Consider the following 115,343-nt stretch of genomic DNA (forward strand, 5'->3'; position numbering starts at 1 on the left):
CTTCGTTGATTTCTCCACTTAGCTCAGAAGTGTTAAATAGTTCTGTATTCTCATCTCCCATCGCCATCATTTCGGAAGTATTGAATAGCTCTGTCTCATCTCCCATTGCCATCATTTCTGGTGACATCATTTCAGAAGATTGACCTAAATCCATGCCTTCTCCCATTGCCATCAGTTCGGGAGTATTGAACATATCTGTCTCATCTCCCATTGCCATCATTTCGGGAGCATCAAATAAGTTAGCTTCGTTGATTTCTCCACTTAGCTCAGGAGTGCTAAATAGTTCTGTATTCTCATCTCCCATCGCCATCATTTCGGAAGTATTGAATAGCTCTGTCTCATCTCCCATCGCCATCATTTCAGGAGTGTTGAATAGTTCTGTCTCATCTCCCATTGCCATCATTTCGGGAGTAGTAAACATATCTGACTCATCTCCCATTGCCATCATTTCAGGAGTATCAAATAAGTTAGCTTCGTTGATTTCTCCACTTAGCTCAGGAGTGTTAAATGATTCTGTATTTTCCTCCCCCACCGACATAATTCCAGGGGTGTTAAATAATTTTGTATCGTTCTCTATCAATATAACTTCAGGGGTATCAAACAAGCCTGACTCGTCTGCCAATATTTCAGTAGTTTCAACTATATAAATTTCGTTGCCTTCCATTTGTAACTCAGGGGTATTAAACAAATCTGTGTCCTTATCATTCCCTGACATACCTGAAGGCTCGAACAAGCTTAACAAACTGTCATCTAATACATCATTTTGAGAATTTTGTAGCTCGAAAAGAGATTCAGCGTTGTTGTCTTGTTCTTGACTGGAATTTTGCTGCTGTGAAGAATCCATGCCTAATTCTTCGTTGCTGTTATATTCAAAAAACTTATCATTTTCTGAAGAATTCATATTTAATAGTACCTATTGATTTAGTGTGTTTATTTTTCAAAATGTTCAACACAAACAAATGATAACTTTAGGAAAGCAAACTGACAAATATTGTTCAAGTATTCTATCGACAAAAGTGCAGACAGGGCAGAAAATCTGCCCTGTCTGCACCATTTTAGCTAGCAAAAGAGTTAAACAACTACTTTTACTAAATTTAAAAAGTTGCTAGTCTAGCTTAAATGCGATCGCGGCGTTCATCAACCGGGATTCCACCAGTATTGATATCTAATTCTTCGCGACGCAATGTTTCTTGAGCTTCAACTGTATCGCGCTCTACTTCTTTACTTACCCTTACTTCCTCACGCACAAAGGCTTCTTTGTGGATATCAGCAGTTTCTTCGTACAGTTCAACATGAGCCACTTCACCTTCACGGAATGTTGCTTCACCAGGATTAACTGCTCTACCTGCATCGGCTGGTGTGATCCGCTCGATTACTACGCGCTCTTTTTCTACTGGTACAGCTACTTTGGCTGTTTCTGTCTCTACGTGCTTGCCAATCGCTACTTCTCCAGCCTTAACGCGCTTCTTATTAGCGATTAATCTCTCTTGATATAACTTCAAGGTCTGATGGTCGCGATCGTTCATATCATACAGAGATGCGTCCTGCTGATAGTTATAAGTATCGCGATCGTAAGTGGTAGGAGTATAAGTAGGAGTTGCCATTCCGCCTGCCATCGCTGCTGTATCCAAAGGCGCGGAAGCTTCTAAGGGTGCAGATGCATCTACTGGAATAGTATCGCTTACGCCTGGGATATTATCGCTTACACTGCTTGTAGACATATTTGTGCTAGGAGAGCGATAAACACCTCTTACGCTTTCTTCGTAGTCGTAATCAAGCGCTAGGCGATCGCTAAATTCTGGCAAGTTTTCTGCTTGCTCTCTAGTCATACCAATTGCATATACTCTATCTGCACTCTGGTCGATCTGGGAACGACCTACTGGCATTAATACTTTCTTACCAAAAATCCAAAACCCTAAATCTACTACTAAATAGCGGAATTGACCTTCTTCATCTACTAATACATCGTGAACTGTGCCAATCTTTTCATCACTTTGGGTATAGACACTCATACCTTTGAGGTCGGAACCATTAAAACTGTCGCGATAATTTGGATCGAAATCTTCAATTTTTAGTAATGCCATACTTATGAATCCTCAAGATTTTTTGTTCGTATCTTTAATAATTAATTTAATAATCAATCATTGAAATTCCATCTTCCTAACGAGTGAATTAAGTCAAGGTCGCTAGTTACAAAAGATAGAGATTGTAAGTGAAACAAAAGTTAACAATTAATTGATAATCTCTATTTAACAGATTAATTATTATAACTTTTGTCTGTAGCTAAAATATGTAATTTTATCGTCTTTCTACCTTGGTTAATACCAAGACAGAAAGAATCAGTAGCGAGTTACAGAGTTTATTTAAAAACAGTTATCTTTGCGTATCGATATCTAAACGACCTTTAGTGTCAATGTCTAGTTCTTCTCTACGAATAGTTTCTTGAGCTTGCACTATATCTTGTTCTACTTCTTTGCTAATTCTTACTTCTTCACGCACGAAAGCTTGCTTGTGAATGTCTGCGCTTTCTTCGTAGACTTTCATGCGGACTATTTCTTTTGATTGAAAATCCACTTCATTAGGCGTTCTTACAGTTCTATCGGCTGGAATATTTCGTTCGATAACAATGCGATCTTTTTCTAATGGTAAGGAAATGCTTGCTGTTTCTGTCTCAACGTGTTTTGCAAGTATGACTTCTCCTGTCTGACGGCGTTTTTTGTTAGCGATTAATCTTTCTTCGTATAGTTTGAGGGTTTGATGATCGTCTGCATTTAGGTTGTATAGAGATGGTTCTGCTTGGTAATTGTAATCGTGGCGATCGCTTTTTTCTACTGCTTGAGTTGGTGCTGAATGTACAGTAGGCTCTTCAAGCGCTTTCATTGCCAGATTGCTGTAAACGTGCCTTACTTTTTCTTCGTGCTGGCGATCTACAACTTTACTTTCGTGGTATTCGGGTAAGTCTTCTACTTGCTTTTTATTAACAATACTTATGGCATAAATCCGCTTGGCTTTGGCATCAATATGGCATTTACCCACTGGTAGTAAAACCTTTTTGCCAAATATCCAAAATCCAGTATCGATAACGAAATAACGAAAGCTACCTTGGTCATCAACTAAGGCATCTTCAATTGTGCCAATTTTCTCTTCTGATTTGCCCGCATAAACATCAATTCCTTTGATATCTTCGCCATCAAAAAGTTCTTCTTGATAGTTAGGATAATATTCATCTAATTTGTGAAGAGCCATATTGTATCCTATGTCATTTAAATTTATGCTTGAAAAAAGCAGAACTAAAAATGTTCTGCTGATAGCCTTCTGCTATTAAGAGCAATTACGAATGCTCCTTGTCTTTAGGCAAGATGTTATTTAGATTGAATCATCTATTCTTGGATCGGCTTCTAAACGCGTACTGCCTTCGGTGTTAATATCTAACTCTTCTCTACGAATTGTTTCTTGTGCCTCGACTGTATCGTGTTCAACTATTTTTGATATTTTCACTTCTTCACGAATGAAAGCTTCTTTACGAATTTCTGGTCTTTCTTCGTATAATTCAATCCGAGCTATTTCGCCTTCTTGAAAGCTAATTTCGCTGGGTGGAACTACTGTGCCAGCATTAGTAGGAGTAACTCTTTCAATTACAATCCGCTCTTTTTCAATAGGTACTGAAACTCGTGCAGTTTCAGTCTCTACGTGCTTACCCACAGCAACTTCCCCAGTTTTGACGCGATTTTTGTTAGCAATCAGTCTCTCTTCATATAACTTGAATGTTTGATGGTTTTGGTCATTCAAATCGTACAAAGATGCATCTTGCTGGTAATTATAAGTATCGCGATCGAAAGTAGTATCGCTCATTTGTCCTAAAGTAGTATTTTGAGCGCGATAAACTCCGCGTACTTTCTCTTCGTAGTCGTAATCGACTGTAATATTGTTGTTGTACTCAGGTAGATGTTCTACTTGCTGTTTGCTCAAACCATCTACATAAACGCGCTGGGCGTTGTAATCTATGCGGGATAAACCAATAGGTAGCAATATTTGTTTGCCTGCATTTCCTAAGCCTGTGTCAATAACTAAATATCGAAAACGACCGTCAGGATCTACTAGCGCATCTGCTACTTTACCAATACGATCGCCACCTTCAGTATATAAGTCCATTGCTTTAACATCTTCGCCACCAAAGGTCTGAGTGTAATTTGGATCGAAGTCTTCAAGCTTATAAAGAGGCATATTTTTATCCAGTACATAATACTACTTACCTACTTAGACTAGAAATATCTAGACTTAATTCCATCCTTCTGATGGCTGAACTAGCCTAGCTAAAAGGCTTAGAAGCAATAGGAAAAGTTATGAGTCATTGATAAAAAATATTCCTTAATTGATTTGGGTTGATGAACGCATCTAGTAGGTGGTTATCTTTGTTACAGAAAAATAAAGCGATCGCAGTCATTCGAGCTAGCAGGTGCGACCTGGCGATAAAAATGGCTAAAGCTGTGGCAACTGGAGGCATCCAGCTAATTGAAATTACTTGGAATAGCGCTCGCGCTGCGGAAACAATTGCTCAGTTACGCGCCGAATTACCCGCTTGTACTATAGGTACGGGAACGCTGCTAAATATCGACCAATTACAGCAAGCGTGCGCCAATGGCGCACAATTTTTATTTACGCCACATACCGATCTAGAAATTATCCAGGTTGCTAAGGAAAATAATATTCCTGTTATACCAGGAGCGCTGTCACCGACAGAAATTGTTCGAGCTTGGCATCATGGAGCAAGTTGCGTCAAAGTATTTCCAGTGCAAGCAGTAGGTGGTGCAAGTTATATCAAAAGTTTGCAAGCACCTTTAGGACACATCCCGTTAATTCCGACAGGTGGCGTTACTTTAGAAAATGCGCGAGGCTTTATCCAAGCAGGCGCGATCGCTGTTGGACTTTCTGGGGAGTTATTTTTGCCAGAATTGGTAGCGGCGGAAAATTGGGAGGCGATCGCGCTTCGTGCTAAAACTTTGCTACAAAACTTGGTTGTAGCTTAGTGTTGTGGGTAGATAAAATGGTTGTCTGCACTTTCCGCATCTTGTAGGATCTACAGTTGAGCTATTATCGGACTTTACAAAATGCTTTCAAGCCTAGTTACCTGACTAAGTTGCAGGAAAGGATTACGGCTTGTCCTTATTTGGCAGTAAATAATCTTAATCGTGACTTTGTAGGCACAAAAGGGTTTTCAGTTGTATTTCAAAGGGCGCAGATTAGCGAAGTCGAACGCCAATTTCCATTTTTTAAAACCTATTTGAATGTAGCCTTACAGCCGGATTGTAATGCTTTTTATCTCAATCCCTTGCTTTTGAACGGAGGTTCCCGCGTCGATCCGCATATAGATCGAAGCTTGCGATCGTATTGTAAAACTGTCGAACCGCCAGCAGTTGTTAGCGTCCTTTACGTGCAAGTGCCTACTGAGTTAACTGGCGGTGAATTGGTGTTGCGTCATGGTAAACGCCATGTTGGTTGCATCAAGCCGCAATACAATACGCTTGTTTACTTTCAAGGCGATCTTACTCACTCGGTTAATCAGGTTACAAGTAACAAAACTAGCCGTTTGAGTTTGGTTTGCGAACAGTACAATTTGGTGGAAAGGGAACTGGAACAAATTCCTGAGTTTGCTGTTGAGTCTAGAGTTAAGGAACGCAGATAAACGAGGCAGTGCGTTGGGCGGCTTTGCCGACTTGTAGCACCTGCCGTGCGGATAAACGCAGATGGAAGTGGTAGGGTGTGGATAGAATCCGCACCCCAACAAAGTTAGCTTAATTGAGCGACTAGGCTATCTTGCAATAGGGTTTCGTTGGTGAGTAAATCCTCAACTGTCATTCTTAAGAACCTTTGTCCGTCTACTTGGAATAATACTTTGATGCGATCGCTTCCTGGAAATCCTGGCGGTGTTAACTGAGCAATCGATCTTGCGCCATCTTTATCGTTCAATGGTTGGACTTGGGTTTGTCCGTTATCTAGACGACGAGTAATTAGGCGATCGCCATCATAATAAACTTCTGTGCCGCCTGTTTCGCTGCCTAATTCGCCGATAATTAGCTCGATGCTAGGCTGATTTTCTAGCGAAGCACCTAAGACTAATTCTACTGGCTGATTCATTGGGTAAGGTTGACCTGTCCTAATTAAAGGATGCCAGCTATGGCGATTGTTGCGCCGATCCCAGTAACGAATACCGTAGCTGTGATAGAGAAAGTCTTTTACCTCCACGCCTTGAGTCAATTGCAGCGCACCTTGAGCGATCGCTTCAAATGGTCGTTCGGCACGAATTTTTGATTCTTCAAAGTATTGTTTGACCCAGTTTTGCACTGCTGGCATTTGTGACGTACCACCAACTAGCAATACGGCGTTAATATCGCTTGCTTCTATGCCTTGTCTGCGTGCTTGTTGCAGTAACCCGTTCATCGAGTCGTTTAAGCGATCGAAGAATTGATGCTCTTTGAGGATATTTTCTAAAGTGTCGCGGTTTAACTCTAGTTCGTAGCTATCCAATGTTTCATCGTCAAAATAAACTTCGCTTGCTTGAGTTTGCGAAGATAGTTGAATCTTTACCCGTTCTGCTAGACGTGCAGTTAAAGAAGTTACTGCTAATCCTTGGGTAGCAGCAAAGTAATCGACTAACCAACTATCAATGTCAGTTCCGCCTAAGTTTTGCCCTGCTTTTGCTAAGACGCGGGCAGTTTTTAACTTTTGTCCCGATTTTTCGGCTAATGACTTTTGCCCAAATTTGAGTAAAAATCCTAGCGGTTGTCTGCCTGCTTGAATGCTAGCGTCTAATCTTACTAAGGATAAATCTAACGTCCCGCCGCCAAAGTCAATTACAAGTAAATTTTCTTTATCTGCCATCCCATAACCTAAAGCTGCGGCAGTAGGTTCGTCTAGCATTCTTACTTGTTCTACAGCCAAAGATTGACAGACATTGCCTAGCCAATGACGGTAAGCTTCAAAGCTATCTACAGGTACAGTGAGAACTAATGATTCTACTTTTTGTTGCGACGCTTCAAGTTGGGCGATTAAAGTAGTTAAAAACCATTGCCCAACTTGCTCGAACGTAATAGTTTGTCCATCTATTTCTGGCAAAAAGCCCTGAATATCTGCACCAATTCCGCGCTTGAAGCTGCGGAAAAACCTAGGATCGCTTTTACGATCGCACCCGCGATCGCGTACTTGTTGCCCTACTAAAACTTTTGCTTGAGCGGCATTTTCTACATATACGAGGCTAGGAATTAAAGGCGGATTGTCACCGATGCGATCGGATAATCCTGGAATGCTTAAGGTTTCTGGTTGCGCTGTGACTGGGTTCCAGCGGGTTATACAAGTATTGCTTGTACCAAAGTCGATTGCGAGCATAGATAGCAATTAGCTTTTAGCGTTTAGCTGTGTCTATTCTCCCACAAGCCATTCAGCTTCTAACTTAGCGATCGCTTCTTCTTTGGCTTTGGCTTCTATTTCTATCCAAGGCGCTTGACGATACACGCTAGGCATATCTGTAATATAGTCGCTGTGCTGTCTATCGCTAAAGCTATTTTGTCCGTTAGAAATATGCACTAATTGCCATGCGGGGTTTTGCCAAGTTTCCCTAGCTGCATAAAATGTTTCTACTACTGATGGCTCGTCGTAGGTTTCTAGCCCTTCGCGGCAGATATGATGATGGGCATCAAATACCATTGGTACGCCCGACTTCTGACATACTTCTAGAATTTCTTTTGAACTATAGGCATATTCGTCGTTTTCAAAGGTTAAGCGATTGCGAATATTATCTGGCAATTCGCTAATTACTTGGACTAATCTATCTATTCTTTGCGATTTACCGCCGTGAATGTTCATTAATGCCCAAGGCGATCGCGCAAGTCCTAATAGATCGAAAAGTTGGGCGTGTCCTGTTAATATTTTGATACTGTTTGCGAGTACCTGCTCTGAATCAGAACTAAGAACAACAAATTGATCGGGGTGAATAACTATTCTGATGCCTAATTCTTGCGATCTTTTGCCTACTCTTGCTAATTCACCGCTTAGTTCTGCTAAAACTGCTGCGCCTATGTCGTCTTCCCAATCGCTGAGGGGAAACAAGCCAGAAGGCACTCTGTATAACTCTATTGAGTGCTGTTGACAAAAATCAATGGCTTTATCTAAACGGCTTAAATTATCGGTATAAATATTTCTAAGAGTAGTTTGGCGCTCTGTTTCATTTAATGATAGATAGCGCGTGCGCGTGACTGTACGATAGCGAATCTCTTTGGAATGCGTGATACAAACTAATCCCAATTTTGGGCGATCGCTTATCTCAAATAGTTCTTTTTTATTTGTATTTTCTATTTGAACTATTCTCATAAATCAACTTAATAAACATTATATTTTCCCTTATTAAACCTGCTTATTGTCTATTTTTGTAGTATCTAAAGGCAGAACTTTGCAACTTTATTTACTCAATTTTTGCCAACTTTGCTCTTTTACCAGCTTAGGCGAACCTCTATCTTAAGATAGATATTTCAACTATAATTAGTTAAACATTTACAACATAACTTTGACTAATATGCGTTTTTGCCATAAAGAATAAATCTCTATGATTATTGCTATCGCAGCCTTTGCTCTTTAATAGCTAATGCAAAACTTGTCAATACCTCTAAATACTTCTTTAGACAAATGGCAAAAAAAGAAATGTTTCTTAAAGTAAGAATTCAAGGGGAGGATACGCAAAGCTTGTTTTACTACCGATGGTTGCAAAACCCCAGGCTCATCTACATCAAATAGGTCGAAGTTTCATGAATAATCAACAGTCATCAGTAGATTCTGCGTTTTTCGGTAGCTTAAAGAATAGTATTTGGCTAATAGGTACTTCTTCCTGGTTGTTTGGCATTACCGATAGAAGTATTGCTTCCCTAGCAGATGGAAAACTATCAGCATTGGATTTAGTCCAAATACTTACAGCCTCATTATTCTTTGTTGGTTGGTTGTTCCTCAAACCAGTATCTAGAGCGTAAACAGCAAAAAACAGGGTACAAGTCGACACCTGTACCCTCACAAATAGCAAATAGAACCTAGTTTTTTCTCTACATTTATCTGCGTTTATCTACGTCCATCTGCGTTCAAACCTAAATTCTATTGATACCTACCTTTCTAAGCAGCAAAGGAGCAATTTCCTGAATAGGTAAAACTTGTTGTACGACATTAAGAGCGATCGCTTCTTTGGGCATACCAAATACGATACAAGTTTTCTCATCTTGAGCAAACGTCATGCCGCCAACTTGAGCAATAGCCCGCATACCTTCCGCGCCATCACGTCCCATTCCCGTCAGCAAAATGCCTGCTGCTGACCTACCGTAGAACTTAGCAACAGATTTAAATGTTACTGTCACAGAAGGACAGTGACCGTCTACAGGTAAAGCAGAAGAATAAATAAATTTGCCTTGAGCGTCTAATTCTAAATGGCTGTTATCAGGAGCAAAATAAACTGTCCCTGGTAGCGGCGATTCGCCTACTTGAGCGACTTTAACTTTTACCTTACATTCAGAATCTAGCCAATCGACGAGTCCTTGCAAGAAACCTTGGCTAATGTGCTGAGTGCAAATTATTGGTACGGGAAACTCAGCCGGAAATTGGGCAAGAATTTTGTGTATGGCTTGAGGACCGCCAGTAGAAGCACCAATAGTTATGACTCTAAGCGATCTAGTAACATTAGCGATCGCGCTCATAGACGGATTCACCTCAACAGCCTTCACAGACGGTTGTTGGCGCTTAGTAAAAACTGTAACTCCTGAGAGAATTTTGATTTTACCAATCAAGTCGCGCTTGACTTGCTCGTAGTCTGAAGCTAGTCCCGTACTAGGTTTGGGGAAAACATCTACTGCTCCTGCTTGCAGAAGCTCAAAAATAGTATGGGTGTCTTCTTTTTGCACCGATGTACTAACTACCAGAATGGGGCGAGGATCGTTTGCCATTACGTGCTTGGTAAATTCCAAACCATCCATACCTTTCATGTGCAAGTCAGTACATATTACTTTAGGCTGTAGTTTGGGAATTAAATCTAGAGCTTCTTTCCCGTTACGCGCCTTGCCTACAACTTTAATATCAGGAGACGAACTAAGCAGCCGTTCGAGGATTTCTAAAGCAACTGGGGAATCCTCTACTAATAAAACTGAAGTTGGGTTTGTCATTTAAATTAGTCTTTTTAAAGTATCTAGCAATAATTTTTGTTCAAAGTTACCTTTAGTTAGGTAGGCATTTGCACCAGCTTCAGCACCTCTGCGCTTATCTTCATCAGAGGCGAGAGTTGTGACCAGAATAATTGGCAGTTCGCTGTATTCCTTGTGCTGGCGTATTCTTGCAGCTAAAGATAGACCGTCAAGATTGGGCATTTGTACGTCAGAAACTACAGCATCGAAGGTATTAGCTCTAAGCTTATTAAAACCGTCTAATCCATCTACTGCTGCGGTAACATCGTATCCAGCACCTTCTAAGATACGTTTGACTTGAGTGCGGATAGTAATTGAGTCTTCTACCAACAGCACCGCTGGTTTTTTGACTTCTGCAATCAAGCTTTCCGGTATAGTTCCCGCACCAGTTCTTTTCTGCACAGATTTAAGTAAATCTTGAGCGTTGAGAACCATGCAGACTTCGCCCGTTCCTAAGATAGTTGCACCAGATACGTTACGCACCCGTTGCAGGAGTTTGCTTTGCGGCTTCAAGACGATATTTTGCTGGTCTACCAACGCATCTACAAGCAACCCCAAACGCTCGTTACCGACTTGTAGGACTATGCAAGGAAGCATATTTGAGGTAGAGTCCAAAGCTTTTGGCGATGCTGGGATATTAACTGGTAACTGTAGTAAGTCCGATAACCAAGAGACGGATACAGGTTGACCTTCTAGGGAAATTGTATGACAACCATCGATCGCAAAAATCTCGCTGCGCGATACCAAGAGTGTAGTATTAACGAACTCTACAGGGATTGCATAAGATACATTATTGACTTCTACAATCAATACGTGAGTTGTGGCTACCGCTGCAAGTAACTGCAAGCGGAAAGTACAGCCTTTACCTGGCAAGGATTCAACTTGGAGAGTACCTTTAAGTTGTTCGACTTTGGCGCGGACTACATCTAAACCGACACCTCGACCAGAAAGTTCTGTAACTTCTGTGCGCGTAGAAAATCCAGGAGCAAAAATCAATGACTGAATTTGGTTAGTGGTCATTTTTGCTAGTTCGTCTGTAGAGCAAACCCCACGCCGCAAGGCTGTACGCTTGATGCTTTCGATATCTAAGCCGCGTCCGTCATCGATAAGTTCGATGCCAATACTGCTAGCTGTTTGATAGCCCCTCAGTCTAATTGTTGCTGTCTTGGGTTTACCTGCTTTTTCTCGCTCTTGGGCTGTTTCGATCCCGTGATCGATCGCATTACGAATCATGTGCATCAACGGATCTTTAATTTCTTCCAAAATCCGCTTATCGGCTGTAGTATCTCCACCTTCTATAATTAAATTGATTGATTTAGATTGCTGGTTAGCCAAATCCCGCACCATGCGCCTAAATGCATTGAATACGGTTGATAAAGGCAGTAACCGCAGCGCGCGAATGCCCGATTCTAACTCATTGGCAACAATTTCTAATCTCGCTGTATCTTCATAAGCTTGATTTTTGAGGCGAGAAAGTATAGCTCCTAAGCGTTCTAGGCGTTTTTCACCGCGATGATAGAAACTTTGGACTTGCTCTGCACCTATTTGCGATCGCTTTTCGGCATTATCTAAAGCAACACGATTTACATAAGCATCTCGGTTCCACTCTTCATACAGAGCAATTAATTCCTCAACTTCTGCGATGTGGTGTGCGATGCGAATTTTGGTCACAGTTAATTCGCCTGCTTGAGTCATCAAGCTATCTAGCTTTTGAGGTTCGACGCGAATTGTCTTAATCTCAGAGCCATTATTTGATTCGCTAGTTTCGGCTACAATTGGTGACTTTTCTGGTTCGGCAGCAACTTGCCCAGATCCGTTTTGGCTAGCGATAGGAGCAGTTAGTTCGCCAAAGAGCGCATCAACATCGTTAGTTACTAAAGATGGTTGAGCAACGTCGGCAAATAAATCGAGTTCCTCAAGTGCTGGCGGGGGCATCACATTGTCTTGGTCTGCTATGACCGCATTATCGTCGGCTCCCATTAGCTGCGCCAGAACGTAGAAGACATTGATATTGGCGGCTTCTCCGGTTACTGCTTCCTTGACTAATTTAGTTACAGCATCTAATCCTGCATACAAGCGATCGCATACTTGTTTTGTTAGCTTGCTTTCTCCTTTTTTCACCGCTACGCAGATATCTTCCATCTGATGCACGATTGTTTCTACATCATCTGCGCCCAACATCCGCGAATCTCCTTTCAGGGTATGAGCTTCGCGCAATATCTCTTCTAGTTGCTCTCGATCTTGGGGATTTTTCTCCAAGCGCATCAAGGCATTTTCTATGTTCTGCAAATGTTCTTCACTTGCCGTTTTAAAAAGTTCTCGCAGTTCTTTATCTTCTATCATTTCAAATAATTTTGAGGTTTGAGGTTTAACTTAAACAACAGTTTTGAGTATTTGCGCTGCATCTTTGAGTTGTTGAGTGCTGGTCTTGACTTGGGTAATGCCGCTAGCACTCTCTTTTGCGCCTAAGTTAATTGAGTTCATGGCTGCAACTACTTGCTGCACGGCTATAGCTTGCTGTTTGGCGCTGAGGGAGATTTGCTGGGAATTGAGAAAGACGTTGTTGACTGAATCGGCTACGCCAGTAAAGATTTGCGCCGTTCCTTGAGTTAGTTCCATGCTGCGGTCAACTTTTTTTGTGCCTTCATCTGTAACCATGACAGTGGTATTAATCGCCGCTTGAATATCGGCAACTAAGGTGTTAATTTTCTCAGAAGACTTTTTACTTTGGTCGGCTAGTTTGCGAATTTCGCCAGCTACTACACCAAAACCTTTGCCATTTTCGCCAGCACGAGCAGCTTCTACAGCAGCATTGAGCGCTAGCATATTTGTTTGATTGGCTAAATTGCCCACTAAAGATGAAACTGAACCAATTTGACCTGTTTGTTCGGATAGGCGAATAATTTGTTGGGCGATCGCATTTACTTGTTCTTTGAGCGTTGTCATTCCAGTCAGGGTTTGATGTACTGATTGAGTGCCTTTTTCTGCTAAGTTCAAGGCTTGACTTGCACCGTTGGTAGATGCTTCTGCTTGTTCGGCTGATTGTCTAGATGATGCGCCGAGTTCCTCCATTGTGGTTGTAGTTTGGCTGACTGAGCTTGCTTGCTGCGATACTGTGCGTTCTTGCTGTTCTACTGTGGCGGCTATTTCTGTAGAAGATGAAGCTATGGACGTTGCAATTGCTTGAATTAATTTGGTTGTGCGGTTGGCAAATACTACAGCTAAGGCGCTAGCAAGTAAGGCGGTAATTCCGGTTCCTAAGAGCAAATTCAGCAACAATCGCCATTCACCTGCATAAAGAGTTGCTGTATCTTCTGCTAAAATGACACTCCAATTTAGATTGGGCATTCCCTGAATTTGACTAACTGGAGCATAAGATATTAATTGTTTAGCTTTGTCAATGCGATCGATGTCTACAACACTTGCTACTTTATTTCCTGCTTGGATTTGGGCAAACTTACTAAAGTCACTTTTAGCGTCGCGTCCGATTTGCTCTTTTTCTGTAGCTACAAAGAACTTGCCATCAGGACCAATTAAGTGATACTCGGCTGCTGCTGCTGCTTTGCTACTCTCTGATAAAGTGGATGCGTCTATACGAGCGATCGCATCTAGGTTTTCTACGGGGATACGAGTGCGAACTACTCCTGTCACTCTATTTGTGTTGACGTTAACAATTGGAGAAGCAATGAAAACATAGTATTTGCCGTTTGATGGCGACTTGTTTGGCGGTGAAATTACAGCCTGTTTGGTTTGCAGTGCTGCTTTGAAGTAATCTTGTTCGCCTAAACCACTGATAGCTTCCCCTGTTGTTTGTAAAATTGTTCTACCAGAAACATCAGCTACAGCGATGCTGTCATAAACGCCATAGATATTCATGTACCGATCTAGCGTTGCTTGCTTTTGCTGGGGTGTAATTCCTGATGTCTTTTCTGGATTAGCTAAAATCGATAAGTTGGCAAGTACCTGAACATCTCCGTAGCGCTCAAACATAAAACGCCCTACTTTGTCTCCTAAAGTAGCAGCAAGGCTTTCTTTGGCATCAGCTAATGCTTGTCTGCTTTGTTGGACGGAGGAAATATAGTTAGTTATGCCAATTAGTAGAACTGGAACTGTACCTAGAGCGATCGCAAAGGCTATTGCTTTCGTCCGTAGTGGTAGATTGTTTAAGTCTTTTAACATTGTTTTGATTCCTGGTTAATTAAATATTGAGCAATTACACCATTGCTTTGAGGTTTTGAGCAGCGTCGTTTAGTTGTTGCGTACCAACTTTTACTTGGGAAATGCCGCCTGCAGTATCGTGTGCTGCTAGAGTCAAACTATTCATGGCTTCAACTACTTGTTGAGTAGCGATCGCTTGCTGCTTGATGTTGAGCGAAATTTGTTGATTGTTTAAAAAGATATTGTTGATAGCATCAGCTACGCCAGCAAAAGATTTGGCTGTTTCTTGGGTTAGTTGCATACCTTGAGCAACGGTTTTTGTGCCTTTATCTGTAACTGTGACTGTGGAATTGATTGCCGATTGAATATCACCAACTAAAAGGTTAATTTTGTCTGCTGATTGCTTGCTTTGATCTGCGAGGCGGCGAATTTCTCCAGCGACAACAGCAAAACCTTTACCGTGAGTTCCGGCGCGGGCTGCTTCTACTGAGGCGTTGAGCGCTAGCATATTTGTTTCGCTGGCGAGTTCTGCTACCAAGTCAGAAATACTGCCAATTTGATGAGTGCGATCGCTAAGATGGCTAATTTGCTCGGCAATGTCTGCTACTTTGTCTTTAAGAACAGACATTTCGTTGAGGGTTTTTTGGGCGGCTTTAGTTCCGCTCTCAGCTACTAATAAAGCTTGATTTGCACCTGCGGTTGATGCTTCTGCTTGTTCGGCTGATTGCTGAGATGATGCGCCGAGTTCGTCCATCGTGCTACTCATTTGCCTAATCGAAGCTGCTTGAGTTGCGATGGTACGTTCTTGTTCTTCGACTGCTGAAGCAATTTGATTGGAGGAAGAAGCAATACTGCTGGTAGAGTTTTGCAAACCGAGGGCAATGTTCCGCGCGATCGCCCAAATAACACCTAAAATAACTAGATTGAGCGCGAACAAAATTAACTGAATTGCTCTTAATCTATTGGCTTTTGCCTGAGAATATGCCTCAGCAGCAGATACAGCTTCATTTGCTAAGTCAAAATAATCTTCGCTTTGAGTCAGTAATTCATTGCGCGATTGCGGTGACACTCTTGCTTGAGCAATTGTACCTTTGAGACTTTGCCAAGAGTTTTGCACTTCGCCTAATTTGGCAACAAATTCGGGATCTGTAGCTGCGGGTAGTTCTAACTCGCGATCGCCTTTAACTAAGCCAGCAACTATTTTGTCTAGCCTAGCAATCAATTCATCGCTTTTTTTACCTGCCATTTCTAGTTTGACAAGTCTTTGCGTAGCTCCTCTTACTATCCCTGCATAATTAACAACTTTGCTATCATTTGCTACGCTGTTTATATACACTGAAAACACATTGCTTACTGCAAAAACTAAAAGCCCGATGGCTGCACCGCGTAACTGATCGGTAATTTTCATAAAAATAATTCCTACAATATTTAAATTTCTTCGTTGACTGTTAATAAGCTACTTTTAAGTAATTTGGGTAAATCAATAATAGTCAACATTTTTTCTGAATAAGGGGCAGTACCTCGGAGATATTCATCATTAGTATTTGGCACTGCTATAGGTAGGTTTGTTATTTCCGAGGGATGTATATACATCACATCAAACACATCATCTACAGGGAAGCCAGCTACTAAATCGTTCATGCTAACTACCAAAGCTTTAGTGCCATTTTTCGTTACTGCAAGCGGCATATTTAAGGCGCTACGAATATCTACTAATGTCAAAATATCTCCGCGTAAATTCATATTGCCAACAACGTGAGGAGGGCAGCAAGGAATCGGTGTAACGTTGCGAACGCGAGTAAATTCTTGAACTAATTCAAGGTCAAGTCCAAAATATTCGTTATTTAAACCTATAACTGCTAAAGGTAGCAATCCAGACAACTCAGCATTTTCTGTTACTTGTTTTAGATGCTCTGCTCGTTCGCGGTAGATTGCTTTTTCTTTTTCAGTAGCGTTAGGGCAACAGAGTTTGTAAAAATCGGTAATTAAACTAGATTTTTGTGGTAACTCAGACGATGCAATTTGTCGATCTAAATCTTCTCTATTTTCAGCGTCAATTAATGCTTCAACAGTATCAACATCGCGGAGTAAATTGTGATGATTAGCAAGAATAATAGTATCAAAGTCTACTTTGGCTATACCAGCTACAAATCTAGAATTAATGTGCTTGACTCGTCCAAAGTCTATGTCAGACTCTATTGCCTGCAACTCAACATCTTTGACTTCATATACTGTATTAACAATAATGCCAATTTGCAGCCCGTCGCAGTCTAATACAATGACGCTATCGGTTAATTGACACTCTTGCATCGGTAGCCCCAAACGCAAATCGAGATGCATTACAGGCACAATTTTGCCGCGCAAGTTTAGCATTCCCACAATGTCATCTGGTGCTTCAGCTACAGAAATAAGTTCGGGAAGCTGAAAAATTTCTTGTACTAATAAAGCATCTATACCGTAGTACAAGTTGTGCAAGCTAAAAATTAGATAAGGTTTATTTTCCATCTTGGTTTGTCAGAGTAAAAATTAAAGTAAAACCTATAAATTTAAGTAGAAGATAAGCTTGTAGAAGTGTCTTCTCCATAAACGTACTTCCCTACTAGCTGACACAACTTGTCCGCTTCAAATGGTTTGGTAATGTACTCGGTAGAACCAGCAAATTTACCTTTAACCTTGTCAAAGAAACCATCTCTAGCTGTAACCATGACAATCGGTAAGTTACGGAATTTAGGAATAGTACGTACAGTACGACATACCTCCAAGCCATCAATATCTGGCATTGTTACGTCTAGCAATAACAGTGCTATTTCACTGCGATGCAATAACATCAGTGCATCTTTAGCGTTGCTGGCGATTAATACTTGATATTGCTCGGATAGCGCTCTTTTGAGCATTACTTGCATCACAGGGCTATCATCGACTGCAAGGACAACAGGTAATTCCTTTTTCGGTGCAGGGGCGTTGCTTCCAGCAATTGCTACCCAACCTGCTTGCACCCAAGGTAAGTAAGATTGAGCTATTTGCAGAGGATCTTTATTTAATCCTTCAGCAATATCAACAAGCGATCGCTTACCATCAGCCCATTGTTCTAAATGCTTGCGTACCGCAGGGTTAGTAATTTTATTAGCATTATTTGGCTGCAAATAAGGGACCGCATCCATTGAGGGGATGGTAGGAACAAAGGTAGCCCACTGCTTTTGTCTTTGAGCGATTTCGTGCATTAGCTTAGATTGGTCTAAGCCGCGAGCAGGTTCACCGTAAGTAAGGTCGAAATCTATGGCATTATCTAGTCTGTAACTGCCAGCGTGAGGTAGTATTTGTTCGAGTGCTAAAACTGCCTGCGCGTGCATCAACGCCTGAATTTGCTCCCAGTTGAATAACCGCATTTTTACTAGCAAGTCTAAAAGCGATCGCAATGAGGTTGAATTTGCTGCTTTTTGCGTGGCTAAACCAATGGCGCTGTCAGTCCATTCGTGATTTAACTTGCGTCCTAACTCTTGAGCGAATTCTTGATTGTTGGGTAAAGTTGTACCACCATAGACGATTTGACCTTGGCGTAAAACTAAAACGCGGGATCTTTTCTTTGGCTGCAAATTTATATTCGTATCTACATACAAAATTCCTGTGGTTTGCTTGCTTTGTAATTCTTCTATAATGCTGGCTAACTGCCGAGCTTGATATTCAGTTTGGCTCATAATGTTTGTAATAAAGAAGCTTTTTTCAATAAACTCTTTTGTTATGTTTTAGTAAACTATGCTTATGACATCCATCAATATATTGAATTTCCCTGGCAAGTTTATCTGTAAACTTACTGAACTTTTGCTTCTATACACTTTTTGTCAGTGATATTACATAGCTTCCAAGCCAGGACTTTATTATATTTTTAAGAAATATAAACTCGACTAAAAGTAGCCTGCTCCTACAAGCTATTGACCTACTTTGCCTTAGCTAGCACAGCCGCTTCGACTATCTTTGAGTAATAAAAAGTACAGTTAAAATTTCAAGCTATTAAGATAAAGCATTAACTCACTAGCAGTATTTTCACCTGGTTGTACGGTGGTGTGTGCTGGAAAATCCTTAAGTAATTCTCTAGCTGTGCTTATCATTTTTTTTGATCTATTATTGTCACCTTCATTTTGATAAATAATCCCTAGTTCTACGTAAGCCGTAATAGCAGATGGTTCTAGGTAAATTATTTTCTTGAATAGCTCTTTAGCTCGCTCAATATCGCCTTTTTCTTCAGCAATATGGGCAAATAAATAGTACGGAGCAATCGCTATAGCATCGATTTCAATGGCTTTTTGGCAATAAGCGGCGGCTTTTTCTGCTTCGCCCAAATTTGCCCAAGCTTGGGCGAGGAGATAACAAGCACCAAAATGATGCGGTTGCTGCTTAATTACTTGTTCTGCTGTGTGAATTGCGATCGCATACTCGCCATGCTTAAATAGAATTTCTGCTTTCTTAAAATGTGTAGAGTCAGTTCGATCTACTGTAATGCTGCGCTTAGGTGCTATTACTTCTGGAGATTTTATCGGCGCTGATTGAGGTAAATATTTTTTAGATAAAGTCTCAGTATTTTTACCAGGTAGTAGCTTTGGTACGTCTGTTAAAACAGGTAACAATTGCAGCGGTTTTGCAGGTACTTCCGCTTGTTCATTTTCACTACGTTGATATACTACTGACTGTGGAAATACCTTAGTTTTTAATTTGCCCAAATTTAGCCCGTGAAGTTCTGCGTGTCCTACGATCAGATATCCTGTGGTTTTGAGCGTGTTGTAAAACTTATCTAAAACAATGGCAATAGATTTGGAATCAAAGTAAATAAAAACGTTACGACAAATAATAATATCCATTCCGTAAATATCAGTAGCAGTGTTTGGAAAAGGATATTTAATTAAATTATTTGCTTGAAACTTCACTAAAGAGCGGATTTGCTGTTTTATTTCCCAAGTTTGCTGGCGTTGATTGAAGTAGTTATTTTTAATTTCTGGGTCAACCATGCGAAAAGACCATGCTTCATAAATGCCGCGCCTAGCTTTATTAATTGATTCTAAATTTAAGTCAGTTCCCAAAAGTAGAATTTGCCAATTATGTATGTCGGGAATTAATTCTTTAACTAAAATAGCTAAAGAATAAACTTCTTCTCCTGTAGAACAACCTGCGCTCCAAATTCTTAGCGATGGTTTGGCTTGATTGCTAGTAGATTCCTGCCTTTTTTGTTCGATTAGTTTTGGTAAAATTGTTTTTCTGAGCAGTTCGATTTGTCCGCGATCGCGAAAAAAATAACTTTCGCCTATTGTTAGCTGCAAAGCCAGTTCTTTCCATTCGCGATCGCTTGGTGTTTCTCTAACAGAGCTATTACTATTACCGTTACTAGCATTTAATAGTTGATAGTAGTGTTCTGGCGATGATATATTCAGCAATTTCATCCGCGTATAAATCTTTTTAGCTAAATTCTCTCTGTCTTGTTCGCGGATATGTAAACCTGTATGCGTAGCAATTAGTTGCAAGAATTGCTGTAATAATTGGTCGTTCATTGCCCAGCTAAAAAAAACTTTATTTAAAGTATTCCCAAGTAACGCAGCAATCTAACAGGTGTTTGCTATTTTTTACGGAGTGAAAATACGCGCTAACAGACCGTTGTCTCAGGCTAGCGACTAGATGACAATATTTGCCCCTAACTAAGGACACAAAAACTGTATCAACAGTTACAAAAGTCTGGAATAACTAGCTAATTGGTTCTACTGCAAAAAATAATCTATTAAATTACTAACAAACTGGTATATAGTGGCTGCATATTTGCCTAATTGACTGCGATCGCTAAAGTAATCGCAATTTAACTAAACTTATGACTCTTAACCGAAGAAAAGTTCTGTTTTTATTAGGAGCAACTGGTAGTGCAGTGGCTTTAGAGACTTGCCGTTCCTTGGTATGGACAGATGTAGCAGCAGCCCAAACATCTACTAGCGGGAAAATTACTTTGCCGCCTTTACCTTACGATTACAAGGCTTTGGAACCCCATATCGATGCGCGAACCATGCGGTTTCACCATGACAACCATCATGCAACTTATGTCAAAAACCTGAACGCAGCTTTAGCGAAGTATCCTAATTTGCAAAGCAAAAGCGTAGAACAACTCCTAAGAGAAATTCAGAGCGTACCTGAAGATATTCGCACCACAGTCCGCAATAATGGCGGCGGGCATGAAAATCACTCGATGTTTTGGCGGATTATGAAGCCAAAAGGAGGCGGAGAACCAACAGGAGCGATCGCTAGTGCCATTAAAGCAGATTTTGGCAGCTTTGCCACTTTTAAGCAGCAGTTCAACGAGGCTGGTTCTAAGCGTTTTGGTAGCGGCTGGGTGTGGCTGATCCGTAATCCTGCGGGTAAGCTGCAAATTACCAGTACCCCCAATCAAGATAGCCCGTTAATGGAAGGCAATTATCCAATTATGGGCAATGACGTGTGGGAACACGCCTACTATCTCAAGTATCAAAACCGTCGGGCTGAATATCTTACTGCTTGGTGGAATGTAATCAACTGGGATGAAGTTAATCGGCGGTTAGCGCAAGCAACCAAAGCGTAAAGTTTAAATAATTTTGTCAAGTACCTGTCTACGTAAATTTACCTGCTTTAATAAGAGCAGGTAAATTTGTAACGGGCAAGAGGTAGTCAAAGTGATTTATCTAGCGGAAGTACAAAGGGGTAAAACTGGGTTTAGAGGTATTGCTAAGTCAGAGCTAAAACTGCTAGCGTTGCAACGATCTGCCAAAAGTTGGATTCCAGTACAAAGCCAAGAAGCGATCGCTTTAGATCAATCATACGACTTCAATGTGGGAGTGCTGGTAATAGTACAAATCAATGCCAATCGTCAAGTCCAAGATGTGCAAACAGCGACGCACAGAATCCTCCACGTTTTGCAAACATTTTCTCACCAGCTAGAAACTGCCCAAAAGCAGGAAGAGGATATCAAGTTATGGCAGGAATCTCTGCATTATCAAAGTGAGGAAATGAATCGCTACAAAATGGAAACTGAAGCACAGTTGCAAGAAATAGACGTGCTAAGAGAAGAGACAGAGCAACTGCGCCAAGAAATCCAACGCGGGCATGAAGAATTAGCCTTAGCTCAAGCGAAGCTGAGTCAAGAACAGCAAGATTTAGCAGAAAAACAACAGCATTGGCAAGGTATAGAGGCGCAAAGACAGGAATTAGAACAGCAGCAGCAAAAAATCACTATTGACAAGCAAGAAATCGAGCAAGCTTGGGAACATATCCGCCACCAGCAGCAAGCTTTAGCCGAAGAACAAAAACGCGCTCAAGATTTAGAAGCCCAAAAACAGCAACTAGAGCAACAGCAACAAAAAATTGGCGAGCAGAACCAACAGATAAAGAAAGCTTGGGAAGATTTGCGCTACGAAAAGCTATGTATGGAGGAGTTACAGCAGGAAATTCACTACGAGCAAGAACGTTTGGCAACAGATATTAATAGTGGAGCTAAATTAAGATAGAGACTAATCGAGAGCTTAATTTTTCTTAAGATAGTTATAGTAAGTCTGCAATTTAGATAACTATGCTCTCGGCGAAAACACAACCTCAAGAATCTAATACTGCCCAACCTTGGCAAATTAAGCTGTTATACGATGGTGAATGTCCTTTATGCCTACGCGAAGTAAACTTTTTACGCAAACGCGATGCGGGAAGAGGCATTGTAGCTTTTGTCGATATTGCTGACGACTTCTACAATCCTGACGAGAATGGCGGCATTGACTACACAACAGCGATGGGCAGAATCCATGCTGTACTTCCTGACGGCAGCGTTGTCAAAAATGTTGAGGTATTTCGTCGCGTTTATGAAGCTTTGGGGATGGGATGGGTATATGCAATTACCAAGTTGCCTGTAATTGGGGCGATCGCCGATACTTTATATGGTATATGGGCAGATTGGCGGCTGAAATTGACGGGTAGACCAGATTTAGCGACAATAGAACGCGATCGCCTACAACGGATTGAATGCAACACACAAGGGCGCTGTAAAGTTGAATAACTACCCTGACGCGAGACAATACGCCCCAGCTACAGAACGCAACCGCGAACCAATTTTAGAGGTATTGCAAGCAGTTTTACCGCCTAATGGGACGATCTTAGAAGTTGCTAGCGGCACTGGGCAACACGCGGTGTATTTTGCCCCGCGTCTTGCTCCGCGTAAGTGGCTGCCTTCTGATACTAATCCAGTAGCCCTTGCTAGTATTGCAGCTTGGCGGCAATATTGTCCCTGTGAGAACTTGTACGCACCAATCGATCTAGATGTCTGCGCTCCAAGTTGGCATATAGAAACAAACATAGTGGCGATCGCTAGTATTAATATGATTCATATTGCGCCTTGGGCTGCTTGTTTGGGGCTAATAGCAGGTGCAAAGCGGCTTTTGCCACCAGGAGGTATTTTGTACCTTTACGGACCTTTTAAGCAAGGTGGCGAGCATACAGCGCCTAGTAATGCTGCTTTTGATGCTAGCTTGAGAGCGCAAAATCCCCACTGGGGGATTAGAAATCTAGAGGAAGTAGTAGCCGTTGCCCAAGCGGAAAATTTCTTGCTGCTCAAAACTATTGCTATGCCTGCTAATAATTATTCTGTTGTTTGGCAAAAAAACACATAGATTTAAAGACGAACTAAGTATTTACACTAAGAGAAATAAACACGATAGAATTAACACCCTAGCTCACCCGAAAGAGCGATCGCTTGATTACACTAGGAAATATAAACTTTTAGGCGCTGAAGTTCTTGGGTGCTGTTATCTTAAACTGCTATTTGTGGAATCTGCATAAGTCAAGAAAGTCAGCCAATCAGCACAAGTAAACATATAAGTAATGAGCGAACAGCAATTTAAACAACAGATTCAAGCGATTGGGCAACAAATGGCGGTTATGTATAGTTACATGATGCATTTACCGCCCTCAGAACGAAAACAGGTTGCTGAAGTTATCCCAGAAATTACTTCTGCCCTGAGCAATCTTGAAGTGCTTTATCAGGAGATGCAAGAGAGTTTAGAAATATCAGCCGTCACTGAAGAAGAGCTTTTAGAACAAAATCACCGAGCGATCGCCGAATTTCATTATTATCAAAACTTATTCCAATTAAGTGTAGACGCTTTTTTATTGACCGATACTAACGGCATAATTTTAGAGGCAAATCATGCGATCGCTAAATTATTGGATGTGCCACAAAACCACTTGACTGGTAAACCTCTGGCTACTTTTGTCACTCAAAGCGATTTGCAAGCGTTTCGCACTCTTCTTTCCCATGTTTCTCTTGTTAGCGAAGACGTGCAGAATTTGCAGATTAATCTATGTCCAAGACACGGCAAACCATTTGCAGCCAGGTTAAAAGTAGCAACTGTTGGCGATGATGATGCGGTTAAAGCATTGCGAATTGGCGTGCATGACATGAGCGAGTACAAGCAGTTTTTGGCTCAAAGCGATATGCAAGCTGAAGTTACTACTCCCCTCACCGTATTACCGCAATCCCTTGATGGTTTACAAGTTCTAGTTGTTGATGACGAAGCCGATGTCCGCGATTTTATTACTACTGTTTTGGAGACGCAAGGTGTCTGCGTGAGGGCAGTCGCAAGTGCCTCAGCAGCGTTAGAGGAGTTAGAGCAATTTTCACCTGACGTATTGGTAAGTGACATTCGGATGCCTGGTGGAGATGGGTACAGCCTGATTCGACAAATTAGAGCATTAGAAGCTAGGCAGAGGAAACATATTCCCGCTGCCGCAATTACAGCTTATCTAGATGAGGATCGAGCAAAAGCTATCAGTGCTGGCTTTGAGTCGTATTTACACAAATTAGCTCAACCTAGCGAGTTGATTGAGATGGTAGCTCAATTGGCAGGACGGAATAATTCGTAATTGAAGAAGGACAGTCTTAGTAATTCGCGCGTTGGTGTATTTCAAAGATGGTAAAAGACTACGCTAGTCTTTTGGTTCGCTTGGCGAATTTAACTGGGGATTGCTGCGTTTGAGGTCGTCGATATCAACTAATACTAATACTGCCCCGTCGATTTTGTTGTCAATTGTGCGATAAGGGCGAATCCGCAGATCGTACCAATGCCCGTCGCGATCTTGAATTTCTTGAGCTTTTAAATTGAGCGTACGAATCACTTCTAAAATTTGTTGTTCTAAATTGGGTACATTCAACTTATGAGTAATGTCGCTCAACGGTCGCCCAATATCAGTAGAAATTAAGTTAAAAATACCTTCGACTGCTGGCGTAAATTGCCGAATTTGCAAGTCGCCTCCTAGCATCAAAATGGGAATATTAATACTACTAAGCAGATTTTGCAAATCGTTACTTACCTGCGTTGCTTCTAGCGTGCGGCGGCGCAATTCCTCATTTACAGTATTTAGTTCTTCATTTGCCGCCTGAATTTCTTCTTTAGCTGTTTCTAGTTCCTCATTGGTACTTTGCAATTCTTCATTGCTAGATAAAATCTCTTCGTTGGCGGCTCGTAAGTCTTGGTTTGTAGCTTGTTGCTCTTCTATAATCGATTGCAGATGCTCTCTTGTTGTTGCTAATTCTTGCTGCAACCTAGTAATTTCCTGAGCGTCTCTAGTTTTGCGTTTAGAGGGAGTGCTGCTATCATCGCTGGCTGCGGGCAGAACCGGAAGCGGCATTTCTGTAAATAGCACTAAATAACACTCTTGCGTAGCAGTTTGCAACGGAATTACATTGATAGTAATTTGTCGGGTGCGATCGCCTTCTCGTACTTGTATGCCTTCGCGTTTGAGGGGTAGCTTTTGCTGTCTTGCCTGATAAATTGCTGTTTGTAATTCTCGGCGCAATTCTTCTTTTGCCATGCGAAGCAAGTTCAAACTTGCCTTACCAGGCGCAGGTTCTAGGTAAGAACTGGTTTGTCCGCGAAATTGGATAATATCCAAGTTGATATCGATGACGATGCCAGCGGGGGCATATTGATTCAGGACAATCTTATCTGCTTCTTTCTGGATTTCTAAGTCGCTAGGAATTTGCTCTGTCGCCAGAGTTGGTGGTTTGACGATCGCTGGCGAATAACTGCTAGGGATAATATCAACGTTAAGTCGAGTCGATGTGATTTGTTTGGCATAAATTTTGTTCTTTTTGTCGTACAGAGTAAATAGGTCAGCAAAATCGCCAATCGTTTCGGAAGTGCCTAACATTAAAAAACCTGTAGATTTTAGCCCGTAGTGAAATACTGGTAACAGCTTTTGTTGTAAAGGAGTCCCTAAATAAATCAGCACGTTGCGACAGCTAATCAAGTCAAGGCGCGAGAATGGCGGATCGCCAATCAGATTTTGTCTGGCAAAAACGCACAGTTCGCGTACGTGCTTGCTAATTTGGTAGTTATCTTCAACTTGAACGAAAAACCGATAGAGACGTTCAGAGGAGACGTTGGCAACTTGGCTAAGGGTGTAGATACCATTGCGGGCGTGTTCTATCGCTGTTTCACTAATATCAGTTGCATAAATTTGGATTGGCAATCGTGGCAAGCGATCGGCTAAAAACTCTAGCAAGCAAATAGCAATGGAATAAGCCTCCTCACCTGTCGAACAGCCTGCAACCCAAATCCGAATCGGTGTCTGCGGCGATTTATCTTTAACGATCGCGGGAAAAACTAAAGTTTTTAGTGCCTCGAAGCTTTCTGGGTCGCGGAAAAAACTGGTAACGTGAATTAAAGCATCTTCATACAATGCCATCACTTCTGTAGGGTTATTTTGCAGATAGCGGGCATAATCTTTGACATTTTCTAGCTTATACAACAACATCCGCCGCCCAATCCGCCGATTTAAGGTAGTTTGTTTGTAGTAAGTAAAGTCAACTCCTGTTGCTTTACGCAGCAAATCAAAAATAATCGATAGTGCATCTTGGCTTTCACTGGAAGTTGGCATTACTTCTGTTTCTGTTGCAGACGAATTAGCGAGGTAAGGATGATTGCCGATTTCTGCTAGCTTGGCGGCAATTTGGTCAGGAGGTAAGATAAAGTCTACCTGACCTGTGGCGATCGCTGTATTGGGCATACTATTGACTTGAGCGCTGCCCTCAGATTGAGCAAAAGTTACGCCGCCTGCTGCCTTGATTGCCTCGATTCCCCTCGCGCCGTCAGAATCGCCCCCTGATAGAATTACGCCGATCGCTTTTTTGCCCCGTTCTTCAGCAAGGGAAAGCAAAAATGTATCGACTGACATAAATACTCGACTTGAACTCGTTCGAGGTGTTAGCTTTAATACCCCTTGCTCGATAGTCATACTGGCATTGGGGGGAATGACATACACTTGATTGGGTGCGATCGCCATGCCATCTTTTACTTCTTGCACTGGCATCCTAGTTGTCCTAGCCAGAATCAGGCTTAACACGCTCTCTTGGTTTGCAGGCATATGTTGCACGATTGCAAATGCCATACCTGTATTGGCAGGCAAATAAGTTAGTAATTGAGTAAAAGCTTCTAATCCACCTGCAGATGCTCCAATCCCAACTACCGGAAATAACGGATCTTTTTCCTGCCTCTGGTGGCTAGGCGCTTCACCATCTGAGGGGTTGGGCTGAGATTTTTTGGCAGCACGTCTGGGGTTCATATCTGATAGTCGTAATCTTGCTTGTTTAGCTCGCTCGCCTATCTATGATATGGCAACATAAATCTCTAACTACTGCTGTGATGCTAGATGTATAGCAGTTGACTAACATAGTTTGCAAAGCAAAATATAGCTAGTCTTGAGGGGGTGATATCTGCAAAGTTAAAGTGCTAGCCTGATTAAGTAGAGGTGTAGCAAGTGCCATTGCAGGTTAGTAAGGACGCGGTGGCGTTGCCCCGTAGTAGCTCAAACCTTGGTGGAGTAAGCATCATAACTTTAATTGCTACATCTAAATATTGCCGCGAGCAGGAGCATTGAGTGTTAACGCCGGACATTGTTGTAATTGGAGCATCAGCCGGAGGGCTGAAAGCTTTTGAAGCGCTTGTTTCTCAACTGCCAGCTAATTTTCCGGCAGCTGTCTTTATCGTTTGGCATATTTCCCCAGACTACCCTAGCCTGCTACCCGAAATCTTGGCTAGGGTGACTTTACTAAAAGTTGCTCACGCTGTCCATATGGAGGCGATCGCCCCTGGACGCATTTATATTGCTCCGCCAGATCGCCATCTGGTGATTGAATCGGACTTTGTTCGTCTTAGTCGTGGTCCCAAGGAAAACCGCTTTCGTCCGGCGATCGATGTTTTATTTCGTTCTGCTGCTCGTGCTTATGCCCAAAGAGTTATTGGGGTAGTTTTGAGTGGCAGTCTCGACGACGGAGCGGCGGGGCTATATGCAATTAAGGAACGAGGCGGGCAAGCTGTCGTTCAAGATCCGGCTGATGCGCTGCATCCCTCAATGCCAAGAGCGGCAATGAAAGCTGTTGCTGTCGATTACTGCGTGCCTGTTATCCAAATGGGAGCTTTGTTAGCTCGTCTAGTTGATGAACCTATCCCAGTACAACAGGTTTTACCTGTATCTCAGCTAATGGATCTTGAAGTTGGCGTTGCTCAAGAAGACAACGGGCTGGAGATGGGCATTATGAAGCTAGGCGAACTTTCTCCCTATACTTGTCCTGAGTGTCACGGCGTACTGATGCAGTTGAAAGAAGGTAGTCTTATTCGCTTTCGCTGTCATACAGGACACGCTTATTCGCTCAATACACTTTTAGCAGAGGTAACGCAGTCGATTGAAGAAACCTTGTGGGATGGCATCCGCACGATTGAGGCAAGTGAGATGTTGATGAACCACATGGCTGAACATCTGCACCAAGTAAACGAGCATGAAGCAGCCGATCTGCTGTTGGAAAAAGTCCAGCAAGCAAAGCGGCGGGCTAATTTGGTCAGGCAAGCAGTAATGAGTAATGAAATCTTAACCCAAGAAAATGTCGATGAAGAAATTAAGGACAGTTAATTAGCTCTTGAGCGCATATAGGAAATATCTGCTTTTAAGATAGTATTTGTCATTCCTATAGTTTTGCCGCGAACGATTGACTGGCGCAATGAAGCTCTTAATATTTGACTTTTGGCAAGCACTTCCTTAACCTGACGTTCTTGCTCGGTCAAATTGGTAAATAGCTCTGCTTTGAGGGTGTCTTTCGGCTGCCCGCGATCGCCAAGCTCAAACTTGGTAACAGAGAGCGGGGTTGAGTTTGAAGAGTCAGTGATAACAGCCAGTTGTTGCAGTTGCAGCGTCAGTTTCTCAATTTGACGGTCGATCCCTGCTAGCTGTCGTCCTCGCTCGATCGCGGCTTTGTAATCTTCTACTAGCTCTGGTTTTAAGTGTTTTAACTTCTTGCCATCAAACAGCGCTTTGCGGCTTCTAACTTGCCAGTATTTGCGATCGGTACGGGCATTTCCCCCTGGCTTTACTTGCACTAGCCAGCAGTGCTGCAAATACCAACCTTGACTTGCGACCTGCACGCGTTCTTGATTGAGAGTATCTATGATGGATAAAAGTTTCTCTAAGCTGGGCATTTTTGATTCGTACGCATTTTTGACTTAATACTTGATTCGTACGCAAATTAAACTTACCATTTAAAGGTAACATGAAGTTCGTACGCAAAATCATTTTAAATGATTTTGCGTACGAATCAAGGCATAATACTTCCTAGAATTAGGCAGCAATCAAGCCCCCTGATTCTAGAGACTAATCGGCTGCGAGTCCATTTACCCCATAGGATCGGTAATGTCTGCTCAAATACGCCCCAAGAACAGTTTCTTGTGCGATCGCAGCAAAGACAGTGAGGAAGTCAACCAAGAATTTGAAGCATTGTTAGACTACCTCAAGCACAACCACAAATGCGATTTGACAGGTTACAAACGTTCCACTCTAATGCGACGGTTTCACCAGCGGATGCAGAGCATCAAAATAGATAGCTATAGCAGCTACCTAGGGTATTTGCAAACTCACGGCGAAGAGTACCTAGTCATTTTAGAGTACGTTTTGATCAACGTTACCAGTTTTTTTCGCGATCGCGACACTTGGGAATATTTGGCAACAGAAATTGTGCCGACAATCATTGCCAACAAGCAACCCGACGAACAAATTAAAGTCTGGAGTGCAGGCTGTGCAAGCGGGCAAGAAGTTTATAGTCTTTTAATTCTACTTGCAGAAGCTCTAGGCATCGAATCTTGCTTGCAGCGAGTGCGGTGTTTTGCCACCGATGCTGACAAAGCAGCTATTTGGCAAGCTAGGCAAGGTATTTATAGCGAACTAGAAGTTGCCAGCATTCCTACTGAACTGCGCGATAAATACTTTGAGAAAACCATAAATGGTTATGTCTTTCACTCAAAACTGCGCCAGAAAGTTGTGTTTGCGTATCACGACTTGACTCAGGATGCGCCGATGTCAAAGATAGATTTGCTGGTCTGCCGCAACGTCATGATTTATTTCAACCTCAATATGCAAAACTCGATCCTAGCTCGCTTTCATATTGCGCTCAAAGATAATGGGTTTTTGTTTTTGGGTAAAACAGAGGCAGTAATCAACCGCCGACAAATTTTTAAGCCGATTAGTTTGAAGCACCACATTTATACCAAAGGGGCAAATTTAGAAGTAAAGGACTATTCATTAATCAATCCCCGATATCGAGAAAAACCAGCACTTGAAGCGAAACTCCAGCAAAATAACATCTGCCAAGCTGCGTACGAATCGCATCCGTTTGCTCAACTAATAGTAAATATTAATGGTTGTTTGATCGCCGTCAACAAACAGGCGAATACGCTATTTGGATTAACTTTAAAAGATTTGTACCGTCCGTTCGCAGAACTCGAAGTTGCCAAGCTATTAGACAACAGCGTTGCCCATAGAGCATTTTACCGCGATCGCCGTCCTCTGACCTTGAAAAATATGCAGTGGAAGGTAGCAAGATCGACAAAATTCCTCGATATTTTGATTACACCTGTTCTCAACCAAACAAAGTCTATGCTGGGGGTTAATTTAACATTCATTGCCGCAAGCGATCGACAACAAGTAGAGCAAGAAGAATTTGCAGGAGCGCCTCTTTTGAAATAGGGATCGGGCTGTAGGGTTTATTTTGAAAGCGCACCCTACTTTGTTGGATTCATGATGCGAACGCAGATGGACGCAGATGAACGCAGATGAAGACAGATGCTATCTGTAGGGTGTGTTGACTTGCAACGCACCTTACCCATCTTGTTTACCCTAAAATAAGGCAAAGTAGCTAAAACGATGGATAGGCTCAAGGGAGGCAAGATGAAGCGCAAGCATAGACAGGTATCGCGTGGCAGTGTTTTTCTCTCTGGTTTGCTGTTATCTGCAAGTTTTGCCCAGCCTCGTGTAGCAATATCTCTTCCTCTGCCAATTGTGGCTCAAGCGCAGTCGCAAGTGCCGCAAAATGACGTACAAAGGTTCAATCGTACGGTGACGCTGTTTAATGTTTTGTTGGCTGCTTTGGTAATACTTTTAGCTGGAGCGATCGCTAGTGCATTTCTATTACGGCGCAAGGTTATTAGTCAAGTAGCTGAAAGTGTTAGAGCAAATATCCAAGAAATTAAGGAATTGGATGCTAAAATTGCCAACGCTGATAAAGCAATTCAAGAAATTCTTAATGCTGCTCAAGATAATGCTGACGATATCGATAACGATTTGGAAGATTTGGAAGCAGAGATAAATCTCAAGAAACAAGACTTATCGCAGCAATTAGCGGATTTTTCTGCTTCTAAGCAAAAGTTGATCGCACAATTAGAGGCAAAAGTCAAGGATTCAGATGCTAATTTAGCAAGTTTAGTCAAACAATTTAATACTCAAATTAATAATCTTCAACAAGAAACGCAAAAGCAGCAAGCAGTAATATTACAAAACCTCGATAGATTAAGTGCTAACTTTCCTCAAGAGGCGCAAAAAATTCAAGCTGATATCCAAGCTCAAAAAGACACAATATTACAAAGCTTACAAAAGTCGCAAGCAGAGTTTGCAACGCAATTGCACAACCTGCAACTAGAAGCTGAATATCATAAAAAGTCTTTGCTAGAAAGTTTATCAGCAGCAAATACTGACTTTATATCGCAATTGCAGGCAGAAAAAGAAGCAACTTTAGCTAATTTAAAGCAGTCACGAACAGAATTTAATAAACAACTGCATACGCTTCAAGATGAAGCTGAAGGACAAAAAAATGCATTTATTCAAGCTATAGAAAAAGTAAGTAAATTTGTACCGCAACTTCAAGCAGAAATGCAAGAAGCAAAAAATAGATTTCTATCTGAGACAAAAGCAGCACAAACAGATTTTGCAAGTCAAGTTAACGCTCTACGACGAGAAACAGTAAATTCTAAAAACTCATTTATTCAAAACTTAGAACAAACGGGATTAGGATTTACGCCGCAACTCCAAGCAGAAAAAGACGCAATATTGCAAAACCTCAAGCGTTCGGAAGCAGAATTTAGTAAAAATTTGAGTGAGTTACAAGCAGAAGTAGAGAATCAACGAAGTTTGTTAAAGCAAAATATAGAGCGAATAGGAGTGGAAATAACTCCACAAATTCAAGCAGAGGTAGAAGTACAGAAAGAACAGATATTAGAAAATATCGAGCGAACGCAAGTAGAATTTGCAAGTCAACTTACCGAACTAAAACAAGAAATTGCCAATCGTCGCACCTCATTGCTACAAAACATAGAAGAAATAGGAGAAGAAATAACTCCGCAACTGCAAGCAGAAGTCCAAGCAGAGAAAGAAACAGTATTGCAAAATATTGGGCGATCGCAAGCTGATTTAATGGCAGAAGTATTCAAAGTACAATCAGAAATTGAATCGCAAAAGTATATAGTCTTAGATTATCTAAAACAAATAGAAAACGAAGTTGCAACCCGTTTAGCCGAACTAAGATTAAACGCTCAAAATCAGCAAGATATAATCGGGCAAAATCTCCAAGCTTTAGAGCCAGAATTTACAGCTAAACTCAATGAAATTCAAGTATCTGCGGTGCAACAAGCGCAACAGCAAAAAGATTTAGCGATTGAAAAATTAGAGCAATTACAAACAGATATTGCAGCCCAAATTGCCCAAACTCAAACAAGAATGCAAATAGAAGTAGGGCAAGACATAGAAAATCTTAACAAGCTAAAAAGCGAGTTTAATGATATGATGTCGAACTCGCAAACGGAAATAAGAACGCAGCAAAATAAAACTGTGGAAAATCTAGAGAAATTAAATACTGAATCTAACAATCAACTGGCTGCATTACAGTTAGAAATTCAAAACCGCAAGCAATTAACTCTAGAAAATTTAGACAAATTAGAAAGCACCCTAGCTGATGTACTAATGCAAGTACAAGCAGACGCTCAAACCCAAAAAGAGCAGATATTGCAGCAAATAGCAGATATCGCGCCCACGTCTTTATTAGAAGCCGCATTTGCCGACACATCAGAGAAAATTCAAACTCTCACAGAACAATTAGAACGCCTCTACAACAATCATCCTCAGTTGTTTTTAAATGCAGACGACTACATCACCGAAGGCAATATATTACTAGCACAAGGAAATTACCCAGAAGCGATCGCAGCTTACGACAAAGCCTTAGAAACAAAGCGCGATCGCCCGCAAGTATGGCAAGAAAGAGGTATGGCGCTATGGAAAATGCAGGAATATGCAAGTGCGATCGCCTCATTTGACACAGCATTAGAACTTGGTAGTGATAATCTCGATCTCTGGTATTACCGAGGAATCGCTTTAAAAGAGCTAAAAAGGTACGAAGAAGCGATCGCCTGCTTAGATCGAGTAGTAGAAATGCAAAGCGACAACTACCAAGCCTGGTTCAATCGCGGGATCGTTTTAGGTAGAGTTAAACAATACTCTGAAGCGATCGCATCCTACGACAAAGCCTTAGAAATTGCTCCCGACTACCATCAAGCTTGGGTAGATCGAGGAGTTGCATTAGGTAAGTTGCAACGTCACCAAGAAGCCTTTGCATCCTTCGATCGCGCAGTAGAAGTAGAACCAGATGATGCTGTAGCCTGGTTAAATCGTGGTATGGCGTTGCAGGTACTAGAAAAATACGAAGAAGCGATCGCCTCATTTGATAAAGCAATAGAACATAACCCCAATTCTTATAAAGCCTTAAACGCCAAAGGTTATTTGCTAGTGCAACTAGAGCGCGATGACGAGGCTTTAGAGAGCTTTGACAAAGCATTAGAGATTCAACCAGACTACCCCAACGCCTACTACAACAAAGCCGCGTGTTACGCTCTGCAAGGACAATTAAAACCAGCAATCCAAAACTTACAAACAGCAATTTCCCTCAATCCCCGCTATCGCCAAGAAGCGAAAACAGATCCAGATTTTGATGAAATAGCAGCCTCTAAGCGCTTTCAACAATTAGTTGAAGATTAATTACCAGTTAGTAGTAGGTACAAGCCAAGCAAAATTTATGGAGATTAACTGGTCACTGGTCACTGGTCACTGGTCACTGTTATTATGGCGTTGCTCCTGGTAGAGACGTAAAGCAAATTTGCCTGCTTTAGTCTTGCGAAGTTCTTTGATTACCGCAGCCATTTCCTCATTGGGTTTTCCAGCTTGAGTAAGTTGGATGGGATGCTGTTTGGGGCGCAAAACTGGAGATGCTAAGGCTGCAAATGTCAAGTCTGCGGCTGTAAATTTGTCACCAACTAAGTAAGAGCGATCGCCTGACAAACGCTGACTGACTAACTCGAAAATTTGTCTAACTTCTGTTAAAGAACTAGCGGCTGAAGCAGCAGAAACATCGTAAGCACGTTTGACAATCTGACGCATGACAGGAAATGCAACTTTTACCCCTACTTGCTCTAACTGTGTAGCGCCATTACTCCACATCTCTTGCAAAGCTTCGAGATCGCCTATGCGGTAATAATATCCCCATTGGCGAACATATACGCCCAACTTGCGATCGAATAATTCTTCTAATTGCTCGACTTGGGAGCGTAGTTGAGGATCGCTAGGGTATAAATGACGTTCCGTTGTAGCGATCGCATCAATATGGTGCAAAATATCTCTAGAATCAGTAAAAACGCCAGATTCAGTAACTAGAACTGGAACGCTTTTTCCTCCCAGCCTGCGAGTAGTCAAACGATGAAAAACTGGTGCGTGGCTTTCCTCTACATAAGGAACCTTCAGCCAATCTAGCGCCCATCTTGCTTTTTCACAGTAGTGGCTAATGGCAATCGTAATTAGGCGATTCATAGTTGTACCTATTGCAAGTTATTATCTCTGCGTTGCTCTACGCTTGATACCTAGCGCGTAGATGACAAAAGCAGCGATCGCGCCAATAGCTAAAAATAATAACCCATCGTTGGGCTGAGTAAAAGTTTCCTGCGCCAGTAGAAAACCAACAGCCGCCATTGCTGCTATAACTACAAGTCTCAAGCATTCTACAAATAAGTAACGATTGTTAGTCTTACCAATTTCTTTGCTAAGAGCGATCGCATCTACAATCACAAAAGAGCCAATACTGGAAAATATAATTAATCCGACAATATATTTCATCGCTCGCGCCTCGATTTAAACTTGTAACCTTAGTATTGCTTGCTCTAGTGCGACTGCTAAATTAGAAAAAGTTAAGGGCAGTGTCAAGAGATAGTTATGTACGCTGTAATTTCACGAGACAAAATTCAACTTCCCCCTGGAACTGTAGTCCGAATGCCTGGAAGTTGGCAAGACTACTGTGCCTTGCGCGATAGCCGAGGTGATGGCTCAATTCCCCGCATTAAGTATCGCGCTGGAGAAATTTTACTGATGAGTCCCCTTCCCAGACATGGACGTGAAGCCCATTTGCTTGCCAGAATTGTTGAAGTTTTACTAGATCGCCAAAACCGTAACTACGAAGCCTTTACCCCAATTACAATGGATATTCCCGAAGAAGGGGGAATTGAGCCAGACTACTGCTTTTATATTGACGACTGGGAGGCAGCCGTAGGTAAAGATCGGATTGATTGGCAAAGCGATCCGCCGCCGGATTTGATCATAGAAATTGATGTTACTACCTACACCGCCGCTACAGACTATTTGCCCTACAAAGTTCCAGAAGTTTGGTTATTCAAAAACAGCGGTTTAAAAATCTACAGTCTGCAAGAGGAAAGCTATCAATTGCAACCATCGAGCCGCTATTTTCCAGAAATTGACCTACCAACTTTAATTGCTCGAGTATTGCAAGTCGCATCACAGCAAGGAACTGGGTTTGCTCTGCGAGAATTCCGCCAAATGTTGCACGATCTATAAGTAATATTAGTTCGATAGTTAAGGTTGTACGCTTATATAGTGCGATCGCTTCTTTATCAGGAGATTAATTACTATGTCAGAAGCTAAAAATGTCCTTGGAGGCAAGCTAGAAGTTTGCTGCACAGATCCCATGACTGGATTTTATCGTACTGGTAGCTGCGAAACGGGACCTGAAGATCGCGGCATTCATATAGTTTGCGCTCAAGTTACTGAAGAGTTTTTAGCCTTTACCAAGTCTAGAGGCAACGATCTAAGTTCGCCGACGGGGAGTTTTCCAGGACTTAAACCAGGCGATTGCTGGTGTTTGTGTGCCTCGCGCTGGCAAGAAGCTAAGGAAGCTGGTGTTGCTCCCCCAGTAGTTTTAGCAGCAACTCACGTTTATGCGCTCGAACATCTGTCTCTAGATGACCTCAAGCAACATTCTGTAGAAGAAAAATTCTAAGGTTTATTTTGAGTTGCCAAAATTCGCCAGATAACAAAAACTGTAAAACCTACATAACCACATACTGCCAACCAATCTAGCAAACTGCTATCTGCCATAAATCAAAGTAGGACTCATTGCACAATCACAACATTATGCAATGTATCTTGGCGTAAAATTCCCAAAGGTGTCTAAAACCTGAGCCTACCTTGAGTTATTAACCGAAATCCTCCAGCCATCGCAGCAAAGGCGATAAAGAAGTTCCACAAGCTAGTTGGTTTTAAAATTACACCGCCACTCAAAAATACCAAAACTGCACCAATACCTAGCAAAATCCAGCCTAAATTACCTGTTTGTCTGGGAAAAAATAGCAGGCTGATAATTCCACCCATAATAGCTAATACAGAGCCACCAGCAGGGATGTCGCGCCAGAAATAAGGCGAGTAGTGGGTAGCAAAGATAATATTTTGCCCTAAAAAGTAGATGCCTAAGATTAGTAGGGCAACTCCTAAAAGCTTGCTCATAATTTTTCTATATCCTTAGCGTGCCTATTACTTACCTATAGTTCCCAAAAGCTCCTTGTCTGTTACAACTTTTGCCATTAGTGCGATCGCTACTTTCTGAGAGACTTGTTTAGGCTTGTTACATTTTCTCTTTATTGTTAATAAATATTGCAACTACTTGATTTAATTGTTAGCTTATGAATATGCAAACAAATGATGAGTGTTATTACTTAAAGGAGGCATTATGCTTCTCTCCTTACTAACCCTTGTAGCCATGATGTTATTTGGCGGTTGGATATTTGGCGCTATGTACCCTACTACTGGGAATGCTGGCAATCGAGCCAATATAACAAGCCGGAAGATTTCGCTGTTGTCGTTAATTTTGTTCGTATTCTTCCCTGGATTTTATCAGCCGCCATCTCCCGCACGTGACAATATAGACGATCGCATTTTAGGCAAGAAAGCGATCGCCATCTCAAGTACAGTTCTATCTAAAGAATGAGTAAAAGTACCTCTTAAGACAGGATGCTTGTATTTGACAGGTTGGTATTTTATTCATAGATAAAAACAACATTTAGTAAATCACTTTAACAAAACCGCCCTAGCTCTAGAGTTAGGGCGATTTAATTATTGACGCATCAAGTCAAAATAAATATGCAAACCTTAATCCAAAAATTCTCAATTATTAAAAGTACGCCAAAAGAAATTCTGCTATTTGATTCCGCATTAGCAGCAGAGGATATTGCCTATATGCTAGGTGGTCAATGGGACGGATGCAACGGCGTAGTAGTAGATAAGCGCGATCGCATAGCTGTTGATACAGCAGCTAGCTTGGTAGGTGCTACATGGTGCTATGGCGGTGTCTCCTCTGCTTTTTTAAAGCCTCTAAACGTTGACCAATTCAAAAAGCGCTATGCAGCAGGAGAAAGAAATTTTGTTAATGCTAACTTGAGGGGTGCTGCTCTAGTTCAGGTAAACTTAAGTGCAATCAACTTAAGTTGGGCAAAATTGAATTTAGCAGACCTAAGCGGAGCAAACTTAAGTAAAGCAGATTTAATATCAGCAGATCTACAGGAAGCTAACTTAAGTGGTACAGATTTAACAGGTGCTAATTTATCGATGGCAGATTTAAGAGGGGCGAACCTGCTAGACGCAAAGCTAGAATTAGCTTGTTTGCGCGGGGCAAAATTACCAAATAATTATCAAATTTGAGCGATCGCATCTTCCGCCAAAGCAATAGCGCCCCATAACGGCGCTTCATCGCCTAACATAGCTGGGACAATATCAAAATGAACTTCAGGTAAAGCAGTTTCACGGGCTACACGCTGAATTTCTGCCCAAAATGATTCGCCAGCTTTGGTTACACCACCACCTAATACAAACCGTTGCGGGTTAATTAAATTCGCAGCATTACCAATAGCTACTCCCAACGCCCAAGCTGCTTTTTGCAAAGCCTCCTCAGCTAAATCGTCTCCTTTTGCTGCTGCTTGACTTACTTCTACAGCCGTAATAGATTCTATATTTGCTCCTAAAGTACGCAATATCTTGCCGCGTTCTGGTTGTTGCTGCAATTGTTCTTGTACTTGCTGGGCGATGTATCTTCCCGATGCTAATCTTTCTAGACAGCCGCGTTTACCGCACAAGCATAAAGGACCTGTAGGATCTACTACAATATGTCCAATTTCCCCCGCCATTCCTTCTGTACCGCGCCAGGGGCGATCGCCTAGAATCCAACCACCGCCTACACCTGTACTCACTGTAATATACAGCAAGTTACTAAAGCCTTTACCCGCGCCAAAACGATGTTCTCCCATAGCTGCAACATTCGCATCGTTATCTACACTGACAGGAACATTAAATTCTGCGGCAAGGATGTCAGCTAAGGGTACATTCTCCCAGCCAGGAACGTGATGCGACAAGTGGACTGTACCAGTAATAGCATCTACAGGTCCGCCGAAGCTAACTCCAATTGCTGCTATTTGTTCTAGTTGCAATTCGCGCTTAAGAGTGCGGACGATCTCTAAATCTGTTGTCGCGCTTGCATTTGGGGGTGATAAAACGCGCCGATGCGATCGCAATTGATGTTCGCCGATAGTAATTACAGCCGCCGCCAGTTTAGTACCGCCGAAGTCTAAAGCTAGAATTGATGAAGTCACTGCCTTTATAGTTCAAACAAAAATTAATTCTACTGTTAGGCTATTACGGAAAGTTTGCTTGCGCAATGCTATAAATCAATTTTTTTAGCAGGGAATGAGCTACAAATGAATCTAGAGTCTATTGCCTTAATAATGAATATTTGAGTATAATTTTTTCGCGATCGCTTCCAGACAAAGCTATATTCTAGATATCTTATGATCTCAAGCAATGTACCTCTTATTTCTGTAATTATTCCAGCTTTTAATTGTGAAACAACTATTCGGGAAACGGTTAACTCTGTTTTAAATCAAACTTGGAAAAATTTAGAATTAATCGTAATTAATGATGGTTGCCAAGACTCAACTTTAGATATTGTTAAAAGTGTTACAGACTCGCGGCTCAAGGTCTTTTCTTATACTAATTCTGGTGTAGCTGCTAGTCGCAATCGAGGAATTTCTCATGCTACGGGGGAGTTGATTAGCTTTTTAGATGCTGACGACCTTTGGACAACAGACAAACTAGAAGCCCAATTAAAAGCCTTAGAAGCAAATTCTCAAGCAGATGTAGCATATAGTTGGACAGACCATATCGATGGCAATAATCAATTTTTAAGAGGAGGTCCTCGCCATATTGTAAATGGAGATGCGTACGTAGAGGTTTTAAAAAGTAATTTTTTAGCTAATGGCTCTAATATATTAGTTCGCTCTCAAGCTTTAAAGGAAGTAGGTGGCTTTGACAAAGCTTTTACTCCTGCGGAGGACTGGGATATGTATTTGAGGTTAGCAAAGCGCTATCACTTTGTTGCAGTGCCCTCTCCACAAATTTTGTATCGAATAACTTCTACTTCTGCATCAAGTAATGTTTTTAAGATGGAAGGGGTATGTTTGCAAATTATTGAACAACAATACAGCCAAGCTCCCGCAACCATGCAGTATCTAAAGACAGAGAGTTTAACTACTCTCTACAAATATTTAATATACAAAATATTTGAAGAATCTACAGGACGACAAAAAGGTATAAGAGCAGGTAAGTTATTGTGGGGGTACATCAAAAACGATCCTGCTAAACATCGACGGCTTCGTTTTAAGTTTTCCTTGTTGTCTGAAGTTGTAAAAATGACTTTACTGCCTAGTTATCAGCCATATCTACAATGGTAAAAACCCAACTAGCTTATAAATGCATGACAATTATTAAATATTGCATTGCACTACTGCTAGGCTAATTGTGAACCTCTTGCTCATCGCAATGCCAGAAGTAAGTTTTCGCGTTTTAGCAGAATTAAATGACTTTTTACCTAGCGATCGCAGACAAGTTTGTTTTACCCATTATTTTAAAGAGCGTCCGTCTATTAAGGACACTATTGAAGCATTAGGCGTACCTCATCCTGAAGTTGAAGCGATCGCTGTAAATGGTAAATGGGTAGATTTTGCCTACATAATTCAAGATAAAGACCAAATTAGCGTTTATCCTGTCTCCGAAGCTGCAAATATCCAAAATGCAGTTAGTTTGCGATCGCCGCTACCCCAAGTTAAGCGCTTTGTGCTAGATATTCACTTAGGCAAGCTAGCAAAGTCATTGCGGATGTTGGGGTTTGATACTTTGTATCGCAATGATTACCACGACGATTTATTAGCGGATATTTCTAGCCGTGAAGGGCGAATTTTGCTGACGCGCGATCGCGGTTTGCTCATGCGGAGTATTGTAACTTATGGCTACTACGTCAGGCACACTAATCCGCACAAGCAGTTAACAGAAGTATTTCAACGTTTTGCGCTTAAAGAAGGTGTAGCACCATTGCAAAGATGTTTGCGCTGCAATGGTTTATTAGTACCAGTAGCTAAAGAGAGTATCATCGACCAGCTACCACCGCAAGTTAGAGAGCAAGTAGATAAATTTTATCACTGTCAGCAGTGTCAGCAAGTATATTGGCAAGGAACGCATTACGAACGTATGCAAGAGTTTATTAAATCAGTGGTAGATAAATAAGCTTCTAGCTGCTACACAGAATTGTTTTGAATAGTGCGATCGCTTTTATCAAGCTTTAGCCATTGCTAGAAAAGTAAATACTCTAGATAGCGAGGAGAAATACATACAAATTATCTACTTTAACCCATAAATACAGCACCGCGAGATATTAACTCTTGACGTTGCTGATTTGTAATGCCAATACCTGTACCGAAATTGCAATTTTCTACTATTGCACCTTGCCAGATAGTTTCATTTAGCGTTGCACCTCGCAAATTAGCATTACTTAAATTTGCACCAGTAAAATTAGCAAATATCAAATCTGCATCAATTAAGCTACTACCACTTAAGTTTGCGTCTGACAAATTGCCACGAATAAAGTTTACACCATCTAGAACTAAATCAGGCAACTCTACAGCTTGTAAATTCGGAAACTTAGCTCTGCTAGGATTATTAAAAAAGCGCATCACGCAAGCTACATTTGCTTCTGTAAGCGGCATTTTAGTTAAAAAATCTGCATAACGTCCTAAACCAACTTGCTTGAGAGTCAAAAGACGTTCTTGGGGTGCTTGCAAAAGAAACTGTTTGCCTATTTGGTAATTATTTTGAGTAAGTTGCATTAATTTAATAGTTAGCTAGCATTGGGTAACAAACTAAGTTCAGCTTCGGCTGTTGCTAGATGCTTAATCAAAGTAGATTTAGGTAGAGCTATTTGCAAATGCTCCCAAGGTAATACTTGCTCTTTTGACCAATTGTTAGATACATAAAATTCCATTTCCGGAATTTGTCCTTGTAACTGCTTAAAAGCGCGGCGATAACTACCTAAAGTGTCGCCATAATGTCGAGTTAATTCTAGTAGATGAGACAAACGGCGATCGCCTCTAGACAACAAAGCCTGAATTACTGACCAATTGTAGCTCTCAGGACGAAAATCTATACCTTGTGGTTTCAACTGTTTTTGTAATAACTGCAAGCGTTTCTGAGCTTGAGGATTGACTCCAAACCACTGAAAAGGCGTATGAGCTTTGGGGACAAAAGTGCTGCATCCTAGCGTTAAACGCAAGCCTGGAGCCGCCTTTTTGATAGATTTCATCATCGCTACAGTTTGCTCTACATCTTCTAATTCTTCACCAGGAATTCCTACCATTCCGTAAAGCTTTAAACTGCTCAATCCGCCTGCTTTAGCATTGATTGCAGCTTGAATAATTTCATCGTTATTTAGTTTTTTATTGATGATTTGGCGCAAACGTGGAGATCCGCTTTCTACTGCAATTGTAAGCGATCGCGTGTCTCTTTTAGCAAGGGTTTCTGCTAGTTGTTTTGTTACCGTATTTGTACGTACCGAAGCTATGCTTAAACGCACATTGTCGTATTGTGGCTTACTTAGATAGTCGAGCAAAGTTGTAAATTCTGGATGTTGAGTTACAGAAGCACCAAGCAAGCCTAAGCGATTAGTTACAGACAAACCGCGTTCGATTGCTGGGATTAAAGAAGATTCCAAACTAGCAGTGCGAAAAGGTAAGGTTAAGTAACTTGCTAGGCAAAAACGGCACATTTCTGGGCAACTTCTGACTACTTCTACCATGTAAATATTTTCCCAAGCAGCTTTTTCAGTAACTACTGTAGAAGCTGATAAAGTGTTACCTCGGTAAGTTTGCTTGTCTACATGGCTGGGAATTTGATTTGTGACTGGTTGAATTGCTTGAACTTCACCAGTTGCATCTGCATAAGTTACCTCATACAAGCTAGGAACATATACTCCTGGTACTTGTGCTAGGTGAATTAATTTAGTTTTTCTGTCAGCATTTCTAACTTGTTTGTATGCGTCTAAAAAGCTACCTAACAAATTTTCACCATCACCTAGCAAGATAATGTCAAAAAAATCGGCAAAAGGTTCGGGATTAGCGCTTAAAACAGTACCGCCGCCAAAAACTAAAGGATGACTATCGTCTCGATTAGCAGTTCTGGTAGGGATTTGCAGCGATTCAAGTAAATGGAGGATATTTACATAGTCTAATTCCCACGAACAGGAAAAACCGATTAATTCGGGCGATCGCGGCAACTGTTCGTGCGTGTCAGTAAATAAACGACTAACAGCCACATCCTGGCGCATTGCCAAAGTAGCCCATACTACTTGATAGCCTAAGCTAGTAATGCCTACTGTGTACTCGTTAGGAAAAGCAAAAATAGTCTCTATAGCGTCAGTGTCGGAAGTAGCTGGAGTAAATAACAAGCGTTCGGCAGCAAATACAGAGGCAGTCACGATATGGTTTAGTTTTAGTGTCACTCATATCTAATTTTAAGCCATACGATTATCGAGTTAAAAATCAAAGTCAAGCCATTAGCCGCAATAATCGGTACAGCTTGCAAGTAAATTCCATATATTAGCCACAGCAAAACGCCTGTATTAAAAATAACTAGCGTATTTAGAGAAATATCTTTAGCTGACTTAGAACGCCAAACTTTGACTAACTGGGGAATAAAAGCGATCGTTGTTAATGTGCCAGCAATTAATCCTAATAATGTAATAAATTTCATTTATAAATATTTAAAACTTTTTTAATTATTTTGTAGCATTCTATTCTTGCAATCGCTAAATTAATAGCAATTGTACTTTCCCTATACCAATAACTTTTCATTAGATAAGAGACGATCTAGAGCATCCATGAGTATATTAATTTTTGCTAATAAGCTTTGATTTTCTGATAGGTAAGAAGCACTAATAACTTCGTTTATATTTTCTTCCATGCCAACAGGTAATTTGCTACATAAACTTTTAGCATATTGGATTAAACGCTTTTCTCCAGGATGTAATACATAATTTGCAGCAAAAATAATATCAAAATAGCTAGCCATTAAAGCTGCTATTCTATGATTTATAGCTATGATGTCGTTACGGCTAATTGCTACTTCTATTTGGTGAAAATAAGAAGAGATATTCTTACGTAAAATTGGATAATTTTTAGCAACAATTGCTCGCCTTAACAGTTCAGGATAAGGTTGATTTGCTGTTCGTTGCAACTTTTCAAACCAACCATCACGAGAGTATAAGAGATTTGAATGCACGATATTCCACCAAAAACAGGTAGAATATCCAACTGATGCTTGATATTCTACTAATACATTCTCTAATTGCGACTCAATCCAATCAGGCGAACGATACATAATATCAATTCCGCGTCCAGAATTGATATCTACAAATTCATCACCAGGTTCCCAAAACTGATTATCGATTTCTATTCGGGTAGCAAATTCTCTAGCAATATTTGCTCGAAAATCTGTAGGAATCTCCGCGCGAGTATAAACATAAATATCTAAATCGGAGAAACTATCGAAAACGTTAGCAACTTGAGAGCCTGCTAAAGTAACAGCTATAACTTGAGGTAAATTGCTGAATTTAGTTGCTATTTTCTTTGCAGTTGAAAGATTAGTTGCGCTCGTCATGAGTTTAGTACATTTATTAAATTGTAGAATAAATATTTCTGCTATCCTACAAAATAATAATGCGATCGCAACGCTACAATACCTTACACTGCCCTTGATGCCGTAATAGATGATCGCACAATACCAAAGCAACCATAGATTCTACCATAGGAACCGCTCTAGGAAGTACGCAAGGATCGTGCCTACCTTTACCTTTTAGCAGCATTTCCTCACCTTCCTTGTTCACCGTACGTTGCTCTTTACGGATAGTAGCAGTAGGTTTAAAAGCCACGCGCAGGATAATATTTTCCCCATTAGAAATACCACCTTGAACGCCACCAGAACGATTAGTTGCAGTGCGGACTTCACCCTGCTCATCAGTATAAAATTCATCATTATGTTCGCTACCAGTAAGCAAAGTTCCGGCAAAACCCGAACCAATTTCAAACCCCTTAGTAGCAGGCAAAGACATCACACCCTTAGCAATATCCGCCTCTACCCTGTCAAACACAGGAGAACCCAAACCTTTTGGCACGTTACGGGCGACACATTCAACCACACCACCTACCGAATCGCCCATACGTCCAATTTGTTCGATGCGTTCGATCATCCGTTCGGCACATTCAGCATCAGGACAGCGGACAATATTACTTTCAACCTGCGCCAAAGTAACATTATCAGGATTGACAACAGCCTCCAAATCCTGAATCCGTTTAACATAGGCAACAATTTCTAGCCCAGAAAAACTAGCAAGAATTTTTTTAGCGATCGCACCTGCTGCAACTCGTCCTATAGTTTCCCTAGCAGAAGAACGTCCGCCACCTTGCCAATTGCGAATACCATACTTAGCATCATAAGTCGCATCAGCATGAGAAGGGCGATAGCTTTGCGCCATTTCATCATAATCTTGAGGACGAGTATCCTTATTTCGCACTAAAATTGCGATCGGCGTACCCAAAGTCTTACCTTCAAACACCCCCGAAAGAATCTCGCAAGTATCAGCTTCCTTACGCGGTGTCGTAATTTTACTTTGTCCAGGTCGCCTGCGGTCTAACTCGTACTGAATCTCCGCCTCTGTAATCTCCAGACGAGGAGGACAGCCATCAATTATCACCCCAACACCACCACCATGAGACTCGCCAAAAGTAGTAACGCGAAACAAATGTCCAAAAGTATTACCCATGATGCGTCTTGTAAGATAGCCTGATGTTTTTGTAACACAATTGAGATAAAAGTCAAAAGTGAACGCGTTATCTAATTTTAGAGGAAGCCTCTAAAATCCGCGCGTCAAAAGTCAAAAGTCAAAAATTTTAGTCACATAAAGCGAACAATTTGTATTTCCCAACAGCCGTTAAGAACTAAACCTCACAAAAAATGCCATGCAAATCGCCCAATGCTTTCACACCGCCATATTAGTAACCGACCTGCAAAAAGCCGAACATTTTTACACCGACATTTTAGGATTAGCCAAAATAGAGCGAAATCTTAAATATCCTGGAACATGGTATCAAATCGGTAACTTCCAACTCCACCTCATAGAAGACAAAACCACAACAACCCAAATACAAAACCCAGAAAAATGGGGACGCAACCCCCATATAGCCTTCACCGTCACCAACTTAGAATCCGCCAAAACCCAACTCCAGGCACACAACTGCCCAATCCAGCCCAGCGCCTCCGGTAGAGCAGCCCTATTCACCAAAGATCCAGACAACAACATCATAGAGCTAACCCAACTATAAAATTCGTAATTCGTAATTCGTAATTCGTAATTGAAGAGGAAATAACAACATCATTGAACTAGCCCAACTATAAAATTCGTAATTCGTAATTCGTAATTCGTAATTGAAGAGGCAATAACAACATCATTGAACTAACCCAACTATAAAATTCGTAATTCGTAATTCGTAATTCGTAATTGAAGAGGAAATAACAACATCATTGAACTAGCCCAACTATAAAATTCGTAATTCGTAATTGAAGAGGAGACAACATTATCGAACTAACCTAACTCTAAACTCCTACCTCTGCGGTTCGCCCATGAAAATCATCGCCTACACCTACACCAACCCACTCCTAGAACCCCCTCCAGACCCCAACATCTGGGGATGGGAACCCGACAAAACCTACCAAGACATAGGCAAACGCACCCAACTCCAACAACTCCTCAAAGCAGCCCAAACCGACACCCCAGACTACCTACTCATCAGTCGCCTAGACCAACTAGGAGACACGATCGCCGAAATCACAAATCGCCTTCTGCTCCTAGAATCTCTCAACATCAAAATCATCGCCACCGAACAAACCACCCCCAAAGCAGATATACTCCAACTCCTGCAACAAATCCAGTACCAACAGCGCAGCAGCAGCATCCGCCAAGGACACGCCCGCAACCGCATCAACGCCCTTACCCCGCCAGGGAAAACCCCTTACGGCTACCGCAGAATCAGGAACCGCTACGCGATCGATCGCACCACAGCCCCAGTAGTCAAAGACTTTTTCGAGCAATTTCTCCTCTACGGTTCCCTGCGAGGCGCAGTCCGCTACCTAGCCCAAAAATACGCCAAAAAAATCTCCGTCACTACCGGAAGACGCTGGCTAACTAACCCCGTATATCGAGGCGATACAGCCTATCAAGACGGACAAATTCTCATCGACACCCACACGCCGATTATTTCCAGAGAAGAAGCTGCCCAAGTCGATCGCCTCCTGTACCGCAACCGTCGCCTACCGCCCCGTACAGCCAGCGCTAACCGCTCTTTAGCTGGTTTAGTAGTATGCAGATCGTGCCAGTCACCCATGACCGTTGTCAGCGTCACCAAACCCCGCAAAACAGACGAATATCTTTACCTGCGTCCTACAGCTTGCCCCCATCTGCCCAAATGTAAAGCGATCGCTTATCAAGAAGTATTGCAGCAAACAATCGCCACAATCTGCCACGACTTACCCCTAGCAGTAGCAGGCAAAAATTTACCTCAGTTGGATGCAGTAAAAAATTCCTACGAGCAAGCGATCGCCCGCCAGCAAGAAATTCTCGACCAACTTCCAGACTTAGTAGAAAACGGCATATTAGACGCAGAAACATCAGCTTTACGCGCCTACAAACTCCGCAGCGAAATATCCGAGGTGCAAGCACAACTAGCAACCCTACCGCCTGTAAACTTGCGTTCTGTAGCTCAAGCCTTATCTATACCTCAATTTTGGCTCGACTTATCTGAATTTGAGCGCCGCTTTTATTTTCGAGAATTTATTCGCCAAATTGAACTTTTGCGTCAAGATGAAACTTGGCAACTCCAAGTTATGTTTATCTTTTAACTAGCGAGTATAAATTTCCATGCATCGTTTACAGCATAAATGGACTCGTCAAAGCGATCGCCAGCTAGATTTGTTATGCATCTGCGCTCTACTATTAGCCGCATTACTAATATTTACGATTAATTTAGGCTCGCTACCCTTGCGCGACTGGGATGAAGGTACAGTTGCCCAAGTTGCCCGCGAAATTGCCCGCACTCCCATCGGTTCAGACGGTTGGCTGTACCCGACATCAGGCGGCGAATCTTATTTAAATAAACCGCCCTTGATGCATTGGCTAATTGCTTTAACTTACCGTATAGGTGGGGTAAATGAATGGACATCGCGCTTACCAGGAGCAATTTTGACAGCCATCTCCGTACCGCTACTTTACACTATCGGTCGAGAAATATTTCCGCAAAGGACAACGGCAATTTTTGCTAGCTTAGTTTACCTCACCATGCTGCCTGTAGTCCGTCACGGTAGATTAGCGATGTTAGATGGGGCTGTATTGTGTTTCTTTATATTGACAATTTTGTGCGTATTGCGTAGCCGCCGCAATTTGCGCTATTGCTTGGGCGTAGGAATTGGATTCGGACTAATTTGCTTTACTAAAGGGCTTTTGGGCGTATTATTAGGCGCTATTGCCTTATTATTTCTCGTGTGGGATACGCCGCGCTTGCTCAGTAGCGGGTATTTGTGGAGGGGAATTGCGATCGGCTGTGCGCCTGTAATTTGCTGGTATGTAGCTCAATGGTTGCACTATGGTAATTTGTTTACCGATCGCGCAATTGTCCAGCAATCTTTGAGCCGGATTTGGCAAGGAGTAGAAAATCATACTCAGCCACCTTGGTATTATCTTTTAGAAATTATTAAATACTCTTTTCCCTGGCTGCTATTTTTACCGTCAGGATTAAAGTTAATTTGGCAAAATCGCAATCTTAGTTACAGCAAGCTGATTTTAGTCTGGTTAGGAGTTTACTCACTAGCAATTTCAGCTATGACAACCAAATTACCTTGGTATGTCTTACCTGTGTATCCAGCATTTGCTTTGGCTGTAGGAGTGCAACTAACTGAATTTTGGCATATATCTTATCTAGCTAAATATCCCCGCGCAATTACCTTATTTTTGGCATTATTAGCTGGAGTAGGTTGGTTTGGGAGCTTGTATTTTAGCGATCTGAGTCCAGCCCAAGACAGACAAGTACAACTAATATTAGTCGCAGTAGCCGCGACAATGACGCTGGCGGCGATTTTAGTTGCCCAAAGCGATCGCCAATTTATCTTAGTTCTATTTTGGGGTTGCTATCTTGCCTTAACACTACTAATGACTTCTCGCCATTGGGTATGGGAGTTAGCCGAAGCTTACCCAGTCAAGCCTGTAGCAGCGCTCGTTCAAAGTCATACACCAGTGGGAGCGCAAATTTACACATCCTACCCCTACAACCGCCCTGCTTTGAATTTTTATAGCGATCGCCAAATTTCCCCAGCAAGTCAAGAGCAACTCCAACTATACTGGCAACAGCAAAAAGATCCTTACTTTCTCCTAGACCAACCTACACTAAAAAGCCTACAACTAAAATCTTTACAGCAACTAGGCACAACTACAGGTTGGACGCTAGTTAAACGGCAAAGTAGTAATTCGAGCCTTCCTAATCCCCACAATTAAAATCGTAAGCTCAATCCACAGTATCTAAAGTTTTATTAATTACGAATTATTCCACCTGTGGTTTAGGCGGCTCGTTACCTTGTTCTACCACCTGCTGAACTGAGTTTGGCTGACGAGTGCTTTCTATTGTCAAAACACTAGCGCCAAAAATTACAGCACTAAGAGCAATAAACATAATAGGACGTTTAAGTAAGCTGATATCTCTTAAAAATCTTGCCCAAGGATGGCTTTGACGGCGCAGTAGTTGAGCAATTACTACTTGTTTACCGCTAAAGGGATCGCGGACATAATGACCGCTCCAAGTTACTACTAACCTTTCCTGACAAGACTTGCAAGTATATAGTCCGTTGCACATCTTGACCAACTTCAGGCTGCCGCTTCTTTGGCAAATTGGGCAAGTAATATAATGATTACCAAATGTGTGAGTATTCATAGAGCGTCAACCTAGTTTACGTAAATCACCTTGCTTGAGATTGTCAGACTGCTGTAAATAACAGTTGCTTGAGCTTACTATCTCTAGTTTGCCCACTTTTTTCTAATAATTCACCCATCAAAACCAACTGCGTGCGATCGCTCCACTACACAGCAACAAAGTTTTAGCCGCATACGCAGCAGCTTTTTGCCTGCAATGGTACTTAAGGAGCGGACTGAAAAACTTGTAAATTGTTCGCCGATGCTTAAAAAAGACACTCTTTCTTATTTAAACATCACCGCCAATGCAAATTCCGCCTCAACTATATATATCGCTCTAAAGCTGCTCGACACATACAAAGTTTACTGGTTTGCCTGTGATAGCAGCCAGTAAAAAAAGCAGCAGGAAATAAAAATTAAACTTTATGCCCTAACAACTGAGCCGTTAATCTATTTAAGCGCAAATATTTGCTCAAATCGAGTGCCTAAAGTTAGGAATTGCTTTTCAGTCATTAGGATGAGACATATATCAAAGCAAAAGTATTATCAAATCCTTATATGGTGACAAAACTAACAAAATTTTATGTTGCAGTGGGTGGGAAGAACATTGGAACTGGGCTATATTCAGGCTGGGCTTTTGCAAGTGGCAATACCAGAGGCGAATAATCCTGTACTTTCTGGTTCTCAAGGTTTTTTAGTCTTATTGGCGGGAATAGTGCTAGCTTTCGCCTTTCAGTTGCTTTTGGCTAACTTTTTCATTGCTTTGGGCATTTCTTACTCGGAAACCGAACAACCGGACGATCGCACAGATAGCTTAGATGAAACTATCGACAAAATCGGGACAATAGTTGGGCTAAGAACATTAGGAACTTTTAGTATTACTTTATTTGGCGCTTGTTACTTGGCTGTCAAGCTGAGTTTCTTGCATGACGCTATGTTAGGCGCAATTTTAGGGCTAGTAATTTGGGCAACTTACTTCGCCCTGTTAATTTGGACGAGTTTAACTACTGTAGGCTCAGTTATTGGTACAGTAGTCAACTCAGCTACTTCAGGATTGCAAGGAATCATCGGTACAGCAGCCGTTGCTTTGGGAGCAAAACAAGTAAGCGATCGCGTTGTCTCTACCGCCGAAGCTGCCGCCGCTACAGTGCGCCGCGAACTTAGTTCTTCTATAGATCGCAACTCAAGCCGCGAGGCGATCGCCAATTATTTGCAGCAACTGAGAATACCTTTAGAGGATCGTCAAGAACTGCAACAAGAATTTGAAAAATTAATTACCGATCCAGAAATGCAATCAATCGCCCGCGAAAACCATATTCAAAATATCGGGCGACAGACTTTTGTTGATTTAGTAAGCAGCCGCACAGACTTTTCTAAAAATGACGTTAGTCTAGCGATGGAACAATTTGATGCGTTTTGGCAGCGATTATGGGGTCAGCCACCCGAAAAAACTACCGAAAATGGAGGTGTAATCGCGCAACTTTTGCCTGCCCAATTGGAAGAGAAATCTGTGCAACTTAGCCAAGAACTAGAGCAATTAATCGAACAAACGCGCCAACTACAAGCCCAAGAACAAGCGGAAGCAGCCCAAAAAGTAGCAGAAACCGCTGCTTGGTGGCTATTTGGTTCGGCTTTTACTTCGGCGGCGGCGGCGGCGATCGCTGGCGCAATTAGTATTAGAGGATAAAGATAACTGTTAATCTTGTTTGATTTGCCAAACAGCAGCCCCCGCTGCAACTACGCCTGCGATCAACCCCGTACTCATACCTTGCATAGTCTTAACTACTGGATCTTGCGTTAAACAGTCGTTAGTTACCGCGTTAGATTGCCAGCACTGATTGCTTTCTGCCCAGCTAGCACTGCCTCCTAAAATTACCCCAGCAGCGCTACAGGAAACTACGAGTAAGGCAAGGCGTTGGTTTTTTCTATCCATAGGGGGATGTGTAAAATTGGGTTTTTATTCAATAACTTTTCCTCATTTTATAGAGAAGTGGGCAGAATGCAACCGTGATTCTACCGATAGATATACGAATGATGTAGAAACATAGCAGTAGGGTGCGTTTTGAAAACGCACCCTACCAATCTCTGTAGAGACGTAGCATTGCTACGTCTCTACATTTATTCAATTTCTAGGTTAAATGGCAAACGGGCATAAACGTTCAATGGATCGTTCATAGCTTGGAGTACAGATAATTCCTGCTGAATCTTACCAAGTTGAGCCGTTAAGGGATCTTGCGGTGGCGACTGAGATGCTGCATCGCCGCTGATGAATGCTTTTGCCTCGCCAGCTAATTGCCCTAATAATCTTTGTTCAAAGGTACGCACTTCGGGATACTCTTGGATGCGCCAATTGTTGCCTAATTTTGCCTGTTTGGCTGCATAACTAATAGCTGCATCAATACCGCCAATTTCGTCTACTAAACCAATATCTTTGGCAGCAACTCCCGACCATACCCGCCCTTGAGCAATTTCTGCTACTTTTTCTTGGGGTAGCTTGCGACCTTCAGCAACTTTAGTCAAAAATAAACTGTAAAGTCGGTTAACGGAGTTTTGATAAATTGCTAGCTCTTGAGGCGATTTTGGACGGGCAACGGTTTGGATGTCGGCATACTTACCTGTATTGACTGCATCCCAAGTAATGCCATTGTTGTTTGCTAGTTTCTGGAAATTGGGCAGCGCACCAAATACGCCAATTGAACCTGTAATTGTGTTAGGTTCGGCAAAAATCCGGTTAGCGTCAGTAGATATCCAGTAGCCACCAGAAGCAGCAACATCGCCCATCGACACTACTACAGGCTTTGATTTTCCTGTTAGCCTCAGTTCGCGCTGAATTACTTCTGATGCGGTAGCGCTACCTCCAGGACTATTGACGCGCAACACGATCGCTCTAACATTATCATCTTGTCTAAGCCTACGGAATACTCTGGCAAAGCGATCGCCGCCTACTTGCCCTACACCACCTTGTCCGTCAACAATTTCGCCTTCAGCGTAGACAATCGCTACTTGATTTTTAGAATTGCGTTCTCCACTCAACGATGTCCCAGGAACTTCAGCATAATCTACTAAGCTAATTTGCTTAAAAGTTTTATCATTTTTGCTGTCAGTTAACTGCTTGAGTTCGCCTAAAACTTCATCAAAATAGCCAAGTTTATCGACTAACCCATTAGTGCGGGCTTCCTCTGCTTCTAAAATACCGCGATTGTCGGCGATTTCTTGCAATTTAGCAGGACTGAGATTGCGGCTTTTGCCTACATCGCTGCGCCACTGCGCCCAAACATCTCCTAGTAATTTCTCTGTTTGTTGGCGATTTTCTGGGCTGAGTTTAGTTAAAATTAGCGGTTCTACTGCTGATTTAAATTTTCCTACCCGAATGATTTGCACGCCTACGCCATACTTTTGCAATGCGCCCGATATAAATAGCGGCTGAGAACTCAAACCATTAATTTCCATTGAGCCTAAAGGATTTAGGACGATTTTGTTGGCTACCGAACTGAGGTAATAATCTCGTTCGCTCCAGCCTAAGTTGTAGGTAACAATGGTTTTACCCGCAGCGCGGAATCTTTCTAAAGCCGCACGTACTTCTTTGAGGGTGGCGTAGCCTGCGGTGCTATTATCCGAACTTCTACTTCCATCTAAATAAATACCGACAATTTTTGGATCTCGTCGTGCCTTTTCTAAGCTATCTAAAACTGTCCGCAGAGTAACTCTGTTGCGATCTTCGCCTGATAATGCTTCTTGAAATGCCGCACTGGTACTTGAGTTGGGCTTAGAATCAGTGATGTTCAAAGCTAAATCGAATACTAATACAGATTTATTTTTTACCTGCGGACCTTTATCTTGCGAACCAACCGCAATTAATAGTAACAGCAGTCCTGTAATGCTTATTCCACAGAAAATAAATAGTCCCAGCAAGCTGCCTATTACACTTGCGAAGGTTTGTTTAATAAAGTTACGCATTTTTGCGATCTTCCTTTGAGTGTTAGCTCTTGGCTTTGCTTCTGACCACTGGTTTAAGGCATCGCCCTAATTGCTTGAGTTGCGTTAAGCTTCTAATCTAGCCTCAAAAAAGCAATTGCTACAGATTTACAAGCTAGTAGTTATTTTAAGCTTTGCAAAGCTCTAGAGTGTTTGAGTTGTTCTATCGTAGTATTGCCAGTGCAAAATAGTACGGTGGTTATTTCTGCTATCAATACCTCTACTAACTCATGAAGTGCTGCTTCTGACTCGGCAGCCGCTTGCAAAAAAGGTAAAGCCATCCCAGCAAGATCTGCTCCTAGTGCTAAAGCTTTAGCTGCATCTAAGCCATGACGCAATCCTCCAGAAGCAATCAAAGGTACTTGAGGAAACTTCGCCCGAATACTGGTAATACATTCTGCTGTGGGTAATCCCCAATCAGCAAATGTTGTGCCTAACCTTCTTTGCAAGGGATTTTCAGCGCGTTCGCTTTCCACTTTTGCCCACGATGTCCCCCCTGCGCCTGCAACATCAATTGCCGTTACTCCCGCAGCTAGCAGTTTTTCTGCCATTACTCCAGAAATGCCATTGCCTACTTCTTTGGCAATTACTGGTACAGGCAACTTAGCACATAATGTAGCTATCTTGTCAAGCAGGTAAGCGAAATTAGTATCGCCTGTAGTTTGAATGCATTCTTGTAGGGGGTTGAGATGCAAAATTAGGGCATCGGCAGCTAGCAAATCGACAATCTGCTGGCATCGCTCTAAGCCGTAATCGTAGTTAAGTTGGACAGCCCCTAAATTGGCAAAGAGGAGAATATCGGGAGCTTGCGATCGCACTGCAAAAGTAGAGGCGACTTGGGGCTTTTCTACTACTACTCGTTGGGAACCTACACCCATAGCAATTTTATAATGCTGGGCAACTTCCGCTAGGCGGTGGTTGATAATTCCTGCTTGTTCTGTACCGCCTGTCATTGAAGAAATTAGTAGCGGTGCTGACAGTTGTTTGCCTAAAAACGTTGTAGTTAAACTAATATCCTGACGATCTATTTCTGGCAAACAGCAATGAGTAAAGCGATAGCGTTCTAAGCCGTTGGTGTTGGTATGGAATTGTACGTCTTCATCCAGACAGATCCGCAGGTGATCGGCTTTACGGTTTTGGGTTTGTGCCGATAGGCTTACAAAAGTCACAATGTACCTATGCAAAATACTATTTAAGATTTTCTCAGTCTGAGGCAATTTTGGCTGCGATCGCTAATTGTCTTTTGGCAATTTCTAAAAGTTTTGTTAAGAAAGAGGATAAATTAGTTACAGTCTTTTCAGGCTATGTACCAGTAGCAGGATAAAAAGGGAGCAAAACTTAGTCTTATGTACGATTGCATTATTGTTGGCGCAGGTCCCGCAGGTGGCACAGCAGCTTATCATTTAGCCAAACGGGGGCGTTCGGTTTTAGTGTTAGAGAAAGAATCGCTACCACGTTACAAGCCTTGCGGCGGTGGAGTATCGCCACAAGTCGCCAAATGGTTCGATTTTGACTTTTCCCCAGCTATTTCTACCAAGGTAGACACAATTCGCTTCACTTGGAAAATGGGCGATCCGGTACAAGCTGGGCTGCAAACACCAGAACCGATGTGGATGGTAAGGCGCGATGTCTTCGACCACTTTTTGATTCAACAGGCACAAAAACAAGGCGCAGAACTCAAAGATAGTACCGAAGTTAAAAGTATTGCGTTTCAAAACGATGCTTGGCAAGTTAATACTAGCAATGGTGCTTTTACAGGCAAATTTATTATTGCTGCCGATGGTGCTAAAGGACCAATGGCAAAATTATTAGGTTTTAAAGAACGAGTGCGCCGTTTGGGCGGAGCTTTAGAAGCTGAAGCACCCGCTAACGTGGTCAATAGTAATATTGCTCACTTTGAGTTTGGCATGGTGAAAAATGGTTATATTTGGAACTTCCCCAAAGCTGATGGTTATTCTATTGGTATCGGTACGTTCCGAGGTGGTGAAGGACAAGACTTTAAGAAAATCTTGAGCGAATATAGTACGTTATTCGGCATCGATTTGAAAACTACCAAGCAGTACGGGCATCCTTTATGCTTGTGGGATGGCAATCAAAGGTTGCATACCCAAAATGCAGTTTTGGCTGGTGAAGCAGCTTGCGTAGTCGATCCGATGACTGCTGAAGGGATTCGTCCTTCGATTTTTAGCGGCTTGAAGGCTGCTGAAGCGATGGATAAAGCGATCGCAGGTGACATTAATGCTTTAGAAAATTACACTCAGGTAATTACCGAAGAATGGGGCGCTGATATGGTGTGGGCGCAAAGGTTAGCTGGAGTATTCTATCGCATTCCTGGAGTTGGCTATAAAGTCGGTGTCAAGCGTCCTTCTGCTACTCAACGCATGGGTCAAATTCTCTGTGGAGAGATGAAATATGGCGATGTTGCAGGGCGCGCTCTCAAGCGTCTTAGCGGTAGTTTAATTCCTGGGATGGGCGGTTAAATTAGTTTTAAGTTGAAAGACGAATAAAGAATAGTTTTGAGTTGTAAAGAGGAATCAAGATGAATATACCTCTTGCATGAAGCCAAGAGCACCCCCTAAATCCCCCAATTCTGGGGGACTTGCGTTCTATATAGTACCCCTCAAAATTGCCGATACTAGGTGTTTTGATGCTTTCTTTTTCAAACGCCTGTTCCTACAAAGGATTTTTGAAATTAGTGGGATAGATGCAAAAACGAATTGAATATCAATCTTTTCACTTGATGGCAGATAAGCTCAGGTGTAAGCAATGAAGATACTGTTGGCGAATTCAAGAAAAAGCCAAAAAAGCAACTTATAGTCAAATCGAACTGGCAAGAAGTGACAGTTTGGATAATGTAATTTTTTGGTGGGATTCAATAATCGAGCAAGAGTAAAATCAGAGCAACAATCTATGAATAGATGGAGGTGTCCCATGTCGATGAAGCCCCAAAATATTCCTCCGGTTCCTGACTTTACAGCCGCCGTAGCCCGTGCCGCTTTGACCAAAGGAAATATTTATTTACAGATTCGAGACACCTTGGGCAGTATCTACATAGATGAAGACTTTACCGACCTATTTTCAGTACGAGGACAACCCGCTAAGGTCCCCTTGGCGGTTAGCCTTGATATGTGTGATGCAGTACATAGAGAACTTGTCAGATCGTCAAGCCGCCGATGCCGTTCGGGGACGGATTGATTGGAAGTATGCCCTTTCTCTTCCTTTGGACGACGCTGGCTTCAATTTTTCGGTAAAGAAGTGAGTTTCGTCAACGTTTGATTACAGGAGGGAAAGAAGAACTATTACTAGAGCGAATTTTAGAGCAATTGCGCTCGCAAGGGCTTTTAACAGGGCATCAACGACAACGCACCGATTCAACTCATATCCTCGCAGCGATTCGCCCTCTCAATCGGTTATAAACTTTGGGGGAGACGTTTCGGGCAGCCTTGAATAGTTTGGCACGTTCTGCCCCCGACTGGTTAATCAAACATCTAAAAAAGGCATGGTTCGACCGCTATGGCAGACGAATGGAAAACTACCGTCTGCCCAAACTAGATTCGGAAAGAGAATCATTAGCAAATCAGATCGGTGCTGATGGTTTTGCCCTACTCAAAGCAATTTTTGCTCCTAATGCCCCAGAATGGTTACGTTGCCATTGCGCCGTCGAAATCCTGCGCCTTGTTTGGGTACAACAATTCTATGCACCTATAGATAGTAAAGTTCAATGGCGAGTCCCTAAAGATATGCCTCCAAGCGCGATCGCTATTCATTCTCCTTATGACATCGAAGCTCACTACAGTTCTAAAAGAAGTGTCAATTGGGTAGGATATAAGGCTCATGTTACAGAGAGTTGCGATGAGGACTGTCCTCACTTCATTACCCATGTTCACACAACTTCATCAACCCTCACTGACGAGGCGGTGGTAGAACCAATTCATCAAGCGTTATCCGATCGAGATTTGCTACCAAAAGAGCATTTAATGGATCGGGGTTATGTAAATGCAAAGCTTTTGGTCAAGAGTCAGATTGACTACGGGATTGAACTTGTTAGTCCAGTTGGCAGCGATCCGAGTTGGCAAGCTCACCATCACCCCAAATTTGCAAGCAACCAGTTTCAGATTGATTGGGACAAACAGGTAGCCACTTGTCCAAAAGGACATCAAAGCCAAACTTGGTCAGAAAAAGTTGATGAGAGTGGGCAACCTATAATTGATATCCGCTTCGCTCAGTCAGCTTGCCGTGCTTGTCCTTCCAAGAGCCGATGTACCCGCGCTCAAACACAACCGAGAGGACTGACCATTCGCAGTCAAAATGAATATCTTGCTCTGAGCCATCGCCGTGCAGTTCAAAATACCTCAGAATTTTTACAGATTTATTGTCACTGGGCTGGCATAGAAGGTACTTTGTCTCAAGGCATCCGACGGTCAAATCTGCGCCAATCTCGCTATGTTGGTTTGGTAAAAACCCACTTACAACATATTTTGATCGCTGCGGCGCTTAATTTATGTCGTCTCGATGCTTGGGTTAATGGTATTCCTTTAGCTCCCACTCGCTATTCAAGATTTCTGCTCCTTAGACCGAAAACTCGATAGCTCTTCTCAATTCGCCAACAGTATCAATGAAGCGCCCGCAAATGATAATTCCCGTCCAAACGAGTAAGGAGATAATAGCGATCGCTATTATAGAAATGAATTGTTTAATTTGGCGCGATCGAGAAAACTGCCAGTGGAAAAAGGCTGCATTTATTAGGGCGATCGCCAGTAGTAGCAACTTAAATCGAAAGGCTGGGTTTACAGCTAATAGAGTTGCTTGAGCGGCAAACAGCAGTAATCCTGACACAGCTACGACAACAAAGCTCATCTGTGCTAGCCGCAATAGGTAGATTACGCCGTCAGCAATAGAAAGGCGACGATAGTAACCCAACAATCGCAAATCGAAAATAGTAATGCAGCCAACTAATACAGAAAATCCGAGAATGTGCATCACCTCTAGCCAAGGATATATCTGCCTTGCAAGGAGCGCCAATCGCGGAATACTCCAACCATTCCAAAGTATTCATTGCTCAATTACGACATCCATTGACTTGGTTGGCAGTTTTTGCCCGTGCAACTGTTGTCCCATCAGTCAGTGAAGAGTAGTAAGTCAAACGCGGATCTTGCGGTGGTAAAACAGTCGATCTACGAGTGAAACCGTTGAATCCGAGCTAAACCTGCCCGCACCAGTAATTTGTTTGTTAAAGCCCTCATGCCACAGACTCCTTACCAGATTTTTGACTGAGTTCTTCAACTACATGGAGAAACTGCTGCACAATGGGCGAGAAATTATCGCGACGACGAGCGATCGCCAGTTGTAATTTTGGTGCAGCCCCCTTTAATCGTCGATAAATCACCGCTGTGTCGCCGACGTTTTGCAGATGTTCTGGCACAAATGTGATTCCCATCCCTGCGGCAACTAAACCGACTCTTGTTTGGCTAGTTTCAACTTCTTGCACTACATTGGGATAAAAACCTGCTTGTTCGCACAATCCAACGATGCGATCGTAGAATGCTGCACCTTCCTGACGCGGATGCAGAATAAATGCTTCGTTGGCGAGCATATTTAGAGTTAGATGTTTTCGTTTAGCCAGATTGTGTCCTTTCGGTAAGGCAACAATCCAAACTTCTTCAGTAATCGGTTGCAGAGTAAGCAATTTCTCGTCAACGGGGGGATAGAGAAAGCCCACATCCACCTGATGACTGTGAAAGGCAGCTAGCTGATCGTGCGTGCAGCGTTCGTTCATCGTCAGTTGCACATCGGGATAACGATCGCGAAATACTTGCACAATTTCTGGGAGAACGCTTCGCAGTGCCGAGGCAGTAAAACTCAATCGCAATCGTCCGACTTCTCCTCGTGCAACCCGTTTAGTTGTTTGAATCGCTTGTTCTGTATGGCGAAGAATCTGCTTGGCTTCCTCAAAAAAAGTTTGTCCGGCGAGCGTCAGTTGTACGCTGCGTTTAGTGCGCCCAAACAACTGTACGTCCAATTCTGCTTCTAAAGCCTGAATCTGCCGACTCAGAGCAGGCTGAGTCAGGTGCAATCTCTGGGCTGCACGACCAAAGTGCAAGTCTTCTGCCACCGCAACAAAGTACCGAAGATCGTGAAGTTCCATAGCGGATTAATAACTTCAAAACATTAATGACAGGACAAATAAGCATTGGACAGTATTAATTACCTACTCTTATGTTAAGAGATGTAGTGATTTTTAAGTTTTGCATCATTCAATAAATAATTCTCACCTTTCTCGACTCATTCCCTTTGTTACCTATTCATCAGGAGGTTATGGTATGGAGCGCAAAAGCTCAACTCAGCGTCGCAATTTTTTACTCGGTGCAACTGCTTCTGCAGCAGCGGCGATCTCAATCGGCACTCAGACGCATCAAACGGCAAAGGCTCAGTCAGCAGAATCTCGCTGGCGCATGGTGTCTCGCTGGGATAAAACCTTCCCCGATCAACTTGCTGCCGGACAGCGATTAGCCGATCGCATTGCTGCCATGAGCCGAGGGCGATTGGTAATAGAAGTATTGCCTCCAGATACTGTCGTTCCTTTTTCTGAGACACTGAAGGCAGTGAGCAGTGGCACTGTAGAAATGAGCCGCAGTCTGGCATACGATTGGCGAACTCAGTCTCCAGTATTGGAATTTTTCTTTGTCGTTCCCTATGGGTTCACTCAAAATGAAATGAGCGCATGGCTGCACTACTTTGGCGGACAAAAGCTGTGGGATGAGGCATATGCTCTGTTTGGCGTGAAACCCTTTCCAGCAGGTTCATTAGGCGCACAGTCCTTCGGTTGGTTCCGCAATGAAATTAATACGTTGAACGATTTAAAAGGTATGCGATTTCGCACGACAGGCGTAGCCGCAGATGTTATATCTAAATTGGGAGTCCGCCCAGTATCGATGGACTTAGAGGAAATTCGTCAAGCTATGCTATCAGGAAAGCTAGGTGGATTTGAGTTTGTCGGTCCGCTAGTCGATCTACACTATGGTTTGCAAAAAATCGCACCATATTATTATTTCCCATCCTATAACCAACCCTCCGGCTTAGTTGAATTAGTTGTGAATCAGGCAGAGTATGAAGCATTACCAACCGACTTACAGCAGATTGTGGCGATCGCTGCCCAAGCAGAATACGACCAGGGTTTCGCAGAAGCCAATGCTGGGAATGCCAGAGCGCTTCAAACGTTAATCCGCGATTATAATAATGTCCAGGTTCGACAGTTGCCACCAGATGTAATGAAGGCGTTAGGAAATGCTTCTGGTGAGGTAATATCAGAAATGCGATCGCGTGGAGATCGCTTGACGAAGCGAACTATTGATTCATTTCTATCTACTCGTCAAGTCCTGATGCAATGGAGTCAGGTAACTGAGCAAAGCTTTTTAACCGCACGAACGTTACCTTTTACCTACGGTTAACTGACGTGAATGAATTGTATAAGTGTTTGTCTCAAAAGAGCGTAAACCAGATCTAATGAACTAATGGATTAAAGACGCACACCTATAACATTTCGACCAGAACAATTGGATGAATTACTCGAAGGCTACGAGAATCCAGAAGATTTATTAGGTGAAAATAGGATTCTCAGACAACGCTTCAACCGAAAATAATATTAACGAATTCATGCGTGCTTACTTACGATCTAGCGCGTTGCGTTTATAGTATGCTTGTGCATGGCGATGCGTCCTCCCATCGCCCATAGTTGAAGCATTTCGGCAAGTGGTTGAAGAAGTTAATATTGAGTGGTAAGAGTTGTTTTTTGTTAGGGCGGGGTAGGTTGTGGAGGTGGGGGAGTCAATCAAGCTGCGTTGTGACGCATGAAGAGAGTTTAACTTGATTGGCTTAGTTTAAGCTTACCTGCTCTCTTTTCATCTTCCCAATAAGAAAAAGGTTTGTGTCCTAATAATTATGAATTAGTAATTATTTTGTATTTAATTTTATTTAAAATTGGCAGGAGCTAAACTGCTAATTATTGAAATCAGTTAACTGATTTCGACTGCACAAACGCCTTGTAATTTTAAATCACTCGATAAAAACCAAGAGCTAATAGTCATTTTGTGAATGTTATATATTGTACAATTGCGTTTATCTGATATAAAATTATAAATTCAGTATTTTCTCGGTGAATTTTTCTGTAAAAGTTTGTTAATTTGTAGATATTTTAAAACTGCTGCTCTTTTTAATTTAGTAGTACATTGCTCAATCCTAGTGAAGTAGCGGAAACAACCTGGAAAGTTGTTGGTCCGCGCCAATCTTTGTTTCGGTTGCGCTCTTGAGTAGAAATACCAAGGCACAACAACCCTAATGACTGCTTAAAAAATACCGTTGTTTGCATCTTTGTGATAGTAATGTTTTCAAGCTGTGCGGTTGTGTACCTAGTGCTAGAATGCTGGCAGTTTTTGCTTTTTTTATCCCAAATACAGCGATTTAATAATTAATAATAACAGTATTATTTGGACTTTTATTGTTATGGATGTACTGCAACCTTAACAACACTTTTTTAGAGCGATCGGTAGAAACTAGGAGCTAATAGTTATTTTATAAAGTTTAGATAAAGCTACAAGCTAATACAAACCTATTTATTCACAACTAAAATTGTGAATTACGTAGTTATACAATAAAGTTGTATACTCTCTAAAAATTTAGTGCTACTTCATGCATTTGTTGAAAATCATAAGGTCACTCTCAGCAAAATTTAATATTAAAAACAGCAATTTCACTGAAGCGATTTGCTTATTAGTTGGAGTTATATAGTGTAGTAACTATATAGCTGTTTATGAAAGTGGCTGCAAAAATCCGTTCTTCTTTATTATATTTATCTTCTATCTCATACTTATCGTTAGCTATTGTAGGCAACTCTTTACTGATAAAGCCTGCTAATTCGCAACAAGTTCCCTCTAGCCAAAATCAAGCAGCAGCCAAAGCTCCATTAGGTACTTTGGAAAATTTGGCAGCAGGTGAAAACCAAGATTTAATTGTTATTTATAACGACAGCAAAATTCAAAAACAGGCAACTACTTTACGCCAACAAGAAACCCTAGCTCAAGACAGCAAACAAATATCATCTTTTAAAGCAGCACAATTTGCAAATAAAAAACAGCAAGTTTTAGCAACTGTAGGCACAAAAGAACTACAGGTAATTAAAGATTACAGCCATCTGCCAATGTCTTTGATTCGATTCAAATCATCAGCAGCTTTAAACCGTTTCCTCGCCAACTCAGAAGTTGTGAGAGTCCATAAAAATGAAAAAAGACAGTTGTTTTTAGATCGAAGTTTATCTCAAATTGGTCAACCGCCAGTTGCGGCAGCAGGTAGAATAGGTAGCGGCACAACAGTTGCGGTACTTGATACAGGAGTAGACTATACTCGCTCTGCTTTTGGTTCTTGTGCTAGTCCTGGACAAACTGGGTGTAAAGTTGTCTTTGCTCAAGACTTCGGCGGTGACGATGGTAGTTTAGATGATAACGATCACGGAACTAATGTCGCGGGAATTGTAGCTGGGGTAGCGCCTGGAACCCAGATTGCTGCTCTTGATGTTTTTCAAGGTGGCGGTGCTTACGATTCGGATGTTATTGCTGCTATCAACTGGTCAATTCAAAACAAGACGACCTACAACATCGTAGCAATGAATTTGAGTTTGGGTGATAGCGTCAGCAATGCATCGACTTGTTCAGATAGTGCCTATGCTACACCCTTTGCTAATGCTAGAGCGGCTGGAATTGTGCCTGTAGTTGCATCGGGAAACAACGGGTATAGTAATGGAATTTCCGAACCAGCTTGCGCTCCTAGTGCAGTTTCAGTAGGTGCAGTGTATGTCTCTGATGTAGGTTCCGCAGGCTGGTCTAGATGTGAGGACATTATAACTGCTAGCGATCGCGTAACTTGCTTTTCTAACAGCGCTAATTATTTAACTGTGCTTGCTCCTGGTTGGGCAATTACCGCGGCAGGTATTACTATGTCTGGAACATCGCAAGCAACACCACACGTAGCAGGTGCAGTAGCCGTATTGCGATCGCAGTTTCCCTTAGATACTGTAGACCAAACTATTTCTAGAATCACAAGTACAGGTGTGCCAATAACAGATGCCAAAAATGGGATTACTAAGCCGCGTTTGAATCTGCTGGCTGCTACTGGTACGACAATTACTCGCCCTGCTAACGATAACTTTGCTAATAGTAGAGCAATTGGCGGGGCAGCGATCGCTGTCACGGCAACAAATACGAATGCCACTAAAGAAGCTAACGAACCCAATCACGCTGGTTATAGTGGCGGCGGTTCGGTATGGTGGTCGTGGACGGCAACAAGGTCAGGTAGCGTAACAATTACAACTGCAGGCAGCAATTTTGATACTTTACTTGGCGTTTATACAGGTTCCTCAGTCGGCGGATTAACTCAAATTGCTGCTAATGACGATACTATAGGTTTGACAAGTGCAGTAACTTTCAATGCTGTAGTTGGTACTACTTATCGCATTGCTGTAGATGGTTACGGTAATGCCTCTGGAAATATTACACTCAATCTTAATAGCAACGCACCCCGCGCTGATTTTAACAATGATGGTAAAACAGACATCCTCTGGCGGCAAGATAGCGGCTATCTCTCTACATGGTTAATGGATGGGACCAACTTAATTAGCAGTTCTTTACTCAATCCTAGTCGGGTAACAGATACCAACTGGAAGCCAGTCGGTACGGGAGACTTCAACAGCGATGGCAAAACAGACATTCTCTGGCGACACAATTCTGGTTATGTTTCTGTGTGGTTCATGAATGGTGCAAACTTAATTAGCAGTGCTGCACTCAATCCCAGCCGTGTAACAGATACCAACTGGAAGCCAGTTGGTACAGGTGACTTCAACAACGACGGCAAAACAGACATTCTCTGGCGGCACGATTCTGGTTATGTTTCTGTGTGGTTCATGAATGGTGCAAACTTAATTAGCAGTGCTGCACTCAATCCTGGTCGCGTAACAGATATAGCCTGGAAGCCAGTTGGTACGGGCGACTTCAACAACGATGGTACAACTGATATTCTCTGGCGGCACGATTCTGGTTATCTTTCTGTATGGTTTATGAATGGTGCAAACTTAATTAGCGGTTCTTTACTTAATCCCAGTCGTGTAGCAGATACAGCCTGGAAGCCAGTCGGTACAGGTGACTTCAATAACGATGGCAAAACAGACATTCTCTGGCGACGCGATGACGGTTATGTTTCTGTGTGGTTTATGGACGGTAACAGTTTAGTGAGCGGAACCTATCTCAACCCTAGTCGTGTAGCGGATACTACGTGGAAAATTGTTGGTCCGCGCTAGCATTGTTTAGTTGCGCTGTTAGGTAGTGATACTAAGGCGCAACTTATTTGCCAATACAAAAACGGCTAAAGATGCGATCGAGGACTGATTCTGTTACTTCTTCTCCAGTAATTTCTCCTAAAGCTTGGATGCACGATCGCAAATCGATTGTCCAAAAATCTAGAGGTAACGCTTCGGCGATCGCATTTTGCACTTCTTGCAGTGCTATTTTTGCCCGCGTCAAGGCTGCTGCTTGTCTTTGATTAATTGCCATGTCCATATCTGCGTTATGTACGCCAGCTTGCACTGTTTGCACGATCGCATTTTCTAATGCTTCGATACCATAATTTTGCGCTGCTGCTGTTTGCACTACTTGGTTAATAGTTTCTGGTACTTGTGGCGGATTGGCTACTAGGTCAATTTTATTAACTACTAAAATTAAAGGACGTTGTTGGACTTGCGCGTAGATTTCTCGATCTGCATCTATCCAACCTGCTTGAGCGTCAATAGTCAACAAGACTAAATCTGCTTTTTGAGCGCTTGATAAACTGCGTTCTACGCCTATTTTTTCTACTGTATCTGCTGTTGCTCTAATTCCTGCTGTATCCAATACTTGAACTGGAATTCCCCTAACTACTAGCTGCGACTCTACTACATCGCGGGTAGTTCCAGGCAAATCGGTGACGATCGCACGATCGCTTTTACTCCAAGCATTCAATAAGCTAGATTTGCCTACATTTGGTCGTCCTACTATGGCTACTTTCAAGCCGCTACGCAATAACTCGCCTCGGTCAGCAGTCGCTACAATTTTGCTTACTTGTGCTAGTAATTGGTCAATTTGGGCTGTAATATCCTCAATATCTAGAGGCGGTAAGTCTTCTTCAAAATCTATCCGAGCTTCAATTTCTGCCAAAATATTTAAACAAGTTGTCCGCAATTGACTAATCGGCGATCGCAATTTTCCCTGCAATCCAGTTAAAGCCGCCTGCGCCGCTTGGGGAGATTTTGCACCTACTAAGTCATTGATGCTTTCTGCTTGGGTGAGATCCAGTCTGCCATTTAAAAATGCTCTTAGGGTAAATTCTCCTGGCTGCGCTAGCCTTGCGCCTTGTTCTAGACATAGCTGCAATACTTGCTGTACTGCCATAATTCCCCCGTGACAGTGCAACTCTACTACATCCTCACGAGTATAAGAACGGGGAGAGAGCATAATCAGCAGTAGCGCTTCATCAATTATTTGCTGCGTCTGCGGGTGGCGGATATAACCGTAGAGAATGCGGTGCGATTCCCAAACTTGCTTACCACCAGTAGCAAAAATGCTGCGGGCGATCGCTAGCGCCTGCGTACCCGATAGGCGCACAATGCCTACACTACCTTGTTGGGGGACAATGGCAGTGGCGATCGCGGCTATAGTTTCACCTGAAGCAAACATCTAAGTATATCTTGCCATTTTTAATCTGATAGCTAGCTTTTATTATCCTAGCTATAAGTTGCTCAATCGCTTTTTGCTGAATATTGCTACCACCTTGAGACTAATGCGATCGCCTATAGCAAAGTTATATAATTTGAACTATAACAACTTGCCCTTAAAAACTGACATTTCAGTATCTACATCGAGTATATGCAAGAACAAACTATTGATTGCAAAACAGCCTGCGTTAATGGGTGCGTTTTAGGCGATAAATGTCCAAATTTGGAATATAAGCAAGAGTCAGCTAAGTTTATTGAAGAAACTTCTTTAGATCGGATGCTTGAAATCGCTGAAGAACGGCTGCGAAAAAAAATGAGCGAACCGCCTAAGTGGGTACTGCCGGAAGATTAAAAAATGCGATCGCCAAGGTACAATTTGAGCGATCGCACAATGGGATGATTACGATAAATTGTCAGGATCTACACCTAATTCGCGCAACTTGGCGGCTAAAATTTCAGCCTTTTGCGTTTGTTCTTGGGCGACTTCTTCAGGAGTAGGTACTAACAACCCTTCTGCCGTAAAAAATCGTAGCTTTTGCTGATGAATGCCTAAATACAGTTTTAGCTGCTGACTCCACAGCCAACCTTGGGGATTGGGTTGTATGGGTTGATATTGACCGCCAACTAGACGAAAACCTGCAAATTCGAGCGAATCAGGGTCGAACCAAAAGTAATCAGGCGTGCGAAAAGTATCTTGATAGATTTGTTTTTTTAAGCTGCGATCGGTGGCTGCGGTACTCTTAGAGAGTAGTTCGACAATGATATTGGGGTATTTGCCATCTTCTTGCCAAACTACCCAACTTTTACGAGTTTTGCGTTCAGTGCCTAAGACTACAAAAAAATCAGGACCGCGAAAATCCTCTGATTTTAACTGACGCGGACTGTAATAAATGGTTAAGTTGCCCGTAGCAAAATAATCATCGCGCGATCGCCACCACCAGTCAAGGCACTGTAAAAGTAAGATTATCTGCCGCAAATGCAAATCTGTTTCCACAGGCGGTTCGTCGCTATATAAGTCTCCTGGAGGAAAGATAATATCATCTGTAGGCACTAAATCTTTAGCAAGCGACATAACAAGTATTAATAGTAATTGCTACAAGTTTAACAAGTGCGATCGCGTTGGTTCGCTAAATTTAACCTAACTGTGTCAATCTGGAAACAGATAATAAACCTAACATCTTCGTTACGTATAACACAGCCAACAGGTTATGCAGACATTGCCAAACCCCACAACCAACCGCCCATTAACAGACACTACTATTCATCGCCGCAAAACTCGCCCAGTTAAAGTAGGTAATATTACTATCGGTGGCGGCTATCCGGTGGTAGTGCAATCAATGATCAACGAAGATACCTTAGATATAGATGGTTCAGTTGCCGCTATTCGCCGCTTGCACGAAATCGGTTGCGAAATTGTCCGCGTTACCGTACCGAGTATGGCGCACGCCAAAGCTTTAGCAGAAATAAAACAGAAATTGGTTGCAACTTATCAACCCGTACCCCTAGTTGCTGACGTACATCACAATGGCATGAAAATTGCCCTAGAAGTTGCCAAGCACGTTGATAAAGTGCGGATCAATCCTGGATTATATGTATTTGAAAAAGCTAAAAATACTGAATATAGCCAAGCTGAATTTGACGAAATCGGCGACAAAATCCGCGAAACTCTAGAACCATTAGTAGTATCTTTGCGCGATCAAGGTAAAGCGATGAGAATTGGTGTCAATCACGGTTCTTTAGCTGAACGAATGTTATTTACCTACGGCGATACTCCTAAAGGCATGGTAGAGTCAGCCTTAGAATTTATCCGCATCTGCGAATCTCTGGATTTTCGCAACATAGTAATTTCCCTCAAAGCCTCCCGCGTACCTGTAATGGTTGCTGCTTACCGTCTGATGGTGCAGCGGATGGATGAACTAAAAATGGACTACCCTTTGCATCTAGGCGTTACTGAAGCAGGCGATGGCGAATACGGACGCATCAAATCAACTGCGGGGATAGCGCCCTTACTGGCTGATGGAATTGGCGATACAATCCGCGTATCGATTACTGAATCGCCAGAAAAAGAAATACCTGTGTGCTACAGCATTCTGCAAGCATTGGGTTTACGCAAAACGATGGTAGAGTACGTTGCTTGTCCTTCTTGCGGTCGTACCTTATTTAATCTTGAGGAAGTATTGCACAAAGTCCGAGACGCAACCAAACATTTAACTGGTTTAGATATTGCCGTTATGGGTTGTATCGTTAATGGTCCTGGAGAAATGGCAGATGCAGATTATGGTTATGTAGGCAAGCAGCCAGGGTTTATTTCTTTGTATCGTGGTAGGGAAGAAATCAAAAAAGTGCCTGAATCTGAAGGCGTGACTGAGTTGATTAACTTGATCAAAGCAGACGATCGCTGGATCGATCCATAGCAGAAAGGTAGAAGCTGTGCTTCTACCTTGCTCACAGATACTTTGACTTTGGGCTTTTGTTAGGGACACTATTGCAATTGTCGCGATAAAACAGCCCTAAACAAAACCGTGTGTTACATTGGGCTTACTAAAGACTTTGCATATTTATCTCCGGCTCTAGCAGTTATATGGCGATTACAAAACAAGGGATTGTTTTAGGTGCTACTGCGGCGATGCTAACGGCGGTTGCCGTTGCTGCTGCGGGTATCCATTCACCAAGTAAGGCTTTTTTTCAAGAAAGCCCCAAAGAATTAGTAGATGAAGTTTGGCAAGTTATCGATCGCAGTTATGTAGACGGTACGTTTAATCAAATAGATTGGCGCAATGTACGTCAAGAATATTTAAGTAAAAATTATACGAATAGAGAGGATGCCTATAAAGCCATCCGCAAAATGCTAGAGAAGCTGGAAGACCCTTATACCCGCTTTATGGACCCGGCAGAGTTCAAAAGTTTGCAAGTAGAAACGTCAGGGGAACTCACAGGGATTGGGATTCAAATTGCGCCTGATGAAAAAACCAAAAGAATTACTGTAATTTCCCCGATGGAAGGTACACCTGCTGCGGCTGCAGGTATTCTTGCCAAAGATATCGTTGACAAAGTTGACGGTAAAAGCACTAAAGGCATGGATATAAATGATGTAGTATCCCTAATTCGCGGCAAACCTGGAACTGAAGTTACAATCACTGTCTTGCGTAACAATCAGCAAAGGGAGTTTCGCGTCAAACGAGCCAGAATTGAAGTTCACCCTGTCCGCTACAGCTATCAAAAAACTCCTACTGGTGGTATAGGTTATATTCGCCTAGTCCAATTTAGCGCTAATGCTGGGGCGGAAATGCGGAACGCTATCAAAGACTTGGAAAGCAAAAAGGTGAACGGATATATATTAGATTTGCGTTCTAATCCAGGTGGTTTGCTATTTTCCAGTGTAGAAATTGCCCAAATGTGGTTGAACGAAGGCACAATTGTTTCTACGGTAGACAGGCAAGGACAAAGAGATTTAGAAAGAGCTAACAGTCGCGCTTTAACTAATAAGCCTTTAGTTGTATTGGTAGATGGCGGTTCGGCAAGTGCTAGCGAAATCTTGTCGGGGGCTTTGCAAGATAACAAACGTGCTACTTTGGTAGGTACTAAGACTTTTGGTAAAGGTTTAGTCCAATCGGTGCGACCTTTAGGCGATGGTTCGGGAATGGCTGTAACGATCGCTAAATACTTTACTCCCAAAGGTCGCGATATTAATCACGCCGGAATTGCCCCAGATATAGTGTTGGAACTAACAGAAAAACAAAAACAACAGTTAGTTGGCGATCGTACTAAAGTCGGTACGCCAGGCGATCCGCAATACGATAAAGCTCTGTCAGTATTAAATCAAAAAATTGCTGCAAGTCGCGGTCCTAGAGCCGAGTCTGTACGTTAACAGTGACCAGTGACCAGTGACCAGTGACCAGTTGAATGTGTTTATACTGGTTGGCATTTGCCAGCGCGAATTAAGCCGACACGACGCGCGATCGCTTCTTCTTTGGATGCAAATGGTCCCCAGTGTTCTGCTGTTTGTCCTTGATTATCGGAAACTATTTCGCAGTTTCCGGCTGGACTCTTGACAATGTACCAATTCTGTGTTGTATTCATACCTTGGCGAATGCAATTGAGGGCTATACACGCAAAGTCCGCCTGCGCGGACTAAGAGCATTGTCAAATTTTGCGTAGGGTGCGTTTTCAAAACGCACCCTACTGTTTGCAGGTTTATTTTAGCCGCCATTACTGTTGGTTGCTAGGACTTTTTCGGCAATTTTGTTGGGGACTTCCTGGAGATGGTCGTAATGCCACTCAAAGCATCCTACACCTAAAGTAAGCGATCGCAGTTCGACAATGAAGTTTTGCATCTCGGCTTGGGGTAAGTATGCAGTTACTTTGTCCCAGCTTTGCCAATCGCCTCTTGGTTCGTAGCCTAAAATTTGCCCCCGCCGTCCGCTGACAAGTTGCAACACTTTGGCGGTAAATTCATTGGGCGTACTTACTTCAATTTGGGCGATCGGTTCTAATAGTGTAGGTTCGCATTTAGTCATCCCTGTTTGCATAGCAATTCGGGCGGCTTGTTTGAATGCTTGTTCCGAACTATCGACGCTATGGTAAGAACCGTTAGTTAAGGTGACAGCTACATCGACAACAGGGAAACCCAAAGCGCCGCGTACGAGATATTCGCGCACGCCCATTTCTACGCCAGGGATGTATTGCTTCGGTACTACACCGCCGACAATTGTATCTCTAAAGTTAAAGCCTTCGCCCCTTGGTAAAGGCTGAATCTCTAAATATACATCGCCAAATTGTCCGTGACCGCCACTTTGATGCTTGTAGCGCCCGTGAATTGAGGATGCAGGTCTGCGGATAGTTTCTTTGTAAGGTACTTGCGGTAGGTGCGTTGACATGGGCAGGTTGTATTTGCGCCGCAGTCTATCTAAAGCAACTTGCAAGTGAATTTCACCTTGACCCCATAAAATAACTTCGTGGGTGTCGCCATGTTGTTCCCAAGCTAGAGAGGGATCTTCTTCTAATAGTTTGGTAATAGCGCCACTTAGCTTAACTTCATCGTTGCGCTTTTCCGGAGCGATCGCCAGCGCATATACAGGGGTCATTTTAGCGGCACAAGCTAGCTGTTGCTTATTACCATTAGTTGTTAGCGTATCGCCTGTCTTGATTCCTTCTAGGCGGCTGAGGGCGACAATTTCCCCTGCACCAGCTTCATTTACAGATTGCTGTTGCTGTCCGATTAATCGATACAATCCGCCTGCGCGAACGCCATTTAAAACAATGCCATCAGTTAACTTACCTTGCCACACCCTGACTAAAGATAGTTTGCCGCCTTGGGGAGTAAAGTAAGTTTTTAATACTTGCGCTAAAGGCACGTCAGCATCTTTAGTAATGCCGCGACGTTGGGCTGTAGTTTCGGGTGTAGGTGCTTCTCTTACTAGCGCATCTAACAACGGACGTACACCATAATCTTGTTCGGCGATGCCAAAGAGAACGGGAACTACTAAATCTGCACCTAAATCCAGTTTTAAATCTTGGAGAATTTCATCTTGGGGTGGTTCGATTTCTTCTAGTAATTCCTCTAATAAATGGTCGTCAAAATTTGCTAGTTCTTCTAGCATTTCTGTGCGCGCTGCGTGTTCCTGTTCTTTTAACTGGTGGGGAAATGGAATCGGATCGGCGGGCGCACCTGCATGATATTGATAGGCTTGTTCTGTTACTAAGTCAATAAAGCCGCTGATTTGTTCGCCTTGACTGATGGGGTATTGATGAGGTACTAAGGGACGGCTGGAGACTGATTTGAGGGCGTGCAGCACATCCATAAAATTAGTGCTTGCCCGATCCATTTTGTTGATAAATACTAGGTGAGGGATTTCCCAGTCATCGAGGAATTTAAATAAAGGTGCAAGGGTAAGAACTTTCTGGTGCAATCCGTTAGCATCATTGTTGCTAGGTTCGCAGACTACTACTGCTATGTCTACACCCATTAAGGCATTGTAAGTTTCTTGGGCAAATTCGACAGAACCAGGACAGTCTAAAAAAGTAAAGCCAATACCGCTATATTGGGTACTGGCTGAAGTTACTTCTACCGTCATGTGGCGATCGCGTGCTTCTTGCGAACTGTCTCCGACGGTGTTGCCATCTTTGACGTTGCCTTTACGCGTTATTGCCCCCGTAACTGACAACAAACTTTCAAGTAATGTGGTTTTACCGCTCAAGTAGGGACCGACAATGGCAACATTGCAGGTTCCTAACCTCACTTTTTCGTTCATAAAACCTCCTTAGTACCTTGCTTTTACTGGAGCGATTGTGTAGAGTAAGCAAGGCATTTTTCATCGCTCCTTTTGGAGAAATTATCGCGCGTTTAATTAACCAATTACCTATCTTTAACCTTTGAGATAAAAATCGTAGCGTGTTGTAAGATTTATCTAAATAAAGGTCAACACTAACTAACTTTTATAGATTTATTTAGACTTTTGTATCTAGAAGCGGTACTCGCGATCGCTTACCCAAAAGCTTACAGGTACGGCATTGCCTTGATTATCCACTTTTGCCTCAACTACCAGGCGTTGTTGCCTACCTGTTTGCGCTTGCCTGATATCTCGATTGATTTCTTGTTGTCTTGATTCGGGAAAGTAGTAAGTTTCTAAGCCATACTTAATCGAAAAACCTGTAGATTTACCTTTAATAGCTATTTGATCTGCTGCTAATGATGTTGGGCGGCTTCTACTTACTTTTACAGGCTGCCAAGCTTGAGGCGGTTGGGTACTTGAGTTCTTTGGTGGTGATAGAGTTACATATAACTCCGTTCCTGGCTGCAAATAATCTGAACTTATACTTTTTGGGGTAACTACTTCTTGCCAACCTGGAAGTTTTTGCAAAGTTCTAAGCTGAGAAATATCGTAGTCTAGCGTTTGCGAGTAACCCCGCAATGGATCGTAAGGATCTACAGGGATAGTCTGCAAAACAACAGTTTCGCCTGTAACGTAAGTATATGCAGAGCGGGCAGGTATAGCTAAGATGATGCCTGTTTGCACTAATAGAGGAATTAACAGCCGCCATATAGGTAGACGGTAGGGCAAAGGCGATCGCACCTCTAATTCTACAGGTGTAGGCGATTGTGGTTCAAAGAAGTTGTTAGTCATAATAGAATTGCGCTATTCTCACCCGCATTACTGCAATTACCATCTGCGTTCATCTGCGTTTAATAAACTTCAGACAGGCGATTCTATTGTATCCTTGCTGCTAGTCAGCTAACTTGATAGGTAAATCTTCACCTATTGTGATGATGTATCTAAATATCGTTGGCGAAGACTTGCTGTTTCTACTAACAGCAACATTATTTCTGGCAATTGTTGGCTGGGCGTGGCGAAAAGCAAAACCCTACCAACTACCAGAACTATTACCTAGCTGGTTTAAGATTTGGTTTTTATCAGTGCAGATTGGCGGCGGATTAATTCCGTTTATAGTCCTGTTGTGGGTAGTTTGGCAAGGCAAAGATCGTGCGATCGTTGTCCTTGCTTCGTATTTTGTTATGCTAGCACTGCAAATTCTCTCGGAAATTGCTACACTGCGCTGGTTTCATTCTGTAGTTTGGGTAATGGTTCCTTATTTGTATTTGCCTTACCGTATTTGGCAGCTATATGAAGGAATATTTATTCTCGCTCCTGACACTAACTTAGTTTGGGTACAGAATTTATTGCTCGTTGAAATTGTGTTGTGGACTTTGAACTATGCTTTAGACTTGTCACAGTTGCCAAGACTTTTGCGTTGGGAAGTCGCAGCAGACGAAATTTAAGCGTCAACCGCCAACATGGACAGCGGGACGTTGTTCGGGATTAGGTTCGGCTTTACGCAGCACTTCGCGAGTAACAACAGCAATGTCTCCTTCTCCAAATAGAATGAAACGTAACAAATACTGAATTGGATTGCCTTCTGCCCAACCAAAGTAGGCATGGGGGAGCTTTCCCTTTTGGTCGCGGATGTACAAAAGGATAGCAGCAATGGCGTTGGGTACAGCAGCACTTTGAGTCCGCAAAATGCGGTAGTCACCAACCTGTACACCTCTGATGCGAATAATATTAGCGAACTCTGAGGCATCAGATATTTGGATTTCTAGGAACAATATTGAATCCATTGGCGGAATGTGATTGTCCTCACGGACTTCCTTCTCTTTTAAGAAATACTCGTTGACATCTCCTTCATTCAAGCGATTGGCAATGATGCGGATAATGCCTTGGCTCTCTTGGGCAAGGAAGCGTTGGGCTGTCTCATCTATTTCTATTTGCTCTACTCGTAGTTCAGTAGAGCGCCACACTCTAGAAAAGAGAGAAGTTGCAATAATTGCACCAATAAATAAAGCAGCGATCCTAATTCCTTCAGGTCTTTCAATAATATTGGTGACAGTAGTGTACAAAAATACTAACGTGATGATACCAAATGATATCGTTCCTCGCTGCGATCGCCGACGGTAAGCTAACAAGGTAACAGCAAAGGCGGCTGAACTCATCAACACCAAAACACCTGTGGCGTAAGCTCCGCCTTGAGCCTCTACATTTGCCCGAAACAAAATTGTGACGATAAAAGCGATCGCTATATAAACTAATACTAAAGGTCTTGTTGCCCGCGCCCAGCCAGGAGCCATACCGTAACGCGGTAGATAGCGAGGCACAACATTCAGCAATCCTGCCATTGCCGATGCTCCGGCAAACCATAAGATAGCGATCGTGCTAATGTCGTAAAGAGTTCCGAAACCATTGCCTAGATATTGGTGCGCTAAGTAAGCTAGAGCGCGTCCGCTAGCTTTGCCCCCAGTTTGAAATTCTGGAGCAGGAATTAGCAAGATTGTGACAAAACTACTCGCCAGCAAGAAGAAGCTCATAATTACCGCTGCTGCCGTTAGAAGTTTGCGCGTGTTCCGAATCCGTCCTTTGGGCTGCTCCTCTGTGTCACTGCTACTACCCTTAACCAAGGGCATGACGACTACACCTGTCTCAAAACCTGATAATCCTAAAGCTAGCTTGGGAAACAACAGCGCCGCTACACCAATCGTAGTTAAAGGATTTGGATAGCTGGTAAATAGTGCCGTTTGCCAGTTAACAATCGTTGCTGGATGGTACAAAATGTAATAGGCACAAACCCCAATAGTTATCAGATTCAACAGCAAGTAGGCGCTGACTAGAAAAACAGCAATGCCAATTGCCTCTTTAAAACCTTTAAGGAAAACTGCACCTAGTAACGCTACTAATATCAGCGTAATACTAACTTGTTGACCGGAAAGAAAGCTGGAAACTAAAGGATTTTCAACGATATGAGCCGTAGCGTCAGCAGCCGAAAGAGTAATAGTAATAATAAAATCAGTGGCAACAAAGCCCAGCAAGCAAAGTACAAATATCTTGCCCTGCCACCAAGGAAGGAGATGTTCGAGCATAGCAATCGACCCTTCACCATGAGGACTTTTGCCCGCAACACGCTGATATATTGGTAACGCTCCAAATAGTGTGAGCAGAACTAAAATCAGTGTAGCTATAGGCGAAAGAGCGCCTGCTGCTAATGCGGCAATTCCAGGTTGATAACCAAGAGTAGAAAAATAATCTACACCAGTTAGACACATGACTTGCCACCAAGGATGTTTGCGATGTGGTTCCTCCTTAGAGTAAGGTCCCTCCTTTTGCTGTTGGTCTTCTTGTAATAACCAGTGGATAAATTTTCTACGATACTGCCCAGTTGGGCTAACTGGTCGAACCATTAAAGCTGCTCCTCTGATATGGCTGCTATTAATTTATCTATTAGTTTTTTGCCCAATAATAATCAACTAGACTAAGGTGTAAGTCTCACCTGGGCAGAACCGAGAATCAGCAAAAATCAACTCTTTAACTGTTTATCCGGCTTTTATTACTGGCAAGAGCAATAAACGAAAAAATAAGCGCGATCGCGCTTATTTCCCATAGTATGAAGAAGGAAAAAGGAGCATATAACCTTTTTCCCTCTGCTAAAGCCGCTTTATCGATTTACCGCTGCGGCTTCGCGGGCTGCTGCGGCTTGGTCGGGGTGAATGCCTAAGCGAGTAAGGTTAATTCGTCCTTTATTATCAACCTCTCGTACTTTGACAATTACTTCATCGCCAACTGTTACCTCATCTTCCACTTTGCCCACGCGGTAGTCGGCTAATTGGGAAATGTGTACCATCCCTTCCTTACCAGGTAGAAACTCCACAAATGCCCCAATGGGAATAATTCGAGTGACGCGCCCTGCATAAACATCGCCTTCGCTAAGTTTGCGCGTCATACCTTGAACTATGTTGCGGGCTTTTTTCGCCTTACTTTCATCTATAGCCGAAATTGTTACCGTTCCATCGTCTTCGATATCAATTTTTGCCCCAGTTTCCTCGGTGATACCTTTGATTGTCTTCCCACCAGGTCCAATAATTAAGCCAATTAATTCAGGATCGATCTTAATTGTCAACAAACGCGGTGCAAAAGGTGACGTTTCGACGCGTGGCTTGTCGATGACTTCTAGCATTTTCTCTAGAATATGCAATCTAGCTGGACGTGCTTGATCTATTGCTTTGGCAATTGTCTCTAGCGGCAAACCAGAAATTTTCATATCCATTTGCAAGGCGGTAATTCCTGCATCTGTGCCAGCAACTTTAAAGTCCATGTCGCCTAAAAAGTCTTCAATGCCTTGGATGTCAGTAAGAACGCGCACTTCTTCACCTTCTTTAATTAAGCCCATTGCTGCACCGCTGACAGGTTTCGCAATTGGTACGCCTGCATCCATTAGTGCCAAAGTGGAACCGCATACCGAACCCATTGAGGTTGAACCGTTGGAAGAAAGAACTTCTGATACTACGCGAATTACGTAGGGGAAGTCTTCTTTAGGTGGCAAAACGGGGATGATAGCTCTTTCAGCTAAAGCACCGTGACCGATTTCTCTTCGCCCTGGTGCGCGTAAGGGTTTGGTTTCGCCGACAGAAAAAGGCGGAAAATTGTAATGATGCAAGTAGCGTTTCTTTTGCAAGTCTGGCTGCAAGTCATCGAGCAGAGTTTGGGCATCTCCAGGCGTACCGAGAGTACAAGCTGATAATACTTGCGTTAGTCCTCGGTTGAATAAGCCGCTACCATGTACGCGTTTGGGTAATAAGTCAATACGACAAGACACTGGGCGGACTTCATCTAGTTTGCGCCCATCGACGCGTACGCCATCTTCGATAATTTGCCGCCGCATTAGCTTTTTAGTTAGGGCTTTGAAATTGTTGCCCAGAGCCTTGCTATTCGTTTCTGTGGCTGCGCGAATTGCGTCATCTTCTGGAAGTTCGGAGATCGCTGCTACTATTGATTCTTTGACTGTATCTAGTGCGGCATCGCGGACGTTTTTATCTTTGTCAAATCGTGCCAAAATTTGCTTGACTTCGCTAGTGGCGCGATCGCTGATATAGTCGATCAACGTCCGATCTTCTTCTGGTGGCGTTTCTTGCACCATTTCAATTCCCATTTCCGCAATTAAGTCGCGTTGGGCTTGAATTAAGTCGCGTACTGCTTCATAACCAAAATCAATCGCCTCGACAATATCGTGTTCTGGCAACTGATTTGCTCCCGCTTCGACCATAATTACGCCATCGGGAGAGCCTGCTACTACTAAATCTAATTCGCCAGCTTCTATTTCGGCGTAAGTGGGGTTAATAATAAAATCATCTCCCACTAATCCTACTCGTACTGCTGCCATCGGTCCGTTAAACGGAATTTGTGCTAACAGTGTCGCCAATGAAGCGCCTGTTACCGCTAATATATCTGGCGGTACTAATTCGTCCATCGACAAAGTTGTGGCAACAATTTGCAGGTCATCCCGCAACCAACCAGGAAACAAAGGGCGCAGAGGGCGGTCAATTAATCTACTTGTCAAAATTGATTTTTCTGGCGGACGACCTTCACGGCGCAAAAAGCCGCCAGGAATTCGACCTACAGCATACAGTCTTTCTTCGTAGTCTACAGTTAGGGGTAAAAAATCAATGCCTTCTCTGGCAGCGGAGCGCGTAGCAGTAACTAATACTGCTGTATCTCCAGATTGCATTAAAACTGACCCACCAGCTTGAGGAGCTAGCAGACCAACTTTCAGTCGAATATCCCGTCCATCAAAGGATATTGACTTATCAATCTCTATCATTCAGTTGTTCTTCCTTCTTTTTTCACTATTCCTTCTCTGTCGCAATCGTAGCACTGATGGGAGGCAGGGGGAGTAAGGGGGACCACAGGGGGATCTAGAATTCGATGAGTAAAGTTTTTTATGGTTATAAATAGGAAACTGTAATATGTAAAAATATTTGAATTATTGCTCTACTAAATATTTCTTATTTAGTCAATATCAAACAATTAGCCGATTAGCACTGAGCTTTCATTGTATAGATGATTACTTCAAAATAGCAATAATTAATTTTCTAACAAAGTTTGTATAAGTCTGAAGTTTTGAGAAGATGGCAATTTTACACGGTAGTTGGGTACAGCAACAGCAAAATAGTTGTTTATTTATTTGGGGAGAAACTTGGCGATCGCAAGCAGGAATATCGGCTAATTTATTAGAGGTGTCTGCTCATCCTTTGGCGATGACACCTGATGAGTTAAGAATGTGGTTGTCTAGCCAAAATCCAGCAATTGCTAACTTATTATCAGTATCGTCTCGCGCAATAGCAACTACTGCACGCACGCGTAAAGGTGGCTCATCCACAACGCCAGCCAATAAGGTGACATACAAAGCATCTTCTGCTCAAGTAATCGCTTTACCAACATCCATTGATGAGACATTGATGTATCCAGTGCATTCTGTCTCTTTAGATTTGGAAACTAATAAAGCGATCGTACTCCAATCTTGGCGAGTTGAAGGATTTGCTTTTAGCCAATCAGAGGCAATGAAGTTGCTGATATCTTTGCCTCTTGGCGGAGAAGAAAATTCCTATTTAGGCGGAGATTTGCGTCTTTGGTCGCAAATTGCCCGTTGGAGTCTGGATTTAATGAGCCGTTCTAAGTTTTTGCCTACTTTGGAGCGACAATTAGATAATAGCTTAGTAACTAAGTGGCGATCGCTTTTAGATAGTGCTGTAGACTCTACCCGCTTAGAAAAGTTCGCTCAAGCAATGCCTTTGGCTTGTCGCACCTATCAGCAAGATGCAAATAGCACTTCTTTGGCGGTAGATATACCCGTACAACCTCAGCAACTAATCCAAGATTTTTTAAATACCACAATAGATGCTCAAGTACGCGCTGCTATTGGTAATGAATCTGTGCCAATCCTACCGCCTTTATTAAAAGAGTGGTTGCAAAGTTTGGCACGTAGCGATAATCAAATTAAAGCAGAACCAGCCCAGTTAGAACGGTTGGAATCAGCCTTAAATGCTTGGGTTGCGCCGTTGCAATATCAACTGACAGCGGCGCAAAATCGGTTCCGTACTTGTTTTCAGCTTATCCCGCCTGATGATAACAACGAATGGAAGTTGGCGTACTTTTTGCAGGCTGCGGATGATGCAGAATTTTTAGTCGATGCAGCAACTATTTGGCAACATCCTGTAGAAAGCTTTGTTTATAAAAACCGCTCCATCGAACAGCCGCAAGAAATCTTTTTGCGGGGTTTGGGTTTAGCTTCCAGGTTGTACAGTGCGATCGCTCCTAGCTTAGAAGAATCTTATCCCAGTTCTTGCACTCTTACCCCCGTTCAGGCATACGAATTTATTAAATCTGTTGCTTGGCGCTTTGAAGATAATGGCTTGGGAGTAGTTCTACCACCAAGTTTGAGTGGTACGGGATGGGCAAATCGTTTAGGCTTAAAACTCAGCGCCACTACGCCAGGACAGCGAAAGCAAGAACGTTTGGGATTGCACAGTTTACTGACTCTAGAGTGGCAATTAGCTATTGGCGGACAAACTATATCTAAAGCTCAGTTTGAACGTCTTGTAGCCCTCAAAAGCCCGCTTGTAGAGATTAATGGCGAATGGGTAGAACTGCGCCCTCAAGATATCAAAACTGCTCAAACATTTTTTGCCTCTCGTAAAGATAACTTGACATTTTCTTTAGAAGATGCGTTGCGCCTTAGTAGTGGAGATACGCAGACAATTGAAAAATTGCCAGTAGTCAGTTTTGAAGCGTCAGGAGTGCTTCAGGAATTGATGAACGCCTTGACAGATAATAATGCGATCGCAACTCTACCTACACCTAACAGTTTCCAAGGAGAATTGCGTCCTTACCAACAAAGGGGTTTTAGTTGGCTAGCATTTTTAGAACGTTGGGGTTTAGGTGCTTGTTTAGCTGACGATATGGGTTTGGGTAAGACAATTCAACTTATTAGTTTTTTACTACACCTAAAAGAGCAAGAAGCGCTAACACAACCGACATTAATTATTTGTCCAACTTCAGTATTAGGTAATTGGGAGCGAGAAATCAGAAAGTTTGCTCCTAGTTTGAGAGTATTGTTGCATCACGGTGATAAAAGGCTTAAAAGCAGTGCATTTGTAAAAGCAGCGGAAGATAGAGATTTAGTCATTACAAGCTATGCTTTGGTGCAGCGAGATATTAAGTCATTAGAAGGAGTTGCTTGGCAAGTCATAGCGTTAGATGAAGCGCAAAATATTAAAAATTCAGACGCAAAACAATCGCAAGCTGTAAGGCAATTACAAGCTACATTTAAGGTTGCTTTAACTGGTACGCCTGTAGAGAACAGATTAGCTGAATTGTGGTCTATTTTAGATTTTCTCAATCCAGGTTATTTAGGAGCAAAACAATTTTTTCAGCGCCGATTTGCTATGCCAATTGAAAAGTATGGTGATGCAGCTTCTTTAAATACATTGCGATCGCTCGTACAGCCATTTATTTTACGTAGGTTGAAAAGCGATCGCACAATTATTCAAGACTTGCCAGAAAAGCAAGAAATGAATGTATTTTGCAGCTTATCTGTAGAGCAAGCAGCTTTATATCAAAGATTAGTTGAACAATCATTAGCAGAAATTGAATCTGCTGAAGGCGTACAGCGTCGAGGCATGATTTTAGCATTGCTTGTCAAACTAAAACAAATCTGCAACCATCCAGCGCAATTTGAAAAAGAGACGACACTTGATGGACAGCAATCGGGTAAATTGCAGCGTTTGCAAGAAATGTTAGAAGAAGTAATTGCAGAAGGCGATCGCGCTTTGATTTTTACTCAATTTGCTGAATGGGGAAAGTTACTAAAACCTTACCTAGAGCAACAATTTAAAAAAGAAGTGTTCTTCTTATACGGCAGCACTTCTAAGCAGCAAAGAGAAGAAATGGTAGAACGTTTTCAGCACGATCCGCAAGGTCCGCAAATTATGATTCTCTCGCTAAAAGCTGGCGGTACGGGATTGAACTTGACACGGGCAAATCACGTTTTTCACTTTGATAGATGGTGGAATCCAGCCGTAGAAAATCAAGCAACAGATCGTGTATTTCGCATCGGACAAAAGCGCAACGTATTAGTACATAAATTTGTTTGTACTGGCACGTTAGAGGAAAAAATTAATGCCATGATTGAAAGCAAAAAAGAATTAGCCGAGCAAGTAGTAGGTGCAGGCGAACAATGGCTTACAGAACTCGATACAGATAGTCTGCGTAACTTATTAGTTCTCGAACGCGATGCTGTAATTGAGGAAGAATAAAGTGTGGAAGATCCCATTGTCATAGTTGATTATGATGCTAATTGGTATAACCAATACGAGCAGGAAAAAAGTCAAATTCTTGCTGCTTTAGGCGATACTATTGCCGATATTCAGCATATAGGCAGTACATCAGTACCAGGGTTGGCGGCTAAACCTATTATTGACATTCTCTTGGGTTTAAAAGAAATACCGCCAACGCAAGCGCAAGTTTTGAGTTTAGAGCATCTAGGCTATCAATATTTTGGTGAGTTTGGAATTCCTCAAAGATACTATTTTCGCCGAGGAATGCCTCGTACTCATCAAATCCATGCAGTGCAGGTAGATAGCGACTTTTGGCACAGACATATACTATTTCGGGATTTTTTACGATCTCATCCTCAGGCGGCGCAGCAATATGAGGCTTTGAAGCGGAAATTAGCTGAGGAATTTAGGCACGATGCGATCGCTATACCGATAGTAAAACACCATTAATTGAGCAGTTACTTATGCAAGCAAGAGCATGGCAGCAAAATTTGTAGTTAATCATAAAAATACAACAGATAGTGCTAATAAATTATATATTTATCCATAATAAGGAAGAAAATGAGCTATTAACGCGATCGCATTAATGCTGAGAGGATATTGTTGTGTTTTCTATTGTCAATCAAGCAAATTCAGCCGTTCGCAGAGATTTGCAGCAATGGAGCCAAATAGCAACCGAGTCAGTTGAGCGAGCAATTGGAAATGACTCACCGTTACAAAGACGAATTGAAGTTAATGCCAATGTCATATCGGATCTGCTGTTAGAAGCGCTAGTTTCACCCGAAGACTTTAGAGGTGTTCGTGACGACCGAGGGAATTTACAAGCTGGAGCTATTGTTATCGATATGGCAGATCACCTATTTGTTGAATATATAGTTACAGCACCCTGGAATATTACTCAAGACTCGCCTTTGTCGGTTAATAAAGCTGCAACGGCATTGATGTCACTATTAGCTCTCGAAAGTGACAGAAACGGGCATTTTGGTCGTATTCTTCTCTATGCGCTCCCAGATGCGATTGAGTTTTATCAGAAAATAGGTTTTATAGAGACAGGAGAAGGATCGCCCAACGCACCAGAATTGGAGTTGACAATAGCAGCAGCTAGGCGACTGCTCGATAGGCAAACGTAAAATCGAAGGACAGGAATAATCATGACTCACGAGGAAGAATCACAATACGAAACTCAATTGGCAGAACTAGAGTTGCAAGCTGGTGGGGTGTTTGCTGTACCAACGCCCAACGGACATAAAAAGCGGTGGCAGAGAAAACAGGAATTAGTGCGGCAAAAAATAGCTGCGGCTTCCGATCCACATGAGAAACAGCAATTAGAGCGTCATCTTGATGAACTAAAGCGTCAGGAGTTGCTACTAGCAGAAAAATTGATAGCACTAAATACCAATGCTCGATTAACTTACAACCAGCAGTAAATAACACTTTTTCATCTCTTACGATCGCTTACCCTTTGTCATCTAACTAACTGGTTGTCTGCGGGTAATTGCTTTAATATAAGACTTTGTTCTTTTTCAATGAGGACGGCGGGAAGTTGAGCGATCGATCTTTAGCAATCGAAGAACAAGCGTGGGAAGCGCTGGAAAAATCAATTATTCACTATCAGGGTAAACCGATCGGAACTATAGCCGCCCTCGATCCAGATATTACTGCTTTAAATTACGATCAGTGCTTTATTCGCGATTTTGTTTCTTCGGCATTTGTCTTCCTGATCAAAGGCAAAAGCGATATTGTCCGCTATTTTCTCGAAGAAACGCTGAAATTACAGCCCAAAACAGTCCAACTAGATTGCTTAAAACCTAGTCGCGGCTTGATACCAGCTAGCTTCAAAGTCGTTCATGCCAATGGACGCGAGTATTTAAAAGCTGATTTTGGCGACCATGCGATCGGTAGAGTTGCTCCCGCTGATGCTGGTTTGTGGTGGATTATTCTCCTCCGCGCTTATGTTATTGCTACTGGAGATAAATCTTTAGCAGAACGCAGCGATTTTCAAGAAGGTATCCGCTTAATCTTAGAACTATGTCTTGTTACGCGGTTTGATATGTATCCGATGGTGTTAGTTCCTGATGGTGCAAGCATGATCGATCGCCGTTTGGGACTATACGGGCATCCTTTAGATATTCAATCGCTGTATTATGCAGCTTTAAGAGCCAGTAGCGAGTTGCTTACCCCTAATAAAGAAAATCAAAATATCATTTATGGTATTTACAACCGCTTAGGTCCTTTGCTCAAGCAGCTAAGAGAAAATTACTGGTTGGATACAGAAAGATTAAATGTGATTTACCGCTTTCAGGTAGAAGAATATGGCGAAGAAGCTCTCAACCAGTTCAATATCTACTCTGACTCGATTCCCTTCTATCGGCTGGCGAAATGGTTGCCAGAAGCAGGCGGTTACTTAGCTGGCAATTTAGGTCCTTCACAACTAGATTGTCGTTTCTTTGCTTTGGGTAATTTGATGGCAATTATCTCTTCGCTGGCAGACGAACAGCAATGCCATCAAATCCTAAATTTAATTGAACTGCGTTGGAGCGATTTGATTGGTAATATGCCGATGAAATTATGCTATCCAGCTTTAGAAGATACAGAGTGGCGACTGATAACTGGAGCCGATCCCAAAAATCGTCCTTGGTCTTATCATAATGGTGGCAGTTGGCCAGTATTGCTGTGGATGCTAACTGCGGCAGCGAAAAAGATGGATCGAGGCGAACTTGCTCATCATGCGATCGCCATTGCCGAACGACGATTAGCTGAAGATCGCTGGGCTGAATACTATGATGGTCCTGATGGTCGGTTAATTGGCAAAGAAGCCCGCAAATATCAAACTTGGACGATCGCTGGTTACTTGTTAGCCAAAGAAATCATCGCCGATCCCAGTCATTTAAAGTTAATTGCTTTTGAACCAGCGTTATCTGCAAACTAGACAAAAATATTCGCCAAAAATTGTTTATAATTGTAGATTGCGTCCTGATTGCAGAACTGTATATGCCCAAACTCAAATCCCGCAAAGCGGCAGCAAAGCGCTTTCGCGCCACTGGTAGCGGCAAAATTGTCCGCCGCAAAGCTGGCAAAAACCACTTACTAGAACACAAGTCTTCTGATAAGAAGCGCCGTTTCTCCAAATTGGTACTTGTAGACGAGCGCGACGAGCCAAACGTCCGCAAGATGCTGCCATATTTGTAATATTTAAGGATAAATAAACCATGACACGGGTAAAACGCGGGAATGTCGCTCGCAAACGTCGGAAAAAAATTCTCAAACTAGCTAAAGGATTTCGCGGTTCGCACTCCACACTGTTTAGAACGGCAAATCAACAGGTAATGAAAGCGCTAAGAAGTGCTTATCGCGATCGCAAAAAGCGCAAGCGCGATTTCCGCCGTCTGTGGATCGTTCGCATCAACGCCGCATCTAGACAACACGGCATCAGCTACAGTCAATTAATGGGCAGTTTGAAAAAAGCTAACGTCGGTTTGAATCGCAAAATGCTGGCGCAAATGGCAGTGCTAGATCCAGCAGGTTTTAGCAAAGTTGCCGAAATGGCTGCTCAATCTAAGTAATGCAGAACGAAGGCAAAAGGCTACTATGTTTCCTTATTGCTTTCTGTTTCTGGTGTTTTAGTTTTTGTTTGCCAAGTAGCGCCGCCGAACTTAAAGAAATTCAGCGGCGAGGCTACCTGACTATTGCCGTTAAAGACAACTTGCGTCCTTTGGGATTTAGGGATGCAAGCGGCAATCTGCAAGGGTTAGAAATTGATATAGCCAAGCGTTTGGCATCAGATATATTAGGTAAACCCGATGCAGCTAAGTTGCAACCAGTACAAAATCGCGATCGCTTGCCGTTAGTTTTTGAAAATAAAGTAGATATTGCTATTGCTGATATTACAGCTACCGAACCTCGCGCTAGGTTAGTTAGCTTTAGCTTGCCGTACTATTTTGACGGTACTGGTTTAGTTACTAAAAATGCTGTTATTAATAGGTTGAACGATGTCACTAGAAGTAAAATTGCGGTATTAAATGGCTCTAGTACCATCGCTAGCGTGCGCTATTTGCTACCACAGGCGCAACTTGTTGGCGTTAACTCTTATCAAGCCGCACGATTTCTTTTAGAGGCTAATGGTGCAGATGTTTTTGCTGGGGATGCTAGCGTATTAGCGGGTTGGGTGCAAGAGTATCCGCAATATCGATTGCTTGCGACATTGATTGGTGCAGAAGCTTTGGCAGTAGCTATGCCTAAAGGCTTGCAGTATGATGAACTGCGACAGTTAGTTAATAATGCGATCGCTCTTTACGTTGCAGATGGTTGGATAGAGCAAAGATTGAGTTATTGGGGTTTGCCTAATCCTACTGCTGGATTAAGAAAACAGGGAAAAAGTCAACCTAACTCCACTTCCTGATTGGGAGATGGCAATATGGTAAAAGAATAAAACTACAATTTAATTGCAATGGATAATAGTCTACCAATTGCTTATTTATCGATTTTACTACTTGTCCTGCTTATTGCTGGGATTGTAGTCTTTCGCCAAGTGCTAAAAACTCGTAAAACTGAAAATAATTTGGGGCGGCTGCAAAAAAAACTCAACAATGAAAAGGGTACAGTCCAAGAGTATTACGAGCTAGGCAGCATTTACCTAGAGAAAAAATTGTACGCCCAAGCGATCGCTTTATTCCAAAAAGCCCTCAAAGCAGCAGAACAAGAAGAAGAAAATGTTGCCCCTATTTATAATGGTTTGGGCTATGCTGCCTTTTGCCAAGAACAATACGACTTAGCAATACGCCATTACAAAGACGCTTTGAAGCTTAAACCTGATTATATTGTTGCCCTCAATAACTTAGGTCATGCTTACGAGAAGAAGAATTTAACAGCACCAGCTTTAGAAACTTACGAGCAAGTGTTAAAAGCTCAACCTAACAACGTTACAGCCAAGCGACGGGCTGAAACTATCCGCAAGCGGCTAGTTACCAGTAACCAGTGACCAGTGACCAGTGACCAGTTAAGAGATAATAAAAAACCGACCCTATTGGCAAAAGTCGGTTTTTTAGCTTAAAAATGGCGATTTTTTGCTTATTTATTTAAAAAGCCTTGGATCTGCCGAATTGCGGCGGGAGCTATATTAAAGATTGCCCAGCTTGCTGCCGCAATTACTGGTAAAAGAACTATAGCCACGCGAAAATCAATATCCATCTGTTGTCGTCCTCTCTCAAATTTAGAGATTTAAGTTTTTTTGAGTTGTTCTCATTTTTTATTTTTAGCTGAAACAGGCAAATAAGCCATACTTAGGACCAATAAATGTTTTTAATTAGTCGTAGTAACAAATCCTAGATCCGTACCATTACCAGCATGAACCAAAGCTAACTTTTCGTAACGCTGGGCGTGGACGATAAGTTCGGCGGCTTCCTCCTTTGAAACTTCGCGCAGGCGCTTTGCTGGAACGCCTACAACTAAAGAATAAGGTGGTACATCTTTACTCACAACGGCTCCAGCCCCGACAATACTACCAGTTCCTACCCGTACGCCATCGAGTAGTATAGCGCCAATACCAATTAGGCAACCGCGTTCGACATAAGCAGAATGAATCACAGCGCGATGCCCGACTGTAACATAATCTTCTAAAACAGTTGGTTTACCAGGATCGCCGTGTAAAATTGCTCCGTCTTGAATATTAGTACATTCACCAATTTCAATGCGCTCTACGTCGCCTCTAATTACCGCTCCGTACCAAATATTAACGCCTGCGGCTACTTTGACTTGACCGATAACAGTTGCATTTGCCGCCACAAAAGCAGCTTGGGAAAGATCGCAAAGGGGAAAATAAGACATAATGGACACAGATAGAATAGCAGATATACTTTCCAGTAAGATTAGAAAAACTCAAGCCATGCAGCGCTTTAAGCACAATAGTACAGTGCTACACTCCTAGTAGGCAGCAGTGCAGCCCAAAAGTCATGTATTTTTGGGGTAAGAGTGTCAACACAAAACTACTGGTGCTAGTAATGGCAGAATTATGCTGATTTGCACTACATGATCGACTCAGGCTTTCAATACCCAATTTTTGGTCCAGAGATTCAGTGTCCCCACTGTCGGCAATCTGTTCCGGCGCTGACACTTACAGACACTTACCTATGTTCGCGTCATGGTGCATTTGAAGCCGACCCCAAAACCGGAGAATTGATTCATCTCCAATCTGGTCGTCACTGGCGCAGATGGAATAATGAGTGGTACAGGCAACATACTCATCCTGACGGGATCAGATTTGAAATTCATGAAGCTTTAGACCGCCTATATACGCAAGGTTATCGGGCAACGCGTGTAATTGTTGCTAGGCGCTACCAAGATTTGATTAGCGGCTATTTAGAACGCAGTACGCCTTGGCGCGGACAATCAGATCAATCGCGTCCCAAGCTTTACGGCTTACCAGTGGAGTTTAGCCCTGACCCTCAAGAAGAGCCATGCTGGGAAGTAATTAATTTTGACTTAGAAAAAGAGCCAGGTGTCCCAGTCCGTTACCCCTATTTCCGCTTATTTGAGTAAATAGTTGCAAATTTGAGTAAAAAACTTCTAACTCAAAACTCAAACCTAAAAACTCAAACCTATTCTCATGCATCACGCTTCTATTCGGACAGCAAATATTCATAAAGCGATCGCTTTCTACGAACGGCTAGGCTTTAATGTATGCGATCGCTTTACCACAGGCTACACTTTAGCTTGTTGGATAGAAGGCTTGGGCGGACGCATCGAACTAATCCAAATTCCCCAACCGCACCCCGCTCCCGATGCTTTTGGTGACGAGCATTATGTTGGCTACTATCATTTGTCGTTCGACCTTACAGAACTAACGCCCGATTTACCTAATTGGCTAGCAACTTTGCAACAAAGTTTCGCTCAAGCCCACCAACAAGAGCCAGAACAGTATCAGCCACTTAAAATTTTATTAGCACCCGAACAGCAACAAATCGGCGATCGCATTTATGAAGTAGCTTTTATTGCCGATACTGATAATTTACCTTTAGAGTTTATCCGTGTTTTGAGTAATTGACGCGCGGATTTTGGAGGACAGTCGCGTGCGCGGGTTCCCCGCGTTGAGCGACCTGTCCGGTGAGGAGACCTCCAAAATTAGATAGCGCGTTGACCGAGACGAGATTGCCGATCCCCAGGTTGCTAGTAAAAAGATTAAAGTAGATAACAGCGCTTTCCATAGCTGCTATTGCTGTAAAGACGGTAATAAGTCAAATATGCTTGCGATCGCAACTTTTTTACGTCGATATTGCTTTTTATTCTTACTGTTTAGCGTTTGTCTCACTGTGACATTATTTTCTAACACTTCTTTCGCTATATCTAGCCCCTTGAATAATACTCAAACTCCGCTCTCTGTAACTGAAAACGTACGGAAAACAGTCTTAGATAACGGTCTAATTGTTCTTACCAAACAAGTAAAAACAGCGCCAGTCGTTACCGTACAAGTATGGTACAAAATCGGTTCGCGCAATGAAGCCCCAGGAGTAAACGGTATTGCTCACCAATTAGAGCATATGCTGTTCAAAGGTACTACTAGCCGCCCTATTCAATTTGGACGCTTGTTTAGTGCTTTAGGCAGCGATTCTAATGCTTTTACTAGCTACGATCAAACGGCTTACTTCGGTACAGTTGAACGCGGCAAATTGCGGGCGCTACTGGAATTAGAAGCCGATAGAATGCAAAACGCGCTGATTAATGCCGAACAATTAGATAGCGAAAAGCGCGTAGTAATTTCTGAGTTGCAAGGCTACGAAAATAATCCCGACTACCGCTTGGGTAGAGCAGTAATGCGAGCAGCATTGCCAAATAGCCCCTATGGTTTAACTGTAGGCGGCACTAAGGCTGATGTAGAGAAGTTTACAGTAGAACAAGTCAAAAGCTACTATCGCAACTACTACAGCCCAAATAATGCCACGTTAATAATTGTGGGCGATTTTGAGCCAGAATCTACTTTAGCTACGGTTAAAGAGGTCTTTGGTAAAGTACCTAATGCTCAAAAAGCTGAAGATAGAAAACAGCAAGCAGAAACAAAACCTAATCTAGGAGCTACAAATAAACAAAAACAGCCAATTGTGCTTAGAGAACCAGGCGCGGCTGCACTTTTGCAAGTAGTATATCCCCTCCCAAATATTAATAATCCCGATACTCCAGCCTTGGATGTCATGAATGGGGTTCTGACAGAGGGACGCAATTCTCGGTTGTATCAAGCGCTAATTGAGACAGGTTTGGCTAGCAATATGAATGGCTATGCTGCAACCTTAGCTGGTGGCGGGTGGTATAACTTGGAAGTGACAGCAGTACCAGGTCAAGAATTAGCCAAAATTGATGCGGCGGTGCAAAATGCGATCGCATCTCTCACTACCAAAGGCATAAGTCAAGAAGAACTCGACCGTTCTAAAACTCAACTCAAAGCTTCAGCAATCCTCAATAACCGCGATATTAGCTCTCAAGCAATGCAGATAGGCTACGACCAGACAACTGCTGGCGACTATCGCTTTACCGACCGCTATTTAGCTGCGATTGACAAAGTAACTGTCAAAGACGTGCAGCGCGTAGCCACAACTTACCTTGCACCGGAAAAGCGGACTGTAGGCTTATTTGAGCCGACGAAACAAACCGGACAAGCAAGTTCTGGAGGAAGTTCTACGCAAACATCAGAAAACTTTAGTCCTGGCGCACCTGTAAATCCGGCTGAAGTAGCAAAATACTTGCCACCAATAGATACAGCAGTCCCAACTACTAGAGCGTTGCCAGAACAATTTAAGCTAGCTAATGGTACGGAAGTATTGCTCTTACCAGACCCTAGTACGCCGACAGTAACGCTAAGTGGCTTTATTAAGGCTGGGGCGGAATTTGACACGCCAGCAAAAGCAGGACTTGCAGCTTTAACGGCAGATAATTTGTTAAGCGGAACCAAAACTAAAGATGAACTAGCGCTAGCTAAAGCGTTAGAAGATCGCGGCGCAAGTTTGAACTTTAGAGCCTTGCGTGAAGGCGTAGATATTAGCGGCTATAGCTTGAAAACTGACTTGCCAGTTTTGATGCAAACTTTGGCTGATATAGTTCAAAATGCTACATTCCCTGAAGAAGAACTTGAATTGAGCAGACAACGCGCTTTATCTAACTTGCAGGTAGAATTAGACGATCCAAATCGAGTAGCGCGACGTACTTTTCAACAAGCAGTTTACCCCGAAAATCATCCCTTCCATACTTTTCCCACCGAGCAAAGCCTGAAGAGTCTTAGCCGTAAGGATGTTATCGCTTTTTATCAAAAACAATATCGTCCCGACCAGATGATATTGACTTTAGTGGGAGATTTCGATCCTAAAGCTGTACGCAATCTCCTGGAAACTGGGTTAGATAAATGGCAAGCAACTGGTAAACCACCTATCGCTAATTATCCGAAAGTTCCAGAACCAGCAAAAGTTGTCGAACTTAAACCTTCACTTCCTGGTAAAACTCAAGCAGTTACATTTATCGGCGATCTAGGAATTGAGCGCAAAGATCCGCGTTTCTATGCAGCTTCGGTACTAAATCAAATCGTTGGTGGCGATACTTTGTCTAGTCGCTTGGGTACAGAAATACGCGATCGCCAAGGTCTAACTTACGGTATTTACAGCTACTTTAGCGCTGGTAAAAACGCTGGACCATTTGTAGTATCGATGCAAACAGCGCCAGAAGATGCGAGTCGTGCGATCGCTAGCACTCGCGCCCTACTTGCTCAAATTCACGATAAAGGCGTGACGGCTGAAGAAGTAGCAGTAGCTAAACGCTCTTTGACAAGCGGTTACAATGTTGCTTTGGCAAATCCCGATGAACTTGCTAGCACAATCTTGATGAATGAAGTTTATGGATTAAGTGAAGGAGAATTACGCGCTTTTGCAGAGAAAATTCAAGCTGTCACGCTTGAGGATGTAAATCAGGCGGCTAAAGAACTACTGCAACCCGATAAATTAGTTATCGTTACCGCCGGACCATAACAGTGACCAGTTATTAGTTATCGGGCTAGGCGTGGTGACTTAAACCTTGCGCTCTTGACTGGTAATTGATAACTGCTTTAAGGATGTAGTGTCCGCCAAGTTGTAGTTGTAGGGGCGGATTGCAATCCGCCCCTACAACGGCAATATTAATCAGAAAAGACCGAGGATAAGTTAATTTAAATATATATTCTGCTAGCTACAGTTGGATATTACTCGCCTAAATTTCTTGCATCCATGAATATTTTTACTGACCTGTTGCCTAAAACAATTCAATCGCCCCAACAACCAAAACAACGTAGAGGCATTGAAATTAAGTCCGAGCGGGAAATTGAGATTATGCGACAATCGGCGAAGATTGTTGCTACTGTCTTAAAAGAAATATCCGAACTGGTAGAACCAGGGATGACAACAGCCGATCTGGATGCTCATGCCGAAAAGCGAATCAGAGAAATGGGTGCAACACCCAGTTTTAAAGGCTATCACGGCTTTCCAGGTTCTATTTGCTCCAGCATTAATAATGAAGTCGTGCATGGTATTCCCAGTCCCAAAAAAGTAATTAGGGCTGGAGATGTTTTAAAAGTAGATACTGGTGCTTATTATCAAGGTTTTCATGGCGACTCTTGCATTACGATCGCTGTAGGCGAAGTTACCCCCAAAGCAGCGAAACTAATTCGCGTAGCAGAAGAAGCACTATATAAAGGCATCGAGCAAGTTAAAGCTGGTAATTATTTGATGGATATTGCTGGCGCAATCCAAGACCATGTGTATGCTAAAGGGTTCAAAGTAGTTGAAGACTTTACTGGGCATGGTGTAGGGCGCAATTTGCACGAAGAACCGTCTGTTTTTAACGTCCGCACGCGCCAAATGCCTAATGTCAAGCTCAAAGCGGGAATGACTTTGGCAATTGAGCCAATTTTAAATGCAGGTTCTAAATTTACGCGCATTCTTGGCGATCGCTGGACGGCTGTTACTGTCGATAACTCTTTATCGGCGCAGTTCGAGCATACTGTACTGGTAACAAATGACGGTTATGAGATTTTGACCGATCGCTCTTTATTAGATTAAGCAGGATAAGTTGCTGAACGTACTTTCTCAATCAAATTGGTTGCAATATGTACCTAAGTCCTCAACAATTGGCAGCCCAAATGCCAGATGCAACGCAGCTTTTGAGTGATGAGCCAGAGATGGAAAGTTCTTTGCACTACAATCAACTGCTGATGTTGGTTAGTTGTTTGGAATGGTTGTGGCGCAACCGAGATGATTTTTTTGTTGGCGCAAATTTAACTATCTATTTTAGTCGAGAGCAGTTACGCAGTCGCGATTTTCGCGGACCTGACTTTTTTTTAGTTAAAGATACGCCCAAACGCGATCGCAATTCCTGGGTAGTGTGGGAAGAATCAGGCAAATACCCAGATTTAATTATTGAATTACTATCAACTTCAACGGCTAGAGTTGACCGGACGTTAAAAAAAGAACTTTATCAAAATAGGTTTAGAACGCCCGAATACTTTTGGTTTTCCCCAGAAACTTTAGAATTTGCAGGTTTTCGGTTAACTGGTAATAGGTATCAAGAAATTGTTTCTAACGATCGCGGTCAATTGTGGAGCGAAGTTTTAGACTTGTTTTTGGGTATTGATGCCGGAAAACTGCGTTATTTTGCAGCCGATGGCACTTTAGTTCCTACACCAGAAGAAGCCGCCGAACAAGAACGCTTGCAAAAAGAAATCGCCCAGCAGCAAGTAGAACAGTTAAAAGCAAGATTGCGATCGCTGGGAATAGACGATAATTTGATTTAATTCTGCTTTGCTGGTAGACAATAAACAAAACTACCTCAAATTGGGCATGAATCAAATTGACTTAGCTTTTACCCCAGCATTGGAACAAGCGCGGCTAATTCGCAATCGGGAAGTATCGCCGTTGGAGTTAGTAAATATATACCTAGAACGCATTCAACGGCTAGATAGTCAATTAGGTAGCTATTTTACAGTCATAGCTGAAAGTGCGATCGCTGATGCTCAGGCAAAAACAGAATTATTAGCTCAAAATAACTCAGAACTGCCGCCTTTTTTTGGCGTACCAATTACAATTAAAGACCTCAATTGTGTTGCTGGCGTGCGTTGTACTTATGGTTCTCCAGCACTTGCTCACAATATCGCCGATCGCGATGATAATGTAGTAACCAAAATTAAACAGGCTGGGTTTATTATTTTAGGTAAAACGGCAACATCTGAGCTTGGTTCTTTTCCCTATACCGAACCTACTGGTTTTCCCCCTACTCGCAATCCTTGGAATTTAGACTATACTGCTGGCGGTTCTAGTGGTGGCGCTGCGGCGGCGTTAGCTGCGGGCTTGTGCGCTATTTCTCAAGGCTCAGATGCAGGTGGTTCGATACGTGGTCCAGCTTTTTGTTGCGGTTTGGTAGGAATTAAGCCTTCTAGGGGTAGGGTTTCCGATGCTCCTGTAGGCGATCGCATCAGCGGTGTAGCTGCTGTTGGTCCCATTGCTAGAACTGTTGCTGATGCGGCTGCTTTATTAGATGCAATTTCTGGCTATGTTACGGGCGATCCTTATTGGCTACCTCAGCCAGAGACATCTTTTTATGCTGCCACTACTGCGCCGCCAAGTAATTTAAAAATTGCTTTTGCTACCAGTCTTGCACCTGTAGGCGAAGCTGAGAATGAAAGCAAGCAAGCGGTATTAGATACGGTTAAACTATTAACCCAATTAGGACATACAGTTGAGCCAGGTTGCCCCGATTTCACTGGCTTAATTGAACCATTTACTGCTGTTTGGCAGGCTGGCGTAGCTTATGCTGGTATCCCTAAAGAGGTGCTGCAACCGATGAATCAGTGGTTGTTGGCGCAAACAGGTGGGGCGGGCGATTATTTAAGGGCTGTGTCGCAAATGCAGGCGATCGCACGGCGGATTGTAGCTTTTTTCGATACTGTAGATGTGCTACTGCTACCTACTTATATGCACCCGACGATTAAAGTTGGGGAGTGGGCAAATCTTAGCCCTGAAGAGACTTTCCAGAAAATTATTAGTTGGGTTGCACCTTGTCCGCCCTTTAACGCTACAGGACAACCTACAATCGCTTTGCCGACTGGTTTTGACTCTAGAGGTGTGCCGATTGGCATTCAGTTAATTGGTCGCCCTGCCTCTGAAGCGACTATTATTAGCCTTGCCGCCCAGTTGGATGCGGCTAAACCTGGGATTCAACAGCGCCCGCAGTTGGCGATTTGAATTATTTAGGCGATCGGTTGGGGCGCAAATTGTCTTCTCCCTATGCTTTGCTATAATTTAGGGCGCAATGCATTGCGAAGGCATTTTTGGGAAGAATCCTTCTTCCCAAAAGATGCCGCCCCCTATGGTTAATCTTTTTTCATCCAACTAAACATCGCGCGTAAATCTTGTCCTACTGCTTCAATGGGGTGTTCGGCTTCTTGACGGCGCATGGCTGTAAATCCAGGTTTGCCTGCTTGGTTTTCTAAGACGAAATCCCGCGCAAATTGCCCTGATTGAATTTCTTGCAAAACTTTTCGCATTTCTGCTTTGGTTTGGTCGGTAACAATCCGAGGTCCGCGCGTATAATCGCCGTATTCGGCGGTATTTGAGATGCTGTCGCGCATCTTGGCTAAACCACCTTCAACGATCAAGTCAACAATTAACTTGACTTCGTGCAAGCACTCAAAATAAGCAAGTTCTGGTTGATAACCAGCAGCAACTAAGGTTTCAAACCCAGCTTTAATTAAGGCACTCAAGCCGCCACACAATACTGCTTGTTCGCCAAATAAATCGGTTTCTGTTTCTTCTCTAAATGAAGTTTCCAATACTCCAGCGCGAGTACCGCCGATACCTTTGGCGTATGCCATTGCGCGATCGCGTGCTTGCCCTGTAGCATCTTGATATACTGCAAACAATGCTGGTACGCCTTGCCCTTGTTCGTATGTCCGCCTAACTAAATGCCCTGGTCCTTTGGGTGCAATCATGACTACATCAACATCGGCAGGTGGTACGACTTGACCAAAATGGATGTTGAAGCCGTGTGCAAATGCTAGAACTTTTCCCTGTGTCAAATGAGGCTCGATTTCTTGCTTGTAAACGCTTTTTTGTGCCTCATCTGGCAGCAAAATCATGATAAAATCAGCGCTTTTAGCAGCATCGCTAACGCTGTGTACGGGAATGCCTGCAGATTTGGCTTTTTCGGCTGATTTACTGCCAGGATATAAGCCGACAATCACGTTCATGCCACTGTCTTTAAGATTGAGCGCGTGGGCGTGACCTTGAGAGCCATAACCGATAATTGCAATTGTTTTTTGTGCTAATAAGTCTAAATTTGCATCGGTGTCATAGTACATTCGCGCCATAAGTGTAACTCCTTTTAGCAAGCATAATTATTTAGTGCAAACTGTTAATTTTACCCTAAAAGTTAAGTTATACCCCGATTTGTTAATACTCTGTTTGCCTAGTTACTCTGTTGCTGATGACTTGACTCTTAAACTAACGCTAACTCGTTGTCAATAAGAGGATTGTCTGAGTTTTGCCCCTGGTTAAATAAAAAATTGCCATAAAGCAAGAGTAACTAGAGCGGATTTTAGCGGTAAGTAGAAAAAAGTACCTTGGCTGGGAATGTAGCAGCCCATAATTTACGCTACTTTTAAGTTAGGCTTTAGCACTCAGCAATAAACTTTTTCATTGTCAGAAGAAAAGCTAGAAATAGTCATAAGTTATGGTTTGATGAATTTTGCTCAGGTCCCAGTATAAATTCACAATTATGAACCGTTGATTTTAAGAATTTATTACCGAACGCCCAACCTGCAAAACTATTTCCTGCTTTTCCTTATCTTAAAGTTCTATGCTGTAGCTTCTGCGGTGTCTTCTTCTCTATCTACCTGCTTTAAGCGAATGTGTTTGCGCCCTAAAGTAATTTCAAACTCATCTCCTGGTTGCAAACCCATTTGTTTTGTATAGGCTGAACCTATCAAGAGGTTAGAGTTGGACTGAACGCTAATTTTATAACTAGCACTGCGTCCACCCCGCCCATTTGAGCTTGTGGTACCGTCTAACTCAATGCCTTCTGCATCTATTAAGGCGTTGAGAAACTTCATCATATTGACCCGCTCGACACCGTTTTTAGTAACTGTGTAGTAGCCACACTCTTTCGCTTTTTCTTCTTTGCTGAGGTTTCCTAGCTCTTTGACTTTATCAAGGAGTTCTTGTCCTGCTAGTGGCTCTATTTTCTTCTTTTTATTCATCAACTTAAAGGGGAAAACGAATGGTGAAGGATTAATTGCGTTCCATTTTAGCTTACAAAAGCTAAAGAGCAATATTCCTTAGCTTTTATATTAGCTTAGACAACTATACTACACTGAAAATGCCATTATTTAATAATGTACAAATATGATTATTATTTGGCGAATTTATTGCTAGCAGCGCTAGGGATTGTCAAAAGTATATATAATTATGTAAAAATAGTTTACTTCCTAAATCTGATTCAATCGCGCGATTGCAAGATTATTTAATCGTTACTAGATATAAACTAAAATTAACTGCCAAGAGACGTAAAGGCAAAGCTTGAGATATCTATCTTATTGATGGTAAGCGATCGCTTCTTCAGACAGAAGCACTACTAGAAGAGAAAATTAGTTTTATCTACCAAATCTTAAGTTTTGAGTTGAACGGCTTTGCTACAAAAACAAGCGAGTAGCACTAGACATGGCAAAATTGGGTTTACCTAGCAGTACAAGTAAGACGAACAAACAAAGAATCGAAAAAAAAGACCTAAAATTGCTTAAAAAAGAGATTAAAATTCACTAGCGCAACTTTTCGCTCTCTATTTAATGAAATTAACAACTCGCGGACACTATAGCGTTAAAGCATTACTCGATTTAAGCTTGCAACCAAAGTCCGAGCCTGTAAGTGTAAAAGCGATCGCCCTGCGTCAAGATATCCCTGCGCCCTATTTAGAAAAACTGCTGATAGAGATGCGCCGCGCGGGGCTGGTACAATCGATTCGCGGTGCAGCAGGTGGCTACAGATTGGCAATGTCGCCAGAAAAAATCTTGCTAGGACAAATTTTAGAAGCAGTGGGGGAAACTATTGAACCTTTACCTCGCCATAGCCCAACAGAAACTCAAGCTGAGGACTGGGTGACGTTTACTCTGTGGAAAAGATTGCACCAAAAACTCAAAGAAGCGCTGTATGCTATAACTCTTGCCGATCTGTATTACGATGCTCGTAGTTGGCAAGCTTCTCAAGGTGAGGCGACGAGTTTTGTAGTTTAGTAGGTGAGGGGATAAGGGGGACTACAGGGGGATCTCAATCATTATTCTTCTCGTTGCTGCTGTCTTAGATTATCTCATTGGCGATCCTTGGCATTGGCTGCATCCAGTGCAGGTTATGGGTTGGACGATTAGCCAGTGGACTAAGTTTACACTAAAATACTGCGATCGCCCTGTTTTACAACGCTGTAGTGGTGTTGGAATGGGTTTGACTGTGATTATCGGTAGTGGTGTGTTGGGTTGGTTAATTGTGCGGGGTGCGAGTTTAGTTCATCCTTTGTTTGGCATTGTTACACACAGTATTATGCTGGCTAGTTGTTTTGCAACTAGAAGTTTGCGAAATTCGGCGCAGGATGTCTTGCAAGCTTTGAACTGTGGGAATTTAGAACAGGCTCGGACTAAGTTAAGTTTGTTTGTGGGTAGAGATACGCAAAACCTATCTGAAGCAGAAATATTAAGAGCGGTAATGGAGACAGTAACAGAGAATGCTACTGATGGGGCGATTTCTCCTTTGTTTTATGCAATTATTGGGGCATTTATCCCGACTGTTGGTAGCGTTCCCTTGGCTTTAGCCTACAAAGCTGCTAGTACCTTAGATTCGATGGTTGGCTACCGCAGCGCACCTTACACATATATTGGCTGGTTTAGCGCTCGGTTAGAAGATTATTTGACTTGGTTGCCTTGTCGATTAAATGTATTTACTCTGGCATTATTATCAGGTAAGCCTATAAAGGTGTGGAACATTTGTCGCCGAGATGCGGTTAAAGATCCAAGTCCTAATTCTGGTTGGAGTGAATGCGCTTATGCAGTGGTATTAGGCGTGCAAGTAGGTGGAATCAATTGGTATGGCGGGGTTGCAAAATCTAAACCACTACTTGGAGATGCAATTTATCCGATTACTGTAGTGCGAGTAGAACAAGCTTTGGCACTAACGCGCTATTGTTTTTTGATTTGGCTCGTAATTGCGTTAATTTTGCTATTAGCTATTTCAACAATTACCTCCTAATAGGTAGGAAGTTATCTTTATGGCTGCTAAAGTCGTTGAAATTTTATCCTCTGAGGAAATCCGACGGACTATGACTCGCCTCGCCTCGCAAGTAATCGAACGCTCCCGCGACTTGTCAACGCTGGTAATTTTGGGGATCTATACTAGAGGAGTGTTTTTAGCACACCAGTTAGCACGACAAATAGAAGTGCTAGAAGGTGTAACTGTGCCAGTAGGAGCTTTAGATATTACATTTTACCGCGATGACTTAGACCAAATTGGAGTCAGGACTCCAGCCAAATCTGAGATTGCTTTTGACTTGACTGGAAAAACAGTTTTGCTCGTAGATGATGTAATTTACAAAGGGCGGACGATTCGTGCTGCCTTAAATGCAGTCAATGATTATGGTAGACCTTCTACTATTTGGCTAGCTGTACTCGTAGATAGAGGTCATCGGGAAGTACCAATTCACCCTGACTTTACGGGAAAAAAACTGCCTACTGCTAAAGAAGAAAAAGTTAAAGTTTACTTACAAGATTTGGATGCACGAGATGCAGTGGAGTTGATTAGTAGTTAGTTATGGTGGTAGTAACTTTACTTCAGCGTCACACTATATAAAACTAGATCGATCTTTAGGTATGCAAACTCTCGACAAGACTCATCCTATCCAAGAACTGAGAACTCGCCTAGCCGAAATTAATGATATAGAATCAGCCGCCTCTTTACTTTACTGGGATCAAGCAACTTATATGCCTCCTGGTGGTGCAGCAGCGCGGGGAAGACAAATGGCTACCCTCAGACATATTGCCCATACTAAGTTTACCGATCCAGCTATAGGACAACTACTAGAAGATTTGCGCGAATATGAAAGTAGCTTGCCTTATGATGCTGATGAAGCTAGTTTAATCCGCGTCACGCGCTTAGACTACGATCGCTTAGTCAAAATTCCCCCAGCTTTTACCGCCAAATTCTCTCAGCATAGCGCTGATGCTTACGAAGCTTGGGCGAAAGCGCGACCGGAAAATAACTTTGCTGCTGTTGCACCTTACTTAGAAAAAACCTTAGAACTGAGTCGGGAAATGGCGAACTTTTTTCCTGGCTACCAACATATTGCCGATCCCCTGATTGATGAATCAGATTATGGCATGAATGCTGAATCTGTACGAGCGCTATTTGCTCAACTACGCCAGCAATTAGTACCAATTGTAGATGCGATCGCATCTCAACCGATTACTGATGCTACAGCTTTGCACCAACACTATAGCGAACCCGAACAACTAGCATTTAGTCTCGAAGTTATCAAACAACTAGGTTATGACTTTCATCGGGGAAGACAAGATCAAACATTGCACCCGTTTATGACTAAATTCTCTACTGGGGATGTACGCATTACTACCCGCGTTCGGGAAAATGACTTAAATGAAGGGTTATTTAGCACCATTCACGAAACTGGACACGCTTTGTACGAGCAAGGTATAGCCCGCGATTTTGAAGCTACACCCTTAGCGGGTGGTACTTCTTCAGGCGTTCACGAAAGTCAATCGCGGTTGTGGGAAAATTTGGTAGGACGCAGCCGCAATTTTTGGGAATTTTGCTATCCTCAGTTGCAAGCGGCTTTTCCGCAGCAGTTAAAACAGGTTTCTTTGGATACTTTTTATCGGGGGATCAATAAAGTCGAGCGCAGTTTGATTCGTACTGATGCTGATGAAGTTACCTATAATCTACACGTCATGATTCGCTTCGACTTGGAGTTAGCATTACTTGAAGGCAAACTAGCAGTCAAAGACTTACCCGCAGCATGGAACGATCGCTATCAATCCGATCTAGGGATTGTACCACCTAGCGATACTAATGGCGTATTGCAAGACGTGCATTGGTACGGCGGTACGATTGGCGGAGTGTTTCAAGGTTATACGCTGGGTAACTTGATGAGCGCTCAATTTTTTGAAGCGGCTTTGCAAGCACATCCAGAAATTCCTCAGCAAATTAGGCAAGGCAATTTTAAAGTGCTGCACGATTGGCTCAAACAAAATATCTACCAACACGGACGCAAGTACACCGCCGCCGAAATAGTCGAAAAAGTTACACTTCAGCCTTTGAGTATCGAGCCATTTATTCGTTACATCAAAGGTAAATTTGGCGAACTGTATAATTTTTAGACAGTGACCAGTTATGTCAGTGACCAGTTACCAGTAACCAGTGACCAGGTAAAAGAGAAATAGGAAAATACTACCAAATCGAGGAGATAATAACTGCAAAATAGTCGCGGTTACACCAAAAACACTCTTGCCCTTGTATCTGATAACCACTAAATGCTCATGATGAGATAGTAAATCTCTCAGATAATTAACACTGGTTCTTAACTGGTCACTGGTCACTGGTCACTGGTCACTGACATAACTGGTCACTGACATAACTGGTCACTGTAGAAGTTTTGCCACCCCTGAGAAGGAAGTAAGATTCAGTAACGTTTTGTAAATTGCTAGTTTAAGAGTTATTAATGTTTGGAGGGATTGATGTCGCCAGAATTGATTCAAAATGTGATTGATAGTGACGAAAAAAGTGATTTGCGCTCTTTTATTAGCGAACTACGCCACCAAGAAAAACAGTATTTGTTGCGTAACGATATCCTGAATGCTTACAGAGAGTATTGCAGCAAGTATCAAAAGCCACCTGAATTTTATCAATCTTCTAATTTAGGGAAGTTAATTTACTACACGCAAGAAATCATCCGCGAAGATGGCAACATTTGCCTAATTATTCGCTCTAAAATCGCCAGTCAAGAAGTGTATAGATTGACAGAAGAGTTGAATATTGAGCAATTGGCAGTAGAAGAACTGTTAGATGTGCGCGATCGCTTTGTCAATCATTATCACCCCAATGAGGGCGACATATTAGAACTAGATTTTCAGCCGTTTTACGATTATACCCCGACAATCCGCGATCCTAAAAATATTGGTAAGGGCGTACAATTTCTTAATCGTTATTTATCTAGCAAATTATTTCAAGATCCCAAACAATGGCTGGAAAGTTTATTTAACTTTTTACGGTTGCATAAATATGACTCGATGCCATTGTTGATCAATGGTAGAATTCAATCGCAGCAGCAACTTTCCGAACAAATCAAGAAAGCCTTAACATTTGTAGCGGATCTGGAAATTGACGAACCCTACGAAAAGTTCCGCTTCGTCTTGCAATTGATGGGCTTTGAAGCAGGCTGGGGAAACACTGCTGGGCGCGTACGAGAGACTTTAGAAATTTTAGATGAATTGATCGATTCTCCCGATCACCAAACTCTAGAAGCCTTTATTTCCCGCATTCCGATGGTGTTTAGGATTGTTCTGGTATCGCCTCATGGTTGGTTTGGACAAGAAGGAGTTTTGGGACGACCGGATACAGGCGGTCAGGTAGTTTACGTTTTAGATCAGGCAAAAAGTCTAGAAAAGCAATTGCAAGAAGATGTCAGTTTAGCTGGTTTGGATGGCTTAGGCGTACAGCCAAAAGTAATTATTTTAACACGCTTGATTCCTAACAGTGATGGTACTCTTTGCAACCAAAGATTAGAGAAAGTCCATAACACAGATAATGCTTGGATTTTGCGCGTACCGTTGCGGGAATTTAATCCTAATATGACGCAAAACTGGATTTCTCGCTTTGAATTTTGGCCCTATTTAGAAACTTATGCTATAGACGCAGAAAAAGAGTTATTAGCAGAGTTTAAAGGAGCGCCAGATTTAATTGTTGGTAATTATTCTGATGGTAACTTGGTAGCATTTTTGCTATCCCGACGGTTGAAAGTGACGCAGTGTAATATTGCTCATGCTTTAGAAAAGTCGAAATACTTATTTAGCAATCTTTACTGGCAAGAACTTGATGATAAATATCATTTTTCCTTACAGTTTACTGCCGATTTAATTGCTATGAATGCAGCAAATTTTATTATTAGCAGCACATATCAAGAAATTGTCGGTACGCCTGACAGTGTAGGACAGTATGAATCATATAAGTGTTTTACTATGCCAGAGTTGTATCATGTAGTTGATGGCATTGAATTGTTTAGTCCTAAGTTCAACGTCGTCCCGCCAGGGGTAAATGAAGCTGCTTATTTTCCCTATTCGCGGATGGAAGATCGGGTAATAAGCGATCGCGAACAGCTAGAAGATATGCTATTTACTCTAGAAGATCCAGCGCAAATATTTGGCAAACTTGACGATCCTAATAAACGCCCAATCTTTTCAATGGCGCGGCTGGACAGAATCAAAAATCTAACTGGACTTGCCGAATGTTTTGGTAAAAGCGAAGCATTGCAAGAACATTGCAATTTAATTTTAGTTGCTGGTAAATTGCGGGTAGAAGAATCAGGAGATAACGAAGAACGCGACGAAATTGAAAAACTCTACCACATTATAGAGCAGTACAATTTGTATGGCAAAATTCGTTGGTTAGGAGTGCGTCTATCTAAAAGTCAATCTGGAGAAATTTACCGCGTAATTGCCGATCATCAAGGTATATTTGTCCAGCCTGCTTTATTTGAAGCTTTTGGATTGACGATTTTGGAAGCAATGATTTCAGGATTGCCAACTTTTGCAACTCAATTTGGCGGACCTTTAGAAATTATCCAAAATAAAACCAACGGATTTTATATCAATCCTACGAACTTAGAAGAAACTGCCGAAAGAATCCTTGATTTTGTTACCAAATGCGACCAAAATCCTAATTATTGGTATGAGATTTCTACGCGGGCTATTGATAGGGTTTATAGCACCTATACCTGGAAAATTCACACTACAAAGCTCTTGACTTTAGCGCGAATTTATGGATTTTGGAATTTTACATCCAAGGAAAACCGCGAAGACTTGCTGCGTTATATTGAGGCATTGTTCTACTTAATCTACAAGCCAAAAGCGCAAGCCTTATTAGCAGAACACCAGCACCGTTAACACTAGAGATGTAGGGTTCGTTTTGAAAACGCACCCTACCCAATCCCGTCAATTACTGGATGGAAATAAAAGGCAAATCCCAATACGACATAAGCCGCTAATAACATTGTCCCCTCTAGCCAATTGGAACGACCATCAGAACTAATAGAATTAGCAATCAACACTGACACTGTAACAGCAACTAATTCAAACGCATTAAAATCCAAATCCATAGGCTTACCAAGCACCCACCCAGCAAGCACTAAAACGGGCGCAACAAACAAAGCAATTTGCAAACTCGATCCCACAGCCACAGAAACAGACAAATCCATCTTATTTTTCATCGCTACTGTAACAGCAGTAGCGTGTTCTGCAGCATTACCAATAATCGGGACTAGGATCACGCCTGTAAATAATGAGGTTAAACCCAACTGCGCTGTCGCCACTTCCAACGATTCCACCAGCAATTCTGATTCTAGCGCTACTAGCAAAGTAGCACCTAATAGCACCCCAACCCACAACCATAAATTTACCTTTGCATCGCCGCCAGCCAAATTCGCCTCTGCAAGTTCTGCTTGTTCGGTTTCAGCCAAACCCACATCGTAAAGATACGAGTGAGTACGCATCGAAAATAGCAGCGTCAACGCGTAAACCAAAATCAAGACGATCGCTACTGCAATCGATAAATACTGTAAAGTAGCTTCAGGAATGCCGCTAGAGGTAAAATCAACCGCTGTCGGTAGCAAAATTGCAATTACGGCTAAATTCATCAAAGAGGCATTTACCCGCGCTACAAATGGGGGAAACTCTTGCTCTTTGTACCGCAATCCGCCTAGTAGCATGGAAAAACCCATTACTAACAGCAGATTGCTAATAATCGATCCTGTAATGCTTGCTTTAACAACATCTACTAACCCAGCATTGAGGGCAATTAAAGCAATAATTAGTTCGGTAGCATTACCAAAAGTAGCATTTAATAGCCCTCCGAGCGTCGGACCTACTACTACAGCTATTTCTTCTGTCGCGCTACCCATCCAAGCAGCTAAGGGCAAAATTGCTAATCCGGCGGTAATAAAAACAGCTAGCTCTCCCCAGTGTAAAAAGTGCGCCGCTAAGGAAACTGGGATAAATAATAGCAGAACTAAAAATAAGATGTTTTTGAACGACATTATTACGACACGAAGTTTGTACAAGGCTAACAGCTAATTGCTCGTTACTAAACGCTTCTATAAATTTGTAAATGTAAATGTAGTTTTGCAAAGCGATCGCTAACAATAGTTGCATAAATATTAAGCTGACTTAACTTAATTCCATACTTACGGTTTAATAAGGGGGTGGCAGTTTGTAACCACCGACTGAGGCAATAGCTATAAAAGAGCGATTAGAATAAGCCTCGAAAGAGAAATGCGCCGTTGCCAGCAAACATAGATTTAACTTTCTCCAACTAATTGCTATGCCAAGCTTTGCCTAGATTTAGTGCTTGGACGCAGAGATTTGTCAATTACTGTAACTATTTGGATATTAATACATGACTTCTGCTGCCGATCTCCCAGTCAGTGCTGGGGCAAATATTACACCAGATCGAAATATAAACACCGATCCCCTGCAAACAGCGACAGGTGTTTACGTAACTGTTCACGGTCATTTTTACCAACCACCTCGTGAAAACCCTTATTTAGATGCAGTTGAGCGTCAAGCGGGTGCTGCGCCATTTCACGATTGGAACGAACGCATCCATCACGAGTGTTATCGTCCTAATGCCTTTGCTAGAGTGCTAAACGAGCGCGGTGAAATTACGGGGATCGTTAATAACTACGAGTATTTGAGCTTTAATATTGGCGCAACCTTGATGTCGTGGCTAGAACGCTACGATGTTGAGGTGTATCAAAAAATACTAGAGGCAGATCGTAAAAGTTGCGATCGCTTAAACGGACATGGCAATGCGATCGCTCAAGTGTACAATCACATCATCATGCCGCTTGCCAATGAAAGGGACAAGTACACGCAGATTCGTTGGGGGAAAGAAGACTTCCGTTCTAGATTTGGACGCGATCCCGAAGGAATGTGGTTAGCAGAGGCGGCTGTAGACTATGCAACTATAGAGGCGTTAATTGCTGAGAATATTCGGTTTATTGTGCTTGCACCTTCTCAAGCACAGCGCTGTCGCACATTACCGACACCGCATCAACATATAGGTGAATGGTACGAAGTTGGTGGCGCACAGATCGATCCTACCCGCCCTTACCGTTGTTTCTTGCCAGGCGGCGATCCCAACCGCGATTATATTGATATTTTCTTCTACGATGGTCCTATTTCCCGCGACATGGGCTTTAGCGATGACTTATATAGTGCCGATCGCTTAAGTTGCCGAATTGGGCAAGCAGTACGCGGGGATCATCGCACGTCGCAGTTAATATCTGTAGCTACTGATGGGGAAACTTTTGGACATCATAAAGGCGGTACAGAAAAGACATTAGCTTATGCCTTTTTAAATGAGTTTCCGCATCGCAATTGGACTGTAACCAATTATGCTCATTATTTGAGTATCAATCCGCCAACATGGGAAGTAGAATTAAAGCCTGTAACGGCTTGGAGTTGCGCTCACGGCGTAGATCGCTGGCAAGATGATTGCGGTTGCGGTGGTGAAGGCGGTGTATGGCATCAAAAATGGCGCAAACCATTACGAGACTCGCTTGATTGGTTGCGCGATCGCTTAATTGACGTGTATGAGGAGACAGGAAAGCAATTTTTCCGCGATCCCTGGCTGGCGAGAGATGAATATATTCAGGTAATTCGCGATCGCTCTATTGCTAATATTAGTCGCTTTCTCGTCCGTCACCAATCCCATAAACTGACGCAACTAGAACAAATAGATGCACTGCGGTTGTTAGAAATGCAGCGTCATTCATTGTTGATGTACACCAGTTGCGGTTGGTTTTTTGAGGAAATTTCTCGCCCAGAGGGTACGCAGATTCTCCGCTATGCAGCCCGCGCTTTAGAATTGGCTGGTGATGTTGCTGGCGTACAGCTAGAAAGAGCTTTTATCAAACGCCTAGCGCAAGCACCGAGTAATGTTGACTTGTTCAAACACGGCGCGGAAATCTATCGCCAACTGGTATCTACAGCCCAAATTGGGTTTAGACAAGTAGCCGCCCAATATGCAATTACTTCATTATTTGGCGATCGCTCTTTATCGCCTACTCCTCAAGTCAGGGCAAATGGCACGCCTCTACCTCAGCGCGTATATTGCTACACGGCGCATCAAGTTGACTATCAGTTGCAACGCTTGGGATCGCTAACTTTGGCAGTAGGGCAGTTGCGTTTAGTTTCCGATATAACTTGGGAAAGCCAACATTTAGTTTTTGCTGTCTTACATCTAGGCGGCTGGGATTTTCATTGCAGCATTGCATCTTTTGCAGGGCGGAGGGCGTACAGTCAGTTGAAAGAAAAGCTATTTGCATCTTTGCAACAAGCTAGTGCTGCTCATACAATTTTGGCAATTAATCAATTATTCGGGCAACAAACTTTTAGCTTACAAAATCTGTTTGCTGAAGAACGTCACCGGATTATGGAGTTATTGAGTCAGGAAACTCTGACGCGGTTAGATCAGCTTTACACTCAAGTTTATCGCGATAACTACGGCGTATTGATGGCATTCCACAGGGATGAATTGAGCGTACCCCAAGAGTTGCAGGTAGCCGCTGAGATAGCTTTAAAGCATCGCTGTGTAGGTTTATTGCGATCGCTATGGGAAGAAATCTCTGAACCTAGCGCAATGCACTATTTGGCGGAATTGGAAGCAACAGCGACAGAAGCCAAACATTTACACTGCAATTTGCATATACCAGAAGGTAAGCAGACGATGGAACAGTTGGCTTTGCGATCGCTATGGCAAATTATGCACGATCCCAAGTCTGCTACTACTGAGGAAATCCAGCGGATAGAAAGGCTAATTGACGTTGGATATCAGTTAAATCTAGGTATGTCTTTAGCGCGAAGTCAGGAGCTATATTTTAGTAAGTTGCCTCAAATCTTACCGTCAGATTGTCAGAGTCAGGAAGAGTGCGATCGCTTGCGACAGTTGCTAAAGTTAGGGCAAAAGTTAGGTATAGATGTCAGCACTTTGCTAAGTCAACTATCCTAAAAACCACGCCAGACAAGCATTTTAGCTGTTTTATCCAAATTAACTATCAACCCCTTAAGTAACTTTAAGGGGTTTTTTGACTTTTTATGTCATGCGATCGCTAGGACAATGATAAGGATACAACCACTGACACTTGATAAGTCCGTGAGAGTGTTTTTCAAAAAAGGGTCCAGCGTGTACTCCACGTACTATATCAATTCCTGCTCTCGATTTTATTTCATACAGTAAGGGAAAAGCTGCGATTAAAATTACTACCGCCAACACGAGGCGGATCAAGACTTGGTTTGATTTTTGACTAGAGATTTTAGACATAGGCTCAGTAAGAGTCAAACTTAATATTAACTTATGTATCGAAATATCGTCTAAAGCGGCGATCTAGGCGATCGCTTTTGCGTTGGTTGCAAGCAAAACACAGTGTTTGTAGATTGCTAATGTCATTTTGTCCGCCGCGTGCCAAAGGAATGATATGGTCGATGGCAAGATTAGTTTCTAGGTTATTTTTCCCACAACTTCGGCAATGATATAAGTCGCGTTCAAAAACATATTTCCTCACTGTAGGAGGAATATAGATGCGTGACGTTTTACTCATGAATTATTTGGTTGATTACCAGAGTGCATTTTTTGGCGAATATCATCAAGGGGTGAATCTATTTTGCTTTGTGGTAATCCATTAGCTTCATTCGCGTCTACAACATCAAGATTCTCAGGGGTAAATTCTAAAGTAAGTCTTACTTTTCCTCTTTGCCAACTTTTAGCGCCAGGCTTCAAGATTTTACAGTCCAATCCTTCTCCAAACCAGTCTTCCTTTCCATCTGTTAATTCCCCTATTTGTTTCTTAGTAGCTTGCATCATTGCTGCAATGAACTCATCTACTGTAAACGTGCGACTACTAACAAAAATTTGACCAGAATATACAGTGATAACATCTTCATGTTCTAAGTTTTTAAAATTGTCGTTCATTGTTGTTCCTCAGTGGTTAAAATTTGCAGTAAAAAGATTTTATAACCCGCGATTAAGCTGGTTGTGTTTGTGTAGCTGCGAATTCCATTCGCTCAGGCTTCTAATTATCTTTATTCATCATCTGCCGTAGATCGTCAAGAGGGGATTCAGATTGATTATTTTCTAGCTCATTGCTTGGTTTTATTTGTTTAAATTCAGGCTCGTCAAGACAAAATTCTAAAGTAAATTTAATTCTAAACTTGCCTTTTTGCCAACCTCCAGAACCAATACTTAAAATTTCACAATTTTTTCCCTCACTAAACCACTTCCAATTTTTCTTTTGCCATCTATTATATCTTTGGTGAAATTCACTAATACCTGTTCCTTTTATTCCTTTAGAATCTAAAAAATCAACTAAGGTATCTGCTAATTTATCTTGCAGGGCTGATTGCAATGCTTTTTTAAAGCTACCAAACTTACACATCTCCGATGAATTGAATGCTATAACATCATCTTCACTGTAATTTGGTTGAGAAAATTTATCTTCCATCTCAATATTTTTCCTTAAGGTGTTTATATTTTTTAAACTAATAAACCATCAAATAGAACTCGTGTCTACACAGACAAAACTCGCGTAGGCGGGTTACAAAATTCATGTAACCCGTGAATAAGAACTAAAATCTAAACAGCCAAAGCAGTCTCCAAAACACCTGTATCAACTGCAACAGTTATATAATCAGCATCAGCAATTACAGGCAATAAATGATTGTGCAATTGCATTGCTTGCAAACAACTATTAATTCCAGCAACAGCCTGATTGTATTCAGTAATATTGCTTTCAATTTCAGCTTGCGATCGCTTATTACTTGCAATCTTTTCTTCTGCTTCTTTTTCTAATGTCTGCTCTAAATAACTACGCGCACAACTATATTGCTGTAAAATGTCATTAGCTTGCTTTTCTGCTAACAATAACAGTTGAGTTTTCAAAATTTGATTGATAGTCTGGCGGAAGTTTTTGCGAATAGTTGCAGAGACTTTAGGCTCAAAATCTAACTTCAAAAGTTGGCGAATTGCTGGTTCTGCTTCTACCATACTTTCGCAGTCATAACCTTGCGATGTTTGTGCTAGTGTTTGCCGAAATTGATAGATAGAAAAAGTACCTTCATCGTAAAATCTGGGACTTTCTCTGACAAAGCGATCGCATTCTACTTGTGCTGCACTTGCTAAAGCTTGCTTGATAGGGTTTTCTAGTTCTTTTATCTGTTGTTCAATTCCTGCATCACCGCCTATCAGGCGGTACAATTGACTGTAATATTCTGCTTTACGCACTCGCTCATTTAACCGTTGAAAAAAGCTTGCAGCCACTTCCTGACAAGAATTAACTAAAACATCTTCTAACTGATTAGCTAAGTAGTAAAGTGCTTCTACTAAAATAGCGATCAAAGGTGCTGTAGCATTGCGCCGATGGCTGAGAGTAGCACGACTATATGCATCTGCAACCGAGAAAGTATTTAACAACTCATCTAAGCGGCTAATCATTTTCGTTTGCAGCAGACGAAAATCTCCTTCAAAGCGATCGCATTTATTTGTGACTAGCTGATTAATTTCTGTTTCAATATGTTGATAAAATTGCTCTCCTATTTCCTGCAATTGTTGGCTTAAACGATCTAACTCCCGCGCTTTCATAGTTTCAATTTCGCGGGGTTGACTGACTAAATCACGATGTTTAGTAATATAGTTATTCCGCAAGCTAATACAGATTGGTTGTAAATCGTCAGCTAAGTTAGCAAATAGTTGAGGACGCTTTTCTTGGGTTAAATAACGAGTAATAGCTGCGCGAAACTCCTCAATACCGCTATCTTGAATTAGCTGGTTAATTAGCAAAGTTCCTTGTTCGGCTAATATCCGAACGTAGTTTTCGTTTGGCGATTCAAAGCTGTTGACAGAGATTCTAAAAATACTCGGCGATAGCTTACCAGAGTTAGCACAGTAACGGTTTAATTCGTTAACAAATTGCGGTGTTTCTTCTCTACTTACACTCTCAGCCAATATGGAATCTAAACCAAAGCGATCGCGTCCGCTTGTTTGTTTGATCTGACTGCCGTAAAATCCTAGTAAACCGCTAGTTTTATATACCCTGCTAGTATCTCGAAACTGAGAACTAATTAGATCGTCAAGGCGTTGTCTCAGTTGCGTATTGTACCAAGTTTCATCAATTCGGTTGAAGACATAGAAAACGCGATCGCGTATTCCTGGATTAGAACGCATTTTTTCAATTAATTCTGTCTCTTCCTTCGTCATGTCTCCCGCTGATGCAGGTTTGAGTACGCAAACAACGGCTGAAGTATCTGGGTGTTCGATTTTGCGGTATGTAAGTTCTGCATCCTTCTGTACGGGTGCGTCAATGCCTGGAGTATCAATAATTACATTTCCATCTGCAAGTAAAGGATGATGACAATAATATTCAATCCGCTTCAAAACAGCGCTATTGCTACCACGTCTTGCATAACTTGCTGCTTCCTTCAAATTAGCAAAGTCGAACTGTTCCATCGAATAAGTAGCATTATTAATCGTATGGATGCGATCGCGATTTCCCTCAAATCCTGCGATTAATAGTATCAGTGCTTTAGCTTGTTTGGCTCGTTCTGACTTGCTTTCGCCGCCTTCTTGTTGGATAATTGCCGTACATCCTTGGCGCAGTAAATCCAGGAATTCAGCTTGATTGATATTAATTTGTGCTGTGAGATTTAACTTTTGACATAAAGCGACAATTTGTTCTCTAATTTCCACTTCGCTAAGGAAAGTCAGAATAACTTTTTCGGCATCAGGTTCGGCGTAAAAAATATAACATTCTGTCCCCGTAGCGTGTCCTTCTGCGCTATATAATAGCTCCCTTTCTAACAAAGCATTGATTAACATCGACTTACCAGCACTAAAAGCGCCAGCAAAAACAATTTCAAATGTGGGAGAAACTGCTTTTCTTAAGCTAGATTTGACTGACGTTGTATCTTGCGATCGCAATGTCGGTTCTTGATGCAATAATTGCAGTACGCTTTCAACTTGTGCTTGTAAATTTTGACACTGCGGTAACAGTGTTGTCATTATTTTGTCCTATTAGTGAAAAATAATATCTTCCATATTTTAGAAATTACATTTTTATAAAAGTTACAGTGAAATTACTGATATATTTGCACGTCTCATAAACTGAATTAGTAAATATACCCTTGATAGCACTATGCAAACATTCGCTTTCCGACTAAAGCCAGACGAAGATTTGAAACAAGCTTTACAAGCATTTACTCAAAAGCAAGATATCAAAGCCGGATTTATTTTGACAGCAATTGGTAGTTTAAAACAGGCAAGTATTCGTTTTGCCAATCAAAACACTGCTACAGTTTTACAAGATAAATTTGAAATACTTTCACTTAACGGTACATTAGCAATCACAGGCATTCATATTCATATTGCGATCGCTGATAGTCAGGGTAAAACTATTGGCGGACATTTGGAAAACGGTTGCATTATTTACACAACTGCTGAAATTGTCATCGGTGTAAGTGAAGAATTTACCTTTGATAGAATTGTTGATAAACAAACAGGATATAAAGAATTACAAATTAAAGAGTAAGAGAAGAGGTAAATACCTTGGCATCAGATAAGTTTCGTCAGCAATTAAGACATGAGTTAGAAATATGGCGTAGTGAAGGAATAATTCAAGACAATCAATACGAACAACTAGCGCAACGCTATCAATTAGACACTCTCGATACTGCTTCCCGCAATCAATTTGTAACTATTTTGATTGGATTAGGTAGCGTTCTGATCGGTTTAGGAATAATTACTTTTGTCGCCGCGAATTGGCAAGAAATGTCAAGAAGTATCAGAGTAGCACTACTATTAAGTTTATTTATCAGTGTAAATATTGCTGGATTTTACTTGTGGAGAAAACCAAATGATGCTAGCAAACGTCTTGGACATGGATTGCTGCTACTAGGAGCATTCATATTAGGGGCAAATATGGGGTTAATGGGACAAATGTTTCACATTAGTAGCCCTTTTTACGAACTATTACTAGCTTGGGGAGTTGGCGTAATTGCAATGGCTTATAGCCTGCAAATAACATCTTTGGGTATTATGTCAATTTTCTTAATTTTAGGTGGTTATTTAGGATTTGCTACAACAGATTTATATCCGTTATTACAACTAAATCGAGAAGTTTCTTGGTCATCGTTGTTAGGACAGCATTTACCAATAATTGCCTGCATCACATTTATACCACTAGCTTATTGGTGTCGTTCTCAATGGATTTTTGCTTTAAGCGCGATCGCTATCTTCTTGCCGCTAATAGGCAATATAACTCCCTACAATGTCGGAGTATCTAATCTCACTCCCTTGCAAGCAGAAGGTTGGATATTTGCGATCGCATTTGCCTTACCACCAGCCTTATTATGGAGTTATGATGATTCATTGTGGGTGTATAGTAGCTTATTTGGTAGAGGCGTAGCACCCAAGTCATTTGTGGCGATCGCGCGAAATTTAGCATTAGTTTATCTAGCGATCGTCTTTTATATCTGCTCTTTTTATGGTTTGTGGAATAATTGGTCATCCTCAACAGTTAACGCTAGTAATAAGTTAAACTGGTTTCCCTTAATCGATGTCTTTGTTTTGGCTGTAATTGCTATTTGGCAATGGTTGTATATCGTAAAACAGCGCCGTTCTCACAATTGGAATTTAACTACAATTGTCATTGCCGGATTATGCGCGATCGCCGCTCTAATACCTTTGTGGCATACTTACATTACGCCAATTGCCTTAGCAGCAACATTTATATTCAATGCCTCACTATTTCTCCTAGCTACAGGCTTGATGCGCGAAGGATTGGCTCAAGGACAACGCCGCGCTTTTTGGGGTGGTATGCTGCTAATAACTTTGAGAATTGCAGCTTGGGTTTTAATATCCGTTACTGGATTAATATTTAAGTCTTTAATCTTTATTTTGTGCGGTGTGGGGATAATTGCGATCGGCTTGTGGTTTGAGCGCTATGTAAAAACTTTGAGAACTTGATAGTTTGGAAATTTGAGTAAGTTAGCACTTATATCTTATTTATACTGGCAGGAAAGTTGTGCAAATCTATAACTACCCCTTGCCAGCAATTTTCTTCTAAATTCACAATTGCTGAAATTAGTACCTGCATTGTAGAGCGATCGCGTTTAAGCAACTGCGTTTTAAATTTATCTACCTTGCCTTGAGTTTGCAAGTCTGCTAGTATCAACTGGCGATCGCCTTCGTTAATGTATAAATCTTTACAGGCTATTTGGTTAATTACCTCTGCTGTCTGAGCGTAACCTAGCATTTGGATGAAATACTGGTTCGCTTCTACAATCAAACCATCGGCGATACGGACGCTAAAGATGCCTACAGGAGCGTTTGCAAAGAGATTGCGAAGTTTTGCTTCAGCTTTTTGGCGATCGCAAATTTCTTTTTGGAGTTGGGCGTTGCGCTGGCTTAGTTGCTTTTGCAGTTTGCGGATTGTCAAGTTATTCTCGACACGAGCAAATACTTCTTCCTCACTAAATGGTTTGGTAATGTAATCTACTCCACCCACAGCAAAGGCTTTGACTTTATCTAGTGCTTCATCTAAAGCGCTAATAAAAATTACTGGGATGTCGCAGGTTTGTGGGGAAGCTTTTAAGTGTTGACAGACTTCATAGCCGTTCATATCTGGCATCATGATGTCTAATAGAATTAAATCGGGTGGCGCAGCTTGCACAGTCTTCAATGCAGTTTGCCCGTTAATTACTTTACGCACTTCATACCCCAGTTGAGCGAGCATAGCAGACAAAAGCCGCAAGTTGTCTGGCTTATCGTCCACAACGAGAATATTTGCTTTTTCTAGTTGTTGATTCATGGGGAACCTGGCTGGGTAAGATCGATGATTTTATCAATCCGAAAACTATTGACAGCTTCAGCTAAACCATCTGCTAGAGGTGCATTGGCGGAAGGGATTTGCTGCAACAAGCTAAAAATTTGTTTCTCATCAGTACGCAGTGCTGCTTGGTGTAGTTCTTCTATCCACTGCTGAGGCATAACACTTAAGCTTTCCACTTTCAGCGCGTACTCTGTTGACTTAACGGTTGGTTGGCTATCTGCGTATAGGTAACGCACTCCCAAATACTTAGCCATTTTTTCGAGGATGACTTCTTCAAGAAAAGGCTTGCAAACAAAATCG

100 protein-coding genes and 1 pseudogene (1 of these 101 running past the window's edge) are annotated in these 115,343 nt (G+C 42.3%); 52 read left to right on the forward strand and 49 right to left on the reverse strand.

Annotated elements, in window-relative coordinates:
* From UH38_RS12420 to UH38_RS12435, 4 genes are all read right to left on the reverse strand, one after another.
* A partial coding sequence (locus tag UH38_RS12420; protein WP_045054980.1) for a hypothetical protein occupies nucleotides 1–901 on the reverse strand: 901 nt, incomplete at its 3' end.
* Between the two features lie 214 nt (nucleotides 902–1,115).
* Nucleotides 1,116–2,084: a DUF2382 domain-containing protein gene (locus tag UH38_RS12425; RefSeq protein WP_045054981.1), complete on the reverse strand. Its 969-nt coding sequence runs from the start codon at nucleotides 2,082–2,084 to the stop codon at nucleotides 1,116–1,118.
* Between the two features lie 289 nt (nucleotides 2,085–2,373).
* Nucleotides 2,374–3,246, reverse strand: a complete 873-nt coding sequence (locus UH38_RS12430) for a DUF2382 domain-containing protein (protein WP_045054982.1) — start codon at nucleotides 3,244–3,246, stop codon at nucleotides 2,374–2,376.
* A gap of 120 nt (nucleotides 3,247–3,366) precedes the next feature.
* Entirely contained in the window at nucleotides 3,367–4,224 is an 858-nt protein-coding gene (locus UH38_RS12435; RefSeq protein ID WP_045054983.1) for a DUF2382 domain-containing protein, read from the reverse strand.
* Nucleotides 4,225–4,385: 161 nt separating this feature from the next.
* On the opposite strand from UH38_RS12435, the gene UH38_RS12440 reads away from it, so the two are divergent.
* Together UH38_RS12440 and UH38_RS12445 are read left to right on the forward strand one after the other, a co-directional pair.
* Nucleotides 4,386–5,027 (forward strand): bifunctional 4-hydroxy-2-oxoglutarate aldolase/2-dehydro-3-deoxy-phosphogluconate aldolase, encoded by a 642-nt coding sequence (locus UH38_RS12440; protein WP_045054984.1) that lies wholly within the window; start codon nucleotides 4,386–4,388, stop codon nucleotides 5,025–5,027.
* A 56-nt stretch (nucleotides 5,028–5,083) separates the two neighbouring features.
* Nucleotides 5,084–5,683: a 2OG-Fe(II) oxygenase gene (locus tag UH38_RS12445; protein WP_045054985.1), complete on the forward strand. Its 600-nt coding sequence runs from the start codon at nucleotides 5,084–5,086 to the stop codon at nucleotides 5,681–5,683.
* 104 nt (nucleotides 5,684–5,787) lie between these two features.
* Here the strand turns inward: UH38_RS12445 and UH38_RS12450 are convergent, their stop codons facing one another.
* Both UH38_RS12450 and uvsE read right to left on the reverse strand, forming a co-directional pair.
* Nucleotides 5,788–7,383: an Hsp70 family protein gene (locus UH38_RS12450; protein WP_045054986.1), complete on the reverse strand. Its 1,596-nt coding sequence runs from the start codon at nucleotides 7,381–7,383 to the stop codon at nucleotides 5,788–5,790.
* Nucleotides 7,384–7,416: 33 nt separating this feature from the next.
* Complete coding sequence (gene uvsE, locus UH38_RS12455) at nucleotides 7,417–8,364, reverse strand: UV DNA damage repair endonuclease UvsE (RefSeq protein WP_045054987.1); 948 nt, start codon at nucleotides 8,362–8,364, stop codon at nucleotides 7,417–7,419.
* Nucleotides 8,365–8,795: 431 nt separating this feature from the next.
* Here uvsE and UH38_RS12460 point away from each other — a divergent pair, with 431 nt between their 5' ends.
* The gene (locus UH38_RS12460; RefSeq protein ID WP_045055091.1) at nucleotides 8,796–9,014 is read left to right on the forward strand and encodes a hypothetical protein; all 219 of its coding nucleotides are present in this window, start codon (nucleotides 8,796–8,798) and stop codon (nucleotides 9,012–9,014) included.
* A 111-nt stretch (nucleotides 9,015–9,125) separates the two neighbouring features.
* On the opposite strand, the gene cheB is transcribed toward UH38_RS12460, so the two are convergent.
* The 7 genes from cheB to UH38_RS12495 form a co-directional block, all read right to left on the reverse strand.
* Complete coding sequence (gene cheB, locus UH38_RS12465) at nucleotides 9,126–10,187, reverse strand: chemotaxis-specific protein-glutamate methyltransferase CheB (protein ID WP_045054988.1); 1,062 nt, start codon at nucleotides 10,185–10,187, stop codon at nucleotides 9,126–9,128.
* Nucleotides 10,188–12,548: a hybrid sensor histidine kinase/response regulator gene (locus UH38_RS12470; RefSeq protein ID WP_045054989.1), complete on the reverse strand. Its 2,361-nt coding sequence runs from the start codon at nucleotides 12,546–12,548 to the stop codon at nucleotides 10,188–10,190.
* A 30-nt stretch (nucleotides 12,549–12,578) separates the two neighbouring features.
* On the reverse strand, nucleotides 12,579–14,384 hold the full coding sequence (locus UH38_RS12475) for a methyl-accepting chemotaxis protein (RefSeq protein WP_045054990.1): 1,806 nt from the start codon (nucleotides 14,382–14,384) through the stop codon (nucleotides 12,579–12,581).
* Nucleotides 14,385–14,418: 34 nt separating this feature from the next.
* The gene (locus UH38_RS12480; protein WP_045054991.1) at nucleotides 14,419–15,771 is read right to left on the reverse strand and encodes a methyl-accepting chemotaxis protein; all 1,353 of its coding nucleotides are present in this window, start codon (nucleotides 15,769–15,771) and stop codon (nucleotides 14,419–14,421) included.
* Between the two features lie 20 nt (nucleotides 15,772–15,791).
* Nucleotides 15,792–16,868 carry a chemotaxis protein CheW gene (locus tag UH38_RS12485; RefSeq protein ID WP_045054992.1) on the reverse strand — a complete coding sequence of 359 codons (1,077 nt, stop codon included), beginning with the start codon at nucleotides 16,866–16,868 and terminating at the stop codon, nucleotides 15,792–15,794.
* A 41-nt stretch (nucleotides 16,869–16,909) separates the two neighbouring features.
* Complete coding sequence (locus tag UH38_RS12490; RefSeq protein ID WP_045054993.1) at nucleotides 16,910–18,058, reverse strand: response regulator; 1,149 nt, start codon at nucleotides 18,056–18,058, stop codon at nucleotides 16,910–16,912.
* Nucleotides 18,059–18,355: 297 nt separating this feature from the next.
* Nucleotides 18,356–19,900, reverse strand: a complete 1,545-nt coding sequence (locus tag UH38_RS12495; RefSeq protein WP_045054994.1) for a CheR family methyltransferase — start codon at nucleotides 19,898–19,900, stop codon at nucleotides 18,356–18,358.
* Nucleotides 19,901–20,211: 311 nt separating this feature from the next.
* Between UH38_RS12495 and UH38_RS12500 the strand changes: the two genes are divergently transcribed.
* The 5 genes from UH38_RS12500 (at nucleotide 20,212) to UH38_RS12520 (ending at nucleotide 24,269) form a co-directional block, all read left to right on the forward strand.
* Nucleotides 20,212–20,949, forward strand: a complete 738-nt coding sequence (locus UH38_RS12500) for a superoxide dismutase (protein ID WP_045054995.1) — start codon at nucleotides 20,212–20,214, stop codon at nucleotides 20,947–20,949.
* 91 nt (nucleotides 20,950–21,040) lie between these two features.
* Nucleotides 21,041–21,871: a coiled-coil domain-containing protein gene (locus UH38_RS12505; RefSeq protein WP_045054996.1), complete on the forward strand. Its 831-nt coding sequence runs from the start codon at nucleotides 21,041–21,043 to the stop codon at nucleotides 21,869–21,871.
* A 62-nt stretch (nucleotides 21,872–21,933) separates the two neighbouring features.
* Nucleotides 21,934–22,407 (forward strand): thiol-disulfide oxidoreductase DCC family protein, encoded by a 474-nt coding sequence (locus UH38_RS12510; protein ID WP_045054997.1) that lies wholly within the window; start codon nucleotides 21,934–21,936, stop codon nucleotides 22,405–22,407.
* Complete coding sequence (locus UH38_RS12515) at nucleotides 22,400–23,017, forward strand: DUF938 domain-containing protein (protein ID WP_045054998.1); 618 nt, start codon at nucleotides 22,400–22,402, stop codon at nucleotides 23,015–23,017. The genes UH38_RS12510 and UH38_RS12515 overlap by 8 nt, the downstream gene beginning before the upstream one ends.
* Nucleotides 23,018–23,228: 211 nt before the next feature.
* A complete protein-coding gene (locus UH38_RS12520) occupies nucleotides 23,229–24,269 on the forward strand; it encodes a response regulator (RefSeq protein WP_045054999.1) in 1,041 nt (346 codons plus the stop codon).
* Between the two features lie 63 nt (nucleotides 24,270–24,332).
* Here UH38_RS12520 and UH38_RS12525 read toward each other — a convergent pair whose 3' ends face one another.
* A complete protein-coding gene (locus UH38_RS12525; RefSeq protein ID WP_052672369.1) occupies nucleotides 24,333–26,969 on the reverse strand; it encodes a chemotaxis protein CheB in 2,637 nt (878 codons plus the stop codon).
* A 315-nt stretch (nucleotides 26,970–27,284) separates the two neighbouring features.
* On the opposite strand from UH38_RS12525, the gene UH38_RS12530 reads away from it, so the two are divergent.
* Nucleotides 27,285–28,313, forward strand: coding sequence for a chemotaxis protein CheB (locus UH38_RS12530; RefSeq protein WP_045055000.1), 1,029 nt, complete (start codon nucleotides 27,285–27,287; stop codon nucleotides 28,311–28,313).
* Here the strand turns inward: UH38_RS12530 and UH38_RS12535 are convergent.
* Entirely contained in the window at nucleotides 28,310–28,876 is a 567-nt protein-coding gene (locus tag UH38_RS12535; protein WP_045055001.1) for a hypothetical protein, read from the reverse strand. The genes UH38_RS12530 and UH38_RS12535 overlap by 4 nt on opposite strands.
* Before the next feature lie 211 nt (nucleotides 28,877–29,087).
* Here UH38_RS12535 and UH38_RS12540 point away from each other — a divergent pair, with 211 nt between their 5' ends.
* Both UH38_RS12540 and UH38_RS12545 read left to right on the forward strand, forming a co-directional pair.
* A complete protein-coding gene (locus UH38_RS12540; protein ID WP_072044917.1) occupies nucleotides 29,088–30,416 on the forward strand; it encodes a CheR family methyltransferase in 1,329 nt (442 codons plus the stop codon).
* A 201-nt stretch (nucleotides 30,417–30,617) separates the two neighbouring features.
* A complete protein-coding gene (locus tag UH38_RS12545) occupies nucleotides 30,618–33,749 on the forward strand; it encodes a tetratricopeptide repeat protein (RefSeq protein WP_160295956.1) in 3,132 nt (1,043 codons plus the stop codon).
* Between the two features lie 66 nt (nucleotides 33,750–33,815).
* On the opposite strand, the gene UH38_RS12550 is transcribed toward UH38_RS12545, so the two are convergent.
* Both UH38_RS12550 and UH38_RS12555 read right to left on the reverse strand, forming a co-directional pair.
* Nucleotides 33,816–34,574 (reverse strand): glutathione S-transferase family protein, encoded by a 759-nt coding sequence (locus UH38_RS12550; protein WP_045055002.1) that lies wholly within the window; start codon nucleotides 34,572–34,574, stop codon nucleotides 33,816–33,818.
* Nucleotides 34,575–34,595: 21 nt separating this feature from the next.
* Entirely contained in the window at nucleotides 34,596–34,877 is a 282-nt protein-coding gene (locus UH38_RS12555) for a hypothetical protein (RefSeq protein ID WP_045055003.1), read from the reverse strand.
* A gap of 96 nt (nucleotides 34,878–34,973) precedes the next feature.
* Between UH38_RS12555 and UH38_RS12560 the strand changes: the two genes are divergently transcribed.
* Together UH38_RS12560 and UH38_RS12565 are read left to right on the forward strand one after the other, a co-directional pair.
* Complete coding sequence (locus UH38_RS12560) at nucleotides 34,974–35,609, forward strand: Uma2 family endonuclease (protein WP_045055004.1); 636 nt, start codon at nucleotides 34,974–34,976, stop codon at nucleotides 35,607–35,609.
* A gap of 73 nt (nucleotides 35,610–35,682) precedes the next feature.
* Nucleotides 35,683–36,051: a DUF2237 family protein gene (locus tag UH38_RS12565; protein ID WP_045055005.1), complete on the forward strand. Its 369-nt coding sequence runs from the start codon at nucleotides 35,683–35,685 to the stop codon at nucleotides 36,049–36,051.
* Between the two features lie 170 nt (nucleotides 36,052–36,221).
* On the opposite strand, the gene UH38_RS12570 is transcribed toward UH38_RS12565, so the two are convergent.
* On the reverse strand, nucleotides 36,222–36,554 hold the full coding sequence (locus UH38_RS12570; RefSeq protein WP_045055006.1) for a hypothetical protein: 333 nt from the start codon (nucleotides 36,552–36,554) through the stop codon (nucleotides 36,222–36,224).
* A gap of 223 nt (nucleotides 36,555–36,777) precedes the next feature.
* Here UH38_RS12570 and UH38_RS12575 point away from each other — a divergent pair, with 223 nt between their 5' ends.
* Nucleotides 36,778–37,035 carry a hypothetical protein gene (locus UH38_RS12575; protein ID WP_144405673.1) on the forward strand — a complete coding sequence of 86 codons (258 nt, stop codon included), beginning with the start codon at nucleotides 36,778–36,780 and terminating at the stop codon, nucleotides 37,033–37,035.
* 152 nt (nucleotides 37,036–37,187) lie between these two features.
* Nucleotides 37,188–37,745: a pentapeptide repeat-containing protein gene (locus tag UH38_RS12580; RefSeq protein ID WP_045055008.1), complete on the forward strand. Its 558-nt coding sequence runs from the start codon at nucleotides 37,188–37,190 to the stop codon at nucleotides 37,743–37,745.
* On the opposite strand, the gene UH38_RS12585 is transcribed toward UH38_RS12580, so the two are convergent.
* Complete coding sequence (locus UH38_RS12585) at nucleotides 37,736–38,689, reverse strand: ROK family protein (RefSeq protein ID WP_045055009.1); 954 nt, start codon at nucleotides 38,687–38,689, stop codon at nucleotides 37,736–37,738. The two genes, UH38_RS12580 and UH38_RS12585, sit on opposite strands and share 10 nt — an antisense overlap.
* Before the next feature lie 195 nt (nucleotides 38,690–38,884).
* Between UH38_RS12585 and UH38_RS12590 the strand changes: the two genes are divergently transcribed.
* Both UH38_RS12590 and UH38_RS12595 read left to right on the forward strand, forming a co-directional pair.
* On the forward strand, nucleotides 38,885–39,826 hold the full coding sequence (locus UH38_RS12590) for a glycosyltransferase (RefSeq protein WP_045055010.1): 942 nt from the start codon (nucleotides 38,885–38,887) through the stop codon (nucleotides 39,824–39,826).
* Between the two features lie 88 nt (nucleotides 39,827–39,914).
* Nucleotides 39,915–40,655 carry a Mut7-C RNAse domain-containing protein gene (locus UH38_RS12595; RefSeq protein ID WP_045055011.1) on the forward strand — a complete coding sequence of 247 codons (741 nt, stop codon included), beginning with the start codon at nucleotides 39,915–39,917 and terminating at the stop codon, nucleotides 40,653–40,655.
* Nucleotides 40,656–40,774: 119 nt separating this feature from the next.
* On the opposite strand, the gene UH38_RS12600 is transcribed toward UH38_RS12595, so the two are convergent.
* From UH38_RS12600 to aroC, 5 genes are all read right to left on the reverse strand, one after another.
* Nucleotides 40,775–41,254 carry a pentapeptide repeat-containing protein gene (locus UH38_RS12600; protein WP_045055012.1) on the reverse strand — a complete coding sequence of 160 codons (480 nt, stop codon included), beginning with the start codon at nucleotides 41,252–41,254 and terminating at the stop codon, nucleotides 40,775–40,777.
* Between the two features lie 11 nt (nucleotides 41,255–41,265).
* Complete coding sequence (locus UH38_RS12605) at nucleotides 41,266–42,897, reverse strand: B12-binding domain-containing radical SAM protein (RefSeq protein ID WP_045055013.1); 1,632 nt, start codon at nucleotides 42,895–42,897, stop codon at nucleotides 41,266–41,268.
* A gap of 20 nt (nucleotides 42,898–42,917) precedes the next feature.
* A complete protein-coding gene (locus UH38_RS12610; RefSeq protein WP_045055014.1) occupies nucleotides 42,918–43,172 on the reverse strand; it encodes a SemiSWEET transporter in 255 nt (84 codons plus the stop codon).
* A gap of 81 nt (nucleotides 43,173–43,253) precedes the next feature.
* A complete protein-coding gene (locus UH38_RS12615) occupies nucleotides 43,254–44,078 on the reverse strand; it encodes a nucleotidyltransferase domain-containing protein (protein WP_045055015.1) in 825 nt (274 codons plus the stop codon).
* Between the two features lie 73 nt (nucleotides 44,079–44,151).
* Nucleotides 44,152–45,240: a chorismate synthase gene (gene aroC / locus UH38_RS12620; protein WP_045055016.1), complete on the reverse strand. Its 1,089-nt coding sequence runs from the start codon at nucleotides 45,238–45,240 to the stop codon at nucleotides 44,152–44,154.
* Between the two features lie 196 nt (nucleotides 45,241–45,436).
* Between aroC and UH38_RS12625 the strand changes: the two genes are divergently transcribed.
* The 3 genes from UH38_RS12625 to UH38_RS12635 all read left to right on the forward strand — a co-directional run bounded on the left by UH38_RS12625 (nucleotide 45,437) and on the right by UH38_RS12635 (nucleotide 49,017).
* Nucleotides 45,437–45,799: a VOC family protein gene (locus UH38_RS12625; RefSeq protein WP_045055017.1), complete on the forward strand. Its 363-nt coding sequence runs from the start codon at nucleotides 45,437–45,439 to the stop codon at nucleotides 45,797–45,799.
* A 298-nt stretch (nucleotides 45,800–46,097) separates the two neighbouring features.
* On the forward strand, nucleotides 46,098–47,372 hold the full coding sequence (locus tag UH38_RS12630; RefSeq protein WP_045055018.1) for a recombinase family protein: 1,275 nt from the start codon (nucleotides 46,098–46,100) through the stop codon (nucleotides 47,370–47,372).
* 19 nt (nucleotides 47,373–47,391) lie between these two features.
* Nucleotides 47,392–49,017, forward strand: coding sequence for an ArnT family glycosyltransferase (locus UH38_RS12635; RefSeq protein ID WP_045055019.1), 1,626 nt, complete (start codon nucleotides 47,392–47,394; stop codon nucleotides 49,015–49,017).
* A 46-nt stretch (nucleotides 49,018–49,063) separates the two neighbouring features.
* Here UH38_RS12635 and UH38_RS12640 read toward each other — a convergent pair whose 3' ends face one another.
* On the reverse strand, nucleotides 49,064–49,450 hold the full coding sequence (locus UH38_RS12640) for a hypothetical protein (protein ID WP_045055020.1): 387 nt from the start codon (nucleotides 49,448–49,450) through the stop codon (nucleotides 49,064–49,066).
* A 561-nt stretch (nucleotides 49,451–50,011) separates the two neighbouring features.
* On the opposite strand from UH38_RS12640, the gene UH38_RS12645 reads away from it, so the two are divergent.
* A complete protein-coding gene (locus UH38_RS12645) occupies nucleotides 50,012–51,115 on the forward strand; it encodes a hypothetical protein (RefSeq protein WP_052672371.1) in 1,104 nt (367 codons plus the stop codon).
* A 9-nt stretch (nucleotides 51,116–51,124) separates the two neighbouring features.
* Here UH38_RS12645 and UH38_RS12650 read toward each other — a convergent pair whose 3' ends face one another.
* The 3 genes from UH38_RS12650 to fni form a co-directional block, all read right to left on the reverse strand.
* A complete protein-coding gene (locus UH38_RS12650; RefSeq protein WP_045055021.1) occupies nucleotides 51,125–51,361 on the reverse strand; it encodes a hypothetical protein in 237 nt (78 codons plus the stop codon).
* A 185-nt stretch (nucleotides 51,362–51,546) separates the two neighbouring features.
* Complete coding sequence (sppA, locus tag UH38_RS12655) at nucleotides 51,547–53,385, reverse strand: signal peptide peptidase SppA (protein WP_045055022.1); 1,839 nt, start codon at nucleotides 53,383–53,385, stop codon at nucleotides 51,547–51,549.
* Nucleotides 53,386–53,525: 140 nt separating this feature from the next.
* The gene (gene fni / locus UH38_RS12660; RefSeq protein WP_235355232.1) at nucleotides 53,526–54,572 is read right to left on the reverse strand and encodes a type 2 isopentenyl-diphosphate Delta-isomerase; all 1,047 of its coding nucleotides are present in this window, start codon (nucleotides 54,570–54,572) and stop codon (nucleotides 53,526–53,528) included.
* A 177-nt stretch (nucleotides 54,573–54,749) separates the two neighbouring features.
* On the opposite strand from fni, the gene UH38_RS12665 reads away from it, so the two are divergent.
* Complete coding sequence (locus tag UH38_RS12665) at nucleotides 54,750–55,883, forward strand: geranylgeranyl reductase family protein (RefSeq protein WP_045055023.1); 1,134 nt, start codon at nucleotides 54,750–54,752, stop codon at nucleotides 55,881–55,883.
* A gap of 451 nt (nucleotides 55,884–56,334) precedes the next feature.
* Nucleotides 56,335–57,992, forward strand: a pseudogene (locus tag UH38_RS12670) (IS1182 family transposase).
* On the opposite strand, the gene UH38_RS12675 reads toward UH38_RS12670, so the two are convergent.
* Nucleotides 57,973–58,425 carry a hypothetical protein gene (locus UH38_RS12675; protein ID WP_144405674.1) on the reverse strand — a complete coding sequence of 151 codons (453 nt, stop codon included), beginning with the start codon at nucleotides 58,423–58,425 and terminating at the stop codon, nucleotides 57,973–57,975. The pseudogene UH38_RS12670 and the gene UH38_RS12675 sit on opposite strands and share 20 nt — an antisense overlap.
* 217 nt (nucleotides 58,426–58,642) lie before the next feature.
* Nucleotides 58,643–59,548, reverse strand: a complete 906-nt coding sequence (locus tag UH38_RS12680; protein WP_045055025.1) for a LysR family transcriptional regulator — start codon at nucleotides 59,546–59,548, stop codon at nucleotides 58,643–58,645.
* 175 nt (nucleotides 59,549–59,723) lie between these two features.
* On the opposite strand from UH38_RS12680, the gene UH38_RS12685 reads away from it, so the two are divergent.
* Complete coding sequence (locus UH38_RS12685; protein ID WP_045055026.1) at nucleotides 59,724–60,851, forward strand: TRAP transporter substrate-binding protein; 1,128 nt, start codon at nucleotides 59,724–59,726, stop codon at nucleotides 60,849–60,851.
* A 1,364-nt stretch (nucleotides 60,852–62,215) separates the two neighbouring features.
* Nucleotides 62,216–64,744 carry an FG-GAP-like repeat-containing protein gene (locus UH38_RS24840; RefSeq protein ID WP_235355233.1) on the forward strand — a complete coding sequence of 843 codons (2,529 nt, stop codon included), beginning with the start codon at nucleotides 62,216–62,218 and terminating at the stop codon, nucleotides 64,742–64,744.
* Between the two features lie 43 nt (nucleotides 64,745–64,787).
* Here UH38_RS24840 and mnmE read toward each other — a convergent pair whose 3' ends face one another.
* Nucleotides 64,788–66,155, reverse strand: a complete 1,368-nt coding sequence (gene mnmE, locus UH38_RS12695) for a tRNA uridine-5-carboxymethylaminomethyl(34) synthesis GTPase MnmE (protein ID WP_045055027.1) — start codon at nucleotides 66,153–66,155, stop codon at nucleotides 64,788–64,790.
* 189 nt (nucleotides 66,156–66,344) lie between these two features.
* Between mnmE and UH38_RS12700 the strand changes: the two genes are divergently transcribed.
* Nucleotides 66,345–66,545: a hypothetical protein gene (locus UH38_RS12700; protein ID WP_045055028.1), complete on the forward strand. Its 201-nt coding sequence runs from the start codon at nucleotides 66,345–66,347 to the stop codon at nucleotides 66,543–66,545.
* Between the two features lie 48 nt (nucleotides 66,546–66,593).
* On the opposite strand, the gene UH38_RS12705 is transcribed toward UH38_RS12700, so the two are convergent.
* Nucleotides 66,594–67,265 (reverse strand): Uma2 family endonuclease, encoded by a 672-nt coding sequence (locus UH38_RS12705; RefSeq protein ID WP_045055029.1) that lies wholly within the window; start codon nucleotides 67,263–67,265, stop codon nucleotides 66,594–66,596.
* 136 nt (nucleotides 67,266–67,401) lie between these two features.
* Here UH38_RS12705 and ispG point away from each other — a divergent pair, with 136 nt between their 5' ends.
* Entirely contained in the window at nucleotides 67,402–68,607 is a 1,206-nt protein-coding gene (ispG, locus tag UH38_RS12710) for a (E)-4-hydroxy-3-methylbut-2-enyl-diphosphate synthase (protein WP_045055030.1), read from the forward strand.
* Between the two features lie 167 nt (nucleotides 68,608–68,774).
* Complete coding sequence (gene ctpC, locus UH38_RS12715; RefSeq protein ID WP_045055031.1) at nucleotides 68,775–70,061, forward strand: carboxyl-terminal processing protease CtpC; 1,287 nt, start codon at nucleotides 68,775–68,777, stop codon at nucleotides 70,059–70,061.
* 41 nt (nucleotides 70,062–70,102) lie between these two features.
* Here ctpC and UH38_RS25390 read toward each other — a convergent pair whose 3' ends face one another.
* The 3 genes from UH38_RS25390 to UH38_RS12725 all read right to left on the reverse strand — a co-directional run bounded on the left by UH38_RS25390 (nucleotide 70,103) and on the right by UH38_RS12725 (nucleotide 73,317).
* A complete protein-coding gene (locus UH38_RS25390) occupies nucleotides 70,103–70,273 on the reverse strand; it encodes a DDE transposase family protein (protein ID WP_072044918.1) in 171 nt (56 codons plus the stop codon).
* Between the two features lie 119 nt (nucleotides 70,274–70,392).
* Nucleotides 70,393–72,444: an elongation factor G gene (locus UH38_RS12720; protein WP_045055032.1), complete on the reverse strand. Its 2,052-nt coding sequence runs from the start codon at nucleotides 72,442–72,444 to the stop codon at nucleotides 70,393–70,395.
* Nucleotides 72,445–72,654: 210 nt separating this feature from the next.
* Nucleotides 72,655–73,317, reverse strand: coding sequence for a GDYXXLXY domain-containing protein (locus tag UH38_RS12725; RefSeq protein ID WP_045055033.1), 663 nt, complete (start codon nucleotides 73,315–73,317; stop codon nucleotides 72,655–72,657).
* A gap of 143 nt (nucleotides 73,318–73,460) precedes the next feature.
* Here UH38_RS12725 and UH38_RS12730 point away from each other — a divergent pair, with 143 nt between their 5' ends.
* Nucleotides 73,461–73,970, forward strand: coding sequence for a hypothetical protein (locus tag UH38_RS12730; protein ID WP_045055034.1), 510 nt, complete (start codon nucleotides 73,461–73,463; stop codon nucleotides 73,968–73,970).
* Nucleotides 73,971–73,973: 3 nt separating this feature from the next.
* On the opposite strand, the gene UH38_RS12735 is transcribed toward UH38_RS12730, so the two are convergent.
* Together UH38_RS12735 and UH38_RS12740 are read right to left on the reverse strand one after the other, a co-directional pair.
* The gene (locus UH38_RS12735; RefSeq protein ID WP_045055035.1) at nucleotides 73,974–75,920 is read right to left on the reverse strand and encodes an APC family permease; all 1,947 of its coding nucleotides are present in this window, start codon (nucleotides 75,918–75,920) and stop codon (nucleotides 73,974–73,976) included.
* A 254-nt stretch (nucleotides 75,921–76,174) separates the two neighbouring features.
* Entirely contained in the window at nucleotides 76,175–78,334 is a 2,160-nt protein-coding gene (locus UH38_RS12740; RefSeq protein ID WP_045055036.1) for a polyribonucleotide nucleotidyltransferase, read from the reverse strand.
* Between the two features lie 307 nt (nucleotides 78,335–78,641).
* Here UH38_RS12740 and UH38_RS12745 point away from each other — a divergent pair, with 307 nt between their 5' ends.
* The 9 genes from UH38_RS12745 to UH38_RS12785 all read left to right on the forward strand — a co-directional run bounded on the left by UH38_RS12745 (nucleotide 78,642) and on the right by UH38_RS12785 (nucleotide 86,826).
* Nucleotides 78,642–81,827, forward strand: a complete 3,186-nt coding sequence (locus tag UH38_RS12745) for a DEAD/DEAH box helicase (RefSeq protein WP_045055037.1) — start codon at nucleotides 78,642–78,644, stop codon at nucleotides 81,825–81,827.
* Between the two features lie 3 nt (nucleotides 81,828–81,830).
* The gene (locus UH38_RS12750; RefSeq protein ID WP_052672374.1) at nucleotides 81,831–82,298 is read left to right on the forward strand and encodes a GrpB family protein; all 468 of its coding nucleotides are present in this window, start codon (nucleotides 81,831–81,833) and stop codon (nucleotides 82,296–82,298) included.
* Between the two features lie 155 nt (nucleotides 82,299–82,453).
* The gene (locus UH38_RS12755; protein WP_045055038.1) at nucleotides 82,454–82,978 is read left to right on the forward strand and encodes a GNAT family protein; all 525 of its coding nucleotides are present in this window, start codon (nucleotides 82,454–82,456) and stop codon (nucleotides 82,976–82,978) included.
* A gap of 21 nt (nucleotides 82,979–82,999) precedes the next feature.
* Nucleotides 83,000–83,275, forward strand: a complete 276-nt coding sequence (locus UH38_RS12760) for a hypothetical protein (RefSeq protein WP_045055039.1) — start codon at nucleotides 83,000–83,002, stop codon at nucleotides 83,273–83,275.
* Between the two features lie 116 nt (nucleotides 83,276–83,391).
* Nucleotides 83,392–84,777 (forward strand): glycoside hydrolase 100 family protein, encoded by a 1,386-nt coding sequence (locus UH38_RS12765; RefSeq protein WP_045055040.1) that lies wholly within the window; start codon nucleotides 83,392–83,394, stop codon nucleotides 84,775–84,777.
* Between the two features lie 62 nt (nucleotides 84,778–84,839).
* Complete coding sequence (gene rpmI / locus UH38_RS12770; protein ID WP_045055041.1) at nucleotides 84,840–85,037, forward strand: 50S ribosomal protein L35; 198 nt, start codon at nucleotides 84,840–84,842, stop codon at nucleotides 85,035–85,037.
* 20 nt (nucleotides 85,038–85,057) lie between these two features.
* Nucleotides 85,058–85,411 carry a 50S ribosomal protein L20 gene (gene rplT, locus UH38_RS12775; protein WP_045055042.1) on the forward strand — a complete coding sequence of 118 codons (354 nt, stop codon included), beginning with the start codon at nucleotides 85,058–85,060 and terminating at the stop codon, nucleotides 85,409–85,411.
* Nucleotides 85,411–86,247 carry a transporter substrate-binding domain-containing protein gene (locus UH38_RS12780; RefSeq protein ID WP_045055043.1) on the forward strand — a complete coding sequence of 279 codons (837 nt, stop codon included), beginning with the start codon at nucleotides 85,411–85,413 and terminating at the stop codon, nucleotides 86,245–86,247. The genes rplT and UH38_RS12780 overlap by 1 nt, the downstream gene beginning before the upstream one ends.
* Before the next feature lie 48 nt (nucleotides 86,248–86,295).
* A complete protein-coding gene (locus UH38_RS12785; protein ID WP_045055044.1) occupies nucleotides 86,296–86,826 on the forward strand; it encodes a tetratricopeptide repeat protein in 531 nt (176 codons plus the stop codon).
* 89 nt (nucleotides 86,827–86,915) lie between these two features.
* On the opposite strand, the gene UH38_RS12790 is transcribed toward UH38_RS12785, so the two are convergent.
* Together UH38_RS12790 and UH38_RS12795 are read right to left on the reverse strand one after the other, a co-directional pair.
* Complete coding sequence (locus tag UH38_RS12790) at nucleotides 86,916–87,035, reverse strand: photosystem II protein Y (RefSeq protein WP_045055045.1); 120 nt, start codon at nucleotides 87,033–87,035, stop codon at nucleotides 86,916–86,918.
* Nucleotides 87,036–87,146: 111 nt separating this feature from the next.
* Nucleotides 87,147–87,671: a gamma carbonic anhydrase family protein gene (locus UH38_RS12795; RefSeq protein ID WP_144405675.1), complete on the reverse strand. Its 525-nt coding sequence runs from the start codon at nucleotides 87,669–87,671 to the stop codon at nucleotides 87,147–87,149.
* Between the two features lie 201 nt (nucleotides 87,672–87,872).
* Here UH38_RS12795 and UH38_RS12800 point away from each other — a divergent pair, with 201 nt between their 5' ends.
* The 6 genes from UH38_RS12800 (at nucleotide 87,873) to UH38_RS12830 (ending at nucleotide 95,089) form a co-directional block, all read left to right on the forward strand.
* The gene (locus tag UH38_RS12800) at nucleotides 87,873–88,382 is read left to right on the forward strand and encodes a TIGR02652 family protein (protein ID WP_045055047.1); all 510 of its coding nucleotides are present in this window, start codon (nucleotides 87,873–87,875) and stop codon (nucleotides 88,380–88,382) included.
* A 67-nt stretch (nucleotides 88,383–88,449) separates the two neighbouring features.
* Nucleotides 88,450–88,887, forward strand: a complete 438-nt coding sequence (locus UH38_RS12805; protein ID WP_045055048.1) for a VOC family protein — start codon at nucleotides 88,450–88,452, stop codon at nucleotides 88,885–88,887.
* Between the two features lie 196 nt (nucleotides 88,888–89,083).
* A complete protein-coding gene (locus UH38_RS12815; RefSeq protein ID WP_045055050.1) occupies nucleotides 89,084–91,846 on the forward strand; it encodes a M16 family metallopeptidase in 2,763 nt (920 codons plus the stop codon).
* 234 nt (nucleotides 91,847–92,080) lie between these two features.
* Nucleotides 92,081–92,911 carry a type I methionyl aminopeptidase gene (map, locus tag UH38_RS12820; RefSeq protein ID WP_045055051.1) on the forward strand — a complete coding sequence of 277 codons (831 nt, stop codon included), beginning with the start codon at nucleotides 92,081–92,083 and terminating at the stop codon, nucleotides 92,909–92,911.
* A 47-nt stretch (nucleotides 92,912–92,958) separates the two neighbouring features.
* Nucleotides 92,959–93,642 (forward strand): Uma2 family endonuclease, encoded by a 684-nt coding sequence (locus UH38_RS12825; protein ID WP_045055052.1) that lies wholly within the window; start codon nucleotides 92,959–92,961, stop codon nucleotides 93,640–93,642.
* Between the two features lie 46 nt (nucleotides 93,643–93,688).
* The gene (locus UH38_RS12830; RefSeq protein WP_045055053.1) at nucleotides 93,689–95,089 is read left to right on the forward strand and encodes an amidase; all 1,401 of its coding nucleotides are present in this window, start codon (nucleotides 93,689–93,691) and stop codon (nucleotides 95,087–95,089) included.
* Nucleotides 95,090–95,217: 128 nt separating this feature from the next.
* Here UH38_RS12830 and ilvC read toward each other — a convergent pair whose 3' ends face one another.
* Entirely contained in the window at nucleotides 95,218–96,213 is a 996-nt protein-coding gene (gene ilvC / locus UH38_RS12835; RefSeq protein WP_045055054.1) for a ketol-acid reductoisomerase, read from the reverse strand.
* Between the two features lie 486 nt (nucleotides 96,214–96,699).
* Nucleotides 96,700–97,101 carry an AbrB family transcriptional regulator gene (locus UH38_RS12840; protein ID WP_045055055.1) on the reverse strand — a complete coding sequence of 134 codons (402 nt, stop codon included), beginning with the start codon at nucleotides 97,099–97,101 and terminating at the stop codon, nucleotides 96,700–96,702.
* 585 nt (nucleotides 97,102–97,686) lie between these two features.
* On the opposite strand from UH38_RS12840, the gene UH38_RS12845 reads away from it, so the two are divergent.
* The 5 genes from UH38_RS12845 (at nucleotide 97,687) to UH38_RS12865 (ending at nucleotide 104,052) form a co-directional block, all read left to right on the forward strand.
* A complete protein-coding gene (locus UH38_RS12845; RefSeq protein WP_045055056.1) occupies nucleotides 97,687–98,130 on the forward strand; it encodes an Rrf2 family transcriptional regulator in 444 nt (147 codons plus the stop codon).
* A gap of 40 nt (nucleotides 98,131–98,170) precedes the next feature.
* Nucleotides 98,171–99,133 (forward strand): adenosylcobinamide-phosphate synthase CbiB, encoded by a 963-nt coding sequence (gene cbiB / locus UH38_RS12850; protein WP_407640451.1) that lies wholly within the window; start codon nucleotides 98,171–98,173, stop codon nucleotides 99,131–99,133.
* A gap of 19 nt (nucleotides 99,134–99,152) precedes the next feature.
* Complete coding sequence (gene pyrR / locus UH38_RS12855; RefSeq protein WP_045055058.1) at nucleotides 99,153–99,689, forward strand: bifunctional pyr operon transcriptional regulator/uracil phosphoribosyltransferase PyrR; 537 nt, start codon at nucleotides 99,153–99,155, stop codon at nucleotides 99,687–99,689.
* A gap of 61 nt (nucleotides 99,690–99,750) precedes the next feature.
* Complete coding sequence (locus tag UH38_RS12860) at nucleotides 99,751–101,271, forward strand: carboxypeptidase M32 (RefSeq protein WP_045055059.1); 1,521 nt, start codon at nucleotides 99,751–99,753, stop codon at nucleotides 101,269–101,271.
* A 357-nt stretch (nucleotides 101,272–101,628) separates the two neighbouring features.
* Nucleotides 101,629–104,052, forward strand: coding sequence for a sucrose synthase (locus tag UH38_RS12865; protein WP_045055060.1), 2,424 nt, complete (start codon nucleotides 101,629–101,631; stop codon nucleotides 104,050–104,052).
* A gap of 35 nt (nucleotides 104,053–104,087) precedes the next feature.
* Here UH38_RS12865 and cax read toward each other — a convergent pair whose 3' ends face one another.
* Complete coding sequence (gene cax / locus UH38_RS12870) at nucleotides 104,088–105,200, reverse strand: calcium/proton exchanger (RefSeq protein WP_045055061.1); 1,113 nt, start codon at nucleotides 105,198–105,200, stop codon at nucleotides 104,088–104,090.
* A gap of 359 nt (nucleotides 105,201–105,559) precedes the next feature.
* On the opposite strand from cax, the gene UH38_RS12875 reads away from it, so the two are divergent.
* On the forward strand, nucleotides 105,560–108,175 hold the full coding sequence (locus UH38_RS12875) for a DUF3536 domain-containing protein (RefSeq protein ID WP_045055062.1): 2,616 nt from the start codon (nucleotides 105,560–105,562) through the stop codon (nucleotides 108,173–108,175).
* Nucleotides 108,176–108,259: 84 nt separating this feature from the next.
* On the opposite strand, the gene UH38_RS25395 is transcribed toward UH38_RS12875, so the two are convergent.
* The 5 genes from UH38_RS25395 to UH38_RS12895 form a co-directional block, all read right to left on the reverse strand.
* On the reverse strand, nucleotides 108,260–108,487 hold the full coding sequence (locus tag UH38_RS25395; protein ID WP_072044919.1) for a hypothetical protein: 228 nt from the start codon (nucleotides 108,485–108,487) through the stop codon (nucleotides 108,260–108,262).
* A 31-nt stretch (nucleotides 108,488–108,518) separates the two neighbouring features.
* Entirely contained in the window at nucleotides 108,519–108,764 is a 246-nt protein-coding gene (locus UH38_RS12880) for an HNH endonuclease (protein WP_045055063.1), read from the reverse strand.
* Nucleotides 108,761–109,135, reverse strand: a complete 375-nt coding sequence (locus tag UH38_RS12885) for a KGK domain-containing protein (protein ID WP_045055064.1) — start codon at nucleotides 109,133–109,135, stop codon at nucleotides 108,761–108,763. Before UH38_RS12885 ends, UH38_RS12880 begins: the two co-directional genes overlap by 4 nt.
* A 100-nt stretch (nucleotides 109,136–109,235) precedes the next feature.
* Nucleotides 109,236–109,664: a KGK domain-containing protein gene (locus UH38_RS24845; RefSeq protein ID WP_052672375.1), complete on the reverse strand. Its 429-nt coding sequence runs from the start codon at nucleotides 109,662–109,664 to the stop codon at nucleotides 109,236–109,238.
* 131 nt (nucleotides 109,665–109,795) lie between these two features.
* Complete coding sequence (locus UH38_RS12895) at nucleotides 109,796–112,216, reverse strand: dynamin-like GTPase family protein (protein WP_045055065.1); 2,421 nt, start codon at nucleotides 112,214–112,216, stop codon at nucleotides 109,796–109,798.
* 133 nt (nucleotides 112,217–112,349) lie between these two features.
* On the opposite strand from UH38_RS12895, the gene UH38_RS12900 reads away from it, so the two are divergent.
* The gene (locus tag UH38_RS12900) at nucleotides 112,350–112,742 is read left to right on the forward strand and encodes a PPC domain-containing DNA-binding protein (RefSeq protein WP_045055066.1); all 393 of its coding nucleotides are present in this window, start codon (nucleotides 112,350–112,352) and stop codon (nucleotides 112,740–112,742) included.
* Nucleotides 112,743–112,759: 17 nt separating this feature from the next.
* Nucleotides 112,760–114,178 carry a DUF2157 domain-containing protein gene (locus UH38_RS12905; protein ID WP_045055067.1) on the forward strand — a complete coding sequence of 473 codons (1,419 nt, stop codon included), beginning with the start codon at nucleotides 112,760–112,762 and terminating at the stop codon, nucleotides 114,176–114,178.
* A 28-nt stretch (nucleotides 114,179–114,206) separates the two neighbouring features.
* Here UH38_RS12905 and UH38_RS12910 read toward each other — a convergent pair whose 3' ends face one another.
* Entirely contained in the window at nucleotides 114,207–115,022 is an 816-nt protein-coding gene (locus tag UH38_RS12910) for a response regulator (protein WP_072044920.1), read from the reverse strand.
* On the reverse strand, nucleotides 115,019–115,343 hold the 3' end of the coding sequence (locus tag UH38_RS12915; protein WP_045055068.1) for a hybrid sensor histidine kinase/response regulator. It continues 2,108 nt past the right edge of the window; only the last 325 of its 2,433 coding nucleotides appear in the window; the start codon falls outside the window, past its right edge; it ends in the stop codon at nucleotides 115,019–115,021. The genes UH38_RS12910 and UH38_RS12915 overlap by 4 nt, the downstream gene beginning before the upstream one ends.

Origin of the sequence: Aliterella atlantica CENA595 (assembly GCF_000952155.1) — a bacterium.
GTDB classification, from domain to species: domain Bacteria; phylum Cyanobacteriota; class Cyanobacteriia; order Cyanobacteriales; family Chroococcidiopsidaceae; genus Aliterella; species Aliterella atlantica.

Coding starts and splice junctions, on each gene's coding strand:
- UH38_RS12725 (WP_045055033.1), bottom strand. CDS start 73,317: ATGACTAACAACTTCTTTGAACCACAATCGCCTACACCTGTAGAATTA.
- UH38_RS12580 (WP_045055008.1), top strand. CDS start 37,188: ATGCAAACCTTAATCCAAAAATTCTCAATTATTAAAAGTACGCCAAAA.
- map (WP_045055051.1), top strand. CDS start 92,081: ATGAATATTTTTACTGACCTGTTGCCTAAAACAATTCAATCGCCCCAA.
- UH38_RS12910 (WP_072044920.1), bottom strand. CDS start 115,022: ATGAATCAACAACTAGAAAAAGCAAATATTCTCGTTGTGGACGATAAG.
- UH38_RS12700 (WP_045055028.1), top strand. CDS start 66,345: ATGCAAGAACAAACTATTGATTGCAAAACAGCCTGCGTTAATGGGTGC.
- UH38_RS12545 (WP_160295956.1), top strand. CDS start 30,618: ATGAAGCGCAAGCATAGACAGGTATCGCGTGGCAGTGTTTTTCTCTCT.
- rpmI (WP_045055041.1), top strand. CDS start 84,840: ATGCCCAAACTCAAATCCCGCAAAGCGGCAGCAAAGCGCTTTCGCGCC.
- UH38_RS12450 (WP_045054986.1), bottom strand. CDS start 7,383: ATGCTCGCAATCGACTTTGGTACAAGCAATACTTGTATAACCCGCTGG.
- UH38_RS12780 (WP_045055043.1), top strand. CDS start 85,411: ATGCAGAACGAAGGCAAAAGGCTACTATGTTTCCTTATTGCTTTCTGT.
- UH38_RS12740 (WP_045055036.1), bottom strand. CDS start 78,334: ATGATAGAGATTGATAAGTCAATATCCTTTGATGGACGGGATATTCGA.
- cheB (WP_045054988.1), bottom strand. CDS start 10,187: ATGACAAACCCAACTTCAGTTTTATTAGTAGAGGATTCCCCAGTTGCT.
- cax (WP_045055061.1), bottom strand. CDS start 105,200: ATGTCGTTCAAAAACATCTTATTTTTAGTTCTGCTATTATTTATCCCA.
- UH38_RS12470 (WP_045054989.1), bottom strand. CDS start 12,548: ATGATAGAAGATAAAGAACTGCGAGAACTTTTTAAAACGGCAAGTGAA.
- UH38_RS12800 (WP_045055047.1), top strand. CDS start 87,873: ATGATCGACTCAGGCTTTCAATACCCAATTTTTGGTCCAGAGATTCAG.
- UH38_RS12565 (WP_045055005.1), top strand. CDS start 35,683: ATGTCAGAAGCTAAAAATGTCCTTGGAGGCAAGCTAGAAGTTTGCTGC.
- UH38_RS12830 (WP_045055053.1), top strand. CDS start 93,689: ATGAATCAAATTGACTTAGCTTTTACCCCAGCATTGGAACAAGCGCGG.
- uvsE (WP_045054987.1), bottom strand. CDS start 8,364: ATGAGAATAGTTCAAATAGAAAATACAAATAAAAAAGAACTATTTGAG.
- UH38_RS12535 (WP_045055001.1), bottom strand. CDS start 28,876: ATGCCCAGCTTAGAGAAACTTTTATCCATCATAGATACTCTCAATCAA.
- UH38_RS12625 (WP_045055017.1), top strand. CDS start 45,437: ATGCAAATCGCCCAATGCTTTCACACCGCCATATTAGTAACCGACCTG.
- UH38_RS12860 (WP_045055059.1), top strand. CDS start 99,751: ATGCAAACTCTCGACAAGACTCATCCTATCCAAGAACTGAGAACTCGC.
- UH38_RS12665 (WP_045055023.1), top strand. CDS start 54,750: ATGTACGATTGCATTATTGTTGGCGCAGGTCCCGCAGGTGGCACAGCA.
- UH38_RS12550 (WP_045055002.1), bottom strand. CDS start 34,574: ATGAATCGCCTAATTACGATTGCCATTAGCCACTACTGTGAAAAAGCA.
- UH38_RS12640 (WP_045055020.1), bottom strand. CDS start 49,450: ATGAATACTCACACATTTGGTAATCATTATATTACTTGCCCAATTTGC.
- UH38_RS12560 (WP_045055004.1), top strand. CDS start 34,974: ATGTACGCTGTAATTTCACGAGACAAAATTCAACTTCCCCCTGGAACT.
- UH38_RS12735 (WP_045055035.1), bottom strand. CDS start 75,920: ATGGTTCGACCAGTTAGCCCAACTGGGCAGTATCGTAGAAAATTTATC.
- UH38_RS12825 (WP_045055052.1), top strand. CDS start 92,959: ATGTACCTAAGTCCTCAACAATTGGCAGCCCAAATGCCAGATGCAACG.
- UH38_RS12635 (WP_045055019.1), top strand. CDS start 47,392: ATGCATCGTTTACAGCATAAATGGACTCGTCAAAGCGATCGCCAGCTA.
- UH38_RS12805 (WP_045055048.1), top strand. CDS start 88,450: ATGCATCACGCTTCTATTCGGACAGCAAATATTCATAAAGCGATCGCT.
- UH38_RS12630 (WP_045055018.1), top strand. CDS start 46,098: ATGAAAATCATCGCCTACACCTACACCAACCCACTCCTAGAACCCCCT.
- UH38_RS12815 (WP_045055050.1), top strand. CDS start 89,084: ATGCTTGCGATCGCAACTTTTTTACGTCGATATTGCTTTTTATTCTTA.
- UH38_RS12480 (WP_045054991.1), bottom strand. CDS start 15,771: ATGAAAATTACCGATCAGTTACGCGGTGCAGCCATCGGGCTTTTAGTT.
- UH38_RS12895 (WP_045055065.1), bottom strand. CDS start 112,216: ATGACAACACTGTTACCGCAGTGTCAAAATTTACAAGCACAAGTTGAA.
- UH38_RS12885 (WP_045055064.1), bottom strand. CDS start 109,135: ATGAACGACAATTTTAAAAACTTAGAACATGAAGATGTTATCACTGTA.
- UH38_RS12525 (WP_052672369.1), bottom strand. CDS start 26,969: ATGAACCCCAGACGTGCTGCCAAAAAATCTCAGCCCAACCCCTCAGAT.
- UH38_RS12845 (WP_045055056.1), top strand. CDS start 97,687: ATGAAATTAACAACTCGCGGACACTATAGCGTTAAAGCATTACTCGAT.
- UH38_RS12875 (WP_045055062.1), top strand. CDS start 105,560: ATGACTTCTGCTGCCGATCTCCCAGTCAGTGCTGGGGCAAATATTACA.
- UH38_RS25395 (WP_072044919.1), bottom strand. CDS start 108,487: ATGTCTAAAATCTCTAGTCAAAAATCAAACCAAGTCTTGATCCGCCTC.
- UH38_RS12720 (WP_045055032.1), bottom strand. CDS start 72,444: ATGAACGAAAAAGTGAGGTTAGGAACCTGCAATGTTGCCATTGTCGGT.
- UH38_RS12840 (WP_045055055.1), bottom strand. CDS start 97,101: ATGAATAAAAAGAAGAAAATAGAGCCACTAGCAGGACAAGAACTCCTT.
- UH38_RS12730 (WP_045055034.1), top strand. CDS start 73,461: ATGTATCTAAATATCGTTGGCGAAGACTTGCTGTTTCTACTAACAGCA.
- ispG (WP_045055030.1), top strand. CDS start 67,402: ATGCAGACATTGCCAAACCCCACAACCAACCGCCCATTAACAGACACT.
- UH38_RS12430 (WP_045054982.1), bottom strand. CDS start 3,246: ATGGCTCTTCACAAATTAGATGAATATTATCCTAACTATCAAGAAGAA.
- UH38_RS12540 (WP_072044917.1), top strand. CDS start 29,088: ATGTCTGCTCAAATACGCCCCAAGAACAGTTTCTTGTGCGATCGCAGC.
- UH38_RS12745 (WP_045055037.1), top strand. CDS start 78,642: ATGGCAATTTTACACGGTAGTTGGGTACAGCAACAGCAAAATAGTTGT.
- mnmE (WP_045055027.1), bottom strand. CDS start 66,155: ATGTTTGCTTCAGGTGAAACTATAGCCGCGATCGCCACTGCCATTGTC.
- UH38_RS12495 (WP_045054994.1), bottom strand. CDS start 19,900: ATGAACGACCAATTATTACAGCAATTCTTGCAACTAATTGCTACGCAT.
- UH38_RS12510 (WP_045054997.1), top strand. CDS start 21,934: ATGCTCTCGGCGAAAACACAACCTCAAGAATCTAATACTGCCCAACCT.
- ctpC (WP_045055031.1), top strand. CDS start 68,775: ATGGCGATTACAAAACAAGGGATTGTTTTAGGTGCTACTGCGGCGATG.
- UH38_RS12615 (WP_045055015.1), bottom strand. CDS start 44,078: ATGACGAGCGCAACTAATCTTTCAACTGCAAAGAAAATAGCAACTAAA.
- rplT (WP_045055042.1), top strand. CDS start 85,058: ATGACACGGGTAAAACGCGGGAATGTCGCTCGCAAACGTCGGAAAAAA.
- UH38_RS12435 (WP_045054983.1), bottom strand. CDS start 4,224: ATGCCTCTTTATAAGCTTGAAGACTTCGATCCAAATTACACTCAGACC.
- UH38_RS12705 (WP_045055029.1), bottom strand. CDS start 67,265: ATGTCGCTTGCTAAAGATTTAGTGCCTACAGATGATATTATCTTTCCT.
- UH38_RS12475 (WP_045054990.1), bottom strand. CDS start 14,384: ATGTTAAAAGACTTAAACAATCTACCACTACGGACGAAAGCAATAGCC.
- UH38_RS12650 (WP_045055021.1), bottom strand. CDS start 51,361: ATGGATAGAAAAAACCAACGCCTTGCCTTACTCGTAGTTTCCTGTAGC.
- sppA (WP_045055022.1), bottom strand. CDS start 53,385: ATGCGTAACTTTATTAAACAAACCTTCGCAAGTGTAATAGGCAGCTTG.
- UH38_RS12440 (WP_045054984.1), top strand. CDS start 4,386: ATGAACGCATCTAGTAGGTGGTTATCTTTGTTACAGAAAAATAAAGCG.
- pyrR (WP_045055058.1), top strand. CDS start 99,153: ATGGCTGCTAAAGTCGTTGAAATTTTATCCTCTGAGGAAATCCGACGG.
- UH38_RS12645 (WP_052672371.1), top strand. CDS start 50,012: ATGTTGCAGTGGGTGGGAAGAACATTGGAACTGGGCTATATTCAGGCT.
- UH38_RS12460 (WP_045055091.1), top strand. CDS start 8,796: ATGAATAATCAACAGTCATCAGTAGATTCTGCGTTTTTCGGTAGCTTA.
- UH38_RS12575 (WP_144405673.1), top strand. CDS start 36,778: ATGCTTCTCTCCTTACTAACCCTTGTAGCCATGATGTTATTTGGCGGT.
- UH38_RS12590 (WP_045055010.1), top strand. CDS start 38,885: ATGATCTCAAGCAATGTACCTCTTATTTCTGTAATTATTCCAGCTTTT.
- UH38_RS12490 (WP_045054993.1), bottom strand. CDS start 18,058: ATGAGCCAAACTGAATATCAAGCTCGGCAGTTAGCCAGCATTATAGAA.
- UH38_RS12570 (WP_045055006.1), bottom strand. CDS start 36,554: ATGAGCAAGCTTTTAGGAGTTGCCCTACTAATCTTAGGCATCTACTTT.
- ilvC (WP_045055054.1), bottom strand. CDS start 96,213: ATGGCGCGAATGTACTATGACACCGATGCAAATTTAGACTTATTAGCA.
- UH38_RS12795 (WP_144405675.1), bottom strand. CDS start 87,671: ATGTCTTATTTTCCCCTTTGCGATCTTTCCCAAGCTGCTTTTGTGGCG.
- UH38_RS12500 (WP_045054995.1), top strand. CDS start 20,212: ATGACTCTTAACCGAAGAAAAGTTCTGTTTTTATTAGGAGCAACTGGT.
- UH38_RS12685 (WP_045055026.1), top strand. CDS start 59,724: ATGGAGCGCAAAAGCTCAACTCAGCGTCGCAATTTTTTACTCGGTGCA.
- UH38_RS12520 (WP_045054999.1), top strand. CDS start 23,229: ATGAGCGAACAGCAATTTAAACAACAGATTCAAGCGATTGGGCAACAA.
- UH38_RS12785 (WP_045055044.1), top strand. CDS start 86,296: ATGGATAATAGTCTACCAATTGCTTATTTATCGATTTTACTACTTGTC.
- UH38_RS12600 (WP_045055012.1), bottom strand. CDS start 41,254: ATGCAACTTACTCAAAATAATTACCAAATAGGCAAACAGTTTCTTTTG.
- UH38_RS12425 (WP_045054981.1), bottom strand. CDS start 2,084: ATGGCATTACTAAAAATTGAAGATTTCGATCCAAATTATCGCGACAGT.
- UH38_RS12595 (WP_045055011.1), top strand. CDS start 39,915: ATGCCAGAAGTAAGTTTTCGCGTTTTAGCAGAATTAAATGACTTTTTA.
- UH38_RS12865 (WP_045055060.1), top strand. CDS start 101,629: ATGTCGCCAGAATTGATTCAAAATGTGATTGATAGTGACGAAAAAAGT.
- aroC (WP_045055016.1), bottom strand. CDS start 45,240: ATGGGTAATACTTTTGGACATTTGTTTCGCGTTACTACTTTTGGCGAG.
- UH38_RS12790 (WP_045055045.1), bottom strand. CDS start 87,035: ATGGATATTGATTTTCGCGTGGCTATAGTTCTTTTACCAGTAATTGCG.
- UH38_RS12880 (WP_045055063.1), bottom strand. CDS start 108,764: ATGAGTAAAACGTCACGCATCTATATTCCTCCTACAGTGAGGAAATAT.
- UH38_RS12900 (WP_045055066.1), top strand. CDS start 112,350: ATGCAAACATTCGCTTTCCGACTAAAGCCAGACGAAGATTTGAAACAA.
- UH38_RS12610 (WP_045055014.1), bottom strand. CDS start 43,172: ATGAAATTTATTACATTATTAGGATTAATTGCTGGCACATTAACAACG.
- UH38_RS12555 (WP_045055003.1), bottom strand. CDS start 34,877: ATGAAATATATTGTCGGATTAATTATATTTTCCAGTATTGGCTCTTTT.
- UH38_RS25390 (WP_072044918.1), bottom strand. CDS start 70,273: ATGAATACAACACAGAATTGGTACATTGTCAAGAGTCCAGCCGGAAAC.
- UH38_RS24845 (WP_052672375.1), bottom strand. CDS start 109,664: ATGGAAGATAAATTTTCTCAACCAAATTACAGTGAAGATGATGTTATA.
- UH38_RS12680 (WP_045055025.1), bottom strand. CDS start 59,548: ATGGAACTTCACGATCTTCGGTACTTTGTTGCGGTGGCAGAAGACTTG.
- UH38_RS12485 (WP_045054992.1), bottom strand. CDS start 16,868: ATGGAAAATAAACCTTATCTAATTTTTAGCTTGCACAACTTGTACTAC.
- UH38_RS12760 (WP_045055039.1), top strand. CDS start 83,000: ATGACTCACGAGGAAGAATCACAATACGAAACTCAATTGGCAGAACTA.